Annotated in this window: 112 protein-coding genes, 1 tRNA gene and 2 pseudogenes (2 of these 115 only partly in view); 47 read left to right on the top strand and 68 right to left on the bottom strand. The window is 69.3% G+C overall.

From position 1 onward, the window contains the following. Positions 1-549, top strand: the 3' portion of a protein-coding gene (locus NL115_RS15835) for a nucleotidyltransferase family protein (RefSeq protein WP_254830300.1). The gene continues 417 nt to the left of window position 1, outside the view; 549 of the gene's 966 nt are visible here — the last part of the coding sequence; its start codon lies beyond the left edge, outside the window; it ends in the stop codon at positions 547-549. Positions 550-575: 26 nt separating this feature from the next. On the opposite strand, the gene NL115_RS15840 is transcribed toward NL115_RS15835, so the two are convergent. The 5 genes from NL115_RS15840 to NL115_RS15860 all read right to left on the bottom strand — a co-directional run bounded on the left by NL115_RS15840 (position 576) and on the right by NL115_RS15860 (position 4503). Then, a complete protein-coding gene (locus NL115_RS15840; RefSeq protein ID WP_254830301.1) occupies positions 576-1322 on the bottom strand; it encodes a diphthine--ammonia ligase in 747 nt (248 codons plus the stop codon). Positions 1323-1384: 62 nt separating this feature from the next. Further along, positions 1385-2512 carry a DUF373 family protein gene (locus NL115_RS15845; protein WP_254830302.1) on the bottom strand — a complete coding sequence of 376 codons (1128 nt, stop codon included), beginning with the start codon at positions 2510-2512 and terminating at the stop codon, positions 1385-1387. A gap of 58 nt (positions 2513-2570) precedes the next feature. Beyond that, complete coding sequence (gene sppA, locus NL115_RS15850; RefSeq protein WP_434084024.1) at positions 2571-3578, bottom strand: signal peptide peptidase SppA; 1008 nt, start codon at positions 3576-3578, stop codon at positions 2571-2573. Between the two features lie 329 nt (positions 3579-3907). After that, positions 3908-4186 carry a UPF0058 family protein gene (locus NL115_RS15855; RefSeq protein WP_254821870.1) on the bottom strand — a complete coding sequence of 93 codons (279 nt, stop codon included), beginning with the start codon at positions 4184-4186 and terminating at the stop codon, positions 3908-3910. A 104-nt stretch (positions 4187-4290) separates the two neighbouring features. After that, positions 4291-4503 (bottom strand): ribbon-helix-helix domain-containing protein, encoded by a 213-nt coding sequence (locus NL115_RS15860; protein WP_254821871.1) that lies wholly within the window; start codon positions 4501-4503, stop codon positions 4291-4293. Positions 4504-4723: 220 nt separating this feature from the next. On the opposite strand from NL115_RS15860, the gene NL115_RS15865 reads away from it, so the two are divergent. Both NL115_RS15865 and NL115_RS15870 read left to right on the top strand, forming a co-directional pair. Then, entirely contained in the window at positions 4724-5317 is a 594-nt protein-coding gene (locus NL115_RS15865; protein WP_254830304.1) for a sulfite oxidase-like oxidoreductase, read from the top strand. Positions 5318-5399: 82 nt separating this feature from the next. Next, positions 5400-5780: a hypothetical protein gene (locus NL115_RS15870; RefSeq protein WP_254830305.1), complete on the top strand. Its 381-nt coding sequence runs from the start codon at positions 5400-5402 to the stop codon at positions 5778-5780. Positions 5781-5812: 32 nt separating this feature from the next. On the opposite strand, the gene NL115_RS15875 is transcribed toward NL115_RS15870, so the two are convergent. Further along, positions 5813-6274, bottom strand: coding sequence for a YkgJ family cysteine cluster protein (locus NL115_RS15875; protein ID WP_350355323.1), 462 nt, complete (start codon positions 6272-6274; stop codon positions 5813-5815). 194 nt (positions 6275-6468) lie between these two features. Here NL115_RS15875 and NL115_RS15880 point away from each other — a divergent pair, with 194 nt between their 5' ends. Beyond that, on the top strand, positions 6469-7140 hold the full coding sequence (locus tag NL115_RS15880; RefSeq protein ID WP_254830307.1) for a CRISPR-associated protein Cas4: 672 nt from the start codon (positions 6469-6471) through the stop codon (positions 7138-7140). Positions 7141-7167: 27 nt separating this feature from the next. On the opposite strand, the gene NL115_RS15885 is transcribed toward NL115_RS15880, so the two are convergent. From NL115_RS15885 to NL115_RS15895, 3 genes and pseudogenes are all read right to left on the bottom strand, one after another. Beyond that, positions 7168-7770 carry an L-threonylcarbamoyladenylate synthase gene (locus tag NL115_RS15885; protein ID WP_254830308.1) on the bottom strand — a complete coding sequence of 201 codons (603 nt, stop codon included), beginning with the start codon at positions 7768-7770 and terminating at the stop codon, positions 7168-7170. 6 nt (positions 7771-7776) lie between these two features. Continuing rightward, entirely contained in the window at positions 7777-8295 is a 519-nt protein-coding gene (locus tag NL115_RS15890; RefSeq protein WP_254830309.1) for a redoxin domain-containing protein, read from the bottom strand. Positions 8296-8402: 107 nt separating this feature from the next. Further along, positions 8403-8657: pseudogene (locus NL115_RS15895) on the bottom strand (glutaredoxin family protein); the annotation flags it as partial. A gap of 145 nt (positions 8658-8802) precedes the next feature. On the opposite strand from NL115_RS15895, the gene NL115_RS15900 reads away from it, so the two are divergent. Further along, the gene (locus NL115_RS15900; protein WP_254830310.1) at positions 8803-10209 is read left to right on the top strand and encodes a hemolysin family protein; all 1407 of its coding nucleotides are present in this window, start codon (positions 8803-8805) and stop codon (positions 10207-10209) included. Between the two features lie 106 nt (positions 10210-10315). Here NL115_RS15900 and NL115_RS15905 read toward each other — a convergent pair whose 3' ends face one another. Continuing rightward, the gene (locus NL115_RS15905) at positions 10316-11503 is read right to left on the bottom strand and encodes an inorganic phosphate transporter (protein ID WP_254830311.1); all 1188 of its coding nucleotides are present in this window, start codon (positions 11501-11503) and stop codon (positions 10316-10318) included. A 177-nt stretch (positions 11504-11680) separates the two neighbouring features. Here NL115_RS15905 and ribH point away from each other — a divergent pair, with 177 nt between their 5' ends. The 3 genes from ribH to NL115_RS15920 all read left to right on the top strand — a co-directional run bounded on the left by ribH (position 11681) and on the right by NL115_RS15920 (position 14905). Then, complete coding sequence (ribH, locus tag NL115_RS15910) at positions 11681-12142, top strand: 6,7-dimethyl-8-ribityllumazine synthase (RefSeq protein ID WP_254830312.1); 462 nt, start codon at positions 11681-11683, stop codon at positions 12140-12142. Beyond that, on the top strand, positions 12139-13287 hold the full coding sequence (locus NL115_RS15915) for a pyridoxal phosphate-dependent aminotransferase (protein ID WP_254830313.1): 1149 nt from the start codon (positions 12139-12141) through the stop codon (positions 13285-13287). The genes ribH and NL115_RS15915 overlap by 4 nt, the downstream gene beginning before the upstream one ends. Before the next feature lie 64 nt (positions 13288-13351). Continuing rightward, positions 13352-14905 (top strand): GMC family oxidoreductase, encoded by a 1554-nt coding sequence (locus NL115_RS15920; protein WP_254830314.1) that lies wholly within the window; start codon positions 13352-13354, stop codon positions 14903-14905. Between the two features lie 127 nt (positions 14906-15032). On the opposite strand, the gene NL115_RS15925 is transcribed toward NL115_RS15920, so the two are convergent. From NL115_RS15925 to han, 3 genes are all read right to left on the bottom strand, one after another. Continuing rightward, positions 15033-16727, bottom strand: coding sequence for a class I adenylate-forming enzyme family protein (locus NL115_RS15925; protein WP_254830315.1), 1695 nt, complete (start codon positions 16725-16727; stop codon positions 15033-15035). Between the two features lie 119 nt (positions 16728-16846). Next, complete coding sequence (locus NL115_RS15930) at positions 16847-18958, bottom strand: bacterio-opsin activator domain-containing protein (protein ID WP_254830316.1); 2112 nt, start codon at positions 18956-18958, stop codon at positions 16847-16849. Positions 18959-19049: 91 nt separating this feature from the next. Continuing rightward, a complete protein-coding gene (gene han / locus NL115_RS15935; RefSeq protein WP_254830317.1) occupies positions 19050-20975 on the bottom strand; it encodes a Hef-associated nuclease in 1926 nt (641 codons plus the stop codon). Positions 20976-21147: 172 nt separating this feature from the next. On the opposite strand from han, the gene NL115_RS15940 reads away from it, so the two are divergent. Together NL115_RS15940 and NL115_RS15945 are read left to right on the top strand one after the other, a co-directional pair. Then, positions 21148-21675: a JAB/MPN domain protein-containing protein gene (locus tag NL115_RS15940; protein WP_254830318.1), complete on the top strand. Its 528-nt coding sequence runs from the start codon at positions 21148-21150 to the stop codon at positions 21673-21675. Then, complete coding sequence (locus NL115_RS15945; protein ID WP_254830319.1) at positions 21672-22139, top strand: FAD synthase family protein; 468 nt, start codon at positions 21672-21674, stop codon at positions 22137-22139. Before NL115_RS15940 ends, NL115_RS15945 begins: the two co-directional genes overlap by 4 nt. A 499-nt stretch (positions 22140-22638) precedes the next feature. On the opposite strand, the gene psmA is transcribed toward NL115_RS15945, so the two are convergent. From psmA to NL115_RS15965, 4 genes are all read right to left on the bottom strand, one after another. Further along, a complete protein-coding gene (gene psmA / locus NL115_RS15950; protein WP_254830320.1) occupies positions 22639-23400 on the bottom strand; it encodes an archaeal proteasome endopeptidase complex subunit alpha in 762 nt (253 codons plus the stop codon). 68 nt (positions 23401-23468) lie between these two features. Further along, positions 23469-24011 carry an Rpp14/Pop5 family protein gene (locus tag NL115_RS15955; RefSeq protein ID WP_254830321.1) on the bottom strand — a complete coding sequence of 181 codons (543 nt, stop codon included), beginning with the start codon at positions 24009-24011 and terminating at the stop codon, positions 23469-23471. Between the two features lie 7 nt (positions 24012-24018). Beyond that, the gene (locus NL115_RS15960) at positions 24019-24717 is read right to left on the bottom strand and encodes a class I SAM-dependent methyltransferase (protein ID WP_254830322.1); all 699 of its coding nucleotides are present in this window, start codon (positions 24715-24717) and stop codon (positions 24019-24021) included. Then, positions 24701-25387 carry an RNase P subunit p30 family protein gene (locus NL115_RS15965; protein WP_254833102.1) on the bottom strand — a complete coding sequence of 229 codons (687 nt, stop codon included), beginning with the start codon at positions 25385-25387 and terminating at the stop codon, positions 24701-24703. Before NL115_RS15965 ends, NL115_RS15960 begins: the two co-directional genes overlap by 17 nt. Before the next feature lie 244 nt (positions 25388-25631). Here NL115_RS15965 and NL115_RS15970 point away from each other — a divergent pair, with 244 nt between their 5' ends. Beyond that, the gene (locus NL115_RS15970; protein ID WP_254830323.1) at positions 25632-26012 is read left to right on the top strand and encodes a hypothetical protein; all 381 of its coding nucleotides are present in this window, start codon (positions 25632-25634) and stop codon (positions 26010-26012) included. Positions 26013-26053: 41 nt separating this feature from the next. Here the strand turns inward: NL115_RS15970 and NL115_RS15980 are convergent, their stop codons facing one another. The 5 genes from NL115_RS15980 to NL115_RS16000 form a co-directional block, all read right to left on the bottom strand. Then, a complete protein-coding gene (locus NL115_RS15980; protein ID WP_350355255.1) occupies positions 26054-27244 on the bottom strand; it encodes a lycopene cyclase in 1191 nt (396 codons plus the stop codon). 169 nt (positions 27245-27413) lie between these two features. Beyond that, entirely contained in the window at positions 27414-28196 is a 783-nt protein-coding gene (locus tag NL115_RS15985; protein WP_254830324.1) for a GNAT family N-acetyltransferase, read from the bottom strand. 134 nt (positions 28197-28330) lie between these two features. Beyond that, a tRNA-Leu gene (locus NL115_RS15990) sits at positions 28331-28414 on the bottom strand. Positions 28415-28460: 46 nt separating this feature from the next. Beyond that, positions 28461-29000, bottom strand: a complete 540-nt coding sequence (locus NL115_RS15995; protein WP_254830325.1) for an MOSC domain-containing protein — start codon at positions 28998-29000, stop codon at positions 28461-28463. Between the two features lie 83 nt (positions 29001-29083). Next, on the bottom strand, positions 29084-29431 hold the full coding sequence (locus tag NL115_RS16000) for a hypothetical protein (RefSeq protein ID WP_254830326.1): 348 nt from the start codon (positions 29429-29431) through the stop codon (positions 29084-29086). Between the two features lie 119 nt (positions 29432-29550). On the opposite strand from NL115_RS16000, the gene NL115_RS16005 reads away from it, so the two are divergent. Next, on the top strand, positions 29551-29859 hold the full coding sequence (locus NL115_RS16005; protein ID WP_254830327.1) for a transcription initiation factor IIB family protein: 309 nt from the start codon (positions 29551-29553) through the stop codon (positions 29857-29859). Between the two features lies 1 nt (position 29860). Here NL115_RS16005 and NL115_RS16010 read toward each other — a convergent pair whose 3' ends face one another. The 5 genes from NL115_RS16010 to NL115_RS16030 all read right to left on the bottom strand — a co-directional run bounded on the left by NL115_RS16010 (position 29861) and on the right by NL115_RS16030 (position 34242). Beyond that, positions 29861-30388: a phosphopantetheine adenylyltransferase gene (locus tag NL115_RS16010; protein ID WP_254830328.1), complete on the bottom strand. Its 528-nt coding sequence runs from the start codon at positions 30386-30388 to the stop codon at positions 29861-29863. Positions 30389-30445: 57 nt separating this feature from the next. After that, on the bottom strand, positions 30446-30967 hold the full coding sequence (locus NL115_RS16015; RefSeq protein WP_254830329.1) for a winged helix-turn-helix domain-containing protein: 522 nt from the start codon (positions 30965-30967) through the stop codon (positions 30446-30448). Positions 30968-31134: 167 nt separating this feature from the next. Next, positions 31135-32319, bottom strand: coding sequence for a glutamate--cysteine ligase (locus NL115_RS16020; protein ID WP_254830330.1), 1185 nt, complete (start codon positions 32317-32319; stop codon positions 31135-31137). A 406-nt stretch (positions 32320-32725) separates the two neighbouring features. Continuing rightward, the gene (locus tag NL115_RS16025; protein WP_254830331.1) at positions 32726-33364 is read right to left on the bottom strand and encodes a fibrillarin-like rRNA/tRNA 2'-O-methyltransferase; all 639 of its coding nucleotides are present in this window, start codon (positions 33362-33364) and stop codon (positions 32726-32728) included. Then, positions 33361-34242, bottom strand: coding sequence for an NOP5/NOP56 family protein (locus NL115_RS16030; RefSeq protein ID WP_254830332.1), 882 nt, complete (start codon positions 34240-34242; stop codon positions 33361-33363). Before NL115_RS16030 ends, NL115_RS16025 begins: the two co-directional genes overlap by 4 nt. Positions 34243-34483: 241 nt before the next feature. On the opposite strand from NL115_RS16030, the gene NL115_RS16035 reads away from it, so the two are divergent. The 4 genes and pseudogenes from NL115_RS16035 to NL115_RS16045 all read left to right on the top strand — a co-directional run bounded on the left by NL115_RS16035 (position 34484) and on the right by NL115_RS16045 (position 35445). Further along, entirely contained in the window at positions 34484-34780 is a 297-nt protein-coding gene (locus NL115_RS16035) for a helix-turn-helix transcriptional regulator (protein WP_254830333.1), read from the top strand. 31 nt (positions 34781-34811) lie between these two features. Further along, positions 34812-34940, top strand: a pseudogene (locus NL115_RS20740) (DUF3179 domain-containing protein); the annotation flags it as partial. 59 nt (positions 34941-34999) lie between these two features. Beyond that, a complete protein-coding gene (locus tag NL115_RS16040) occupies positions 35000-35173 on the top strand; it encodes a hypothetical protein (protein WP_254830334.1) in 174 nt (57 codons plus the stop codon). 92 nt (positions 35174-35265) lie between these two features. Beyond that, on the top strand, positions 35266-35445 hold the full coding sequence (locus NL115_RS16045; RefSeq protein ID WP_254830335.1) for a hypothetical protein: 180 nt from the start codon (positions 35266-35268) through the stop codon (positions 35443-35445). Here NL115_RS16045 and NL115_RS16050 read toward each other — a convergent pair. After that, positions 35442-35822, bottom strand: coding sequence for a winged helix-turn-helix transcriptional regulator (locus tag NL115_RS16050; protein WP_254830336.1), 381 nt, complete (start codon positions 35820-35822; stop codon positions 35442-35444). The two genes, NL115_RS16045 and NL115_RS16050, sit on opposite strands and share 4 nt — an antisense overlap. 226 nt (positions 35823-36048) lie before the next feature. Here NL115_RS16050 and NL115_RS16055 point away from each other — a divergent pair, with 226 nt between their 5' ends. The 4 genes from NL115_RS16055 to NL115_RS16070 all read left to right on the top strand — a co-directional run bounded on the left by NL115_RS16055 (position 36049) and on the right by NL115_RS16070 (position 39373). Then, positions 36049-36477, top strand: coding sequence for a hypothetical protein (locus NL115_RS16055; RefSeq protein WP_254830337.1), 429 nt, complete (start codon positions 36049-36051; stop codon positions 36475-36477). Between the two features lie 24 nt (positions 36478-36501). Further along, a complete protein-coding gene (locus tag NL115_RS16060; protein WP_254830338.1) occupies positions 36502-37506 on the top strand; it encodes a sulfite exporter TauE/SafE family protein in 1005 nt (334 codons plus the stop codon). A 123-nt stretch (positions 37507-37629) separates the two neighbouring features. Next, positions 37630-38748 carry a DUF3179 domain-containing protein gene (locus tag NL115_RS16065; protein ID WP_254830339.1) on the top strand — a complete coding sequence of 373 codons (1119 nt, stop codon included), beginning with the start codon at positions 37630-37632 and terminating at the stop codon, positions 38746-38748. Beyond that, positions 38741-39373 (top strand): hypothetical protein, encoded by a 633-nt coding sequence (locus NL115_RS16070; RefSeq protein ID WP_254830340.1) that lies wholly within the window; start codon positions 38741-38743, stop codon positions 39371-39373. The genes NL115_RS16065 and NL115_RS16070 overlap by 8 nt, the downstream gene beginning before the upstream one ends. A 184-nt stretch (positions 39374-39557) precedes the next feature. Here NL115_RS16070 and NL115_RS16075 read toward each other — a convergent pair whose 3' ends face one another. Next, complete coding sequence (locus NL115_RS16075; protein ID WP_254830341.1) at positions 39558-39677, bottom strand: NAD(P)H-hydrate epimerase; 120 nt, start codon at positions 39675-39677, stop codon at positions 39558-39560. Between the two features lie 179 nt (positions 39678-39856). On the opposite strand from NL115_RS16075, the gene NL115_RS16080 reads away from it, so the two are divergent. The 6 genes from NL115_RS16080 (at position 39857) to NL115_RS16105 (ending at position 48613) form a co-directional block, all read left to right on the top strand. Next, on the top strand, positions 39857-41218 hold the full coding sequence (locus NL115_RS16080; RefSeq protein ID WP_254830342.1) for a dihydrolipoyl dehydrogenase: 1362 nt from the start codon (positions 39857-39859) through the stop codon (positions 41216-41218). Between the two features lie 234 nt (positions 41219-41452). Then, positions 41453-41818 (top strand): hypothetical protein, encoded by a 366-nt coding sequence (locus NL115_RS16085; RefSeq protein WP_254830343.1) that lies wholly within the window; start codon positions 41453-41455, stop codon positions 41816-41818. Between the two features lie 213 nt (positions 41819-42031). Beyond that, positions 42032-44164, top strand: a complete 2133-nt coding sequence (locus NL115_RS16090; protein WP_254830344.1) for a plastocyanin/azurin family copper-binding protein — start codon at positions 42032-42034, stop codon at positions 44162-44164. A gap of 311 nt (positions 44165-44475) precedes the next feature. Further along, positions 44476-45360, top strand: coding sequence for a hypothetical protein (locus NL115_RS16095; protein WP_254830345.1), 885 nt, complete (start codon positions 44476-44478; stop codon positions 45358-45360). Positions 45361-45484: 124 nt separating this feature from the next. After that, a complete protein-coding gene (locus tag NL115_RS16100; RefSeq protein WP_254830346.1) occupies positions 45485-46894 on the top strand; it encodes an FAD-dependent oxidoreductase in 1410 nt (469 codons plus the stop codon). 207 nt (positions 46895-47101) lie between these two features. After that, complete coding sequence (locus NL115_RS16105; RefSeq protein ID WP_254830347.1) at positions 47102-48613, top strand: hypothetical protein; 1512 nt, start codon at positions 47102-47104, stop codon at positions 48611-48613. Positions 48614-48668: 55 nt separating this feature from the next. Here NL115_RS16105 and NL115_RS16110 read toward each other — a convergent pair whose 3' ends face one another. The 3 genes from NL115_RS16110 to NL115_RS16120 all read right to left on the bottom strand — a co-directional run bounded on the left by NL115_RS16110 (position 48669) and on the right by NL115_RS16120 (position 51508). After that, positions 48669-48950, bottom strand: coding sequence for a hypothetical protein (locus tag NL115_RS16110; protein WP_254830348.1), 282 nt, complete (start codon positions 48948-48950; stop codon positions 48669-48671). A gap of 47 nt (positions 48951-48997) precedes the next feature. Then, positions 48998-49639, bottom strand: a complete 642-nt coding sequence (locus NL115_RS16115) for a vWA domain-containing protein (RefSeq protein WP_254830349.1) — start codon at positions 49637-49639, stop codon at positions 48998-49000. Positions 49640-49738: 99 nt separating this feature from the next. Continuing rightward, positions 49739-51508 carry a HEAT repeat domain-containing protein gene (locus NL115_RS16120; RefSeq protein WP_254830350.1) on the bottom strand — a complete coding sequence of 590 codons (1770 nt, stop codon included), beginning with the start codon at positions 51506-51508 and terminating at the stop codon, positions 49739-49741. A 426-nt stretch (positions 51509-51934) separates the two neighbouring features. On the opposite strand from NL115_RS16120, the gene NL115_RS16125 reads away from it, so the two are divergent. Beyond that, positions 51935-53497 (top strand): ATP-binding protein, encoded by a 1563-nt coding sequence (locus NL115_RS16125; RefSeq protein ID WP_254830351.1) that lies wholly within the window; start codon positions 51935-51937, stop codon positions 53495-53497. 71 nt (positions 53498-53568) lie between these two features. Here NL115_RS16125 and NL115_RS16130 read toward each other — a convergent pair whose 3' ends face one another. From NL115_RS16130 to paaA, 7 genes are all read right to left on the bottom strand, one after another. Then, entirely contained in the window at positions 53569-54018 is a 450-nt protein-coding gene (locus NL115_RS16130; protein WP_254830352.1) for a helix-turn-helix domain-containing protein, read from the bottom strand. 89 nt (positions 54019-54107) lie between these two features. Beyond that, positions 54108-54674: a hypothetical protein gene (locus NL115_RS16135; RefSeq protein WP_254830353.1), complete on the bottom strand. Its 567-nt coding sequence runs from the start codon at positions 54672-54674 to the stop codon at positions 54108-54110. Between the two features lie 179 nt (positions 54675-54853). Further along, complete coding sequence (locus NL115_RS16140) at positions 54854-55018, bottom strand: PaaD-like zinc ribbon domain-containing protein (protein WP_254830354.1); 165 nt, start codon at positions 55016-55018, stop codon at positions 54854-54856. Next, the gene (gene paaD, locus NL115_RS16145; RefSeq protein WP_254830355.1) at positions 55015-55473 is read right to left on the bottom strand and encodes a 1,2-phenylacetyl-CoA epoxidase subunit PaaD; all 459 of its coding nucleotides are present in this window, start codon (positions 55471-55473) and stop codon (positions 55015-55017) included. Before paaD ends, NL115_RS16140 begins: the two co-directional genes overlap by 4 nt. After that, positions 55470-56399 carry a 1,2-phenylacetyl-CoA epoxidase subunit PaaC gene (paaC, locus tag NL115_RS16150; RefSeq protein WP_254830356.1) on the bottom strand — a complete coding sequence of 310 codons (930 nt, stop codon included), beginning with the start codon at positions 56397-56399 and terminating at the stop codon, positions 55470-55472. Before paaC ends, paaD begins: the two co-directional genes overlap by 4 nt. Continuing rightward, positions 56399-56749, bottom strand: a complete 351-nt coding sequence (locus NL115_RS16155; RefSeq protein ID WP_254830357.1) for a phenylacetic acid degradation protein PaaB — start codon at positions 56747-56749, stop codon at positions 56399-56401. The genes paaC and NL115_RS16155 overlap by 1 nt, the downstream gene beginning before the upstream one ends. 2 nt (positions 56750-56751) lie before the next feature. Next, on the bottom strand, positions 56752-57690 hold the full coding sequence (paaA, locus tag NL115_RS16160) for a 1,2-phenylacetyl-CoA epoxidase subunit PaaA (RefSeq protein ID WP_254830358.1): 939 nt from the start codon (positions 57688-57690) through the stop codon (positions 56752-56754). An 84-nt stretch (positions 57691-57774) separates the two neighbouring features. Here paaA and NL115_RS16165 point away from each other — a divergent pair, with 84 nt between their 5' ends. Beyond that, entirely contained in the window at positions 57775-58413 is a 639-nt protein-coding gene (locus NL115_RS16165; RefSeq protein ID WP_254830359.1) for a helix-turn-helix domain-containing protein, read from the top strand. Positions 58414-58427: 14 nt separating this feature from the next. On the opposite strand, the gene NL115_RS16170 is transcribed toward NL115_RS16165, so the two are convergent. Next, positions 58428-58889 (bottom strand): MaoC/PaaZ C-terminal domain-containing protein, encoded by a 462-nt coding sequence (locus NL115_RS16170; RefSeq protein ID WP_254830360.1) that lies wholly within the window; start codon positions 58887-58889, stop codon positions 58428-58430. A gap of 130 nt (positions 58890-59019) precedes the next feature. Here NL115_RS16170 and NL115_RS16175 point away from each other — a divergent pair, with 130 nt between their 5' ends. Then, positions 59020-60666 (top strand): sensor histidine kinase, encoded by a 1647-nt coding sequence (locus NL115_RS16175; protein WP_254830361.1) that lies wholly within the window; start codon positions 59020-59022, stop codon positions 60664-60666. A 60-nt stretch (positions 60667-60726) separates the two neighbouring features. After that, on the top strand, positions 60727-61404 hold the full coding sequence (locus NL115_RS16180) for an SOS response-associated peptidase (RefSeq protein WP_254830362.1): 678 nt from the start codon (positions 60727-60729) through the stop codon (positions 61402-61404). Between the two features lie 151 nt (positions 61405-61555). Here NL115_RS16180 and NL115_RS16185 read toward each other — a convergent pair whose 3' ends face one another. Together NL115_RS16185 and NL115_RS16190 are read right to left on the bottom strand one after the other, a co-directional pair. Then, complete coding sequence (locus tag NL115_RS16185) at positions 61556-63286, bottom strand: hydantoinase B/oxoprolinase family protein (protein WP_254830363.1); 1731 nt, start codon at positions 63284-63286, stop codon at positions 61556-61558. Continuing rightward, the gene (locus NL115_RS16190; RefSeq protein WP_254830364.1) at positions 63279-65318 is read right to left on the bottom strand and encodes a hydantoinase/oxoprolinase family protein; all 2040 of its coding nucleotides are present in this window, start codon (positions 65316-65318) and stop codon (positions 63279-63281) included. Before NL115_RS16190 ends, NL115_RS16185 begins: the two co-directional genes overlap by 8 nt. A gap of 143 nt (positions 65319-65461) precedes the next feature. On the opposite strand from NL115_RS16190, the gene NL115_RS16195 reads away from it, so the two are divergent. Genes NL115_RS16195 through NL115_RS16205 form a run of 3 tightly spaced genes read left to right on the top strand, consistent with a single transcriptional unit; the run spans position 65462 to position 68994 of the window. Continuing rightward, a complete protein-coding gene (locus tag NL115_RS16195) occupies positions 65462-66658 on the top strand; it encodes a thiolase domain-containing protein (RefSeq protein ID WP_254830365.1) in 1197 nt (398 codons plus the stop codon). Beyond that, positions 66655-68088 carry a zinc ribbon domain-containing protein gene (locus NL115_RS16200; protein WP_254830366.1) on the top strand — a complete coding sequence of 478 codons (1434 nt, stop codon included), beginning with the start codon at positions 66655-66657 and terminating at the stop codon, positions 68086-68088. Before NL115_RS16195 ends, NL115_RS16200 begins: the two co-directional genes overlap by 4 nt. A gap of 57 nt (positions 68089-68145) precedes the next feature. Next, positions 68146-68994: a hypothetical protein gene (locus NL115_RS16205; RefSeq protein ID WP_254830367.1), complete on the top strand. Its 849-nt coding sequence runs from the start codon at positions 68146-68148 to the stop codon at positions 68992-68994. 148 nt (positions 68995-69142) lie between these two features. On the opposite strand, the gene NL115_RS16210 is transcribed toward NL115_RS16205, so the two are convergent. Next, positions 69143-70060 carry a DNA-3-methyladenine glycosylase family protein gene (locus tag NL115_RS16210; RefSeq protein ID WP_254830368.1) on the bottom strand — a complete coding sequence of 306 codons (918 nt, stop codon included), beginning with the start codon at positions 70058-70060 and terminating at the stop codon, positions 69143-69145. 88 nt (positions 70061-70148) lie between these two features. On the opposite strand from NL115_RS16210, the gene NL115_RS16215 reads away from it, so the two are divergent. Then, positions 70149-70649, top strand: coding sequence for a DUF555 domain-containing protein (locus NL115_RS16215; RefSeq protein WP_254830369.1), 501 nt, complete (start codon positions 70149-70151; stop codon positions 70647-70649). Between the two features lie 100 nt (positions 70650-70749). Here NL115_RS16215 and NL115_RS16220 read toward each other — a convergent pair whose 3' ends face one another. Further along, the gene (locus NL115_RS16220; RefSeq protein WP_254821974.1) at positions 70750-70986 is read right to left on the bottom strand and encodes a UPF0058 family protein; all 237 of its coding nucleotides are present in this window, start codon (positions 70984-70986) and stop codon (positions 70750-70752) included. Between the two features lie 245 nt (positions 70987-71231). Between NL115_RS16220 and NL115_RS16225 the strand changes: the two genes are divergently transcribed. Beyond that, complete coding sequence (locus NL115_RS16225) at positions 71232-71636, top strand: translation initiation factor IF-2 subunit beta (protein WP_254830370.1); 405 nt, start codon at positions 71232-71234, stop codon at positions 71634-71636. Between the two features lie 109 nt (positions 71637-71745). Here the strand turns inward: NL115_RS16225 and NL115_RS16230 are convergent, their stop codons facing one another. The 4 genes from NL115_RS16230 to NL115_RS16245 all read right to left on the bottom strand — a co-directional run bounded on the left by NL115_RS16230 (position 71746) and on the right by NL115_RS16245 (position 76503). After that, entirely contained in the window at positions 71746-71922 is a 177-nt protein-coding gene (locus NL115_RS16230; RefSeq protein ID WP_254830371.1) for a DUF7836 family putative zinc-binding protein, read from the bottom strand. Positions 71923-72055: 133 nt separating this feature from the next. After that, positions 72056-73024, bottom strand: coding sequence for a transcription initiation factor IIB (locus NL115_RS16235; protein ID WP_254830372.1), 969 nt, complete (start codon positions 73022-73024; stop codon positions 72056-72058). Positions 73025-73274: 250 nt separating this feature from the next. Continuing rightward, a complete protein-coding gene (locus NL115_RS16240; RefSeq protein WP_254830373.1) occupies positions 73275-76076 on the bottom strand; it encodes a DUF7282 domain-containing protein in 2802 nt (933 codons plus the stop codon). Between the two features lie 142 nt (positions 76077-76218). After that, complete coding sequence (locus NL115_RS16245; protein WP_254830374.1) at positions 76219-76503, bottom strand: DUF357 domain-containing protein; 285 nt, start codon at positions 76501-76503, stop codon at positions 76219-76221. A 420-nt stretch (positions 76504-76923) separates the two neighbouring features. On the opposite strand from NL115_RS16245, the gene NL115_RS16250 reads away from it, so the two are divergent. Next, on the top strand, positions 76924-78276 hold the full coding sequence (locus NL115_RS16250; RefSeq protein WP_254830375.1) for a ribonuclease J: 1353 nt from the start codon (positions 76924-76926) through the stop codon (positions 78274-78276). A gap of 12 nt (positions 78277-78288) precedes the next feature. On the opposite strand, the gene NL115_RS16255 is transcribed toward NL115_RS16250, so the two are convergent. Further along, positions 78289-79461 carry an RNA-guided endonuclease InsQ/TnpB family protein gene (locus tag NL115_RS16255; RefSeq protein WP_350355324.1) on the bottom strand — a complete coding sequence of 391 codons (1173 nt, stop codon included), beginning with the start codon at positions 79459-79461 and terminating at the stop codon, positions 78289-78291. A gap of 2 nt (positions 79462-79463) precedes the next feature. Beyond that, the gene (gene tnpA, locus NL115_RS16260; protein WP_254830377.1) at positions 79464-79853 is read right to left on the bottom strand and encodes an IS200/IS605 family transposase; all 390 of its coding nucleotides are present in this window, start codon (positions 79851-79853) and stop codon (positions 79464-79466) included. Between the two features lie 285 nt (positions 79854-80138). Between tnpA and NL115_RS16265 the strand changes: the two genes are divergently transcribed. Both NL115_RS16265 and idsA3 read left to right on the top strand, forming a co-directional pair. After that, positions 80139-80375: a hypothetical protein gene (locus NL115_RS16265; RefSeq protein ID WP_254830378.1), complete on the top strand. Its 237-nt coding sequence runs from the start codon at positions 80139-80141 to the stop codon at positions 80373-80375. Positions 80376-80506: 131 nt separating this feature from the next. Continuing rightward, on the top strand, positions 80507-81559 hold the full coding sequence (idsA3, locus tag NL115_RS16270; protein WP_254830379.1) for a geranylfarnesyl diphosphate synthase: 1053 nt from the start codon (positions 80507-80509) through the stop codon (positions 81557-81559). A gap of 13 nt (positions 81560-81572) precedes the next feature. On the opposite strand, the gene NL115_RS16275 is transcribed toward idsA3, so the two are convergent. Then, entirely contained in the window at positions 81573-84008 is a 2436-nt protein-coding gene (locus NL115_RS16275; RefSeq protein ID WP_254830380.1) for a PAS domain S-box protein, read from the bottom strand. Positions 84009-84270: 262 nt separating this feature from the next. On the opposite strand from NL115_RS16275, the gene NL115_RS16280 reads away from it, so the two are divergent. Beyond that, the gene (locus NL115_RS16280; protein WP_254830381.1) at positions 84271-84846 is read left to right on the top strand and encodes a GNAT family N-acetyltransferase; all 576 of its coding nucleotides are present in this window, start codon (positions 84271-84273) and stop codon (positions 84844-84846) included. Between the two features lie 243 nt (positions 84847-85089). On the opposite strand, the gene aroC is transcribed toward NL115_RS16280, so the two are convergent. Both aroC and NL115_RS16290 read right to left on the bottom strand, forming a co-directional pair. Next, positions 85090-86334 carry a chorismate synthase gene (gene aroC / locus NL115_RS16285; RefSeq protein WP_254830382.1) on the bottom strand — a complete coding sequence of 415 codons (1245 nt, stop codon included), beginning with the start codon at positions 86332-86334 and terminating at the stop codon, positions 85090-85092. 502 nt (positions 86335-86836) lie between these two features. Continuing rightward, the gene (locus NL115_RS16290) at positions 86837-87979 is read right to left on the bottom strand and encodes a mannose-1-phosphate guanylyltransferase (RefSeq protein WP_254830383.1); all 1143 of its coding nucleotides are present in this window, start codon (positions 87977-87979) and stop codon (positions 86837-86839) included. A 122-nt stretch (positions 87980-88101) separates the two neighbouring features. Between NL115_RS16290 and NL115_RS16295 the strand changes: the two genes are divergently transcribed. Further along, on the top strand, positions 88102-88920 hold the full coding sequence (locus NL115_RS16295; protein WP_254830384.1) for a hypothetical protein: 819 nt from the start codon (positions 88102-88104) through the stop codon (positions 88918-88920). Here the strand turns inward: NL115_RS16295 and NL115_RS16300 are convergent, their stop codons facing one another. From NL115_RS16300 to NL115_RS16315, 4 genes are all read right to left on the bottom strand, one after another. Then, positions 88921-89352 (bottom strand): universal stress protein, encoded by a 432-nt coding sequence (locus tag NL115_RS16300; RefSeq protein WP_254830385.1) that lies wholly within the window; start codon positions 89350-89352, stop codon positions 88921-88923. 57 nt (positions 89353-89409) lie between these two features. Further along, positions 89410-90381: an aminopeptidase gene (locus NL115_RS16305; RefSeq protein ID WP_254830386.1), complete on the bottom strand. Its 972-nt coding sequence runs from the start codon at positions 90379-90381 to the stop codon at positions 89410-89412. Between the two features lie 87 nt (positions 90382-90468). After that, positions 90469-92916 (bottom strand): polyphosphate kinase 1, encoded by a 2448-nt coding sequence (ppk1, locus tag NL115_RS16310; protein WP_254830387.1) that lies wholly within the window; start codon positions 92914-92916, stop codon positions 90469-90471. 85 nt (positions 92917-93001) lie between these two features. Continuing rightward, on the bottom strand, positions 93002-93739 hold the full coding sequence (locus tag NL115_RS16315; RefSeq protein ID WP_254830388.1) for a metallophosphoesterase family protein: 738 nt from the start codon (positions 93737-93739) through the stop codon (positions 93002-93004). Between the two features lie 281 nt (positions 93740-94020). Between NL115_RS16315 and map the strand changes: the two genes are divergently transcribed. Further along, a complete protein-coding gene (gene map, locus NL115_RS16320; RefSeq protein WP_254830389.1) occupies positions 94021-94911 on the top strand; it encodes a type II methionyl aminopeptidase in 891 nt (296 codons plus the stop codon). 141 nt (positions 94912-95052) lie between these two features. On the opposite strand, the gene NL115_RS16325 is transcribed toward map, so the two are convergent. Beyond that, positions 95053-95256, bottom strand: coding sequence for a DUF7835 family putative zinc beta-ribbon protein (locus NL115_RS16325; protein ID WP_254830390.1), 204 nt, complete (start codon positions 95254-95256; stop codon positions 95053-95055). Between the two features lie 369 nt (positions 95257-95625). Between NL115_RS16325 and NL115_RS16330 the strand changes: the two genes are divergently transcribed. From NL115_RS16330 to NL115_RS16345, 4 genes are all read left to right on the top strand, one after another. Beyond that, positions 95626-96177 (top strand): HIT family protein, encoded by a 552-nt coding sequence (locus NL115_RS16330; RefSeq protein WP_254830391.1) that lies wholly within the window; start codon positions 95626-95628, stop codon positions 96175-96177. Positions 96178-96251: 74 nt separating this feature from the next. Continuing rightward, positions 96252-97364, top strand: a complete 1113-nt coding sequence (locus NL115_RS16335) for a cation diffusion facilitator family transporter (RefSeq protein ID WP_254830392.1) — start codon at positions 96252-96254, stop codon at positions 97362-97364. Between the two features lie 74 nt (positions 97365-97438). Then, positions 97439-97966 carry a DUF3268 family zinc-finger domain-containing protein gene (locus NL115_RS16340; RefSeq protein ID WP_254830393.1) on the top strand — a complete coding sequence of 176 codons (528 nt, stop codon included), beginning with the start codon at positions 97439-97441 and terminating at the stop codon, positions 97964-97966. A 176-nt stretch (positions 97967-98142) separates the two neighbouring features. Continuing rightward, entirely contained in the window at positions 98143-99954 is a 1812-nt protein-coding gene (locus NL115_RS16345) for a site-2 protease family protein (protein ID WP_254830394.1), read from the top strand. Positions 99955-99973: 19 nt separating this feature from the next. Here NL115_RS16345 and NL115_RS16350 read toward each other — a convergent pair whose 3' ends face one another. The 9 genes from NL115_RS16350 to pabB form a co-directional block, all read right to left on the bottom strand. Continuing rightward, positions 99974-100969 carry a hypothetical protein gene (locus NL115_RS16350; RefSeq protein WP_254830395.1) on the bottom strand — a complete coding sequence of 332 codons (996 nt, stop codon included), beginning with the start codon at positions 100967-100969 and terminating at the stop codon, positions 99974-99976. Positions 100970-101092: 123 nt separating this feature from the next. Continuing rightward, complete coding sequence (locus tag NL115_RS16355) at positions 101093-102391, bottom strand: tRNA (N(6)-L-threonylcarbamoyladenosine(37)-C(2))-methylthiotransferase (protein WP_254830396.1); 1299 nt, start codon at positions 102389-102391, stop codon at positions 101093-101095. 498 nt (positions 102392-102889) lie between these two features. Further along, positions 102890-103693 carry an SDR family oxidoreductase gene (locus NL115_RS16360; RefSeq protein WP_254830397.1) on the bottom strand — a complete coding sequence of 268 codons (804 nt, stop codon included), beginning with the start codon at positions 103691-103693 and terminating at the stop codon, positions 102890-102892. A 45-nt stretch (positions 103694-103738) separates the two neighbouring features. After that, positions 103739-105028, bottom strand: coding sequence for a sensor histidine kinase (locus NL115_RS16365; RefSeq protein ID WP_254830398.1), 1290 nt, complete (start codon positions 105026-105028; stop codon positions 103739-103741). Next, positions 105025-106227 carry an FIST signal transduction protein gene (locus NL115_RS16370; RefSeq protein WP_254830399.1) on the bottom strand — a complete coding sequence of 401 codons (1203 nt, stop codon included), beginning with the start codon at positions 106225-106227 and terminating at the stop codon, positions 105025-105027. The genes NL115_RS16365 and NL115_RS16370 overlap by 4 nt, the downstream gene beginning before the upstream one ends. A gap of 83 nt (positions 106228-106310) precedes the next feature. Beyond that, complete coding sequence (locus NL115_RS16375; protein ID WP_254830400.1) at positions 106311-106778, bottom strand: Tfx family DNA-binding protein; 468 nt, start codon at positions 106776-106778, stop codon at positions 106311-106313. A gap of 1 nt (position 106779) precedes the next feature. Then, on the bottom strand, positions 106780-107292 hold the full coding sequence (locus tag NL115_RS16380) for a TRAM domain-containing protein (protein WP_254830401.1): 513 nt from the start codon (positions 107290-107292) through the stop codon (positions 106780-106782). A gap of 100 nt (positions 107293-107392) precedes the next feature. After that, a complete protein-coding gene (locus NL115_RS16385) occupies positions 107393-108010 on the bottom strand; it encodes an anthranilate synthase component II (protein ID WP_254830402.1) in 618 nt (205 codons plus the stop codon). After that, positions 108007-109581, bottom strand: a complete 1575-nt coding sequence (pabB, locus tag NL115_RS16390; RefSeq protein WP_254830403.1) for an aminodeoxychorismate synthase, component I — start codon at positions 109579-109581, stop codon at positions 108007-108009. Before pabB ends, NL115_RS16385 begins: the two co-directional genes overlap by 4 nt. A gap of 126 nt (positions 109582-109707) precedes the next feature. Here pabB and NL115_RS16395 point away from each other — a divergent pair, with 126 nt between their 5' ends. Then, complete coding sequence (locus NL115_RS16395; protein WP_254830404.1) at positions 109708-110145, top strand: DUF1810 domain-containing protein; 438 nt, start codon at positions 109708-109710, stop codon at positions 110143-110145. Positions 110146-110174: 29 nt separating this feature from the next. On the opposite strand, the gene NL115_RS16400 is transcribed toward NL115_RS16395, so the two are convergent. Next, positions 110175-110939: an NRDE family protein gene (locus tag NL115_RS16400; RefSeq protein WP_254830405.1), complete on the bottom strand. Its 765-nt coding sequence runs from the start codon at positions 110937-110939 to the stop codon at positions 110175-110177. Between the two features lie 111 nt (positions 110940-111050). On the opposite strand from NL115_RS16400, the gene NL115_RS16405 reads away from it, so the two are divergent. Beyond that, positions 111051-112547 carry the 5' portion of an ATP-binding protein gene (locus NL115_RS16405; protein WP_254830406.1) on the top strand. The gene runs 363 nt beyond the window's last position, so the window shows 1497 of its 1860 coding nt (coding positions 1-1497); its start codon is at positions 111051-111053; the stop codon falls past the right edge of the window.

The following is a 112547-nucleotide window of genomic DNA, read 5'->3' on the forward strand; positions in this document are numbered from 1 at the left end:
GTCGGCTCGCGCGAGAAGGCGAGCTCGTACGGCCTCGTCGAACTCGACGGCGACCGCGTCGTCGACTTCCAGGAGAAGCCCGACGACCCGAAGAGCACGCTCGTCTCAATCGCCTGCTACGCCTTCCCCCGGGACCAGCTCCGGTTCGAGGAGTACCTCGAGAGCGGCAACAACCCCGACGAACCGGGCTGGTACCTCCAGTGGCTCCAGGAGCGGACCGAGGTCGACGCCTTCGTCTTCGACGGCGCGTGGTTCGACATCGGCACCCCCGAATCGTACCTCGAGACCGTCGCGTGGTATCTGGAGGGCGACAGCATCGTCGCCGACGACGCCACCGTCGTCGACACGGCGATCGGCGAGAACGTCCACGTCATGTCGGGCGCCCACGTCGAGGACACGACCCTCGACCGGTCGCTCGTCTTCCCGAACGCGCACGTCGAGGACTGCGAGATCCACGACTCCATCATCGACGAGGAGACCCACGTCGAGGATATCGACCTCGCGGGCGCGCTCGTGGGCGCGCACACCCGCCTGACGAACGGCGAGTAACCCGACTCACTGTCGAGTGAGGTGACTCACTCAAGCGACGCGCTCGTGACCCGGACGTGCCCCCGCGTTCCCTCCCACACCGCCTCGAACTCGAGGCTGATTCGCCGGGCCATGTGGGGCCCGTCGACGACGAACGTCTCGAACTCCCCGCCCTCGCCGAGGATGTGGACACCGTACTCCTCGTTGAGAGCCTCGAGGTCGGCGAGCGCCGCCTCGTCCAGTCGCCGGCCGAGCCACGACTCGTCGAGGCCACCCGCGGCCACCTGCACGATGCGGATGTCGAACCCGGCATCCAGCATCGCCTCGGCTAGCATGCGGGGGTCCTCCTGCCACAGCGGCGCGAACACCGCACAGCCGAGGCGGTCCGCCATCGACCGGATGCGTGAGGTCTGGTACTCGCTCTCGACGGCGCCGGCGGTGACACCGCCGAGGCCACCGAGTCCCTCGCGCAGGTCCTCGAGCGCGCGCTCCAGGGGTTCCAGTTCACGGTCACCCTGCGCGCCCGAGTCGGTCGCCGCCGCGGCCTCGAAGTCGTCGGGATAGACGTCGACGAGGTCGATGCCGATGCTCTCGGCGGCCAGCGCCGTCAGGTCCGTCGCCGGCGTGTGGTACATGTAGGAGTCGCCCTCCGGGTGGACGGTCACGAGTCGCTCGACCGGAAGACCCGCCTCCAGCGCCCGGTAGAGTGCCCACGAGGAGTCCTTCCCGCCGGAGAAGAGGCTCACCCAGGGCTGGTCCATGGGAAGCCCGTCGGCGTCAGCCGCGTCGGTCATACCTCGAATAGCGATGCGACCGCTTTAGCCACACCGCTCTCCGGACGGCGGCGCGTGTCGACTCACGACTCCGGGAACTCCTCCTCGACGCTCTCCTCGGTGGTGATGTATGAGGTGAAGCGGACGCCGCCGAGACTGATGGCGATACCGAGCAGGACGTACACGGCCAGCCGGGTCCAGACGGTGACGGTGAACCCCTCGACGGAGACTGGGCCCAGTTCGGTTGCGGGGACCATCACCGACGGAATCTCGCCCGCGCGTTCGAGGAAGTACGCCGAGAACCCGCGGACGACGAGTCCGACCGCGACCACGCCGAACGGGAGGTTGAGGAAGGCGTTTGGGACCTGTTCCTCGGCGAGGAACTCGTCGATGAGCCGCCCGGTCGAGGCGGTGAGAGCGGCCAGCGCCAGCCACGGGACTGCCGCGAAGACGAACCGCATCCCGAGGATGACCGGGCTCGCCGCCGTGTTCGACACGTCGATGGCGCCGGCGAAGACGCCGACCATCGCGAGCCCGGCGCCGACGACATACGTCACGAGCGACACCTGCCCGGAGTAGAAGGCGTCCCGCACCGCGCCCGGCAGCGCGGCCAGCCAGTCGTCGACGCCCAGCCCCTTGTAGAGGAGGAACACGCCGATGACGGCGGCGATGGCCGACACGGCGACCGTCAGCGAGTCCGCCAGCAACAGCAGGACGGGGAACGCCAGCAGGGCCGCGCCGATGGGGACCAGCACCGTCGCGCGCAGTTCCTCGTCGGCGAGGAACTGCTTGAGGACGTAGTAGGTGGACTCGATGTCGTGGCTCTGCCGGACGACCACGCGGTCGACCGCGTCGACGCGAATCCGTGATTCGACGATGGGGACCAGCCGCTCGTCCTCGGCGCTGTCGGTGACGACGACGGCCGAATCGGGGCCGTACTCCTCGACCAGCCGGTCGGTCTGTCGGGCGACCGCGCGGTCGGCGTCGACGCCATCGCCGCCGCCCGAGACCACCGCGACGATGGCCTCGTCGCCCTCCGCCTCGATGTCGTCCGCGACCCGAAGCGTCTCGAGGAAGCTGTTGACGCGGGAGGTCTCCGGGTCCTCGACGCCGATATCCATCACCAGCGATTCGATGGCGTCACGCCCCACCACCGGCTCACCGTCGGCGAGGTCCCCCCTGCGGTCCACACAGACGACGAGCGTACTCACGCACGGGAGGTGGTGGCGCCCGGATAAAAGGGTTCAGGCTGGCTCCCGCGGCACGGCGTCACCGTTCGGCACGGACCTCGACCTCGTCGTCGGGCGTGACCGCATCCGCGAGGCCCTGCCCGAGCGCGTACGCCACGCCGCTCGCACCGCCGCGGAGGCGCGCCCCCAGCCCACGCCGGGGCTCGAAGGTCGACACGCGCGGCTCCGTCCCCAGCAGCGTCGCCAGCCGGTCCTCCACGTCGTCGCGGGTGCCGAGGTCGTCGACCAGCCCGAGGTCGTGGGCCTCCGACCCGAGATAGACGCGTGCCTCGGTGTCACGTACGAAGTCCTCGTCGAGGTCGCGCCCCTCGGCCACTGTCTCGACGAACGTCTCGTAGAACTCGTCGGTGATCCCCTGCAGGTACTCGCGCTCGTCCTCATCGAGTTCGGTGAACGGGGAGCCGGCCTCCTTGTACTCGCCGGCGACGAACTGCTTGTACTCGACACCGAGTTTCTCCAGCAGCCCGGTTGCGGTGAAGCGTGGGCTCCGGACGCCGATGGAGCCGACCACCGACCCCTCGCGAGCCCACAGCTCGTCGCAGCCCGAGGCGATCCAGTAGCCGCCGCTGGCGCAGGTGTCCGTGGTGTACGCGACGGTCACTCCATCGAACCGCTCTGCGGCCAGCCGGATGTCGTCGCTGGGCACGACCGCGCCGCCGGGCGTGTTGAGCTTGACGAGCAGGGCGTCGACCGCGTCGTCCTCGTCCGCACGCTCCATCTGCTCGACGATATCGTCGGCACCCGGCGTGGTGGGTGTCGAGGGAAGTGGGCTGCTCCCGCCGTCGCGGGTGATGGGCCCCTCGACGGCCACCTCCGCCACGTTGTACGTCGGGTACAGCGAGCCCGCGATGCGGCTGCCGAACTGGAGGCCTGCCCCCACCGTCGCCAGCACCAGCACCACGCCCAGCAGCTCGGCCAGGTCGCCGGGGAACCAGACGAACAGGACGTAGCCGGCGACGACGCTCAGCACCGCGACGAGGACGATGATGAGCGTGCGGGCGAACCCCTGCGTGCGGTCGCTCACGATACGCTCCCTCCGTGAATCGACGACCGATACCCTCGCGACGGGTCGTGATTCCCGTGTGGTTCCATACCGTCGCTCCGCCCGCGCCGGAGTTAAAGACACCCGACCGTGGATGGCGAACAGGCGGCGCCACGGCATCGACGGCGAGGGGTGGCGCCGCAGTACGAGTCCCTCGCCGACTCCTGTCAGGTCACGGGGCCGGTGGTCATGTCCTCCTATTTGAACCCATGGCGGGGAGAGGAGATGACAGATATGCACCGAAGCTGCTTCGTATGCCAGTATATGATGGGTTATTCAGAAAATGTGGCGAATAATTTGGGGGACTATGATTTTCAGAGCTTGCGCTCGGCGTCGTCGGCCAACTCTTCCATCCGCTTGCCGATACGGCCGGCGTCGGAGAACTCGTCCTCGCTCATCACCTTCGCGAGGGCGTTCCCGAGGACGAACACGGCGTGTTTGTGCTCCGATTTGGACTTGTGGACGTCGTTCGGGGTCACGTCCAGCCCCTTGTACTCCTCGAAGACGCTGGAGTCGACATCGTCCATCCCGTCGAACGTCTCCATGATGGAGACCATCTGTTCGTGGAGCTCCAGCAGTTCGTCCTTGTGCATGGAAGCGTGTTGCCGGTACGCCGACATAACAGTTGCGCGGGGGGAGATACCACGGGCTGCTGGCCTCGGAGTGCGGAGAGAACCGCTCGGCGCCGCGGGCGCCCTCAGAAGACGTACTCGTCCTCGTGGCCCATCATCCCGTCGTCCTCGAAGCCGGCGTCCTCGTCCTCCATCGGGCCACTCGTCTTGTACGCACGGATTCCGGTCGACAGGAGGTCCTCGATGGCCTCCTCACGGTTGACGAACTCGCCCCGTTCGACGAGCTGGGCGATCTGCATCTCCAGGTGTTCAGGAACGGTGATTTGTACCTTCGGCATCTGATTACGTGGAGATTCGGCAGACGGGGATTTAAACTTGGCGGGGGAGATACCGAATCCGACAATCCCGGGTCGCGGAGCGCGAACTTTCGCTTGTCCTTGGCGTGGATGTTTTGTCGTTAGCGAAGGAACTGCGGCGCGGCTGATAGGTCGGGGGCCGATGAACTGGTCGCCGCGGGTCGAACGTCAGGCATACGGATGCTCGCCCCGGACACGGCCCATGAGCGATATCGTCGACGTGACCGACCTCTACCACGAGTTCGGCGAGGAGCGGCTCCCGCCGGGGCAGCGCGAGACGAGCGCGTTCCCGGTGCTGTCCAAATCCGGCACGCCGTCGGTGGCTGAGCCCGATGTCGAGGTCTGGGGGGCCGTCGAGGAGCCGACGACCTTCTCGTTCGACGAGTTCCACGACCTGCCCAGCGAGACGCAGCGACAGGACTTCCACTGTGTCACGGGCTGGTCGAAGTTCGACTGCGAGTTCACCGGCGTCACCTTCCCGACGCTCGCCGAGGCCGTCGGTGTCACCGACGACGCGGTGCACGTCATGTTCCACGCCGCCGACGGCTACACGACCGACCTCCCGCTCGAGGCCTGCATGCGCCGGGAGACGATGCTGGCATGGGGCTTCGACGGCGAGCCCCTGTCGGCGGACCACGGCGGCCCGCTCCGCGTGGTGACACCGCACCGCTATGCCTACAAGGGGGCCAAGTGGGTGACTGGCGTCGAGTTCCTGACCGAACCCGAGCGCGGCTACTGGGAGCAGCGTGGGTACTCGGTCACGGCGGATCCGTGGGCGGAAGAGCGGTACGCGTAGCGCCGTCCCGACATGGGCGGCTGCCGGCCACCGCGCCGCACTCTCCCCGAGACATAAATCCATCACGCGAGTACGGGCGCGCATGCCCATCGATGCCGACGAGTGGGACGAGGGACGGACGGACCAGGGTGGCGAGGGGGGCCACGTCAAGGAGAAACTGCTGGAGTACCTCGAACTGAACGACACCCGCGCGTACACGGCCGACGAACTGGCGAAGGTGTACGCCCGCGAGGTTGCTGGCGACGCCGTCGCCGGGGAGGACCCCGAGGGAATCAGCCCCGACGCCCCCGATGACGGCGGCATGTTCGAGCGGTTCCTGAGCCGTGTCAACCGAACGGTCTTCCGGCGCTCAGGGAACATCCGAGAGGCGCTGGAGGAACTCGAGGCCGAGGGGCGCGTCGAGAGCAAGACCATCGAGACCGCGGAAGGCCGCCGGACCTACTACCGGGTCCGCCAGGACTGACGGCTCCGGGCGACCCGCCCGCTGCGGGCCGCCTACAGCTCGACCTCGGTCGTCGGGTCGTCGAGTTCCCACAGCAACTCGGGGAGGAACGCCTCCAGGTTGTCGACGACGCGGCGCTCGCTCACGTCGAGCCCCTCGCAGTGTTCGTGGGCGCTGTCCCGGATGGAGACGTGGATGTCACCGTCCTCGACCTGGACCTCAAGGGGGAACACGGAACATCGCGCGGGCTTCCACTCGTGTTCGGCGTGGAGCGCACAGAGCCCGTCATCGCGCAGGAAGTAGCAGGCGGCGCCGTCCTCCGGGTCGACGTGCTCGTCGCGGTCCTTCTGTTCGCGGCGGACGAAGTCCCGGCCATGTGCCTGGGTGACCGGGTCGTTGATCGACTCGCGCGCGGCGAGTTCCAGCAGGTCCTTCTCGTACAGCAGGACGCCGTGCTGACAGCACCAGGTACAGTCGTCGACACACTCGAACGTCAGCGAGGGGTCGAACTCCACGACGACCTCCTTCCCGTCGTGGACCGTCGTCCGGAACGGTGGCTCGGGGCGGCCCTCGCTCCCGCTTCGGGTCCCGGTTTCGGCGTCCGAGGCATCGCTCACGTCCGCCTCCTCGGGGACTGACGGGCAAAGGCGTTCCGTCCGGCCGGCGTCCGACCGAGGGTTGAAACCGGAAGCCGCGGGCAGGACCGCCGATGGAGGCGTTCTCCGACATCGCGACGGCCGCGTACTGTCCCCGGCAGCTCTACTACCGACGCAGGCATTCCGACCACGGGGTTCCGGAGTCGGCGGCCGAGCGCCGGGCGCTGGCGTTCCGGTACGACGAGTTGCTCGACCCGGCCCACGACCTGCGAGGGGAACCGGTCGATGTGACGCCCACGCAGTTCCGGGCGCGGCTCTCGGCCGCGAAGGAGCGACTCGACGCGTGGGGTGCGCTGGTCGACCCCGCGGGGCGGGAGGTGCTGCTTGAGGGGAAGGACGCCCGGGGTATCGCGCACAAGGTCCTCGACGGGTCGGCGCTCGCGTCTGCGCCGACCGTCTCGGTCATCAGCGCCGGCGAGCCGCCCGAGCGGGGCGTCTGGGAACCCGACTCCGTCCGCGCGGTGGCGGCCGCGAAGGCGCTCGCGTGGGAGCGCGAGACGGCGGTCGACCACGCCTTCGTCGAATACCCGGCGCATGGTGTGATCCGCCACATCTCCCTCGGGACCCGGCGCACGGCCGCGTACCGCCACGCGCTCCGGGTCGCGCGGTCGATGGACGGGCCGCCGCCCCGACTCGAGAACGACGACCGCTGTGCGCCCTGCGAGTACCGAACTGAATGCGGGACCCGGACACGGACGCTCCGGTCGCTGCTGGGTGGGGACTAAGGAAGCGCTTCCGTCGGTCCGAACGGGTCAGTGCTCGGCCAGCCACTGCTCGATGGCGTCGATACGGTTCCCGCGCCGGTGGATGGTCCCGGTCGTCACGTCGACGACGGTGCTCCCGCCGCCCGGCGTCCGCCCGCCGTCGACGACGAACGCCCGGTCACGGATGGACGATGCTATCTCGTCGACGTTTCGAGCGCTCCCCTCGCCACTCAGGTTGGCACTCGTCGCCGTGACCGGACGGTCGGCAGCCTCGGCCAGCCGTCGCGCGACCGCGTGGTCGGGCACGCGAAGACCGACCCGCTCGCCGCCCGCGACGAGCACGTCCGGGACGCGGTCGGTCCGCTCGGCGACGACGGTGACCGGCCCGGGGAGGAACCGGTCGCAGAAGGCCCGTTCGCGCTCGCCGAGTCGGACGTACGGCGCCGCGGCCGGGAGGTCGGGGACGGCCATCGAGAGCGGCTTGTCACGCGACCGGCCCTTGGCCTCGAAGACCCGTTCGACCGCGGCCGCGTCGGTCGCGTCGGCGCCGAGCCCGTACACGGTCTCGGTCGGGTAGACGACCAGCCCGCCCGAACCGATACGGTCGGCAGCGTCCTCGATGGTGTCGTCGGAGACTGACCCGGTCGACATCCTCGGTCAGAGGTCCTGGACCGCCGCCTCGACATCGGAGTACGGCGGGAACTCGGGGTTCTCCCCAGCGACCCACGCGTACCGAACGGTCCGGTCCTCGTCCAGCACGTAGACGGCGGGCCGGGGCTCGCGGATGCCGGTCATCCCGTCGACGTCGGTGGTGATGCCGAACTCATCGGCGACACCGGCCGCCGGGTCCGAGAAGAACCGGAACTGTTCGAAGTCACGCCACTCGTGGATGAACCCCTTCAGCTCGTACGGCGAGGAGATGGAGACGCCGACGACCTCGGCGTCCCAGCCGGTCCACTCGTCGTCGCGGATGCGCTGGAAGACGTAGGTCGGCGGGAAGTCACCCGCCATCTGATGGAAGACGAGGACGACCGGCGACTCGTCGGTCAGGTCCGACAGCGCGACGTCCTCCCAGAACTCGTCGTTGACGAGCGGTCGGGTGAAGTCGGGCGCCGTCTCGCCCTCCTCGAGCGCATCGGCTGGTGGGAGTTCCGAGACCTCGAAGCCCAGGTCCATCAGGCCTCCACCTCCTGCTCGTCGGCGTCCTGGTCCTCATCGCCGGATTGGAGTTCCTGCACGTCGTCGCCCGCGGCGTCGGCGGAGATGTGTACCGGCGTCTCCCCGTCGCCGTCGCCGTACGTCTCGTCGAGGTACTCGACGATGTTGGCGGATTCGGACATCGTGACACCGGTCCGCTCGTCGACCAGCGCGGGCACGGTGCGTGCGCCGGTCAGCCGTTTCACCACGTCGCGCCGGGAGTGGCGCGCCTCAACGAATCGGGAGTGGTAGTCGAGCCCGAGGTCGTCCAGTTTCCGAACCGCCCGCTCGCAGAACGGGCAGGCCTGTAGCCGGTAGAGTGTGAGTGCAGAATCGCTCATGGCTCCGACTACGAGCGACCGACCGGTAAGCGTATCGCCTGCGGAAGCCGGCCGTACATGACCGGCACGCCCCGAGCCAGCGGAATCACGCGCGACGGGAGATGGCAAACCCTTAATCCCGTGGCGGGTCAAAACGGACTACTCGATGGGTATACGCCCCCTCAGCCCACTGCTCGCGGATTCGCTGCTCAGCGGCGGCGCTCTCCTCCAGGCGCAGTCGGCCCTCCCGGCGGTCGATACAGCCACCCTGACCGCGCTCGGCCTCGTGACCATCGTCTTCCTCATCGCGCTCTCCGGGTTCTTCTCATCCTCGGAGATCGCGATGTTCTCGCTCGCACCTCACCGCGTCGAGTCGCTCGTCGAGGACGACGTCCCCGGCGCGGAGGCGATGGCGGAGCTGAAATCCGACCCACATCGCCTGCTCGTGACCATCCTCGTCGGCAACAACATCGTCAACATCGCGATGTCCTCCATCGCGACGGGGCTGTTCGCACTCTACCTCTCACAGGGAGCGGCCGTGGCCGCCGCCACGTTCGGCATCACGGCGCTCGTCCTGCTGTTCGGCGAGAGTGCACCCAAGTCCTACGCCGTCGAGAACACCGAATCGTGGGCCCTGCGCATCGCCCGCCCGCTCCAGATCGCGGAACTGGCACTCCTCCCACTGGTCGTCACCTTCGACTACCTCACGCGCGTCGTCAACAAGGTGACCGGCGGCCGCTCGGCCATCGAGACCTCCTACGTCACCCGCGACGAGATCCGTGATATCATCGAGACCGGTGAGCGCGAGGGGGTCATCGAGGAGGACGAGCGCGAACTCCTCCATCGGGTCTTCCGGTTCAACAACACCATCGCCAAGGAGGTGATGACTCCACGGCTCGACATGACCGCCGTCTCGAAGGACGGCTCCATCGAGGAGGCCCTGGAGACCGCCGTCCAGTCGAGCCACGCCCGCATCCCCGTCTACGAGGGCTCGCTGGACAACATCATCGGCGTCGTCCACGTCCGCGACCTCGTGCGGGACCTCAACTACGGCGAGAACGAGTCCGAGGACCTCACGCTCGAATCGATCATCGAGCCGACGCTCCACGTTCCCGAGTCGAAGAACGTCGACGAACTCCTCGCGGAGATGCGACAGAACCGGATGCACATGGTCATCGTCATCGACGAGTTCGGGACCACCGAGGGGCTGGTGACGATGGAGGACCTCACCGAGGAGATCGTCGGCGAGATCCTCGAGGGCGAGGAGGAGGAGCCCATCGACTTCCTCGACGAGGACACCGCCCTCGTTCGCGGCGAGCTCAACATCGAGGAGGTCAACGAGGCGCTGGAGATCGACCTGCCGGAGGGCGAGGAGTTCGAGACCATCGCTGGCTTCATCTTCAACCGCGCCGGTCGCCTGGTCGAGGAGGGCGAGACCATCTCCTACGAGGGCGTCGACATCCGCGTCGAGGAGGTCGAGAACACGCGCATCATGAAAGCGCGCATCACTGTCACCGATGAGTACGGCGTCGAGGACGAGGAGGCCGAGGCCGACGAAGTGGCGACGGACTGACCGGAGCGTTTCGCTCGGCGAATCGCCTCGCAGGAGGCCTGCGGCTGCCCGTCTTCGACCATCACTCGTGCAACACACGCCCGGACGAACGCTCGTCCCGGACGGGTCAGAGCACGGCATCGACCGCCACGAACATCCCGTAGCTCACGGTGAACGCCAGCAACAGGGATCCGGTCCAGGCCAGCACCGTCTTCACCATCTTCTCACGGCTGACCCCGGCGCCGCCGGCGGCGTAGCCCGCCCCGACGATGGCCGAGACGATAATCTCGTTGAACGAGACGGGGATGCCGAAGAAGACGGCGGTCTGCGCGATGGCGAAGGAGGGGATGAGCGCGGCGATGGAGCGGCGTGGGCCGAGCGCCGAGTAGTCCTGCGCGAGCGCCTTTATCATCCGCGGCGCGCCGGTCCACGAGCCAACCAGGAGCCCGAGGCCGCCGGCGAACAGCAGCCCGGTGAGCGGAAGCGCAAGCGACGTATCGTCCAGCAGCGGGAGCAGCGGCCCGAGCGCGAGGCCGACCTGCGAGCCGCCCGCCGAGAACGCGACGAGGCCGCCGAGCGCGAGCAGGAAGTGGCGCTGGCCCGCGGCCTCGTCACGGACGAGGTCGCGCCAGAGGGCGAGCGCGACGGTGGCCGCGAGCACGAGCGACACTGCGCCCCGGACGGCGAGTGGTGGCCCCGGGAACTCGGCGGCGATGGTCTGGGCGATGGAGTAGGCCTCGCCTGCCGGCCCCAGAAGCACGAAGCCCACGTTGGCGAGGATGAGCCCGACCACCGCAGCGAGCAGTGGGACCGCAACGCGCTCGGGGACGCGCTCGTCGCGCAGCGTCACCGCGGTGCCGTAGGCGATGCCGCCGCCGACGAAGGGCACGAGGACCCAGAGGGTCGCTATCTCCTGATATTTCGCCCACGCGGGGTCACCACCCATCGCCAGCCCCGCGCCGACGACAGCCCCCGTGACGGTGAACGCCGTGGCGATGGGGTAGCCCGCGAAGACGCCGATGGCGACGAGCGTCGCGGCCACGAGCAGGCCCACAGTGGCGGCGACCGGCGAGAGCGTGACGCCGACGACGAGTTCCTTGCCGACCGCCTCGGTCACGTTGGCGCCCTGCAGGATGGCACCGAGCAGTCCGAGGATGCCGACGATGAACCCGGCCCGCATCACGCTGATGGCGTTCGCCCCCACCGCGGGCGCGAACGGGGTGGACCCCGAGGAGCCGGCGCCGATAGACCAGGCCATGAAGAGGCTCGCCAGACTCGCGATTACGAGTGTCACCAGCGTCGCGGTGCCGACCATCAGTTGTCCGACGCTACTCCGTCACGCCGGTTAAAGCCGCCCATCGCCTCGCGACCGAGAGTCGGTGCTGGCTGCGGGCCGGCGCGGGCGCGCACCCTGCCCGGAATCCCTAGTGGTCGTTCCCGTCGATTCCCACGAAGCGGCAGTTCTATCAGAACCCTCTGCCTGCGACCGGGTATGGTAGCACTCGGACTGGTGGTCGCTCAGTTCAACAAGGAGCGACCGATTACGCACGAGATGGCCGAGCGGGGCCGGGAGGCCGCGGCCGCGCGCGACGCCGACGTCGTCGCCGAGATTCCGGTTCCCGGTTCGTACGACGCGCCGCTGGCCGCCGACCGACTCGCCCGGCGCGAGGACGTCGACGCGGTCGCGGTGCTGGGGGCCATCGTCACGGGGGACACGAAGCACGACGAGGTCATCGGCCACGCTATCGCACCCAAACTGTCCGATGTCGCGCTCGACCGGGACACGCCCGTCACGCTCGGCGTGACGGGGCCCGGGCAGAGTGCAGCCGAGGCCGACGAGCGCGTCCACGTCGGCGCCGACGCCGTCGACGCCGCGCTCGACCTCGCCGCGGACCTGCCGGAGCCGGGTACCGACCTCGATGCGTACGACGCGGACACGGGGGTCGAAGCATGAACTTCGAGTTCGCGGACCGCGTCACGCGCGTCGAGCCCTCCGCCACCATCGCCATCTCCAACCTCTCCGCGGAACTGGAGGCCGACGGCGTCGACGTCGTCGACCTCTCGGTTGGTGAGCCCGACTTCCCCACGCCGGAGAACATCGTCCAGGCTGGCAAGGACGCGATTGACGCCGGGCACACGGGGTACGCGCCCTCGAACGGCATCCCCGCGCTGAAGGAGGCTATCGTCGACAAGTTCGAGAGCGACGGCCTCGACTACGGCACCGACGAGATAATCGTCACGCCCGGCGGGAAGCAGGCGCTCTACGAGATCTTCCAGACGCTCATCGACGACGGCGACGAGGTCGTCCTGCTGGACCCGGCGTGGGTGAGTTACGAGGCGATGACGAAACTCGCCGGCGGCTCCATCTCGCGCGTGGACACCTCGGGCCACGACTTCCAGCTCGAGCCGGTGCTCGACGACCTCGCCGAGACCGTCTCCGACGAGACGGAACTGCTGGTCGTCAACTCGCCGAACAACCCGACCGGCGCGGTCTACTCCGACGCGGCGCTCGAGGGCGTGCGCGACCTCGCCGTCGACCACGACGTCGCGGTCATCTCCGACGAGATATACAAGGAGATAACCTACGGCGTCTCCCCGACCTCGCTGGGCACGCTGGACGGGATGGAGGACCGCACCATCACGCTCAACGGCTTCTCGAAGGCCTACTCCATGACGGGCTGGCGGCTGGGCTACTTCGGCGCGCCGAGCGACCTCGTGAGTCAGGCCGGCAAGCTCCACTCGCACTCCGTGACCTGTGCGACCAACTTCGTCCAGCACGCGGGCGTCGAGGCCCTGCGCAACACGGACGACGCCATCACGGAGATGCGCGACGCGTTCCACGAGCGCCGCGACATGCTCGTCGACCTGTTCGCCGACCACGGGAAGGACGTGGCCGTCCCGGAGGGCGCGTTCTACATGATGCTCCCCGTCCCCGAGGACGACCAGGCCTGGTGTGAGGGCGCCATCGAGGACGCCCACGTCGCCACGGTCCCCGGTAGCGCCTTCGGCACGCCCGGCTTCGCCCGGCTCTCCTACGCCGCGAGCGAGGAGCGCCTGCGCGAGGGCGTCGAGCGGCTGGCCGAGGAAGGCTACCTGTAACGACGCGGGACCGATTCTCGGTGCGGGCGGACCTTTTTGTCGCCGGAAGGAGACACGCACGCCCATGGCGGGGTACGATTACGTCATCGTGGGTGGCGGGTCCGCGGGGTGCGTGCTGGCGAATCGGCTGAGTGCGGACAACGACGTACTGCTCCTCGAGGCGGGCAAGCCGGACGAGGAACGGGAGATGTCCATCCCCATCGCGCACGTCGACCTCCTCGGGACGGAGCACGACTGGGATTTCCGGACGACACCGCAGGCAGGGCTGGACGGACGCCGCGTGACGCTCGCGCAGGGCCGGACGCTCGGCGGCTCCAGCTCCATCAACGCGCAGATGTACTTCCGCGGCCACCAGGCGGATTTCGAGGAATGGGCCGCCGTGACCGACGACGACGGTTGGGGCCCCGAATCGGTGGCCGAGCAGTACGACCGCCTCGAGGACGCAGAGAGCCCGCATCTCTCGACGGGTGGCCTCCAGCACCTCCGGGCCGTCGACGACCCGCACCCGGTCGCGTCGTCGCTCGTCGAGGCGGCGGCCGCGAGCGGTCTGGACCGCGCGGAGAGCGTCGCCCGCGACGCCGACGGGGTGGGCTACTGCGACGTCATCCAGAAGGACGGCGAGCGATACAGCGCCGCGGACGCCTACCTGAAGCCGGCCCTCGGCCGTGAGTCGCTCACCGTCGAGACGGGTGCCCACGTCCGCCGGCTCCGGTTCGACGGCGACGGTGACCGGGTGACGGGCGTGCTGTACGTGCAGGATGGTGTGACCCGCACCGCCGAGGCCGCCGAGGAGGTGGTCGTCTCGGCCGGCGCGATCAACTCCCCGCGTCTACTGCTCCTCTCGGGCATCGGGCCCGCCGACCACCTCCGCGAGCACGACATCGAGGTGCGCGCGGGCCTGCCGGTCGGCGAGGGGCTGCAGGACCACGCGCTCGTCTACACCAACTACCGTGCCACGACCCAGACGTACGACGACGCCGAGACGCTGTGGAACGTGGCGAAGTACCTCCTGCTGAAGCGCGGCCCGCTCACCTCAAACGGCTCCGAGGCGGTGGGTTACTGGCGCTCGCGCGAGGGGCTGGACGCGCCGGACCTCCAGTTTATGTTCGCTCCGGCGACCATCGAGGGCGGCGACCTCGCCGAGTACGACTGGAGCGGGTTCACCATCGGCGTCGGCCTCGTCGCGCCGGAGAGTCGGGGTCGCGTGCGACTCCGGTCGGCCGACCCGAACGACGAGCCCCTCGTCGACCCGGGCTACCTCACTGCAGAGGCTGACGTCGAGGCGCTCGTCCGGGGCGTCGAGAAGGCCCAGGAGATTGCGGCGGCGGAGCCGCTCGCCGACGTGTACGACGGGCGGAACTTCCCCGTGAAGACCGACGAGGCGTCCATCCGTGAGCACGTGCGCGACCACACTGCCTCGTACTACCATCTCGCCGGCTCCTGCCGGATGGGGGCGGGCGAGGACGCCGTGGTCGACCCGGGGTGTCGAGTTCGGGGTGTCGAGGGACTGCGGGTGGTGGATGCCTCGGTACTGCCGACCATCCCGCGGGCGAACACGTACGGGCCGACGATGATGCTCGCAGAGCGGGCAGCGGACCTGCTATCCGGTGGCGCCTGAGGATATCCCTACTTTCTAGCTTGTCATCGTCCTAAATTCTCCGTTTGACACATTAAGGATAAAATACTCGAATAAGTGCAGAATAACGTGCCTGCAGAATTTCTGCTCCAGGTCCGGACCGTCCCTGTCAGAGCTGCTCGCTCGACGCCAGCGGCTCCCCGTCGAGTTCCGCCTCGACCCGTTCCTCCAGTTTGTACCGCTGCACCTTCTGCGTCGCCGAGCGCGGAAGTTCGTCCACGTAGAACACCCGACGCGGGTGCGCGTAGCTCGCGACGTTCTCCAGCGAGTACTCGCGGACGGCCTGCTCGTCGAGGTCGGCGTCCGGCTCGGGCACCACGAACGCGACCGGTGCCTCGCCTTTCACCTCGTGGGGTGCGGCGACGACGGCGGCCTCGGCGATGTCCGGGTGGTCGTAGAGGGCGTCCTCGACCTCGGCGGGATAGATGTTCTCCCCGCCTGCGATTATCATATCGTCGGCGCGGTCGACGATCCAGAGGTGGCCGTCCTCGTCGACGCGCCCCACGTCCTCGGTGTGGAACCAGCCCTCGTCGTCGAAGACCTGTTCGTTCGTCTCCGGGAGACCGTGGTAGCCCTCGAACACCTGCGGGCCGCGCACCGCGATTTCGCCGGTGCGTGCGTCTTCGTCCTCGGGGAGGTCGGCGGGTGCCGAGCGGGGGTTCAGTACGTTCGCGGGCACGACCGTCTCGCGGGTGTCCGGGTCACGCAGTTCGAGCTCGAGGTTGCGGAGCGGCTGGCCGATACAGCCGGCGGCCTTGTTCACGGCGGGCGAGCGCAGCGTGACGAGGCCAGCGGTCTCGGTCATCCCCCAGCCCTCGCTCATCGACACGTCGAAGTCGCGGGTGAGGTTCCGCTTGGTGTCGTCCGGCAGGGGGGCGGCGGCGGCACCCAGGGCCTCCACCGACGAGACGTCGTAGGCATCCGGGTTCTCGCTGTACGCCCGGTACATCATCGTGTGGAGCGCGGGGACCGCGGGTACCTCGTTGATGTCGAACTGCGCGATGGCCTGGAGCATCCCCTCGCCGCTGGGCCGGGCCTGCAGGATGACTGTCCCGCCGGTGTAGAGGTACTTCCCCATCACGGTGTTCAGCGTCGGAACATGGAACAGCGGCAGCACCATCAGGCCAGTCATCCCGGGGTCGGGGCTGGGGCCGGAGGTGGCCATCGACTCCTGCACCGAGAGCAGGTTCCGGTGGCTCAACAGCACCCCTTTCGGTCGGCCTGTCGTGCCGGAGGTGTACGTCTGGACGGCCACGTCGTCGGTGTCGCGCTCCGGCGGGTCGAAGTCCGGGTCGGCGGCCTCGAGCGCGGCATCGTAGTCGACCACGCCGTCCGCGTCGCCGTCGCGGTCGCCCATCCCGGGAATCCAGCGGGTCGAGATGCTCGCTTCGGCCGCGATATCGGCGGGCGCCGCGACTGTCGCGCGGTCGGTCTCCATCCCACCGACGAGCAGCGGCGACGTGACGAGATGGTCCACGTCGGCGTCCGAGCAGATGTACCCCAGCGTCTCGACGTCCATCCGGAGGTTGAGCGGTACCGGGATGGCGCCGGCCCGCATCGCCCCGAAGAAGGTCTCCGGGAACTGGAGCGTGTTCGGCAGGAAGAGCCCCACCCGGTCGCCCGCTCCGACGCCGCGTTCGGTCAGCGCGCTCGCGACGCGGCTCGCGCGCTCGTCCAGGGCCGCGAAGCTCTGTGCCTCGCCGTACTCCAGCGAGACGATAGCGTCCTTCTCGCCGTATCGGTGCGCTCCCATCGATAGCACGGCATCGGCGTGCTGGAGCGGTGCGCCGTCGTGGTACTCCATGACAATCGTGAACGCGTGTGTCGCACCGGGGGTTAAGTCTATCCCCGGCTGTCGTCGCCGGTCCCGGACCGCCCCTTGCCACCCTGCCGCCCCCGGCCGCCCCCGGCCGCCACTCCCTGTCACCCGCTCGTCGGCGACTCGTCGAAGAACAGTTCCAGGAAGTTCCGCTCGGCGGCGCGGAGGTGGTAGTGCAGCGTCGCGGAGGTGATGCCCATCCGCTCGGCGACCTCCTCGGCGTTGTGGACGCGGGGCCACTCGAAGTAGCCCATCAGGTACGCGGTCCGGAGGACGTCGCTCTGCCGGTCGGTGAGGCGCTCGTCGGCCGCTTGCCGGAGGTCCTGAGCCGTCTCGACGGGCTCTTCGACCCGTCGTTTGGCTTTCAGCGACGCCTCGAACTCCTCCTGGAACGCCTCGACGACGGTCCGGGTGCTGGTCTGCCCGGCGATGCGGGCGGTGAACTCGGCGGTGCCGCCCTCGGCGCTCCCCTGCTGGACCACGGCCCCGACATCACTCAGGCGGGCGGTGACGCTCCGAGGCGCTATCGCCTCGATGATGGTCGTCGTGGGGTCGCCGTCGCCCTCGCGCTCGCTGACCACCGCAACCTCGAGGGCCCCGGCGGCCTCCGCGCCAGCGACCGCCGCCTCCGCGGGGGCCTCGACCTCGAGGAAGTGCCGAAGCCCCTCGTCCTCGGGGACGGTCCAGCGGAGGCCGACGGGGCCGGCCTCGGCCGAGAGCGTCGCCAGGAAGCAGTTCTTCCCCCGGACCCGGAACACGAGTTCGGTCGTGGTGCCCGAGTGGAGCAGGAGCTCCGTGTCGGCGGCGTTGATACCGAACCCGACGACGCGCGCCAGTCGCTCCAGTGCGGCCTGCTCGCGGTCGCTGAAGGCGTCGGGGCGCGGCGACTGCAGGCAGAGGACGCCGTACGCGGTATCGTTGTGCGTGATGGGGAGCGCCATGCTCGCCCGGATGCCGTGTTCGGCCGCCAGCCCGTGCTCGGTCGGGTGGTCGCCCCCCATCCAGTCGTCGCGTCGGATACACGGCTCCCCCGTCCGGAACGCCACCCGCGCCGGATGGTCCTCGTGGGTCCCGGCTGCCGTGGCCACGTCCGCGACACCCTTCTCGGCTCCGTCCTCGGCCGCCTGCTGGCTCGCGAACAGTGGGGGCTCGCCAGCGCTCGCCGTCACCTCCAGGCCGCCTGCCGCGATGCGGCCGACCCAGACCGTCCGGTAGAGGTCGGAGGCGGCCAGCCGCTCGCAGACGGTCTCCTCGATACCCTCGCGGGTCGCCGACTCGACGATTCCCTGGACGACTCCCTCGACGGCCTCGCTGATGCGGTTCAGCGTCGCCAGCTGGTCTCGGTGGCGTGCGAGCTGGTGTTCCCGGCGCCGGCGGTCGGAGACGTCCCGGAGGACGCCGACGACCACCCGGTCGTCCCCGTCGGCAACGGCCGTGGCGTGGATCTCGGCCGGGAGGGCGCCCGTGGCGCTTGCGACCGTCAACTCCACGGTCCCCGTCTCGCGGTCTCCGGCCAGCAGTGCCTCGTGGAGGCCGACCGCCGCGGCCTGGGAGTCGTTGGCGAGCAGCGCCCGGAGCCGCTGGCCAACCAGCGCGTCGCGGTCGCGCCCCAGCGTCGCGGCGAGGCGGTCGCTCACCGCGGCGAGCCGGCGGTCGGTGTCGAGAACGTACGCTCCGTCCCCGACGGCGCCCACGATGTCGGCCCGCTGGAGGAGACTTCCCCCGGCGAGCCCGTCCTCTGGCGGTTCGGATGCGGTGTCGTCGGACGCCTCGGCGGTCCCGGTGGCGGACGCTTCCCCGTCCTGGCTCCCGTCTACAGTCGGCTCCGTGTTCGGCTCGCCGTCCTCGGGGGTACTCGGGCGGCCGATGGCCAGCACGGCGGTCGGGCCACCCTCCCGCTCGATAGCCGAGCAGTCGAAGGCGAACCGTCGCGGTCCGTCGGCGGTCTGCACGTCGATCTCGATGGTCGCCGTGTCACTCCTGGCAGCCGTCTTCACGGCCTCTCGGGCCCGTTCGCGGTGTGCTGGGCGAGCGAGCATGTGGAACGTATCCGGCACGTCTCCGGCCAGAAGCATGGCTGCGGCTTCGTTCGTCTGCTGGACGCGTCCGTCGGTCGCCAGCACGAACGCGGGGCCGGGAATCGCACCGAACAGCGCCGCACCCGATGGTTCGTTCGCATTCCGACGCTCCCCCGGCTGCTGGTGTCCGTCTGCCATGACTCGATTTCCGCCGGACGGCGGTCTATGTCGACGGGAGGAACGCGGGAAGATAAGTTGTCGGGTGGCTTGTGGCCGTGAACCCGGGTCGTCAGTCGTCGCGGACCAGTGTGCTCCGGAGCTCCTCGTCCAGTTCCGCGTCGGCCATCTTCTCGACCAGCGCGTCGAGCACGGCCTCGCGCTTCCCGGGGACGAACTTGATGGAACCGACGACGAGGTGGCCGCCGCCGCTGACTCCCGCACCTGGCAGCTCCTCGGTCAACTCCGTCACCATCTCCGGGATGTCGAGCCGGACGCCGTCACTCCGGAGGACCGCGAAGTCCGGGCCGTAGCCGATGGTGATAACCGGGTCGCCCGTCTCCTCGACCTTCCGGTCGTGGACCTCGCCCGTCGTCTTCCCGGGGGCGGGGTAGATGAATCGATGGGCGTGCTCGTCGACGTCGAGCTGGTAGAGGTGTGCATCGTTGTCGAGTCGTTCGTGGTCGACGTGTGGGAGGGCGTCCTCGAGCTGTCGGTCGACATCACGCTCGGCGCGGGTGGCCATGAACTCGATGAGGTCGGCGTGACGGTCGGCGTCGGTCCCCACGTCGAGCAGGTCGTTGACGAAGCCGTTGCCGTCGTTGTAGCGGAGCCAGTGGGCGGCGTAGTCGAGCGCTTCGCCCACGTCGCGCAGGTCGGCCTCGGTGTAGCCGGCCTCCTCCGCGAGGGCGAGGTAGTCGTCCATCGCCTCGGCCTTCGAGCGGTCCGACAGGCCGCCGACGGCGGGGACGTGGCGGACCTCTTCGGTGATGTCGGGGTCGACCAGACGCGCGAGCTCGACGCCCATCATGCCCGTCGTGATGCGGTAGTCCTCGCCGTGCAGGTACGGATTGACGTGGGCCTCCAGCAGCGGTTCGACGGCCTCCGGGTCGGGGTGGTGGTGGTCGACGACGACGATGGGGACGTCGTACTGGGCCATCGCACGATAGGCGGGGACGTCCTCCTCGGTCGACCCGTTGTCCAGCATGCACAGCATCGGGAGCTTCTGCCCGTGGCGCTCGCGGTCCTCCAGCGCGAAGTTCAGGTCGCGCGTGACGTCCTCCATCTCGTAGAACGGCGCCTTCGAGGGGAGCCGCTTCAGGAGGTGTCGCGGGGCCTGGTTGTCCTCGTGGGTGTCGTCGATGAACCGCTCGAGCGCGGTCTGGAGCGGAACCGACGCACACATCCCGTCACCGTCGGCGTGGTGGCGCATCCGGATGGGGCGGTTGGCGAGTGCGGCCCGGCGGAGGTGGCGAGCCACCTCGCGGAGTTCCTCGTGGATGGATTCGAACGCCTCCCACTCGATGAGCGGCTCGACCTCGGGCGGCTCGGCGGCGGCCTCCAGTCGCTCCTCGTACTCGTCGCGGACCTCGTCGGCGGCCTCGCCACGCAGGCGCGAGAGGTCCTCGACCTCGATCTGCAGCGCCTCCTCGCGGTGCTCGACCTCCCCCGTGATGCGGACGGCGTCCTCCACCTCCACGCTCGGGTACGCGCGGACGCCGGCGGACTCGAAGGCGGCGCCGGGGACGACCGCTTCGCCGTCGGCGACGTGGAACAGGGTCGGGCCGCCGGTCTGCTTGACCTGCACGACGACGCCCTCGACGTTGACGATGTCGCCGACGTGCTCGTCCAGTTCGGCGACGCCGACCTCGGCGCCGGCCGCGATATCCTCGGTCTCGAACTCGTCGAGGTCACGCTCGGCGAACGCGAGGTCGTCGTTCTCGCGCACCTCGATGAGTTCGACGACGAGCTCGTCACCGACATCGTACTCCCCTTGCAGTTCGGAGTCGTGGACGAGCCCGGACACGCTGGCCGAGACATCGACGAAGACCCCGTACTCGACCACACCGTTGACGGTCGCGTGGTAGTGCTCCCCCTGTTCGAGGGCATCGGCCGTACAGGCGTCCGCGAGACGATAAACGACGGTCCCCCGGTCCGGGACCCCGTCAGCGTCGGAATCGGCGCCGACTTCCTCGTCGGCGTCGGGCGAATGAGACATGTAACGGGTTTCGGTCCCGTTGCCGTTTAAGAGTTGTCAAACGGTGGAACCGCCGCTCCCACGCGTCACGGGTTGCTGGCTGCTCAGACGGTCGATTCCGGTCACATCTACTCGCCCGCGGTGGGGTCCGGGGCATCGAAACGCCTAATCATCGGCCGACCGGACTTCGGATATGCGCCTGTTCCGGTCGAGCGGGGTCATCGGCATCGCCGAGGACGCCCTCGAGTTCGCGCTCGAGGCCTCCGAGGACGCCCACCCAAACGAGTACATGGGCTTCCTCCGGGGCGAGGACGCCTCGCGGCTGGGCCTCGACCGGGACGGCACCGTCATCACGGACGTGCTCGTGATTCCGGGGACGGAGTCGAACCCGACGAGCGCCACCGTCCAGGAGTACATGGTCCCGAACAGCATCAAGTCCGCCGGCTCCGTCCACTCCCACCCGAACGGCGTCCTCAAGCCCTCCGACGCCGACCTGATGACCTTCGGCAAGGGGAAGGTCCACATCATCATCGGCTACCCGTACGGCCGCCACGACTGGCAGGCGTTCGACCGCGAGGGCGAGCCCCGCGACCTGGAGGTGCTCGACGTCGACCTGCCCGACGACGAGTTCTTCGATTTCACCCAGGCGGATATCGACGAGGAACTCCGGAACGAGGCCGACGAGCGCGACACCCGATTCGACGGGGGGGATGGCTGGTGAGTGGCGAGGAGCGTGACATCGTGGACGCGTCCCAGTACGAGCGCGTGGTCGCGCAGGGAACCTTCGACGTGCTCCACCCGGGCCACCTTCACTACCTCCGCGAGGCCGCCTCGCTGGGCGACGAGGTCCACGTCATCATCGCGCGCTCGGAGAACGTGACCCACAAGGAACCGCCCGTCCTCGCCGACCAACAGCGCCGGGAGATGGTCGACGCACTCGACCCTGTGACCGAGGCGCATCTGGGCCACCTGGAGGACTTCTTCATCCCCATCGAGCGCATCGACCCGGACTGTATCCTGCTGGGCCACGACCAGCACCACGACGCCGACGGGGTGCGCGGGGCGCTGGACGGTCGGGGGCTGGACTGCGACGTGCGACGCGCGAGTGGACGGGAGCCACGGTTCGAGGGCGAGTTGCTGTCGACAGGGCGCATCTTCGACCGCATCTGCGAGGAGCGGTGCTAGAGGTAGTCTGGAAGTCAATTTCTGGAGAAAGACGCACACTCGGTTATTATGGTGGTATTATAATATCAAAATGGTCTCTTAAAGGTATATACTCGATGCTGGGAGTTTGAGTGCCGTGAGTGGCTGGGGTGGCCAGCGGCGAAGCCTCCCCCGAAGCCCTCGCGCTCTCGACCGGTTGCGACTCGCTGCGCTCCTCGCTCCCGTTGGTCGCTGCGGTGCTTGCGTCGTCTCACCGGGTCGAGAGCGCTCGCCCTCCGAGTCCGCCAGGGACTGCAGTTTGTCAGTCGGCAGTCGTGGACCTCACGCCTCCCCACCCGCTTGCGCTTCTCGGCCTCGCTTCGCTCGGCTCCGGTGCTCGTCCCTCGCGCGCTGGCGGCGGCCGGCCCTGCGGGCACGGCCGCCAGCGCGCGCCCACTGGACTGACAAGGGAATGGTGTCCGCGTGGATGACTCTCGCCTTGTCGTCCGGTGTCGGAGACTCGAGAACGGCGTGGCGTCCGTTACTCCTCGTCCTCGTCCGCGTCCTCGCCGGTGTCGAGCAGCCCGTGCTCGTCCAGATGCGACTCGACCTGCGCGTCGTCGAGGTCCTCGTACTCGGCAGTGTCGGACGGGATGACGGCGACGCCGATGCCCTCCGGCGTCAGTTTGCCGTCGTTGACCGACGCGAGCGCACCCAGCGCCAGCCCGATGCCGGTGTCCAGATCCGCGGACTCGTCGTAGTTCTCCTCGAGGTAGTCCTCGATCTCGCCGCGGTCCGCGCCGATGGCGAGGGCCTGCCACTCGTAGGGGGTGCCGGAGGGGTCCGTCTCGAAGAGGCGGGGCTCGCCGTCCTCGACGCCGCCGACGATGAGCGCGACGCCGAACGGGCGGGCGCCGCCAACCTGCGTGTACTGCTGGATGAAGTCCGTGACCTCCTTGGTGAGGGTCTCGACGCCGATGGGCTCGCCGTAGCGGAGCTGGTTGACCTGCGCCTGCCGGCGGGCCATGTCGATGAGCTGGCGGGCGTCGGCGACGTGGCCCGCGGAGGCGATACCGATGTGGTCGTCGGCCTTGTGGAGCTTCTCGACGGAGTTGCGCTCCATCAGCGGCGAGCGGATGCGCTTGTCGACGGCGAGGACGACGCCGCCCTCCGTCCGGACACCGATGCTGGCCGTACCGCGCTTCACTGCCTCGCGGGCGTACTCGACCTGGTAGAGCCGGCCGTCCGGCGAGAAGATGGTGATACCGCGGTCGTACGCCTGCTGTTGTGATTGTCCCTGCATGTTCTGTGTGGTGTGTCGTTGTGGGGTGTCTCGGCTCCGTGGTCGGTACCGGGAGATGTCGCGCGTCGTCAGCCGTCGGAGCCCTGGTAGTCGAGTTCCGTCGCGCCAGCGTGCCCGTCCGCCAGTTCGACGTCCACCCGTCGGCCACGGGTCCACGCCCGGCGGTCGGCCCCCGCGAACGCGACCGTTCGGTCCCCTGTTCCTGCTCGCGGCCGATTCAAATACTTTTCCTCACTGGCTCGCACGGTCCCGCTGACACCGCGGACGCGCGTCCGGACCGGCGCCCCCTCGACGGCGTCGAGACAGGCGACCACGGCCCGGCCGCGCTGGACCTCCTCGCGCCGGACGCGCACGATTGCGGTCGCCTCCGCACCGCCGTCCCGGCCGTCCCGGCCGTCCCTCCGTCCGGGCGATGCCTCGTTCCCCTCGCGCTCGAACCGGACGACCGACAGGTCGGCGTCGGCGCTCCCCGGGTCGCCGAGCAGGTTGCCCGCGGCGTACCAGATGGCCCGCTGGAGCCCTTCGCGGCCGAACGTGGCGTCCGGGCCCGACTCCAGCTCGACCGCAAGGTAGCGCCAGCGCGGGCGGAGGTGTTTCGGGAGGTGCTTCACGGTCGACTCAGTCCTCGTTCATCCCGACGGGTTCGTCCGAGAACCCCTCGTCGGCGGCCGCGTCGGTCTCCAGGCGGTCGGCGACGAGGACGCCCACCTGCTCGTGGACCAGCTCGACGGCCGTGACGGCGTAGCCCGCATCGGTGAACGCGTCACACAGCACTCCGACGGTGGCCGGGTCGTCGACCTCCGGGCTGTAGAACGGCTCCTCGGGGTCCGGCTCGCCGAAGAACATCACGTCCCCGAGGACGATACGGCGGGGGGCCAGGTCGGCGACGAGGTCGATTGCCTCGCGCTTCTCCGCGTCCGAGAGGTGGTGCATCGCGAAGTTCGAGACGACCACGTCGACGGGTCCCTCGTACCCCGGTTCGCGGAAGGTACCGTTGCCGAAGTTGACGTTGTCCGCGCCCTGCTCGTCGGCCTTCTCGCGTGCCTTCGCCAGCATCCCGTCGCTGATGTCGCGGCCGACGACCCGGCCGGCGTCGCCCGCGAGCGCGAGCGCGATGGCACCCGTCCCCGTCCCGAGGTCCAGTACCACGTCGTCCGGGCGGAGGGGGCGTGCCGGGCGCATCGCACTCTCGGCGGTGCCGCGAGCGTGCTCGACGACGAGCCCCGCGCAGGCCTCGTACTCGGCCGACTTGTCTGCGTCGTAGGAATCGGCCGCCTCGTCGAACCGCGCGGCGTGCTCGTCAATCGACTTCTTCATACCGACCCCTGTGGACGCCGGGGGCTATGAAATCCTCGCCGAGTCGCTCGCGGTTGCGCGCGGCGAGTCGCCCCCACTCGCGAAGTCCCGCCGACACCCGTTCGGGGTCGAACCCGACGACCTCGCCCACCGCCCGGAGGTCGCGTGGCGACCGGAGTTCGAGATGCGAGGTCGGGTCCGCGCTCACGACGAACGGGGCGTCGTAGTGTGCGACGATCTCCCGTTGCTTGCGGAGTCCCCTGACGGCCTGCACCCGCTTGCCTCCCGTTCGCCGGAGCACGCGCGAGAGGTCGAACTCGAGTCGGACGCCGTTCCGCGCCGCCGCCTTCACCAGCACGTGATTCAGGTCGCCCTCACCGCGGGTCGGGTGCGCCAGCACGTCCACGCGTGGGTCCTCGACCGCCCAGCGGTTCAGCGACCCCCCGTGGACACAGACGATGACGCGCTCGTCCCGGTACCGCGAGAGGAGGGTGCCGGCCTGTCCGCGGTCGTCCGTCCGTATCTCGACGGCCGGCACCACGTCGATGTCGTACGCGTCGATGACGCGGTCGGGAGCGTAGGCGCCGCCACCGGGGTCCTCGGGCGGTTCCTCGGCCGGCGTCGCGTCGGCGTCCCCGTGGTTACGGACGACGACGCCGGCGTAGCCGGACTCGGCCGCGGTCAGAGCCATCCGGGCGACCGTCGCGTCCCCCTCGGGACGAGCGTGGACCGCAGCGTACGGCCCACCAGCGGCTGCCGAGCCCTCGTCGGTCCCGTCGGCGTCGGGGTGATTCGGCGGTGCGTCCCTACCGTCGTCGTCCGTCATCATCTCGGCGGATGCGGGGCGCGGGCAAGGGCGTGTCGGTGGGATGACCGGCACTGGACGGTGTCACGGTGGTGCAAGCGGTTACAATCCCCTGGCCGAACCTCCGGCTATGCGGAAGCTCGGAGTCGCCGCCGTCGCCGCACTCGCCGGCGTCGCCGTCGGCATCGCGGGGGAGGCTAGCCTCGCGGGTCTACTCGTGGCGCCGGCGCCACTTCTGACGGTCGTCCGGCAGCTGCCGCTCCCGGTCGCGGCCCCGGCAGCGGTCTCGCTCGGCATGTCGATGTTCACGATGGTCGCGCTGAAGCGCGAGACCGACCTGCCGCTGGTCATCAGCGGGATGATCGTCCCGGTGGTCGTCTTCCTCGGATTCGGGCTCGCGGTGGTGCTGGACCGGTTCACCGCGCTCACCCTCGTCGAGGGGGCGTTCGGCCTCGGCGTGACGCTGTTCGGCCTCGTGTTCGTGAAGCAGATGGTCGACCCCGACCCGTAGTGCGCCGGGGTTGTCTCGGAGGTCCCGGGGTTGTCCAGTTCTCACCCGTCGGTGTCGTGTCGTAGCGACTCGTGGACCCCGACGACGAACGCCGGCACCACCAGCATGAACAGGTGCTCTTCGAGGGGGATGCCGAGCAGTTCGACGCCCGTTCGGAGCGGAATCGCGAAGACACCGACCTCCAGCGTGTACCAGTCCCAGAGGTACGCGAGCGGGTAGAGGACGACCACCGTCCGGGCGGCCGCCCGCCACGCGCCCGCCCGCCACAGCAGGGTGAACGCGCCCGTGCCGAAGAGCGCCTCCGTCGCGAGATAGGTGTACGGCCCCAGCACGCCGATGTCCGGCAAGGGGACGCCCGCGAGCGGCCGGAACCAGACCGCCGCCACGAGGACGGCCAGGAAGAGGTACGCACCCCGGATGAGCAACATCGTTGCCAGTTCCGGGTCAGCGCGGGTCGCGAGCGCAGCCACGACGACGAACGGAACCGTCGCGAGTACGGCACCCGTCGGAAACAGGCCGTCGATGGCGAACGCGACCACGAGGAACATCCCGAGCCCCATCAGCCCGAAGGCAACTTCCCGACCGTGGCGGGGGCCCAGCGCCACCGCGACCGTCCGTTTCCCGATGGACCGGTCGTACAGCACGTCCGTCGTGTCGTCGACCACCTTCACGCCCGAGAGTGTGACCACGAACACGGCCGCGAACGCGAGCACCGCCGGCGAGAGCGTGCTCGCCTGCACGTAGAACCCGCCGAGAAGTGCCAGCGCGACGCCGGTCGGGTAGCCCGCCGTTGCGGTCACGGGGTTGGTGTCGAACTGTGGCGCGTGCAGGTAGCCGATGGCCCACCCCGGTACGGTCAGAAGCCCTGCGACCGGTCCGGCGGCAAGAACCACCGCCGCGAGCGCGAGTGCGAACCCGGCTGTCGCGCCGGCCAGCGCGAGCCGGCACCCCCGGGCCGTGAGCGGGTGGTCGTCGTCCTCGCTCCGGACGTGGAAGTCGACGTAGCCGTCCTTCAGGTGGGCCGTGTAGAGGCCGAAGAAGACCGCCACGAGGTGTGCGGCCAGCGCGAGTGGAGCGAGCGTCGCGTCGGTGGCACCGAGACGGCTCGTCACCGCGAGGAGGGCACCGAACGTGCTGGCGGCCAGCGGCGGCAGCATGAACACCGGATGGACCTGCGACCCCAGCGCGCGGAGCTTCGCGGTCGGGCCGGCGCCGTGCCGTGCGATTGCCATGTGTGCCTTGTTGGCAGACAGCAGGAAAAGTCCCCGTGCCCCGACCGAGTCCCACCTGTGGGCTGCTCGGAGTCGAGACAGCCCGTGGCGTTCGTCGGCTCCGGGACCGTCGTTGCCGGGGGCGTCCTGCTGAGGGGTCCGAACTGGGCAGCAGGTACCAGGCAAGCACCTACAGGTAGGAGCCGTCGTACTCCTCCTTCGGCCGGTGCGTGTTGCCACAGTGCCCACACCTGATACGGTTCATACTATCGACGGTCACGTCCATCGACTCGCAGTTCGCACAGAGGTAGCCGTACGCTTCGCTTCCGTCGTAGGTGACGACGAAGCCACCCTCCGACCCCGGGACCGACTCGTCGCCGAGGGTCACGGTCCGGCCGTCGACCGTCACCTCGTCCGGCAGGTCGAGGTCGTCGCGCTCGGTCGGTTCGGCGGCCTCTGCAGCGTCGGCTTCCCGCCCGGAGTCGCTCGCGCGCTCCGTGGCTCCCGCCGGCGCGTAGACGTACTCGGCGAGTTCCAGACTGCCGAGTTCCGTCTGCCGTTCCGCGACACGCTCGAAATCGAACCGCTCGAAGAAGGCGCCCGACTGGGTGTTCGCGGCGAGCGTCGTGGCCTGCACCGGACCGGACCCGTCATCCAGGGTCTCGACCGCCCGCTCGAACAGTGCCGTCCCGGCCCCGCGGCCGCGCCGCTCCGGGTCGACGTGGAGCCAGTCGACTTCGCCGTCGGTGGTCGTGACGAAGCCGACGATGCCGTCGTCTTCGGCCACCAGCAGCGACGCCGCAGCATCGTCGAGACACTCGGCCAGCGCGTCCTCCGCGAACGCGACCTCGACGAGCATTTCGATGTCGTCCGGACTCAGCGCGTACGACGAGGTGAGCGAGTCCCGTGCGATCTCGCGGACGCGAGCGATGTCGTCACGCTCCGCTCCTCGAATGGTCAACTGGTCAAGCATGAATCGGTACCTCCCGACGGAAGCTGGTGCCTCGACACTTGTAGGCCTTGGCCGAGATGGAGGGAAACCGGCCGCTCGTCGGGGAGGCTGCTCCGCGTGGCCCCGTCCGGAACGCCGGGACGGCGGGGTTCCAGTGCGCGGGACCGGATTTGAACCGGCGGACTCCTACGAGACAAGGTCCTAAGCCTTGCGCCGTTTCCTGGCTTGGCTACCCGCGCGCATTGTCATCTGCGCCGGAACGGGGCAAGAACCTGACGCTCTCGGTCACTCCACTCGCTTCTCCGCCCGTTCCTCGGCTCGCTCGCGCATCGCCCGCGCGATGCTCGATGGCTCCGGGTTCGCAGGCTCGGGAACGCCGAACTCGTCACCGACACGTAACTCGCCGCCGTCCACGACATCCGCGCAGATGCCGCCCCGTCCCTCCGTGAGCGCCTCCATCACGCCCTCCTCGTCGGCCACCTGCTCCACGTGTGCGCAGGGTGGCCGCGGTCGGGTCCCCTCGAACGTCACCTCGCCGACGCTGAAACGGTGGTCCAGCAGGTCGTGCGGGTCGACGCCTCGCGTGACGACGTTCCGGCGGTGCCGGCCGTCGGTCAGGTCGATATCGTACTCCTCGCGGATGGCCTCGAGCGCCTCGGCCGCGACGAACGTGACCTCGCAGACGTCGTACGGGGAGTAGTAGCCGGTCCCCTCGTAGTAGCGGTCACCGACGAGTCCACCCGGACGGGCGTTGGCCGACTCGACGGACTCCATCGGCGCCGAGCCCTCGTCGGCGATGCGGATGCGTTCGACGTGGCAGTCCATACGAGTGCGAGTACTGGCGCGTGCAAAAGCGTTCGCGGGCCAGGCGTTCGCGCCCCGGTCACCACGCCCCCCGGATAGCCGGCTCAGTCCCGCAGCGAGGTGGCGTAGTCGCCGACCGTGCTGTCGTGGACGAGCCCGTCGACGACCGCGGTCGGGTCGGGGTCAAGTTCGTAGCCCGGGCGGCCCTTGCCGACGGGGGAGGTGGCCTCCACCTCGGTCAGCGGGCCGTCGCCGGTCATCGACTCCAGCGCGCGCAGGATGACCGCACGCTCGACGCCACCCTCCGCGCAGGTCACATCCGTCGTGCGAGCCGTACACCGCTCGCGTACGACGAACGAGTGGACCGGCTCCCGGTCGTCCAGCGTCAGGTCGGCGACCGCCAGCAGGACGAAGCGCTGGAACGGTCGCTCCGGTAGCGTCTCTTCGATCATAGATGACCGGGTGCGTGCCCGGGAGATAAAACACCGTGTCCGTTCCCATCCGTGGGGAGCGAGCGTCGAGTTACGACCGGGGCCGGAGATTCAAGTGCGCCGGCGACCGAGAGTCGTCCGTGTACCGTGCGTCCGACGAGGTCGACAACGAGGAGTGGCTGGCCGAACTGGAGAGCGCAGCCGACCGGCTCGGCCTCGGCACGGACGCGCGGAGTCGGGCGGCGGACCTGTTCCTGAGCGTGAATCCGGACACCGACCGTTCGAAACGAGCAGTGCTCGGGGCGGCCGTGTACGCGGGCGCACTGATGGCCGGCGACCGGCGCTCGCAGTCCGAGGTAGCCGACGCGGTGGGGTGCTCGCGGCTGACGGTCCAGGGGCGGTGGAAGTCACTGCTGGAGGAGGCCGGGCTGGAGCCGCCGGGCTGGTGAGTCAGTCCTCGGAGGCGTCCGTGCTGGTCTCGACGTCGGCGTCGGCCGGACTCGCACGCCCCTCGCGCTCGGGCGTGAGGTTCCCGTGTTCGTCGATCTCGCCGGTCACGACGCGTGTCGAGGAGATGGCCTCGCCGTCCTCCGCGGGCACGTGGTCGACCACCTCGATATCGAGCGGTTCGAGCCCGTTCCTCTCGCGGATCTCGTTGACGCGCTCGCCGCCATCCCGGGTCTCGGGCGAGACGATGAGTACGTCGAACCCCGGTTCGGTGGCGACGCCGGTCGGCTCCGTCAGCTCGCGGATGGTGTACTCGCGGTCGTACTCGTCGGCGAACAACGCGAGCTCCGCGGCGAGGTCCGCCCGCCGTTCGGTCCACGAGCGGACGTAGCGCTCCTGTGAACGCGTCTTCGGCGCGAGGTCGTCACTGGTGAGTCCGACGGTCACGTCGCCGAGTTCGAACGCCCGCTCGAACAGCGCGCGGTGCCCGTCGTGGATGGGGTCGAACGTGCCGCCCAGCACCACCTGCATACGCCGCGAGTGGCGTGCCGGCGGTTTAGTCGTTCCCCAACGAGCCTATCGCGGCGGTCAGTCGTCGCCCGCCTCGGTGCCCGTCTCGGCGCCTGCGTCCGCCTTCCCCTCCACATCGACGCTGATGGTGACGGGACCCCGCTCGCCATCGGCCTCGGTCTCGCCGAGATGGCGATCCAGATTGAACACGGTGTTGAGCTCGTCCTGTACGCCGTCGACGATGCTCGTCACGAGGTCGGCCGGCGCCTGCGCGGTGTACTCGTAGGGGTTGTTGCCGGCGCCGCTGGACTCGCGCTTGCGGCGCTCGACCTTCCCCTCCTCGTGCAGTTCGGCCAGTGCCTCCCGGACTGTCGACGGGTAGAGCCCGGTTCCGGTCGCGATCTCCTCGGAGGTGCTGTCGGGGTGCTGTCGGAGATAGAGGTATATCCGGGCCCGCGTCTCGGTGTCGAGGACCCACGCCAGCAGGTCGACGATACCGTCGTCGAACGAGGCGTTCCGCTCCTCGAGCGCGTCCCGGACCGCGACCTCCTCCCCGTCTTCCGGGATATCCCTGTCGTCAGGGGTCTCTTCGGTAGACATATCGAACCTATCGCGAGGCGAGGGAATCACCGGATAAAAAGCCAACGTCTGTCTCGGCGCCATGGGGAGAATCCCGGACGCTAAGGAGAGCAACGGCGCGAAGCGCGGTGTAACGGGAGTCACATTTCGCTACTGGCGCCCCCCGACTGCCTTCTGCGGGGCCTGGACTACTCGTCAGGGTCCAGTAGCAGTGCCGCACAGAGCGCATCGAGTCCCTCCTCCTCGCGGAGTCGGCGTTGCCGCTCGGCGCCGCTCTCGGACTCGTACAGCCGCCGGATGCCCTCGACGCCGAGTCGGTCGGCCAGCCGGTCGGTCGCCTCGCCGAGGCCGATGGTCCCATCGCCGTCGCGGTCGATGAACGAGGCGCCGTGCCCCCGACGGATGGCCCGCCACTTGTTCTCGTCGAGCGTCTCGCGCCGGTGGCCGGGTGTCTCGTCGCCCGCCGCAGCGTCGCTGCCCCGGCTCCCACCACGGTAGGCCGCCCACGGGTCCGACCGGTCGGCGTACCGTTCGGCGAGGTCCAGCACCAGCGCGTGGACCGCCTCGACGAACGCCAGCACCCGCTCGGGGTCGGCCTGCCCGTCCGGGGTCCGGACCTCGACGGTCCCGTGCGCCGAGTGGGGCCGCACGTCGTACCAGAGCTCGCCCCGGTCCTCGATGCTCCCGAACTCGACCATCCGCCGCTCGAGGTCGAGGTACTCCTCGAACGAAGCGAAGGCGGTCGGGATACCCGTGTTGGGCAGCGCCTCGAAGATCTTCGCGCGCGCCGACGCCAGCCCCGTGTCGAACCCGTTCCAGTACGGCGAGTTCGCCGATAGCGCCAGCAGCACGGGCAGATACCACCGGAGTTCGTTGGCGATCCAGGTCGCCTTGTCGGCGTCGTCGACGCCGACGTGGACGTGCAGCCCGGCGGTCGTGTTGCGGTGCTGTGGGTACTGGATGCGGTCGAGCTGTGACCGATACCGGGGTTTCTCGGCGTGTTCCAGTTCGCGCCACTTCGCTGCGGGGTGGAGGCCCGCCGCCGCAATCTGGTAGTCGTGGGCCTCGGCGTGCTCGACGAGCGCCGCCCGGACCGCGCGGACCTGCTCGCGCGCCTCCGACAGCGACTCGCAGGTCGGAGTCTGTGTCTCGATGACACATTTGAACAGTTCGTGGTCGAGGCGCCCCTCGAGAAGTTCGGGGGGCGTCGAGTCGTAGACGAGCGTGTCCGTTCCCGAGGTCGGCCGGCCGTCCTCGTCGACGACGTAGAACTCCTCCTCGATACCGAGCGTCCCGAGCCGGTCGAACGCGTCGGCCGAACCCGTCGCTCCCTGCTTCTGGTCGTCGGCCCCGGCGTCGTCGCCCGTCTCCATCGCCTCAAGCGAGACGACCCGGGTGGTTAAATCTCACCGTCGGCGACGCACCGTGTGCACGACGGCTGGGAGCCGGTGGGCTTCCCCGCTGGTTCAGTTTCGGAAGCCCTCGCTCGCTTCGCTCGTGAGGACACCAGGACCGCAGGTCGGTCAGTCGGGGTCCGTGAGCCTCACACCTCCCCAGCCGCTTGCGGTGCTCGCTTCGGTCGCTGCTCCCTCCACTGCGCTCCTCAGCCCTCGCACGCGTAGAGGCGGCTGGCCCTCGGCACAGCCGCCAGCGCGCGCCAGCTGGACTGACGGCCGTTCGCCGACTCGGCGTTATAATTCAGCCTGCAGTATTATGGGCGAATTGTGGGAATTGGGGGCCTAACCGAATAATATTGTGTTATTGCGGGCTATTACTCGCCTATTCGTCCAGCCGACGCGCAACGACGGCCAGGTGGTCGTCGTGGGTGGGGTCCAGCCGTTCGGTCTCCAGCACCTCGTACCCCTCGCGGAGGTCCGACAGCACCTGGTCGAACACGTCGTCCGGGTCGGCCACGACGTCCTCGCTCCGGGCCTTCACCGAGAGCAGGAGGCGGCCGTCCTCCCGGAGGAACTGCCGGTTCCGGAGCGCGACCGTTGCCTGCCCGCGCGTCGCCACGTCCTGCACCAGCACGTCGACGGGCTCGACGACGTGGGCGTACGTCTCCGGCTCGCGGGCGTCCTTCAGGAGCGGGAACAGGTTCGGCCGGGGTTCGGCGGCGTCCAGCAGGTCCCGCGCCGGCCGCGGGGCGAACTCGACGGCGTAGGTGGGGCCGGCGAAGTCCGCGACGTGCGAGACGGTCGTCCCCGCGGCGGCGCCGAGATAGAGGACCGTCTCGTCGCCGCCCAGTCCGGTCTCGAGTCCACGGCCGAGCATCGCCCCCAGTTTCGACCGGCCGGTGTCCCACGCGCGCCAGTCGCCGTCCGTCGGCTCGCCGTACACCGGCGGCCCGCGGGTCGCCAGCCGCTCCTCGCCGTCGAAGGGGCGGCGTTCGACACCCGCAGGCAGGTCCGGGGTCACGTGCCATCACCATCGGTCGCCGCCCCGGTCGCCTCGCCCTCCGTCCGCGCCCGGATGGTGGCGATGCGTTCGCGGAGCTGTTCGTCCAGTACCGGCCGGCGTTCGCCGGTGTAGTGGTCGGCACGGGCGGCGATGGTCAGTTTTCCGGCGAGGGCCCGCGCCGCCGACCCGCGGTCGTCGGGGTGGGTGTTCCGGACGGCCTCGTGCGTGTAGATGACACCGTGCTTGGGTGAGGGCGCCCGGCCGCGGAGATGTGCGAACAGCGCCTCCTCCGCGCCGAGTACCTGGAGCGTCCCCGAGGGCTTGCGCGCCAGCGTCTCCAGTCCACCGGCGAGCGCGATGAGCCGCGCGGCGAGCACGGGCCCGGCGAGCGCCGCGAGATTGGGCGCCACCTCCGGCGCGGTCCGCTCGATGCTCGCGCGGAGGTCAGCTGCCTCGTCGTCGAGGTCGCGGACGCGGCGGGCGAGTTCGACCACGCGGCGCTCGTCGGGCTCCGGGTCGCGCTCGGCGAGTTCGCGGGCGAACGTGATGCCCGTCCCCGACTCGTCGGCCACCGTACTCCCCCACTCGGCGACGCGCTCGGCGAGTTCGTTGGCGACGCGTTCGCAGTCGTCCATCGCTCGGACCGCGTGGACCAGTTGTCGGTCTCCAGCGCTCTCGGCCTCGGCGATGGCCGCACGGGTGGCGGCCATCGTCGCGGCGTGGAGCGCGTCGTAGTAGTCAGCCGCGTCGTCGGCGAACGCCGATTGGACCGCGCGTGCCGGCCAGTCGGCCGTGGCCTCGGCGGTGCCATCGCGGATAGCCTCGGTGACTGCTGCCTCGTCGTCGCGGTCGATTCCCTCGAACCAGCCCGCGGCCGAGGGAGCGGTACCGTCCATGGCACGTCGTTGCGCGGTGGGTCACATAGACGTACTGAAGACGGCCCCCGCTATCCGGCCCTCCTTCGTGGCGATTCCAGGCCACTGCAGACACGAGCGACCGGAACTCGTCGTCAGAACGGTCGGTAGCAACGGTGGCGAGTTCGGGACGGCGTTCCGGCCGTATGCCGACCTCGGTATTGCGCGAGCGACGCACGTTCTGTTCCGGATTAAATCCTCCCTCCGCGTCCGTCGGACAACGATGTCCCCAGGGCTCTCCGAACTCCCGGACACAGAGCGGGCAGTGCTCGCCGACCTGGCCCCCAGCGCGAAGCTGGTGGCGCTGGTACTGGCAGAACGCGGCCGGATGACACAGCAGCAACTCGCCGACGAGACGCTGCTCTCCGCCCGGACTACGCGGCACGCGCTCGCCGAGCTCGAGGACGCAGGTATCGTCACCTCGCGAACATCGTTCATGGACGCCCGACAGCGCCTCTACTCGGTCGCCGAGGACGTGGCGACGGACCGGGCCGAGGAGCCGTCGGTCACTCACCGGTGACGGTTTGCAGCCTCGACAACGACGCCGCCGTATGAACGTCAGCCGTGTGGTGCCACGCGACGCCATCCCGAGCGTCGACGGCCCGTCGCTCGGCGAGCGGCACGACGGCGCCGCCGCCGACACCGTCATCGCGGTCGAGGGGGGCGAGCGCCCGCGTGCCTTCCCGGTCCGGCACCTCCCCTACCACGATATCGCCAACGACACCATCGACGACGACCCGTGCCCCACGTTGAATGCGCCGAGGCGGGGGTCGTGGGAGACGGGGCGACCTGGAGCCCTGCGACCGGCCGAGCGGCAGATGGCCACGACCTGGTGCGGCTGGCGACCTGGCGGGTGTTCGCGTTCGACTGGCAGGACGACCACGGCCCGGACGCGTGCTACACCCCGGACTGAGAGCCCGGTTCCGTGGCGGTAACCGGGATACGGCGCGGTCAGCTAATACTTAACAGCAGCTGCGAGCAACCTACCGGTAGAAGGTAATCACGATGGCTACAGCGAACACCTGTCCGGGCGAGGACTGTACGACACTCGGCGTCGACGCGGTCCCGTTCGACGACTTCGACGAGATGGAGAGCGGCGACGGGGACCTCATCGTCTTCGACGTGAACGAGGAGGAAGCCTGGGTCCAGTCGAGCCTGTACGTGTCCCGGGAATCGATGCGCTAGGGGCGAGAGTCGTGCGCACCCTCCGTGAGGTGTTGCTTCCCCCAGCTCTCCATCTCCCGGATGACCGGCTCCAGCGAGTGCCCGCGCTCGGTCAACGAGTACCTTACCCGGAACGGTTTCTCGCTGATGAACTCCCTGTCGACAATCCCGTACGCCTCGAGCGTCTCCAGCAGTACCGCCCCGCCCTCGGTGCTAGCCGCCACCGTCTCGGGGCAGATGTGGTCTCCCGTTACGACGACCTCGATGGAGTCGACGGCAGCCGTCCGCTGGAGCCTCCTGAGTATCGACTCCTGACTGTCTCTCGCATCGGTCGGCGATAACGAACCGACGTACAGTTCGACGTGGGTGCCTTCTTGGGGGATGGGGCGTATCCGCATGCACACACGGATATGTCGGAATATAATAACTATGTGGTAACCGATTGCATATCCGGTTACCGTTCCGTTCGTTCCGGCGAATACCTGCCCCGAGAGCCTGAATCTGGATTCCGACCGAATACAGCGTCGGGTCGGGCTCAGGAGGGAATCCCGATTACCAGTCCGTAACCGGATAACCAGTCAGATAGCAGAGACTTATGGGGGATGGTTACTAGCAGTAACCCGTATGACGACACTGATCGCTGGACTGGCCGGAGGACTCGTGGCGACGATCGTGATGACCATGCTGATGATGGTCATGGGCGATGGGGGGCCACCGCCGACCGCCCGCCTGGTCGCGAAGTTCGCCGGCGGCGAGCCCGAAGAGTACGCGATGCCCGGGATGTTGCTCCACTTCGTGTACGGCATCGGAGCCGGGGCCGTCTTCGCGCTCGGCGTGCCCGCGCTCAATATCATCGACCTGGGTTCGATCGGTCTCGCCGTCGCCGCCGGCTTCGTCTACGGCCTCCTACTGATGATTGGCGGGATGGTCTTCTGGATGCGCATGGTCATCGGGATGGAACCCGACGGGGAGATGATGAAGACCTTCGGGACGGTTCACGTCGTCTACGGCGTGGTCCTGGGCGCATTCGTCGGCACAGGAACCCTGGCCTGAACGGACCACCTGGTCGAATTATCAATGAAACGACGAGTTCTGGGTATCGCGGCCGTGGTAGCCGGTGCCCTCCTCACTGTCGCTGTTCTCGCAGGCGATACCGAGGCGATTTCGCTCTCCGCCCCGGTGCTCTCGAACGCTCCGAGACAGGTGACGCTGCCGGTAATCGGTGCGTTCCCCATGGAGACATATCTCGCGCACTGGTGGGTGTTCCCGGTCTCGGTGCTGTTCGCGACGGTCGCCATCGGCTCCGGTGTCTCGGGCGCGCTGTTCTTCAGCCCGTTCTTCCTGCTGGCGCTCGGCCTCTCGCCCGCCCAGGCCATCGGGGCCGGGCTTCTGACCGAGGTGTTCGGGATGGGAAACGGGCTCCGCTCGTACGTGAAACAGCGTGTCGTGGACCTCCGGACGGCGAAGTGGCTGTTGTCGGGTGCTGTCCCCGCGATCGTTATCGGCGCGTTCGCCGCCCACTTCGTGGATCCGGATCTGCTGAAGCTCGCCTTCGGGGTCGGGCTACTGGGTCTGGGGGGGTTCCTCGTCCACTATGACGCCCCGGAAGACTGCGAACCGGGCGAGTGTGAGGGGGAATTCCTCCGGGAGAAGAACACCGGGCGCGGCTCGACCGTCGTCGAGGCGGCCGACGGCGAGCGCTTCGAGTACGACACCTGCTGGCGGCCGCCGGGTGTGAGCCTCGCCGCCGTCGGCGGGTTCATCACCGGGCTCATCAGTGCCGGGCTGCCCGAGGTCGTCACGACACAGCTCATCGTCCGCTGTCGGGTGCCGCCCCGCGTGGCGGTCGCGACCAGCGTGTTCACGCTAGCCATCGCCGCTGTCGCGGGCGCACTGGTTCACGCCCTCACCGCGACGCCGGTCTGGTGGGTCGTCGCGTGGTCGATTCCCGGGGTGCTGGTCGGGAGTGCCATCGGCTCACGGGTCGGCCGCTACATCCCGAGCGAGTTGATGGAGACCGGCCTCGGTGTGGTGTTCGCCCTCGTCGGCGGCATCGTGCTCGCGCTGGAGTTCGTCGTCTGAGGGCAGGGTCCCACGCGGATTCTGCCCCCTCCCGAGCCACGTCACGGTCCGGGACACGGATTCGATACCGGGTTACAGTGTGGTTAGGGCGTGCTTTTGTCGCTCCGAACCGTCCGGTGTCGCATGGAACGGCCGGTCACACGGAGGACCGTCCTCGGGTCCCTCGGCGCTACGGTGCTGGCCGGGTGTACGGATTCGGGGACGGGCGGCAGGGACCCGGTCGACGGAGGGTCGGCTGGGCGCTCCCGGGGCAGCGCGGTAACGGACGGGGCCGGCCCGCCGACGACGGCCGAGCGACTCCCGCTCCCGATGGACCCGTCCTCGGTCCGGTCAGAGGCGGTCTCCGGAGGGCCGCCCAAAGACGGCATCCCGTCCATCGACGACCCGAAGTTCGTCTCCGCGGACGATGCCCCCTGGCTCGACCAGGGGGACCCGGTGTTCGGACTCGCCACGGACGGTGGGGCGAAGGCGTACCCGCAGTCGATTCTCGTCCGCCACGAGGTCTGCAACGATGTCGTCGATGGGCAGCCGGTGAGCGTCACCTACTGCCCGCTGACCGGCACGGCGATGGGATTCGAACGTGGGGAGACGACGTTCGGGGTGTCCGGGCGGCTGGTGAACAACAACCTCATCATGTACGATCGGGGGACCGAGACGTGGTGGCCACAGGTGCTCGCCACCGCGATTCCCGGGCCGTGGAACGACTCCCCCGCGATGCGGTCACTCCGGGAGTTCCGCCTCGTCTGGACGACCTGGAAGCGGTGGTCGAACCGGCATCCGGGAACCGAGGTCCTCTCGCGGGACACCGGGTTCGCGAAGAACTACAACCAGGACCCGTACGGCTCGTACAATCCGCGACAGGGGTACTACTCGCCCGGGAGTCCTCCGATGTTCACCTCCTTCTCGGACGACGACCGGCTCACCCCGAAGACCGTGGTCCTCGGTACCCGCACGCCGGACGGGGCGGCCGCCTTCGAGAAGGACGCGCTGCGGGAACGCGGACTCGTCGACGGCGAACTGGGCGAGATGGCCGTCCTCGCGGTGCACGAGCCCGACCTCGACACGGGGTACGTCTACCGGAACCCGGAGGGTCGTCGTTTCGACTACCGCGATGGACAGGTCATCGACGATTCCGGGACTGCTCATCCGCCCGAGGAACTCCCGCTGGACCGAACACTGGCGTTCGACGCGATGTGGTTCGCGTGGAGCGGCTTCTACCCCGAGACGACGCTGTATGTCTGACCCGACATCCCCATCGACCCGTTCGCGGGCGGACGACTCGGAGACAACCACGGATGACTCCGGGGCCGTCGCCGGCACGGTCGCCGCGCTGCGAGCGGCCGCGCGACGACGTGACTCGACAGCTGTGTTCATCGCCGGACTGGCGGGCTACCTCGTGCTGTATCTGGCCACGGTTGGCGACCTTTCGGTCATCGGTGGGGGTGGTGGTCCGGTCACGGTCCGACTGGCGGAGGACCTCTCGCGTGCGTTCGCCAGCACCGGCTTCTTCAGGTTCGGCGCGGTGGCCGTAGTCTCGGCCGGTCCGGTTACCTACCTCCTGTCGCCGCTCAACCTGCTCCTGGCGCTGTTCCTCGCCGGACTCGTGGGAGCGAATGTCGCGCTCACCTACCTCGGGCTGGTCCAGCCCCGGGCCTGTGGGCTCGAATCATCGACAGGCATCCTCGCAGGCGTGCCGGCCCTGCTGTCCGGCGCGGCCTGCTGTGGCCCGACGGTTCTCCTCGTGATCGGGGTCCAGGCCAGCGCGACCCTCGTCACGGGGTTCCAGCTGCTCGTCCCGGTCGCCGTCGTGATGCTGGTGGGGAGTCTGCTCCTCGTCGGCCGCCAGGTCGAACCGGCCCTTCTCTGACCAGCGCTCCCCGACGGATGTCGTTCGCCGGGGCGTGCCACACGGCCGGTCTACGCCCGCTCGACCGGCACTGTGGCGGCGTCACCGAAGGGACGGGCGTAGTCGAGGCCGGCCTCGTGGAACCCAGCGTCTGGGATTCCGAGGTCCACGCAGCACGCCCCACAGCTTGCAGCCCGGGGGTCGGTCAGGCAAGGGTGACGACCCGGCCAGCGTCGACAGCGACGACGGGCTGTTCGCCTGTCGTGGCGTCGAGTCCCGACGGCACGTCGAGCGGGCCGACGGCGACGCGGTCGACAGCCGCCATCTCGTCGGTCGTTACGGCTGGTACGGGGTCCGGGCGTCCGGAACGTCTCGTCCATACCGTTGGTACAGCAGCGGACTGCTGACCGGTACGGGCCGAACCGGGGACTGACCACCCAGTAACCGGCCAACTCCGGGGTTACTATTGCTTATTTCCTTCCGGCGCCAGACGTTGCGGCCGTCATGGCCGACTTCGAGATGCTCGTCATCGGTGGCGGTACCGGCAACAACGTCGCGGCGGCAGCAGCGGACGCGGGACTGGAGACGGCACTCGTCGAGCCCGACAAGCTCGGCGGCACCTGTCTCAACCGCGGCTGCAACCCGTCGAAGATGCTCATCCAGGCCGCGAACGCGGCGAACGCGGTCCGGGACGCCGAGAAGTTCCACGTCGACACGACGCTCGACGGCGTAGACCACGGCACCATCACCGGCGAGATGGACGACCTGCTGTCGGGCATCGCCGCCGACATGGAGGCCCGCTACCGCGAGAAGGAGCACCTCACCCTGTTCGACGAGTACACGGAGTTCGCCGACGAGCGGACCGTCGAACTGGGCGGCGAGGAGGTCACGGCCGACCGGGTCGTCGTCGCGACCGGGAGCCGCCCCATCGTCCCGCCCATCGGCGGCCTCACCGACACGGACTACCTGACGAGTCAGGAGGCACTCTACCTGGACGAGGCCCCCGACAGCCTCGTCATCCTCGGCGGCGGCTACATCGCGGTCGAACTGGGCTACGCACTCGACGCGCTCGGGACGGACGTGACCATCGTGGAGATGATGGACTCGCTGGTCCCCCGCGAGGACGGCGCGGTCGCCGAGGCGTTCACCGACATCGCCGCCGAGCGCCACGACGTGTACACGGGCCACCGCGTGACCGCGGTCGAGGGCGGCTCGACGAAGACGGTCCACGCCGAGACCGAAGCCGGCGACGAGATTGCCGTCGAGGGAGACGAGGTGCTGGTCGCGCTCGGTCGGCGCCCGAACAGCGACCAGCTCGACCTCGAAGCGGCGGGTATCGAAACCGACGACAACGGGTTCATCGTGACCGACGACTACCTGGGAACGACGGCCGAGAACGTCTGGGCACAGGGTGACGTGGCGGACAACGCGATGTTCAAGCACTCCGGCGACTACGAGACCGACCACGTCGTCGCCAACGCGGTCCATGGCCAGCAGCGGGCGCTGGACCTGTCGGCGATGCCCCACGTCATCTTCACGGAGCCGCAGATCGGCGGCGTCGGCGCCACCGAGGAGGAACTGGCAGAGGCCGGCACCGAGTACGTCGTCGGCCGGGCGGCGTACGCGGATTCGGCGATGGGTCGGGCGAAGAAGCTGGAGGACGGCTTCGCGAAGGTGCTGGCGGCGCCCGACGGCGAACTGCTGGGCTGTCACGTCATCGGCTACGAGGCCTCGACGCTGCTGCACGAGGCCGTCGTGGCGATGCGGAACGGCGTCACCGTCCCCAAACTGGCCGACACCATCCACGCCCACCCGACGCTGAACAAGGTGATGGTGGCTGCCTTCCGGGACGCGTCCGCCGAGTAACGAATACTGGCTTGTCCGTTCTATTCAACTTACAGACGCCTCGTGGTGCGAACGTAATCGCGGGATTCCAGGGATAGTGAGGTGGGTATTGAATAGCTTGATATCGTCTTGCCGAGTCGAAACGGATTCGATGGCGACATCTCCCCGTGAGGGCCTCGCCGTCGCTTCCGGACGTGTGTGTCACCGGCACATGCACGGGGCGATTACTTGTGGTAACTCCTCGAACCGTGGGGTATGTCACAGCGAAACGAGACAAGCGGCGGAGCGGACGACTGCACCACGACGGAATCGTTCGACGACCACGGAATCGATGATGGTGCGGACCTGATTACCGCGACCTACTACCGGCTGGCATCGACGGATATCGGGTTCGAGCCCACCGAGACGTTCTTCGATCGCCTGGAATCTGCGTTCGTCTGGACGTACCTCGGCACCGTCGACGCGACGGGGGTCCCCGACCACGTGTTGGCGGCGGTCGAGGACGCACGGGCGCTCACACGCGAGGAGTTCGCCGACCAACCCGACGCCGACCTCCGGACCGACGTGATTCCGGCGTTCTACCGGCGTGTTGCCGGCTTCCACTGCGTCTACCGGGACTGAGGCCTCCCGAGCCCCCCTCGCGTATCCACCGCCAGCAGGACCTCCTTATTCTTCCCTATTGACATTTCGAGGAACCGCGGCGATTGATGAGTGACTCCGTCCCCGGTCCCACTATCATCCAAATACCCGCGCCGGCTGTGCGAACGGGTATCATGACCGGGCGAGCACACGAGCGCCGCACCCTCAATGCGGGGGCCGGGAAACCCGCAGCCGATGACAGACAGACGCGCACGACGACGCGACCTCCTCCGCTGGGGAGGTCTCGCGACCGCTGCCGCCCTTGCGGGCTGTTCGGGGTCACAGAACACCGGTGACGGGGACGACCCGACGGACACGGCGACGGGAACTCCGTCGCCCGCGGCGAGCAGCGGTGGTCCGCCCGGCGCGGACGTACTGGGTTCGGAAGGGAGTCTCCAGTCCAGTGCGACCGTCCGGGCCGGCGTCCTCGATAGCGACCAGGGAGCCGGGAAGTTCGTCTTCACGCCCGCAGTCGTCTTCGTCGAGCAGGGCGCCACGGTGACGTGGGAGATGGAGGGCGCATCCCACTCCGTGACCGCGTACGCCGACGGGAACGACCGGTCACACCGCATCCCCGACGGCGCCGACGCCTGGGACTCCGGACTGAAGGAGGGTGGCACCACCTGGGAGCGGACCTTCGAGACGACGGGCGTCCACAACTACTTCTGCAAACCGCACGAGGGACTCGGGATGGTCGGCATCGTCGTGGTCGGCGAGGTCGCCGACGGCCCGGGGACGACCCAGCCCTCGGAGCTGTCGGGGAAGGCGGCCACCCACCTCTCGATGCAGCTCGAGAACGCCGGCATCGGCGGTGGCAACGGCGGCGATGGCGGTGGCCAGCAGTACGGCTGGCAGCAGGCGACCACCGACTCGTACTGGTACTCGCTGTACAACATGTCGACCAACATCGCCATGAGCGGGAACGGGGTGCGGTTCCCCCACAACGAGCAGCAGCGCGAGGCGCTCAACAAGCGCCTGCCCGCCATCCTCCAGGCCGCGGGTGCCGACAAGCCGCCGGTCAAGAACCCCTGGCTGAACATGGCGCCGTTCACGGAGGGCTCCCCGAAGTTCACCCAGAAGCCGGTGCTCTCCGGCGACGACGGCCGGCCGGACGCTTCGACGCTGCGCTGGGACAAGGCCGAATCCTCGAAGACGGTCTCCCCGTCCTCGGTCGGGTGGACCCACCTGAAGGGGATTACGTGGGCCAAGAACTTCGAGGAGCACAGGGACATCCTGCCCGGTTCGATGAAGCCGCTCGTGCGGGCACAGGTGCTGACCACGCTCGCCCAGATCGGGACGAACGCGACCCTCATCGCTGGCGGCCCGGCGGGCAACGGGGCGCTCACGAAGGGCGACTCGCTCGAGCTCGTCTCCGGCTTCGAGCCCGGGTCCGGCGAGGTGACCGACGACACCACCCGCATCAAGCACCACACGTCGATGCTGTGGTTCCTCGCGGACCTGCACAGCCTCGCGGCCAACGAGTGGTTCGGCTACGTCAACCCGGAGCCGCTCGTCCCGCTGCAGGGCATCCGCAAGTTGATGAACGGGATGTTCAAGACGACGAGCCAGGCGTTCGACCCGGAGACGGCCGCCCAGGCCGGCAGCCCGCGTGACCTGGGGCTGCTGCTGGGCGGGGTCGGCTGGTTCGGCTCGCAGGCCGAGGGCGAGATGGCGTCGAACGCCGCCACCTATGCCAACGGCATCGCCGCCCAACTGGAGGGCAGTATCGAAGCCAGCGGCCAGGTCAGCGCCGAGATCGACAACCAGGCTGCCGCACAGGGCGCGGTCGGCCAGGGGCTCGCCTGGGCCTCGCAGCTCGACGGCGTCGACCACCTCGGCACCGCGCGGGACACGCTGGGGTACATGCGCGACGAACTGTTCGACGCCGACAGCGGGCTCTACCGGGCCGGCGCCGGCTCCACCCAGACCTACACCGCCCGTGACGTGGGCGACATCACGGGCGGCGTCAACGCCGCGAACGCGGTGCTCGGGCTCGGCAGCGTGAAGGAGCAGTACGCGCAGTTCTTCGACCAGTGTGTCAACCGCGGCCGCCTCCAGCGCGCCGAGCGGCCGCCGTCCCGCAATCAGGACGCCGAGTACACCCTGCCGCTCCCGCCGACGGCCGGCGGCGAGTTCGGGCAGGCCGCCGTCTACAACGGCGAGGTCGAGTACGACGCCGATACCGACTCGTGGTCGGTCACCGACGAACGGTTCTACACCGCGGAGGCGCTCTACCTCGCCAACCAGGAAATCTGGTTGTCGAACTGGGGCGGCGACTTCTACGGTGGGAGTGGCGTCCCCGGGCAGACCGACGAGCCGCCGAACTGATACGGGCGCCCCCGGGCACACGGCCGCGGTGCAGCCAAGGCCGTGGAACCCGTCCGGACCGTGGTTGCTCCGGCCCACCGTCGAGTCCCCGGTCCCGTCGCCGGACGCTCCCCGTCGCGGGCCTCGAACGCGTGGCTGGGGTCCGCGAATGCCCGGGGTGGCATCCCGCGGGCGGACATCGGTGACCCGCACCTCCCCCGCCACGTGGCAGCGGCCGATGAACGCGCCCGTGTATGCATCCCCCCTGCACGAGAGCGGTTACTTATAGTAATCCTCGTGCCTCCTCACGGGCAGGTGAGTACCGACGACTGATGGACGCGGATACGCTACACGAGCGCACACTCCGGCCCCGGACGCTGGGTCGGAACCTCCGGGACGCGCTCGCGGACCTGTTCTCCCAGGAGTTCTCCTTCTCGACGGGACATCTGACGGCGCTGCTGGGCGGCTGTCTGTTCGCCCCGTCGCTGTTGACCTTCTGGTTCATCAACGGGCTGCTGGACTTCTCGACCGCGGTCGCGCTGGGGACGGTCGCGTCGGCGGCGGGCCTGCAGGTCCGGCTGCTGGCCTACCTGCTGCTCGTCCCGACTTTCCTCCTGCTGCGTATCGGGGTCCACCTCGCGCACCCGGGCCACCGGAAGCAGGTGCTGGCCGGCTCCTGCCCCCGGACGGACGTACTGAGCCTGGACTGGTTCAGCGTCGGCATCCTCGCGACCGGGCTGCCGCTGTCACTGCAGTCGCTCGGCCCCTGGGTCGTCATGAACGCGGTGTTGCTGGTCGGCGTGTTGCTCGTCCCCCAGGTCACCAGCGGCCGGGTGGCCGTCGGGAGCAAGGTCGTCGCCATCGTCGTCGCCCCGGCGCTGTTCTTCTACGCCAGGTACGGAGCGATGGTGTCGGTGCTCCCGGAGCCGGCAGCCTTCCTCGGGCCGGTCGCCACGACCACGCTCTCGGACGGCACGACGGCACAGCTGATGGAACTGGCGAACAGCCTGCTCGTCGGGCCGCTCCTGGTCGCGGGCTTCGCCCTGCTGATGAACTACCTCCTCACCCATCCGGAGGTCCGTGACATCCCCGTGGTCCAGCACAGCCTGCCGAATCGGGACCCCATCCGGGTCGTGGGCCTGAGCGCCGCGCTGGGGACGGTCTTCTACCTCCTCGTGGTCGCGGGTGCGTCCGGCGGGCTCGTCGTCGTGCCCTGAGTACGGGACCGGAGTCGAGAAAGAGCGCCTGGGTGCTCTCCGCCGCTACGGGAAACTATCGCGTACCGGATAACCGACGCACACCCGACCCGGATTTATTACCGAACCACCCGCCGGACCGGGTATGAGCACGTTCGTGGTGGTCGGCGGGGACGCCGCCGGCATGTCAGCAGCGAGCAAGGCCAAGCGCGACGACCCCGACCTCGACGTGGTGGTGTTCGAGAAGGGCGAGTGGGTCTCCTACGGGGCCTGCGGGCTCCCGTACTACATCAAGGGCGAGATTCAGTCGCTGGAGAGCCTCGTCTCTGTGACGCCGGAGGAGTTCTGCGAGGAACGAGGCATCGACCTGCGGACGGGTCACGAGGTCGTCGGCATCGACCCCGACGAACGGACCGTGACCGCACGCGGCGAGGACGGCGAGGTCGTCCAGCCGTACGATGCGCTGCTGCTGGCGACCGGCGCGGCGGCCGTCACCCCGCCCATCGACGGGCTGGAGCGCGAGGGCGTCTTCACACTCGGGTCGATGTCCGACGGCGCGGACCTCCGGGAGTACGTCTCCCGGGCCCGCTCGGAGGACGACCTCATGCAGCCCGACCGGGGGCCAGCCTGCCAGTTCCTCGAGACCTGCCGCGGCCCAGTGGGGGTGGTCGGCGGCGGCTACATCGGGGTAGAGATGGCCGAGGCACTCGCGGCCAACGACTTCGAGGTCCACCTGTTCCAGCGCGGCGACCGCATCCTGAAGTCGTTCAGCGAGGCGACGAGCGAGAGCGTCCTCGACCACCTCGGCGAGCAAGACGTGCGGGTCCACCTCGGCGCCTCCGTCGAGGAACTCGCCGGCGGTGACCGCGTCGAGACGGTCGTCACCACGGAGGACCGGGTGCCCGTCGACATGGTCCTGGTCGGCACCGGCGTCGACCCGCGGACCGACCTCGCGGAGGACGCTGGCGTCGAACTCGGGGAGACGGGCGCCATCACGACCGACGCGTACCGGGAGACGAACCTGTCGGACGTGTACGCGGCCGGCGACTGCGCGGAGGCGACCCACGTCGTCACCGGAGAACCGGCGTACGTCCCGCTGGCGCTGACCGCCAACCGCCACGGCCGGGCCATCGGGCAGACGGTCGCCGGCTCCCCGACGGAGGGCGGCGGCGTCGCGGGGACGGCCGCCATCAAGGCGTTCGAGGTCGAGGCCGCGCGGACCGGCGTGCTCGACCACGAGGAGGCCCGCGAGGCCGGGTTCGAGCCGCTTACCGACACCATCACCGCGAAATCACGGGCCGGCTACTACCCGGAGGGCGGCACCGTGCAGGTGACACTGACCATCGATAAACCGTCCGGGCGCGTGCTGGGCGGGAGCCTCGTCTCCGAGTACGGGGAGGGCGCGGTCCACCGGAGCCATGCGCTGGTCGGCGCTGTCACCGAGGGTGTCGCCGTCGACGAACTGTCGAACTACGACCTCGCGTATGCACCCCCGTTCAACACCACCTGGGACCCCGTACTCACGGCAGCGAAGGTGGTTGGCGGGCAGCGGTAGGTCGGACACTCCACCCTGGTCCCGGCTCCGTCGTGAGGTCTCGTCGACCGCGACCCGTGACGGCTCCGCGGTCGGCATCCTCGCGGTCGCGATGCCGACGGGCTCCCGACACCGCGGACGGGCCTGTCGCTCGCTCGGAAGTGTCGATAAAACGGCCGTTTGGCCCTCCAGAAAGGGTTTGCCTACACGACTGCGAGCGGTGCCCGTATGCGACGACGCGCCCTCCTTGCCGGCTTCGCAGCCGGAATCGGTGGACTCGCGGGCTGTAGCGAAGTGATCGGAAACCGGACGGGCTCCCCGAACGATGCGGGCGAACAGCCGACCGCCTCTCCGACGCCCTCTCCCACGGGGACGTCAGACCCGGGCCAGAACCCCGACGACTGGGACCTCGGTGCGGCGAGTCTCGTGGACCTGGAGACGGCGAACAGAACGTACGCGCTCGCCCCGCTCCGGTATCGCTCCGACGACGGGGCGAGCGTCCGGATGCGCTTCAGTTCGACCGAGACGGCCGACGGGCCGGCGACGGTCGAGGCGGAACTCCGGAACGAGAACCCCTTCGAGAACACGTTCCGGCTGGAGTGGACGCCGCCGTTCGGGCGACTCGCCAGCGATATCCCGGAGTCATTGGGCCTCCGGCAATCCGAGCACACCTACCGCGTCGGACTCGTCTTCGCCCCGACGGCGAACCACGAGCTCGTCGAGGAGCCGCCGGCGCTCGAACGCGCTGCCGACGGGCACTGGCGACTCGCCGGCGACTCGTTCCCGCAACTCCCCGAGCGCGTCCGACTCGCAGCCGACGAGACCGTTCGCGGGGAGTACGCCCTGGTCGGCCGTGCCGAAGGTGCCGGCCGTGGTCGGCCGCCCGGGATGTACGAGTTCTCCCGTGCGGGCGAACGCCCCGTCCGGGTGAGCGTCTGGCCCACCGATGCGCCCGGCCCGACGACCGATTCCCGGTTCACGGGGACCACTGTCCCCGACCTCCCGGGCGAGTCGGAGACGGCGTGGTTCCACGATGCCGACGCGAGCACGCCCTCGTTCGTCAGACCGAGCGTCGAGCGGACCGACCTCCCGGCTCGTGTCGAGTTCACGTTCGTCAATCACTCGCGGGAGTCGACACGCTGTGGCCACTGGAATCTCCACAAGCTCGTCGACGGCGAGTGGTTCCACCTCGGGCCCTACATCCACATGTCGGACTGCCGCAGTGTCGCCCCGGGCGACACGAATACCTGGACGATGCGGGCGTCGACGGGTGAGATGGCGCCCTGCGAGGCGCAGCACTATCCGTTCCTGGGTGGTGGCCGGTACGCCGCCGTGGCGGGCTACGGACACGCGACGGCACGGAGTGCCGCCCTGGTCCAGTTCGACGCCCCCGCGGTATCGGTGGTCCCGACGGACGACGTGACGACGGAGCGAACGGACGGGCAGGTGACGGTCACGTCCGATCGCTGGCGAACCGCGCCCGACGACGGGGACCGTTCGCGGGTCGAGCTCGTGCTCGAGCGGGCGGCGAGTGCCGATCGAACGCTCATCCCGGAACAGGTGATGCGTCGCCGGCGCCGGGGCCTCCGGAACACGCTCGCCTTCGTCGCTCCCGATATCGAGCGGGTCGTCCTGCGCACGGACGACCGGACGACGGCCTGGACCGTCGGCTACGACGACGGTGCCGCCGGATTCAGGTACGAGGGCCAGGCGTACCGGGTCACCGAGAGTAGCCGGTAGGCTGGGCACGCCCCGTTCATCCGGAGGGGCGGTCACTTCCAACTGGTACCGGTCGTTACGGTTCCTCGTCACGCAGTCGAGCTGCGATGGCCTCCAGCTCCGCCTTCCGGAAGGACCGTTCGCCATCCACGGAGTCTGGGTCGAGCCCCTCGACCCGGTCCCGAACGATGGCCCGCATCTCGCGTTTCGGCGGGAGCGGCTTCCCCGTCACCTCCTCGCCCAGGGCGCCACAGATGGCCGCGAGGGCCTCCTTCGTGAAGTCGGTCGAGACGGCGCGTTCGTAGCGGCCGACGGCCAGGCGGATCTCGTCCCGTAACTCGTCGACGGTGGGTGACATACCGGCCCGTCCACCGGACGCCCCCTGTTGTTTCCGGTTCGCCCGGTCTACGCCCCGTCCGCGTCCTCCTGTCGCTGCCGGTCCTCGGCCGTGTAGCCGCCGACCGACCCCTCCCGGCGCGCCTCGCTGATGTTGCGCGAGGTGGAGGCGTACGCCTCCTCTGCGCCCTCGCCGCTGTGGGACATGTCCAGCGACTTGTCCCGGTCGATGCCCATCTCCGCGGCCGTGAGCGCGGCGTCCTGGTTCGCCCCGATGAAGAGGAACTCCCAGTCGTGCTCCTCGCGGTACTCCTCGACGAGGTCGCGGACGCGCTCCTGTGGCGTCTCGGAGGCGTTCTCGCGGCCGTCGGTCAGGACGACCACGACGACCGTCCCCGGCCGGACCTTCTTCGGGAGCTGGCGGATATGCTCGTCCGTCTCCGTGACCGCCGTCGTGATTGCGTCGTGGAGTGCCGTCTGTCCGCCGGGTGTGTACGTCTCCTCGTCGAGCTCCGGGGCGTCGCCGATTGGCCGCCCCTCGTACACCTGCGTGACGCCGGAGTTGAAATCGTACAGCGTCACCGACGCGCGGCCCGGTTCCGCCTGCTGGTCCGCGAGGAACGTGTTGAAGCCGCCGATGGTGTCCTCGCGGATCTTCGACATCGAGCCGGACGAGTCGAGTACGAACGTGACGTGTGTCTTCTGTGTCATGAGTGGTCTCCCTCGGTTGCCGCCCGCAGCCGTCCGCGTGTTCGCCGCACTGTGCCGTTCGCCGTCCTCGCTGCCCGCGTCCGTTCCGCGGGACGCACCTCACACGGGCCCGCCCGCTATCTCCGCGACGGCCCACTGTGCCCGTTTGCGGACCTGCTCGTCGTCGTCCTCGACCGCCAGGTCGCGCAGGGCCTCGAGCGACGCCTCGTCCTCGAGATGGCCGAGCGCCCAGCACGCGTTCACCCGGACGAGTCGGTGCTCGTCGGCCAACAGCGGCCGGAGCCGGTCCAGGTGCTCGCGCGCCCGGTCGGGCAGGTCCTCCGCAACGCGGGCCATCGCCGCCGAACCGTTGACCCGCGTGAAGTCGTCCTCGGCCGATAGCAGTCCCGCCACCGTGTCCACGTGAGGTTCGATGTGGTCGGCGTGGAGCCGGGACACCTCCCACAGGAGGCCGGTCGCGTTGTTCCGGAGCTTCGGGTGCTCGGACTCGAGCAGGGCTGCGACTTCGTCGACGAGGCCGAGTGCGACGGTCGGGTTCTCGTTCGCCACGCGTCCGAGCGCCGCCGTCGCACTGAGCCGTGCGCCGGGACTGAGCGACTCGTCGGCCAGCACCTCCCCGAGCGCCGGCGCGGCAGGCTCCACCGCCCACGGTGACTCCGCCGCCAGGAGCGACAGGGCGTGCGCCGCGTGGTGGGTCGCGACCCGGTCCTCCAGCAGCGTCGCGAGCGATGGCACCGCGTCGACCACGTCGTCCGGGTCGGCCTCCGCTATCGGCACGATGCAGGACGCCGCCTGCTTCCGGACCGCGTCGTCCGTCCCTGTCAGGTACTCCGTGACCGCGTCCGACAGGGGCGCGATGTCCGCGGCGTCGGCCTCCCCGATGGACGCCACGGCCGACAGTGCGTGACCGGGCTCGGCACAGCCGCCCTCGAGGAGTGACCGCAGAATCGGCAGTGCGGGCGTACACTCCGCCGGCCGTGCAGCGGCCGTGTGGCGGAGAGCCGCGAGCGCCGCGGCCTGTGGCGTCTCGTCCTCCCGGTCGAGCAGCGCCAGCACGCGCGAGACATCGACAGCGAACGGGTTGTCCGCCGCGAGGTCAGCGAACGCCGTGGCCTGTTCGACGGGGTCGTCCGTCGCCGGCAGGTACGCCTCGGTCGGCGGGTCGACGACGTGGACCGCCTCTATGTCCCGGACCAGCACGTCGAACCGCTCGCGGTCCGGGGCGGCTGGGTGACACCGCAGCACCGGGGCCGCCGCCGGCCGGTCGAGGGTCCGCTGGTCCAGCGAGAGGTTGCGGCAGAGGACCGACCGCTCGGTGCCGTCCTCTGTGTATGCGAGTTCGAACCCGGGCGCGTCGGCGTGTTCGTCGAGCCACGCATCGAGGTGGGCCGCATCAACCGGCGTAGTGCCGGCCGACCGGACCCCTCCGTCTCCCACCCGGTCGCGGACCCACGGGAGCGCCGGGTCGATCTCCCCGCGCTCGACGGCCGGGACGAACTCCCACGCGTGGTAGTGGTCCCAGCCGTCGACGTCGCTCAGGTCGATGTCGTCGACCACGACGTAGCCGTCGGCCTCCGGATGCAGGTCCGCGATGAGTCCGAGCCGCTCCCGACGCTTCGGGAACCGCTCGTACCGCCCGTCGCGGCGCTTCTCGCCGAGCCACCGGTCCCAGTCGTCCGGGTGCATCCCCACGATGTCGACGACGCCTGGGATGGCGGCCTCCGCAGCGAGGTCCTGATTGCCGATGGCGTAGACCGCGTGTTCGGTGCCGTGTGCGAGCTCGCGCACCCACTCCAGCGGGACCGCCTCCCGCCGTGGGTGCGCGTTCACGTCCACGGTCCAGTCGCGGTCGAACGCGAACACCAGCATCAGTCGTCCCCCCACGGTGCGACGATGTGGTGCCGAACTGCGGTCGGTGCCTGCGACGGGCGATTCCCCTCCCCTCGACGCGTGTTCTCGTTCACTGTAGCCGGTTGCTCGGTGTCTCTCCCCCCGACACCGGTCGGGCATTCGACCACGATTCCCCCAGCCCCTCGTCAGCTTCCAACATCGGAGTGTGCTTTCTGGCACCTCCGCACGCACTAGTATGCACTATGGAGGTATAAATGCTTCGTATAGTGTGGCTAAATTGCGGATTGTGTGGATGTTATCTACACCGCAATGACCGTATTCTGGGCGTGGCGGACCAGGTGACCGGAAAGCGCGAGATATAGGTGGAATATCGGCATCGTGGCGTCCACGCGTTGGGCACAACACCCATTACAGTGCAGTTCGTGGCATGGGCAGACACGTGCTATGACCTTCGACGCTGCCGAGGACGCGCTCCTCCGGGCCCTCGGGGAACACAACCCGTGGTGGGAGCCGGGCGGGGAGGCCTTCGACCTCCCGGACCGGGCCAAGAGCGACTTCTACCACCTCGCACGGCCGGACGGCCCAGGCAGCCAGTTCGAGGACCAGCGCCTCCTCGGACTCGTCGGTCGTCGCGGGGTCGGGAAGACGACACTCCTGAAGCAGTTCATCGCGCACCGCATCGAGGACGGTGCGGATCCGGAGCAGTTCTGCTACGTCCCGTTCGGTGCGGACCCGCTCTACCAGCTCCAGTCGGACGAGGGGCTCCGGCAGGCCATCCGCTACTACGAGGGGCGCATCCTCGGTCGGGTCGAGGACCCGACGCCGCACTTCGTCTTCCTCGACGACGTCCATCTCGTCGAGCATCCGAGCAAGCCGAAGGTGGAGGGGTGGGGGACGCCGGTCGCCGACATGCTCGACGCGGCACCCGGTCGCCACGTCGTCGTGACCGCCAACGCCGGGGTCCAGATCGACCGCGAACTGGAGCGGGTGGACTTCCCCCCGGACGCGGCAGCGACTCAGCCCATCCTCCCCGAGAAGTTCCGCGACCACTGCTACACGCTCTATCCCGAACTCGAACGGGGCGACACGCGGGTCAGTCCGACCCCCATCCGCGAGGGCGACGGGAGCCTCCCGGACGCCCTCGAGGCCGGCGACCCAGGGGCGCTGGCCGAGACGCTGCGGTCCCAGTACGACCGCGTCTCCGCCGTCGAACGCCGCATCCAGTCGCAGGTCGTCCACTACCTCGCGGTCGGTGGCGTCGTCGGGTATGCCACCGACGGCCCGGTCGAGTCGGCCGCCGAACTCGCGCCCGAGGCCTACACCCGACTCCGTGACGACGTCCGGGACGCCCTCTACCAGGACGTCCCCGGTTTCGAATCCGTCCAGACCATCGCCGACCTCGAACGGCTCTGCGCGCTCGCGGCCCGCAACCGGGGGGTCGAACCGGTCCGCTACCAGCGGCTCGTCGACCTGTTCGACGTTGACCGCCGGACCATCACGGACAGCTACCTCCCCGCGCTCGAACAGCTCTACCTCCTCACGGGCGTCACCGAGTACGACAACAGCCGGCCCCGCTCCGTTCGGCTCTACCTCCGCGACACGGGGCTCGTGACCGCGCTGACCGACGGGGACGCGCGTGGCGTCCTCAACGACTTCGGCCGCGAGGCCGCGCTCGCACGCGTCGCGGCCTTCGACCACACGATGCGGTTCGCGTACGGGCTCGCGGCCGCGCAGGGTACCGACGCCGACCCCGAGGTCACGTTCTGGCGCGGTCGGAGCGGCGAGGTGGATTTCGTCTTCGAGGTCGACGGGACTCCCCTCCCCATCGGGCTCTCCTATCGGCCGTCCGGCGAGGATGCCGCGGCTGCGGTCCGCGAGTTCGTCGAGACGTACGACACCCCGTTCGGCATCGTCCTCACGGGGGACTCCGTCGGCACCGTCCGTCCCATCACCGTCGAGGACGAACTGGTCCGACTGCCGTACTGGTTCTACCTGCTGCTGTGTTGAGTTCCTCGACCAGCAGCTCCAGCGCCGGTCGACCGGACTGACGAGGCGGCGGGCCGAACAGAACTGCCGGCTCAGTCCTCGTTCCGCCCGGCGTAGACGCCCTCGGGTGCCTCCGCCTCGGTCTGTGCGGTGGACTCGATGTCGGCGCCGAACTCGTCGATGCAGTCCCGGGCACCCTCGGTCCACTCGGTGAGCGCGTCGTGCATCCGTTCGCGGAGCACCGGCAGGGGTGTCGGGCTGTATCGGTAGACGTGGCCGCCCTCCTCGAGGAGGACACGGCGTCGCTCGGCGAACCCACGCTCGCGGAGCGTCCGGAGCGACCGGTTCACGTTCGAACGGTCACGGCCCAGTTCCTCGGCGACCTCGGCCGCCGAGCTATCGGGGACTCGTAACAGGCCCAGGTACGCGCTACTCTCGCTCGCCCGGAGTCCGAAGACGGCGCTCAGGACGGTCTCCAGGTCAGGGGGGTCGACCGGCAGTGTCTCGGCCGTCGTGTCTCGGCCGGGCTCGGAAACAGTCATGTACGTCACGTCGGTCAGCACCGCTCAAACCAGTTTTCCGGGCTCAGTGGGGATTCTCACCCAAGACTCTCTAGATTCTCACCGCACTCTCAGTCGCCACCCCAGCAGCGCACTGTCCGGCCCGACCGGAGGCCGGCCGTCGGCGTCGCGCCGAAGTTGTCCTCGGCGCGGACCAGCCGGTCCTCGGTCACCGTGTACACGACCGGGATGGCGGCCCCGTCACCGTGGACGATGGTCGCGGTCTGGTTCCCCTCGGCGGGGCCGCCGTACCACGTGTTCGTCCGCGAGGTGAGCCGGACGCGGTAGCCGCTCTCGGTCGCCGTGACGGTGACGTCCGAGACGATCACCGTGACACGCTTCGTCTTCGGGTAGAGTTCCTGATTCCGGGACCAGGCCTGCTCGAACGCCACCACGTACGAACGGACCGACGACTCGTCCCACGTCTCGGGACGGTCGGGGTAGGGGCTCGGCTCGACGTTGTCCCGGATGGGGTCGGTCGGGCTCTGCCGGTCCTCGGTACACGGCACGGGGGACGGCGTCGGCGTCGTGTCGGCACCGGCAGGCGATGCCGGCGAGCCACCACCGAGCGGACCGCCGACGCAGCCTGCAAGCGTGACGGCGAGGAGCAGTGCGAGCGTCGTTCGTCTGGAGGGCATACGAGGACCATCGGCACGACCCGGAAAGGGCCTTCAGATGACACAAAGGGCTGTTTGAGTCTTTCCGAGTGGAGGGCTCTCTTCACGATAGAATCGCAGAATTATCGTTATAGCGGCGCAGTAATACATCTACGGGCCATTTTAATCAGAAACGCTCCATTGCCCATCCCACGCAGCCGTCAGCCCATCTTCTCGAACGACTCCTCGCATGAGTTACAGTAGTGGATGGACTTGCAGAGCGACGGCCCTCGCGGGTGCTCCCGGGTCGTCTCCTCGGAGCCGCAGTACGGGCACGTCGCCGGGCCATCACTCGCGACGTCGACGCTCGGGTCGAGCCGCCTCATATCGACACCCCGAACTCACGGAGCGCCTCGCGCCCCTCCTCGGTCACCATCTCGACGCTCCACTCCGGCGACCACACGAGGTTGACGAGCGCGTCCTCGACGCCGTCGACGCTCTCGACGGCCCGCTCGACGCTGCTCAGCAGGTAGTCGCGGGCCGGACAGCCCGTGTACGTCAGCGTCATGTCGACCCGGGCCTCGCCGCTCGCGCTGTCGACGTAGACGTTGTAGATGAGCCCGAGATCGACGATGGAGACGGGCATCTCCGGGTCCTCGACCTCGTACAGGACATCCCACACCCTTCGCTCGATGCCGCTCGCCCCTTCGCCCGTCCGCGGGAGGTCCGGGTGGCCCGTGCCCGCGCTGTACTCGGTGTAGCTACAGTAGCGCGGTTCGCCCTCGAACGTCTCGTCCGGGAGGTCGGCCCCGGCCTCGTCCGGTCGCTCGGCGTCGCTCATCGCGACGCACCCCCGGCGTTCCCGCCGTCTGCATCGTCCGGGTCCGCCATCAGCCGCGGTGCGTCCCGGCGGTCCAGTTGCCGGTAGGTGAACGTCAGCTCGTCGTAGAGGTCCGGCCACGCGTCGGTGTGGGCCCCGGCCCGCCCACGCTCGGGCGGCAGGAGGGCGTCCACGGCGTCCGGGTCCGCGTCGGCGGGAACGGGTGTGGAGAGCCCGAGGTCGGTCAGGAATGGAACGACCGCCTCCAGCCACGCCTGGCGGAGCTCCGAGAGTGGCGTCGGCCGCACGCCCAGTTCGACGATATCCGGCTCCCGGGCCGTCGGCGTGAACAGCGTCAGCGCGTGCGGGAACAGTCGGTCGAGCGCCTCCTGCACCCGGCGTCGACCGTTCTCGGGGTTCGCGTCGCCGCGTCCCTCGGCCAGCCGCTCCAGCCAGTTGCGAGCGTGTTCGCGGTGGTAGTGCTCCTCGCCCTGGACCTTGCCGACGCGGTCGGCGATGCGGGGGTACTCCGTCTCGGTGAGCGCGTCGAGGCGCAGTGCCTCGAACTCGTCGTAGAGGACCCCGCGAACGATGGCGTCGGCCCAGTCACCGCGCTCGAAGGGGCGTTCGACCAGCGTCGCGTGGTGGAAGTCTTCCGGCGGCCGCTCCCAGATGAGTTCGGACTCGGTGTAGCCGAAGTCCTCCAGCAGGTCGTACCAGAGCCGCGCGTGGCCGAGTTCGTCCTGTGCGATGTTCGCGACCGCGAGGTCGCTCTCCAGGGTGGGCCCGCGGACCTGCCACTCCGTGTATCGCTCGGCGAGCACGAACTCGTCGTCGGCGAGCGCGCGCAGGCACGCTTCCACGGCCGCCTGCTCGCGCTCGGACAGGTCGTCCGGCAGCCCGAGGTCGTACTCGCGGTCCCATGGGTGCGTCTCGTCTGTCGCCATCAGTCGTCACCTCCCTGCTGGCGCCCCTCGGTCCGGCGACGGCGCGTGGACTCGGCCTCGGCCTGCTCGGCCTCGCTCTCCTCGATCTCCTCGGCCATCCGTCCCGTCGAGTAGTTGGTCGCCCAGCGGTACTCTTTCTGCGTGGTGCCGCCCATCGCGACGCCGGGGTCATCGGCGTCCACCTCCTCGATTTCCGGCTTCGGCACGACCCACAGCGAGTTCGCCGGCTTCCGCCGGGCGTGGGCCACCTGCGCGAACAGGCGGGCCATCTCCTCGTCGGGTGCGTGGACGTTCCCGACGTGCGTGTGGTAATCCTTCTCCGTCTCCTGGCGGAACACTTCGAATATCATGGTCAGTCGGCGGTCGCGGGCGTCTCCCCGCCCGTGGGGGTGCTCTCGATGGCGTTCCGGACCCACTCGACGGCGTCCTGGCTCCGCCGGCGCTTGGCTATCTGGCCGCGGCCGGTCGGCAACTCGTTCTTTGCGACGGTGACGAACTCGTCCCAGTCCAGGTCCGCCTCGTACACCTCGTAGTGGTCCCGGTCCTCGTGGTACTCGACGCGGGGATACTCCGGAATCTCGAGGCCGTACTTCTCGGCCTTCGGGAGGTAGGCGTTGAGGAAGGCGTTCCGGAGCGCGTCGTTGCTCATCGTCTTCAGCCCCACCTCCTGCGAGAAGTCGTCGTGCGTCGACTGGTCGTCGGTCGGCCCGAAGAACTGGAGGATGCGGGGCCACCACTTCTCGAAGGCCTCCTGTAGTTTCTCCTGGTCGCGTCGGGTCCCGGTGGCCAGTTCCCGGAGGATGTCCTCGCCGTGTTTGATGTGGAACCCCTCCTCGAAGCAGATCTTGTCGATGGCGTGGGCGTACGGCTCCCAGCTCGTCCGCTTGAGCGAGGCCTGCCGGCGCATCGCCGCGCCGTCGACGAAGAACATTATCATCGGCAGCTCGTACCAGTTGTCCAGCGGGTAGTGGAAGCAGTTGAGGAACTTCCCCTCGCCGTTCGCGAGTTCGTCGAGCATCTGCTCGCGGGTCTTCACGCCCAGGTTCTCGGCCGCCCGGTAGAGCAACTGCCCGTGGCCGATCTCGTCCTGTACCTGCGCACTGACCGCCAGCTTCCGGTCGAGGCTCGGCGCCTGCCGGATGAAGGGGCGCTCGATGTACGCGCCCATGATCTCGCTGTTGGCGTGGAACTGGATCATCCGCGTCGCCGCCTCGCGGTACTCCAGTGGCATCTCGTCGGTGGGCCCGAACTGCCGGGGGCCCGCCCGCTCTTTAACCGTGGACAGGTCCATACCGGCATATATTTATGCGAGATGTGAACCGGTTGGCCCGTCCATGGGGCGGTATTAAATGCCTCCGCCACGTTACCGTGCCACATGAGGCCGGAGTGCCTCGTCGTCGAGTTCCGGGTGACCGGCGACGACTGCCCGCTCGCGGAGGCCTCCCGAACGGCGGACGCGACGGTCGACGCCGCGCCGCCGCTCGCCCGGGGAGACGGGAACAGCCTCCTCCGTGCGAGTACGCCGAGCGAGGCCGTCGGCGACCTGCTCGACGAGGACGACCGGGTGCGCTACCTCCACGGGTCGCAGGTCGACGGCCGCTGGAACTACCGCTGCCTCTCGAAGGACCCCTGTGTCGTTCACGACCTGGTCGACGTGGGGTTCCTGGTCGAGTCCGTGCACCACCGCGAGGGTATCGAGCGCCACGTCGGGGCGGTCGTCGGGTACGACGTGCTCGACAGCGTCCTCGAGGCCGCGAGCGACCGCGTCGGCGTCTCGCTCGAACGCGTCACGACACTTGGTGAGGAAGGTGACGCACCCATCGCGCAACGCTGGGACCTCACGCCCGCCCAGGAGGAGGCCGTTCGTGCGGCGCTGGCCGCTGGCTACTTTACGGTCCCGCGGAGCGCGACGGCGGCCGAGGTCGCCGAGGTCCTCGACATCTCGAAGTCGGCGTTCCTGGAGCGCCTTCGCCGGGGACAGGGGTCGCTGTTCGAACAGCTGTTCGGGGACTGAACGGGGGAGCGCGGTTACTCTTGCCGCTTGAACAGGAACTTCATGTCTCCCTCGAACACTGACTCGTCGTCCTGATTCGTCATCGACGCGTCGATGACCACCAACCCCACATCGTCGCGCGAATCCAGTTCCCGCTTCGTCGTGCACTCGAAGGTTGCGCTCACAGTGTCCCCGATGTACACCGGGTTCGGGATGTCCATGTAGTTCATCCCGATGAACGCTTCGACGGTCCGCTCGACGAACCCACAGCGCTGGACGAAGCCGGTTGCGAGGATGAACGTCATCGGGCCCTGTGCGATACGCGCCCCGTAGGTCCCGTCCTGCGAGTACTCCTTGTTGGTGTGGAGTTCGGTCCAGTCGCCGGTGAACATCGAGTGCATCACGAAATCCGTCTCGGTGACGGTCCGCCCGGCGCTCTCGAACGTCTTGCCCTCGGCCATGTCCTCGAAGTGGTGTGGCTCGTAGCTGTACGGCATACGCGGCCGTGTCGCGTGGGTGCTGGAAAAATTTGCCGGCTCTGGAGGTGGATTGTGCCGCCCTGTGGGCGGTGATTATGAGCCTGGCGCTACTAAGGTGCCGTATGTACTGCCGGATGGGGGGGTGTCGGTGACTGGCGAGGCGCGCGAGGTCCCCGAAGCCTCCGAGGTTCTCGACCGGATGACCGATGCCTTCTTCGCCCTCGACGACAGGTGGCGGTTCACGTACCTGAACGAGCGCGCTCGGGCGCTGGTCTGCCGGGCCGCCGCGAGCGAGCCGACGACCGAAGAACTCCGAGGACGCCGCATCTGGGACGTGGTTCCGGCCGCCGAGGAGTCGGTGTTCGCCGAACAGTACCAGGAAGCCGTCGAGACGGGTGAGTCGGTGAGCTTCGAGGCCGAGTACGAACCCATCGACACCTGGTTCGAGGTTCGCGCACACCCATCCGAGAGCGGCCTCTCGGTCTACTTCCGTGACGTGACCGAGCGGAAACGCCAGGAGCAGCAGCGCGAGCGCGATGCGACGGCGCTCCGGTCGCTCTACCGTATCGCCGCCGACCGGGACAGTAGCTTCGACGAGAAGGTGGACCAGGTCCTCCGACTGGGGTGTGAGTACCTGGACATCCCGTACGGGATGGTGAACGAACTCGACGAGGACGGGCAGACGGTCGCCTACGCGCACGGGACGCCGGACGGTCTCAGGCCGGGGCAGAGCATGCCCCGCGACGAGGCCTACTGCAAGGAGACCGTCGAGACCGACGACCTGCTGGCCATCGTCGACGCCGTCGAGGACGGCTGGGGTGACGACCCGGCCTACGCGGAACACGGACTGGGCTGCTACATCGGTGGTCGCATCGAGGTCGACGACGATGTCGACCGGACGCTCTGTTTCGCGGGCCCTGACCCACGGCAGACGTCGTTCACCGAGACCGAGGAGACCATCGTCGAACTCCTGACCCAGTGGCTCACCTTCGAGTTCACCCGCCGGGCAGACCGGCGCGCGCTCGAACAGAAGAACGAACGCCTCGAGAACCTCGCCTCGGTGGTGAGCCACGACCTCCGGAACCCGCTCACCATCGCGAAGGCCCGTACCGAGTTCATGGCCGACGATGCGCCCGACGAGCACGTTGAGGCGGTTGCCGACTCACTGGACCGAATCGAGTCGCTCATCGACGACCTCACCATGCTCGCACGGCAAGGTGACATCATCGACGAACGGCGGACCGTCGACCTGTCCGCGGTCGCGACCGACGCCTGGGGCGCGGTCCCGACGGAGGGGACGGGCGCGACGCTGGAGTGTGAGGGTGACCTCTCGCTGTACGCCGACAGGAGCCGCCTCCAGCAGGTCCTCGAGAACCTGTTCAAGAACAGCGTGGAGCATGGCTCCACGAGCAGTCGGACGCAGTCCGACGACAGTGTCGAACATGGTTCGACAGGCAGCCGGACGCAGTCCGGCGACAGCGTGGAGCATGGCTCCACGAGCAGTCGGACGCAGTCCGACGACAGTGTCGAACACGGCGCGAGCGAGGACGGCGTCACCGTCCGTGTCGGCCCCACGGCGGATGGATTCCTGGTGGCCGACGACGGCCCCGGTATCCCGGAAGACGAACGCGAGAAGGTCCTCAGGATGGGATACACGACCGAGGACGACGGCTCCGGCATCGGGATGGCAATCGTCAGGGAAGTCGTGTCGGCCCACGGCTGGTCCATCTCCGTCGGCGAGAGCGCGTCCGGCGGGGCACGCTTCGATGTGACCGGCGTGGAGCCGGTCGACTAGACCGTCGGTCGCTTCACCGGCGCCGACAGAACCACCATCCGGGCGTGCCTCCTCTCCCGTATGTGCGGCCGCACCTCCCTGTTCGCTCCGCTCGCGGAACTCGAGACACGCCTCGACGCTACTCACGCCAGTCCAGAGGCGTACGAGCCACGCTACAACGTCGCCCCGCAGGACGACATCGAGGTCGTCACCGGCGCCGACCCGGACACCATCGACCGGCAGCACTGGGGCCTGCTGCCGCCGTGGGCCGACGGTCCCGGTGACGGCTTCATCAACGCCCGCGCCGAGACCATCGCGGAGAAACCCGCGTTCCGGGAGTCGTGGGCCGAACGTCCGTGTCTCGTCCCGTCCTCGGGATTCTACGAGTGGAAGGAGACGGGCCACGGCAAGGAGCCGTACCGCGTCCACCGGCCGGATGACCTGCTGCTGCTGGGCGGCGTCTGGCGGGAGTGGCAGGAAGAGGACCGGACGCTGCGGAGCGTCACGATACTCACGACCGAGCCGAACGACCTGATGGCCGACCTCCACGACCGGATGCCAGTGCTGTTACGTCCGGACGAGGAGGCGACCTGGCTCCAGGGCGACCCCGCTGACCGGGCCGACCTCTGTCGCCCGTACCCGGACGACGACCTCGAGGCGTACCGCATCGGCACGGCTGTCAACAACCCGACGAACGACCACCCCGGCATCATCGAGCGAGACGACACCGAGCAGTCGGGGCTGGGCGAGTTCGCGTAGTGCAGCGGTCGGCGAGCCCGCGTCGCCGGCGACACGTTCACAAGGCACTTACCGGGTTCTGCGTGCTATCTGCTTGATTCGACGAGATGACTTGCTGGGCGATATTAATCGAATAATATCTTGGTTTTAGCGTAAAAACGGCCCCTGAACCTCAATTATTGCTTTCTGCCTCGTATCCGTATTGTTCGCGCGCAGCCTCAGCCGACAGTTTCCCGAGCCGCAGGTCACGCTCGATGGCGGAGCGCGAGCGGTCGGCTGGGTCGCCGTATCCGCCACCGCCGGGCGACCGGATGCTCACCACGTCACCCGGGTCGAGGTCCAGCGTCGTCTTCGGCGGCAGTCGGGTCGGGTCGTCCGCGCCGGCGGGCGTGTGGAAGGCAGCTCCCGGCTCCCCCGGCTCCCCGCCGGCCAGGCCGTACGGTCGGTGTCGATGCCGGTCCGCCAGCAGGGAGCAGGCGACCGTGCCGCGGACCTCGATGTCGCGCCGGAGCCCCAGGCCGCCCCGGTACTCGCCGGCGCCCCCAGAGTCCGGTCGGAACGAGTACCGTCGGACACGGAGCGGGTACGCCGTTTCGAGCACCTCGACGGGCGTGTTGAGGGTGTTGGACATGTGGACGTGGACGCCGTCCATCCCGTCGCCGTCCGCGTGGCCCCCGGCGCCGCCGCCACCCGTCTCGTAGAACGCCCACGGCCGCCCCTCGCGGCCCTCGCGGGGGTCGGTCCCGCCGAAGGTGACGTTGTTCATCGTCCCCTGGCCAGCCGCCGCGGCCCGCTCGGGCGCACACTCGGCAAGAGCGCCCAGAACCACGTCGGTCACGCGCTGCGAGGTCTCCAGATTCCCCCCGACCACGGCCGCCGGCGGGTCGGGGTTCACGACGCTGCCCTCCGGCGCACGGACCTCGACCGGGCGGTAGGCCCCCGCGTTCGGCGGTACGTCCGGGTCCGTCACGCACCGGACGGCGTAGTACGTCGCGGAGGCCGTCACGGCGAACACGGCGTTGACGGGGCCACGGGTCTGCGGTGCCGTGCCCGCGAAGTCGACCGTCACCGCGTCGCCGTCGACCGTCACGGTGGCCGCGATGTGGATGTCCTCGGTCCCGCGGCCGTCGTCGTCCAGCGCGTCGTCGAACGCGTACTCGCCGTCCGGAAGGGCCGCGATCTCGGCACGCGTCCGGCGCTCGGCGTAGTCCTGAATCGCCCCGGTGATAGCGGGCAACTCCTCTCCGTATCGCTCGTGCAACTCACGGTAGCGTTCGGCGCCGGTCTCGTTGGCCGCGACCTGCGCGCGGAGGTCGCCCCGGCGCTCGTCCGGCGTCCGGACGTTCGCGAGGATGGTGTCGAAGACGGCCTCGTTGGCCGCCCCCGCCTCGTACAGCTTCACCGGCGGGATGCGGAGCCCTTCCTGGTAGATATCGGTGGAGTCCGCCGCTACGCCGCCCGCCCGCGAGCCGCCCACGTCGGCGTGGTGGGCCCGGTTGGCGACGAACGCGAGCGGGTCGCCGTCCGCCTCCGCGTCGTCCGCGAAGACCGGCGTGACGAGCGTGAGGTCCGGAAGGTGGGCGCCGCCGCGGAACGGGTCGTTGAGCAGCACCGCGTCGCCCGGTTCGAGGCGCTCGGGCGGGAACGCATCGAGGGCGGCCGCGACGGAGAACGGCATCGCGCCGAGGTGGACCGGGATGTTCTCGGCCTGCGCGACGAGGGCGCCGTCGGCGTCGAACAGCGCACAGGAGCAGTCACGCCGCTCGGTCACGTTCGGCGAGTACGCCGTCCGGACGAGCGTGGCGTTCATCTCCTCGGCGACGGCGGCACACGCGTTCCGAGCCACCTCCAGCGTCACCGGGTCGACCTCGGCGCTCGCCCCGGCGTCTCGCTCCTCAGACATCGGCGTCCACCTCCACGACGAGGCTCCCGTCGTCCGCGACCCGGACGCGGTCGGGCGGCCGCACCGCGAGTGTCGATTCCGCGCCCTCGACGACAGCCGGCCCTCCGACGCGCCCGCCGGCAGGGAGGCGAGAGCGGTCGTACACCCGGGTATCCCGGGTCCGCCCGCCGAAGGTGACGGGCCGTTCCTCCCGGACGGCGTCGGCGACGCTCCCCTCGGTCCGCGGCGGGTCGAGTTCGGGCGGGTCGACCACGCCCCGTGCCCGGAGGCGGACCGTCACCAGCTCCAGTGGCTCGCCGGGCGAGGCGTGGCCGTAGCGCTGGCGGTGGGCCTCGTGGAACCGCTCGGCGACGGTGTCCAGCGCGTCGCCGTCGAGCTCGGACGGCGCGTCGACCGTGAGGTCGTACGCCTGCCCCCGGTAGCGCAGGTCGAAGGCCCGTTCCATCCGACGCCGGTCGGCGGGGAGGTCCGCGAGGCGCTCGCGCCCCCGGGATTCCAGGTCCGCGAACAGCGCTTCGAGGTCGGCGGCGTCGACCTCGCTCCACGCGCGGACCCGCGAGACGGACTCGTCGTACGTGAGGTCCGAGACCAGCAGGCCGAGTGCCGAGAGCACGCCCGCCGCTCGCGGCACGACGACCTCCGGCACCGACAGCTCCGACGCGACGGCACTGGCGATGAGTGGCCCGGCACCGCCGAACGCGACCAGCGCGAGGTCGCGCGGGTCGTGCCCTCGCTCGACGGAGACGACCCGAAGCGCCCGCGCCGTGTCCGCCTCGGCAACCGATAGGATGCCGGCGGCCGCCTCCCGAACGCCCGCGTCGAGTGGCTCCCCGACCACGCGCTCGATGGCCTCGCGAGCCGCGTCACCCGCACCGCCGATATCGCCGAGGAACGCACCTGGGTCGATACGTCCGAGCGCGAACGCGGCGTCCGTGACCGTCGGCTCGTCGCCGCCCCGCCCGTAACAGACGGGACCGGGCGCTGCCCCGGCGGACTCGGGCCCCACCCGGAGCGCACCCCCCGCGTCGACGTGGGCGATGGACCCACCACCGGAGCCGACCGTGTGGACGTCGACCATCGGCGTCGCCACAGGGTACTCCCCGACCGTCACGTCCGTCGAGACGAGCGGGTCGCCGCTCCTGACGAGTGAAACGTCACAGGACGTGCCGCCCATGTCCATCGTCAGGACGTCGTCGTGGCCGTGGCGGGCGGCGACGTGGGCCGCGCCGCGGACGCCGGCCGCAGGACCCGAGAGGAGCGTTCGCACCGGCGTCTCACGTGCAGTGGCGGCGTCCATCAGGCCACCGTTGGAGGCCATCACCCGGAGGTCGGCGCCGACGCCGGCCTCGCCGACCTGGCTGTCGACCCGGCCGAGATAACGGTCCACGACGGGCCGGAGTGCGGCATTGAGTGCCGTCGCCAGCGTTCGCTCGTACTCCCGTATTTCGGGCAGGACCTCGCTCGATAGTGAGATGATGCCCTCGTAGCCGCCGTCACGGAGCGCTTCGCGCACACGTCGTTCGTGGCTGCCGTCCTCGAAGGCGAACAGGAGCGCGACCGCGACGCTGTCCGCGTCCAGGTCGGGGGCGAGGTCACGGACGACCTCCTCGTCGAGCGCCTCCAGTTCGACGCCCCGCTCGTCGACGCGGCCGGGGACCTCGTAGCGGTGGTCCCGGGGTACCACGGGGTCGGGCTTCTCGCCGTGCAGCTCGTACAGGTCGGGCCGGTCCTGTCGGCCGATCTCCAGAACGTCCCGGAACCCCGCGGTCGTCAGGAGCGCCGTGTCGGCCCAGTCGCGTTCGAGGACCGCGTTCGTGGCGACGGTCGTCCCGTGAGCGAGTGTATCCACGGTCTGGAGCGGGAGCCCCTCGTCGGCTGCTTCTGACAGCCCCTCGACGACACCCTCAGCGGGCGCGTCCGGGGTCGAGGCGACCTTGTGAACCCGCACTCGCCCGTCCGTGACCGCCACGACGTCTGTGAAGGTGCCCCCCACGTCGATGCCGACGCGGGTGGCGGTGTCGCTGTCGCCCATACGGCGGCCACGTCAGGAGCCATGGTAAAGCCGGCGTCGGCTCCGGATGCGAGCCGGTCGAGGCCGCTTCGTCCTCGTCAACCGTCCACTGCCGGCGGATTCATCCCCACACGCTTAGGACGGGGGGCGCCGTTCGCCTCCCCATGCGCGATGCCTACGTCGTCGGGGCCGGGCAGTCCGACTTCGGCGCCTTCCCCGACGAGTCGTACCGGTCGCTGTTCGCTACCGCCTTCGAACACGCCCTCGACGGGACCGCCGTCGAACCGAACGATGTCGACGAGGCCGTCATCGGCACGCTCGGGGTCGGTGGGCGCCAGCTCGGTCTTTCAGGCCCGGCTGTCACCGAGCACGTGGGACTGCACGGCGTCCCGACCACGCGTGTCGAGAACGCCTGCGCGGCCTCGGGCTACGCCGTCCGCCAGGGCGTGCAGGCGATCCGGTCGGGGATGGCCGACCTCGTTCTCGCGGGCGGCGTCGAGGTGATGACGGACGTCTCCTCGGACGCCGTCCGCTACTGGCTCGGGGTCAGCGGCGAGACCGAGTGGGAGCGCCTGTCGGGCACCACGTTCGCGGGCGTCTACGCCCAGATGGCCTCGGCGCATATGCGCGAGTACGGGACCACCGTCGACCAGCTCTCGCACGTCGCCGTCAAGAACCACGCGAACGGCGCGAAGAACCCGCACGCACAGCTCGGCTTCGAGTGCTCGCTCGAGGACGCCTCCTCGGCGCCGACCGTCGCCGACCCGCTGACGCTGTACCACTGCTGTCCCACGACCGACGGCGCGGCCGCGGTGTTGCTCGCCAGCGAGGACGCCGTCGACCGGTTCACCGATGCGCGGGTCCGGGTAGCCGGCGTCGGCGCGGGCTCGGACCGTGTGGGCCTGTTCCAGCGCGACACGTACTCGGGCGTGCCCGCCTCGCGCCGTGCAGCCGAGACGGCATACGAGCGGGCCGGTGCCGGCCCGGACGACCTCGACTTCGCGGAGGTCCACGACTGCTTCGCCATCGCGGAGCTGATGGCCTACGAGGACATCGGCCTCTGCGAGCCCGGGGAGGCCGGCCCGTACATCGCGAGCGGCGCGACCCGTCCGGACGGCGAGACGCCCGTGAACACCTCGGGCGGCCTGAAGTCGAAGGGTCACCCCATCGGGGCGACCGGAGCCGGGCAGGTGGTCGAGGCGTTCGACCAGCTCACCGGTGGGGCCGGGGACCGACAGCTCGACGCCCCCGAGGTGGGGCTCACCCACAACGTCGGCGGCTCCGGCGGCGCGGCCGTGGTCCACCTGCTCGAACGCGAGCACGACTGGGACGACGTGGAGGATGGGGAGGTGACGGCATGAGCGACCTCGCCATCACGGGTGTCGGCGCGTACGCGCCGCGGCTCCGCATCGACGCCGACGCGTTCGCCGAGGCTTGGGGCCGGTTCGAGGCGTCCGGCGTCGAACGGAAGGCCGTCCCCGAGGCCGACGAGGACACGCTCACGATGGCTGCCGCGGCTGCCGACCGTGCGCTCGAGGCTGCCGGCGTCGACGGCGCGGCCCTGTCGGCGCTCTCGTTCGCGACCACGACTCCGCCGCTCGCCGAGGAGGAACTGGTCGTCCGGCTGGGGTCGATGCTCGGTACCCCGGAGACGGCGACGCACCACCAGTTCACGGCGAGTACCCGCGCCGGGGCCCGGGCACTGGCTGCGGCGTTCGACGCCGAGCGAGCGCCCGCACTCGTCGTTGCCGCGGACTGCCCGCGGGCGGATCCGCCCGACGAGCGCGAGCACGCCGCTGGCGCGGGCGCTGCCGCGTTCGTACTGGCGCCCGGCGACGGCGCGCGCGTGGTCGCACACGGCGAGTCCGTCACGACGCGTCCGGGCGAACGCTTCCGCGAGTCCGGGGACGACCGCGTGCAGGGCCTCGGCGTGACCAGTTACGACCGTGCGGCGTTCCACGACGCGCTCGCCGGCGCGGCCGCTGATGCCGGTCTCGACGACCCCGACGTGTCGGCCGCCGCGGTGCAGGCGCCCGACGGGAAGCGGCCGTATCGTACGACGGGGCCCCTGGGCGTCGACAGCGAGGCCATCCAGGTCTGCGCGACGGTCCACGACCTCGGTGACACCGGGGCCGCGAGCGTCCCGCTGTCCCTGGCACGGGCGCTGGCGGACGGCCACGACCGGGTCCTCGCGGCCGCGTACGGGAGCGGCGCCGGCGCGGACGTGTTCCTCCTGGAGGCCGACGAGCCGGTGTCGACTGCCCTCCATACCGACGGCGAGGTCGACATCTCCTACGCCGAGTATCTCCGCCGGCGTGGGGACCTCGACGGGCAGGAGCCGGCTGGCGGCGGCGCCTACGTCTCCGTGCCGACCTGGGAGCGCTCTATCGCTCAGCGCCATCGACTCGTCGCCGGTCGATGTCCGGAGTGTAGCGCACTCGCCTTCCCGCCGGAAGGGGCCTGTACGGACTGCGGCGCGCTCGTCGAGTACGAGTCCGTCACGCTTCCCGGGCGGGGAACCGTCGAGGCGGTCACACGTATCGGCCGCGGCGGCGCTCCCCCGGAGTTCGCCACACAGCAGGTCCGGAGCGGCGCCTTCGGGGTCGCTATCGTCTCCTTCGACGGCCCCGACGGCGGGACCGTCAGCGCCCCCGCGCAGGTGACCGACCACGACACCGACGTGGACGATGACCTCTCCGTCGGCGACCGGGTCGAGGCCGTCGTGCGGCGGGTCTACACGCAGGAGGGCGTCACCCGCTACGGGTTCAAGGTGCGACCGGCGGAGGACTGAATCCGCGGCAGCCAGACGGCACGAGGACTTATCCTCGCGGCGGCGGGACCGGACCACGTGCGAGACCTCCCGACGGTCCCGTCGCTCGGGGATGCGCCACCGGACCACCTGCAGGGCCACGTCTGGGTCCACGAGTGGCTGGACGGGGTCGCTATCCGGTTCAGCGTCGCGCCCGCCGGCTACCTCCAGTTCGGCGGGCCGGAGCGTGTCTTCGACGAGGTGCCGCCCGAACTCGGGTACGCCGGCCGATTCGTGGAGCGGGCGTTCGACCTCGGTGGGTTCCTCGACACGGTCGACGAGCCGGCACGCTACACCTTCGTCGGCGTGGCGACCCATCATCGGAGCGTCGACTACGACTGGGACCGCCTCCCGCCCGTGCTGGGGACGGCCATCTGGGATGAGGCGGAGGAACGGTGGCTCCCGCCGGACCGCGTCCAGCAGGTCTTCGACCGCCTCGGGCCGCCGCCGGTCACCGTCGTCGAGCGTGAACGGTCCGTCGCCCAGCGACCGCTCGCCCGATACGACCTGCCGGCATCCGCGTGGTACGACGGGCCCGCGGCGGGCGTGACATTCGTCGACAAACGCGGTCATCGAGCGCGGTCGGTGGACCCAGACCTGCCGGACGAGCCGCCGACGGTCCACGTCGATACCGGCGATGCGTCGGTCCTTGCCGACCGGTTCGTCACGGACGACCTGATGGCGACACGGGCAGCAGCGCTCCGCGACGGGGACGAGCCGGTCGCGTTCGACCCGCTGTTCGAGGCCGTCCTCGACCGTGTCACCCGAGGGAACCACGGAGCGCTGTTCCGGGGTGTCACCGACACGGGCGCGATCGACCTCGACTGGGGGCGGTTTCGAGGAGGGGTCGCCGAGCAGGCGCGCCGCTGGCTGGAGGCGAACGGCTGACAGTTGTACCGGGATGGCTGACAGGCGACGCCTCCGTTGCCGCGAACACGGTGTCGGCGCCGCACCGCTCGTGTCACCGTGCCTTCGCTGGTCAGGTCACGGGTCGACTGGTGCGGACTGGTATTTGAAGTTCAGGCCGCCCGACCGGCTACTCGCCGCCGGTCCGCAGGAACTGGAACACGTACGTCTGCGCGTAGCCGGCGTACTCGCCACCGAAGCGCTCCCGGATGGCCCGTGAAGTATCGGCGTAGTTGCCCTTCCCACACTCGGGGTAGTACTCCTCGATGGCCGTGCGGATCCACGTGTCCAGCGGGACGGCCTCGAGGAAATCAAGCGAGAAGAGGAGGACACAGTCCGCGACCTTGTCCCCGACGCCGACGAACTGGGTGAGGTAGTCGCGGGCGTCCTCGTACTCCATCTCTCGGGCGTCGTCGGGATGGGCCTGTCCCTCGGCGACCATCTCGGCCGTCCGCTGGACGTACGGCGCGCGGTAGCCCAGCGACAGGTCCCGGAGGTCGGCCTCCGTGGCGGCCGCGAGCTGCTCCGGTGTCGGGAAGACGTGGTAGGTGTCGCCATCGAATTCGACGGTGTCCCCGTACGCCCTCGCGAGGCGGCCCTGCATCCCGTGGATGCGCGAGACCCGCATCTGTGCCGAGCAGATGAACGATACCAGGCACGCGAACGACGGGTCCTCGACCAGCCGCATCCCGCCGTACCGCTCGTAGGCCCGCCGGAGCAGCGGGAGTTCCGGCGTGGCCTCGACGATGGCGTCGAGGTCGTCGTCCAGCCGGAGGAGCCGCGTCAGATGCTCGGGCGCGTGTGGGGTCGAGGCCTCCCACTCGAGTGTCTTCTCACCGAGCCGGCACCGGAGCACCTCGGGTTCGCTCGTCTCCGTCTCGGTCGCCGGCAGGACGGTGTGGTACCAGGCGTTCCCGCCCCAGGCGACCGCGTCGTCGAACATCCCGCCGTCGGGGCGGTCCCAGACGTAGGTCTGCCCGCTCTCGAGCGTCGACTGGAGGTCGAACCCCCCGACGAACTCGGTGACGGGAACGCGGCCAGCGTGCATACCTCGGCTCGGTCCGGGACCGGCATCCGGCTTGCGTTTCCGGCCCGGGCAAACTTCTTGATGCCAGCGTGCGAATCATTGACTGGGTATGGATTGTCGCGTTGTCGTGGAGGCGGCGGTACCCGTCTACGACGTGGGGAGCGCCGACGAGGCGGTGCGCATCGCCATCTCGAAGACGGGAGAGATGCTCAACCCGGACCTCAACTACGTCGAGATCGACATGGGTGACCGGTCGTGCCCACACTGCGGCGACCACCTCGAACCCGCGTTCATCGCTGCCGACGAGGGGCTGGTGGCGCTGGAACTGGAGATGACGGTGTTCAACGTCGAACGGGACGAACACGCCGCCCGCATCGCCCGCAAGGAGATCGGGCAGCGACTGGAGAACATCCCGCTGGAGGTGCTGGAGGTCGAGACCATCGAGTCGGACGAGGACGATGCCCAGGATGGTGGGACGAGCGAAGAGAGCGCTGCTGACACAGGAGACGACGGCTCGGCTATCGAGGACGAGCTGGACCTCGATGTCGGGCTGGACGACGACGATGACGACGATATCCTCCCGGAGTTCGAGGAACTGGTCGAGGAGTGAGCCCCGGGAGTCGAGGAGTGAGGCTGTGGCGGAACTCGCGCGCGCACCGGGCAGCGCTGCCGCTGATAGATGTGATGGATCAGATAACGCGCGGTCGCGTTCAGTCGGCGGCGGCGGAGACCGGTTCCGCGACCTCCTCGGTCATTTCCTCGGTGATACCATCGGCAAGAGCGAAGACGGCGGCCTTGTGGTCGGTCTTCGACTTGTGGATGGATGTCGGGCGCACACCGAGATTCTCGTAGTCGGTGGCTGCGACATCGTCACCTGTGCGCTGTTCGTAGTGGTTGCGTACCTCTGCAAGCAGGCCGTGGAGATGGATGAGTTCCTGCTTCTTCATGCTCACCCGCGCTTTACCACTGGATGGTTATAGTATTATCCTGAGTGACGTTAACATGGTGTGTCGTTTCGGGGTCGCTACTCCCCGACAACGGCCGAATCGTCGTGACAACTACCCACGTGCTTGGGGGCAACTACTGCCGGTGGTCGGCTCCCCTCCGGGATATCGGCGGGCGGGGCGTGCCGGTGCGCACCGCGACGACGGCCAACGTGAAACCTTTGACCACCCGGCAAGTAGCTCGTGGTATGAGCTACGATGATCATCTCGACCGTGCGCTGGATGAGACGCCCGACATCGAGGGGAGCGGGGACCGGTTCCAGGTGCCCGAGGTCGAGGTCCGCCAGGAGGGGAACGTCACGGTGTTCGAGAACTTCCAGGCGACGATCGACCAGCTCGGCCGCGAGGCGGACCACGTCATGAAGTTCGTCCAGAACGAGCTGGGGACCAGCGCCTCCATCGACGAGCGGGGGCGACTCCGGCTCACCGGCGACTTCCGGCAGGCCCGCGTTCAGGACGCCATCGAGGAGTACGCCGAGGCGTACGTCCGCTGTCCGGAGTGTGGTCTCCCTGACACCAACATCGTCCGCGAGGGGGGCGCCGAACTGCTCCAGTGTGACGCCTGCGGCGCCCGGTCCTCGACCGGAAGCTGACTATCTGGGCGTTACGCTGGATGTGCTGTTCGCTTGACGATTATATCTGGAATAATAGGGATAAATTCTGGGTCTGTTGGCGTATCAAGTCGCTTCGTTCTGCCCTGGTTCAGAACTGCTTCATCGTCTTCAGGTCGTGTTCGGTTCGGGCGAACTCGGAGAGACGTCGTGTCGCGTGACAGGCCGGACAGTGGAACGTGTTCGAGACCTCGGGGAGGTCGGAGGGGGCGGACTCCCAGTTCTTGCCACATTCCGGACAGAGCAATCGTGCGTACGTCTCTTCCATACCGTCGCCGAACGAGCAGGGGACGCAAAAACGTTGTCACCGGTACGGTTCGCTGTCACTGGTCGGTCTCGACAACTACTGAACAGAAATCGTTGCCGCGGGTGTTCGCCCGCGGCCCGCACCCATCAGGGAATCAGGCCGTGATGACCTCGGCGGCCTCGAGCAGCTCCTTGTACCGGTTCCGGATGGTGACCTCGGAGATGCTGGCGACCTCGCTGACCTCGCTCTGCGTGACCTTCTCGTTGCAGAGCAGGGCCGCGGCGTACACCGCGGCGGCGGCGAGGCCGACGGGCGACTTGCCCGAGAGGAGGCCGGCCTCGCGGCCGTCCTCGACGAGGTCGCGGGCGCGGCGCTCGACCTCGTCGCTGAGGTCGAGGTCGCTGGCGAACCGGGGGATGTAGCTCTCCGGGTCCGCCGGGGCGATCTCCAGGTTCAGCTCCCGGACGATGTACCGGTAGGTGCGAGTGAGCTCCATGCGGTCGACTCGCGAGACCACGCTGATCTCGTCGAGCGAGCGCGGGACGCCGGCCTGTCGCGCCGCCGCGTAGACGGACGCGGTGGCGACGCCCTCGATGGAGCGGCCGGGGAGCAGGTTCTCGTCGAGCGCGCGGCGGTAGATGACCGAGGCGGTCTCGCGGACGTTCTCGGGGAGACCCAGCGCACTGGACATCCGGTCGATCTCGCCGAGGGCCTGCTTGAGGTTGCGCTCCTTGGAGTCGCGGGTGCGGAAGCGCTCGTTCCAGGTGCGGAGGCGCTGCATCTTCTGGCGCTGGCGCGAGGACAGGCTGTTGCCGTAGGCGTCCTTGTCCTGCCAGCCGATGTTGGTCGAGAGCCCCTTGTCGTGCATCATCTTCGTCGTCGGGGCACCGACGCGGCTCTTGTTGTCGCGCTCTGCGGAGTCGAACGCGCGCCACTCCGGCCCGCGGTCGATGCTGTCCTCCTCGACGACGAGGCCGCAGTCGCTGCAGACGACCTCCCCGTGCTCCGTGTCTGTCTCGAGCCGGCCGCTGCACTCGGGGCACGTGGTCGCCTCCTCGGTCTCCTGCGTGCGCTCGGCCTCGCTGGTGTGCTCCTGTGTTCGGAGTGTCGTGGTGTCGCTCATGATGGGTGCGAGAGACGCCCCTGCCGGGCCGGGAAAGCCAAAGAATACCGGCGGGACGACTCCTTACCCACAGTAAGGTCGAAAACTACTTAAAACTTTCGCTGTCGTGTGGGTCGTTAACACGATTGTGGCGGCTCGTAACGCCCGAATTCGTCCATTCCCTCTCTAGACGGTACATCCGCTCCGAGCAGTAGTAGTATAAAACAATGTCGGAAATCGGTACTTGAATCTACCGGAGGGAACCGGTAGCTCAGTCGCGTCGGGCGAGCAGTGCCGCGCCCAGCAGTGCGAGGACTGCGACGACCGCGCCGAAGCCGGGCTGACCACCGGACTCGGTGGAGTCGGGCGTGGAGTCGCTCCCGCCGTCGCTACCCATCCCAGTGTCGGTCGCCGTCGCGCCGTCGGCCAGCGTGACCTGCGCGTCCGCGAGGACGATGTCGCCCCCGGCAGTCACGTAGGGCGCGTCGGCGCCGCCCTCACTGGAGACGAAGTCGTACGCCTCGTTGCCGTTGGTGTCGCGGTGCGGCATCGCGACGAACGTCCCCGACTCCTCGACGGGGTCGTCCAGCGAGACCTCGACATCCTCGCTCGTGCCGGCCTCGAGGTAGTCCGAGCTGCCCCGGACGCTGTCGAAGGTGGCGCCCTCGAGGAGACTCGCGTCGTGGATTGTCACGAAGCCGCCCTGCGACATCGAGACGGAGGCGACAGTCAGCGAGTCGCCCGCTGTCTCCTGGGCCTCGAAGGTGACCGAGGCCGAGCGCACCGTCAGGCTGGCCGGGTCGAGGACGATGTCCCCGCCACTCGTCGTGTAGGGGCCGTCGGCCTCACCCTCGGACGTGACGAAGTCGTACGTCTCGTCGTCGTCGGTGTCCGTGTGCGGCATCGCGATGATGCTGCCCGACTCCGAGTACGGCTCGTCCAGGGTGACGCTGATGTTCTCGTGCGAGCCGGCCTCCAGGTAGCTGGAGGTCCCCCGCACGGACTCGAGCGCGGCGCCGTCGAGCAGGGCCCCGTCGTGGATCGTCACGAAGCCACCCTGCGAGAGGGTCGCGCTCGCCACGTTCACGGAGTCGGCCTGCCCGTTCGCGGTCTGGTTGTTCAGCGTGACCGTCGCGGTGCCGCCGTCCATCCCCATGTCGGAGACGTTGACCATGGCGGGCGCCACGACGATATCCTTCGCCACGTAGGGGCCGTCGGCGGCGCCCTCACTGGTGACGAAGTCGTACTGCTGGTTGTCGTTCGTGTCGTAGTGCGGCATCGCGATGAGCGTGGTCGACTCCTCGAGACTGTCGAGGGAGACGCTCACGTTCTCGTGCGTGCCGGGCCCGAGGTACTCGGAGGTACCCCGGACGCTGTCGAAGACTGCGCCCTCGAGGAGGCTCGCGTCGTGGATGGTGACGAAGCCGCCGTCGTGGAGCGTCGCGGACTGCACCGTGACGTTCGCGTTCGAGGTGGTCTGTGTCTCGAAGGTGACCTGCGCGTTGACGGTCGCCTTCGCCGTGTCGATGACGAGGTTGCCCTCGTTGGTCGTCACGGGGCCGTCGTCGTTCCCGCCGCTGGTGACGAAGTCGTACGACTCGTCACCGTCGGTCTCGCGGTGGGCCATCGGGATGACCGTGGTGGACTGGCGGAGCGGGTCGTCGAGCGTGATGGTGACGTTGTCGTAGTAGCCGGCCTCGAGGAACTCCGAGGAGCCCCGGACGCTGCCGGTCACGGCGCCCGCGTTGAGCGAGGCGTCGTGGATGGTGACGTAGCCGTCCTCGGAGAGGTCGACGTGCTCGACGACGACCGTCGTGCCGTCGGAGGGCTGGTCCGGCGCGTGGAAGTTGGCCGCGATGTCCAGCGTCGCCTGGTCGATGACCGCGCCGTTGTCGTCCGTGTACGGGCCGTCGTTGTTCCCGTCGCTACGGAGGAAGTCGTAGCGCTCGTTGTCGTTCGTGTCCTTGTGGGCCATCGGGACGACGGTCGCGTTGTCGTCCGTGAACGGCTCGTCCAGCACGATGTGGACGTTCTCGTGGTAGCCCGGACCCAGGTAGTGCGAGGTACCCCGGACGCTACCGAACGCGTCGTCCGAGACGTTCGCGTCGTGCGCGGTGACGAAGCCGCCCTCGGGGAGGAAGACCGCATCGACCGTCACGAGGTTCCCGCCACTGACCTCGTCGGCCATCGTGACGTTCGCGGTGTCGGTCAGTTCGGCCTGCCCGGAGTCGAGGACGATGTTCCCGTCCGTGTCCGTGTAGGGACCGTCGTCCTCGCCGTTGCTCGTGACGAAGTCGTACGACCCGTCGTCGTCCGTGTCACGGTGCGGCATCGGGATGACCGTGTCGTCGTTCTCCAGCGGCTCGTCGAGCGTGACGCGGACGTCCTCGTGGACGCCGGCGCCCAGCTTCGGGCTCACGCCGCGGACGCTCTCGAAGGTCGCCCCATCCTGGAGCGACGAGTCGTGGATGGCGAGGAAGCCGCCGTTGGCCATCTCGGTCCGGTCGACGAACACGTGTGCGCCGTCGGTCGGCTGGTCGGAGATCGAGACCGTCGCGGAGGCGGTGACCGTCCCCACGTCGACGACGATCTCACCGTCGGCCGTGTACGGGCCGTCGACCTCGGCGTTCCCCGAGACGAACTCGTAGACACGGTCGCCGTCGGTGTCCTTGTGGGGCATCGCGACGAGCGTGGTGGTGTTCTCGATGGGGTCGTCCAGCCGAACGGTGACGTTCGTGTGGTTGCCCGGCGAGAGGTACTTCGAACTCCCGCGGACGCTGGAGAGGACCTTCGCGCCGCCCTCGTTGACCGAGGCGTCGTGGATGGTCACGAACCCGCCGTCGGGAACGTAGACCTGCTGGACCGTGACGGTGGTGCCGCCACTGGTCTGGTTGTCGAGCGTCGCGCTCGCGACGTGCGAGAGCGCCGCCGAATCGGTCGCCGCTGTCGATACCGCCGATGTGTCGTCCGACCCCGCGTCGGTCGATGTCGCGCCGACTGCCCCGACACCCATCGTCATCCCGGAGAGGACGAGTGCAGCGGCGATCAGCAGCACGGATATCCGTCGATGCATACACCTGTACGTCACGGAGCCACTGTAAAGCGATATTCCGACTTTCAGCCCCCCTCGCCCCACACTCTTACCCAATTTCGTACCCGGTTGCCGACCCACGCGACGGTCGGGCCCGCCCTCACGCTACCCGGTGGTCCGGGAGTCAGACCGTGAACAGGTGCCCCTCGTCGGGCACGTCGAACAGCCCGATGCGGGCGCCCGCGTCGAGCCACGCGTGGCCGTAGGAGAACGCCGCCAGCGCGTTCACGGGGTCGTCGCCCTCACGGAAGTGGCGCCCGTCCTCGAGATACGAGCGGGCCATCTCCTCGTACTCCGCGGCGGCGTCGGCGAGCGGCGTCCCGGCCGGCGGGACGGCCTCGGCGGCGTCGAGGGCCTCGGCCAGCAGTCGCTCGTAGCGGTCGGTCTTCTCGGCGAGGTCGGCTGACATACCTCGGAGGGGGGCGGCGAATCGCCTAAGCGTGTCGGCACGAGCGAGGAGCGGCCGTCCGACCCTGGTTCGTTGCGTCACCGGTTCGTTGCTTCACCAGTCGAACCCCCGAACTTATACGCCTGCGCTGCAGAGTTGCAGGCAACCGAGCATCGGTCGCCCCGGGAACGCGTACGGGGGGCGACCGGCAGCGTCGTCGGGACGGTCCGGGATGGCTCCAGCCGGGGCCGACCGGGGCCCGCCCGACGACCCGCCGACGGTCGGCACGCCCCGGCCACGGCTCCGCTTGGAGCCGCTGGACCGGCCTCCGGGTCCGCGTTCGGGCCCTGCGGTCGCGGGACGTCCGCCCGTCGTCGGCCGCGCAGCCAAGCGCTCTCGCCGGTCCCCCCGTCGTCCGGGGCGGCCACTCGGCATAGAACAATGGAAATCGAAATCGCGACAATCGGCGGCTACGAGGAGGTCGGCCGGCAGATGACTGCCGTGCGGGCCGGCGACGACGTCGTCGTCTTCGACATGGGGCTGAACCTGTCGAAGGTTCTCATCCACGACAACGTCGAGACCGAGCGGATGCACAGCCTGGACCTCATCGATATGGGGGCTATCCCGGACGACCGGGTCATGAGCGACATCGAGGGCGACGTGCAGGCCATCGTGCCCACGCACGGCCACCTCGACCACATCGGCGCTATCTCCAAGCTCGCCCACCGGTACGACGCGCCCATCGTGGCGACGCCGTTCACCATCGAGCTGGTCAAACAGCAGATACAGAGCGAGGAGAAGTTCGGCGTCAAGAACGACCTCATCAAGATGGACGCCGGGGAGACGATGTCCATCGGCGATTCGGGCAACGTCGACCTGGAGTTCGTCAACGTGACCCACTCCATCATCGACGCCATCAACCCCGTCGTCCACACGCCCGAGGGCGCCGTGGTCTACGGGCTGGACAAGCGGATGGACCACACGCCGGTCATCGGCGACCCCATCGACATGGAGCGGTTCCGCGAGATCGGCCGCGAGGGCGAGGGCGTCCTCGCGTACATCGAGGACTGCACCAACGCGGGCAAGAAGGGCCGCACGCCCTCCGAGTCCGTCGCCCGGCGCCACCTGAAGGACGTGATGACCTCCATCGAGGACTACGACGGCGGCATCGTCGCCACCACGTTCTCCTCGCACGTCGCGCGTGTCAAGAGCCTCGTCGAGTTCGCCCGCGACATCGGGCGCCAGCCGGTCCTGCTGGGCCGGTCGATGGAGAAGTACTCCGGCACCGCCGAGCGTCTCGGCTTCGTCGACTTCCTCGACGACGTCGGGATGTACGGCCACCGCAAGTCCGTGGACCGCACGTTCAAGCGGATCATGAACGAGGGGAAGGAGAAGTACCTCCCCGTCGTCACGGGTCACCAGGGCGAGCCCCGCGCGATGCTCACCCGGATGGGCCGCGGCGAGACGCCCTACGAACTGGACCAGGGCGACAAGGTCATCTTCTCGGCCCGGGTCATCCCGGAGCCGACCAACGAGGGCCAGCGCTACCAGTCCGAGCAGCTTCTCCGGATGCAGGGCGCCCGCATCTACGACGATATCCACGTCTCTGGGCACCTGAACCAGGAGGGCCACTACGCGATGCTGGACGCGCTCCAGCCCCAGAACGTCATCCCGGCCCACCAGAACATGAAGGGCTTCGCGCCGTACGCGGACCTGTGCAAGTCCGAGGGCTACAAGCTGGGTCGTGACCTCCACGTCACGTCCAACGGCAACACCATCCAGCTGACCGAGTGACTTCTCCCACGACTAACGTCGTGGGCTTCCCTCACTGAGGGTTAGGCCCACGTCGCTTGGGGAGTTCGCAGGTTCCATCTCACCGTTAGTTCCTTCGAGTACGACCTGCGTTTCGGGCTGAGCCACAACAGCCCCCGCCGAGGATAGCGGGCTCTGTATGTCCTTACCCACGGCTCGTTGGCCGATGTTTGACGCTCCATTCTTGTCCGCGTTGTCGTCCACTCCACAGTCCTGACACTCGACCCGACCCTGCACCTCACGACTCGTGTTCTGCGACCCACACCGCCAGCACGTCACGGACGTGTCGTACTCTGGCACCGGAACGCACTCTCGCCCGTCGAGGTGGGCTTTGTACGTGAGGATGTTCGTCATCTTCGCATACGGCATCTTGTGGGTCTTGTCGTTCACGTACCGTCCCTTGTCGTTGTCGAAGCGCAACCCGGTCATATCACCGAACACGATGATGGCGTTGCGTTCCCGAGCGCGAGCGACGAGTTCGTTCGCCACTTGGTGCAGTTCGTGTTCGACCGTTCTGGATTCCTTGTCCCCGAGGCGTTCGATGACCTGCGCTCCAGAACGCATCTTCGCCTTCCCGATGGACTTGCGGAGTTGCTTGTAGTGCTCACGGACGCGACGGACTTCTGCGCCGTGGAACTGCGTGTCACGGTCGGAGAGGAACGTGCTGACGGCGATCCACTTTGCACCCATATCGACGGCGAGAACGTCGTCGTACTCGTCTGCGACGGCCACAGACCGTTTGCAGACGAGGTGGACGTACCACTCGCCGTCTCGACGGACGAGTTCCGAGTCACATATGGACTCGTCGGTGAACAGGTGCGTGTCCTTCTCGGGGACGCTGACAGGAACCCAGATGCTATCCCCGCGTTCTTTCTCGGGGTTGTAGACGGGGAGTTTGAACCACCACGACGAGAGAACGGTGTCCTCGTCGTGTTCGATGGTGATGCAGTCGTTGCGGAGGATGACGGGCTGTTCGGTGTCCGCTCGTGCGTTCTTGTTCGACCGGACGTTCCCCGCCTGTTGCTTGGTGGCGGAGTAGAGGTTCGCGTCGTCGTCACCGTGAACGGCGTCCTGGAACGCCCCGTACTCGCGTTCGATGAGTCGGGCTTTCCGCTCGGTGAGCGAGTGGAGTTTGACCCGGACCGTGGTAGTGACTTCTCGACGCATCGTTATCGCCCGGTCTGTGATTCGATGTACTCCTCGATGGTCTGACTCGACACCTCGCCCGCGCTGGAGACGAAGTACGAGCGCGTCCACAGCGAGGGGAGGCCGAAATCGAACTCCTCACGGAGGTTTCGCGAGGTGTAACCCTTGACCTGCTGGATGATCTTGTTCGGGGCGAGTTTCGGACTGCCCGTGATGAACAGGTGTACGTGGTCGGGCTGGATTGCCAGTCGGAGGATGTCGAGGTCGAGCTCGTCGGCCTTCTCCCGGATGAGTTGTTCGAGGCGGTCGGCAACCTCGTCGGTCAGCACCGGCTTGCGGTATTTCGGGCACCACACGAAGTGGTAGTGGAGGTTGTGAACCGACGTTCGCTCTCGACTATACCCCCGTGGCATACCGTTAGATAAACGCCCATCTACATTAGGTGTTGTACTTTCATCAACCCTCGGTCGGCTATCGAGGGGAGATGGTGTCGTGTGTGGTCGGATTCACCCCACGACTGAAGTCGTGGGCTTTCTCCTCAAATCTGTGTAACGCGGCCCGGGACTCCCTCCGCGCCACGCGACCGTTCTTCGGACCCCCGTGGTCCGACGCTCTACCACCTAGCTGTGCGTCTAGCCGTCGTTCTGGACCCGTTAATCGCCCCGTACTTTTTATGCCTGAGGTTCGTTGTGGTATGCATGAGCACACCCCCCCGCTCACGCCGCGGCGCGACCGGGCCGGCGCGCCCGGGCGCCATCGGGCCAGCCATCAAACTCGCCCTCGGTGCGGTCTTCGTCGCCACACTGGCGTACGTCGGGACCCTCGTCGCCGGCGCGGCTGCCGGCGCTGCCGTCCCGTTCGCCCCGCTGCTCGCGGGGCTCGGTCTGCTCGTGTTCTTCGTCGTCGTGTACGCGTTCGCTCCCGGCCCACTGTAACCCCTTGCCCAGCCCGGTTTCCCGCGCTCCCGTGGCCCGTTCCAGCCCTGCGGCCGCCGCCGGTTCGGTCACGGCGCCACGATAGCGTCGTGACCCGCGGGGCTTTTGGGTGTCGGCGCTGAGCGACCACCATGACCGACCCGGACGCAGGCGGCGGCGACGTGGATGTGGACCGGGCCATCCGCGACCGCCGCGAGCTGGTCAACGACGCCATCGTCGAGCGACTCCCCGTGACGGAGCCCGAACGGCTCTACGAGGCGTCGCGCTATCTCCTCGACGCCGGCGGGAAGCGGCTCCGACCCACGATGCTGCTTCTCGTCGCCGAGGCCGTCACCGGTACCGAGCCGATGGCCGAGGACTACGAGGCCTTCCCGGACGTGGGGGGCGAGCCCGTGGACGTGATGAGCGCCGCCGTCTCCATCGAGGTCATCCAGTCGTTCACGCTCATCCACGACGATATCATGGACGACGACGACCTCCGGCGCGGGGTGCCCGCCGTTCACCGGGAGTTCGACCTCGAGACGGCTATCCTCGCCGGCGACACGCTCTACTCGAAGGCGTTCGAGTACATGCTCCGGACCGGCGCGCCACCCGAGCGCTCCGTGGAGGCGCTCGACCGGCTCGCCACGACCTGCACGGAGATCTGCGAGGGGCAGGCGTTCGACGTGGAGTTCGAGGGCCGCGAGGACGTGGACACGGACGAGTACCTGGAGATGGTCGAGCTGAAGACCGCCGTGCTGTACGCCGCAGCGGCCGCGATTCCGGCGGTCCTGCTCGGAGCCGATGAGGAGACGGTCGAGTCGCTTGCTGGCTACGGACTCGACGTCGGCCGCGCGTTCCAGATCCAGGACGACCTGCTCGACCTGACCACGCCATCCGAGCAGCTGGGCAAGCAGCGCGGCTCGGACCTCGTCGAGGGCAAGCGCACACTCGTCACCCTCCACGCACGCGAGCAGGGTGTCGACGTGGAGAACCTCCTCCCGGACGACGAGGACGAGGTGACCGAGGCCCAGGTCGACGAGGCCGTCGCGACGCTGGAGGCCGCCGGCTCCATCCAGTACGCCCGCGAGACCGCACAGGACCTCGTCGCCTCCGGGAAGGCGAACCTCGCACCCCTCCCCGAGGGCGAGCCGAAGGCCCTGCTGGCCGTCATCGCCGATTATCTGGTCGAACGGGAGTACTAGACACCGGTTCTGGTCACGTACCGTCGGTCGGCGTGTCGCCGTGCTCCCGGTAGCCACTGTCCGGAGCGGTGTCGTGTTCCCCGGCGTCCGGGAGCGTGAAGGTGAACGTGGTACCCTCGCCCAGGGTGGAGTCGACGGTTATCTCGCCGCCGTGGTGCTGGACGATCTTCCGGCAGAGCGCGAGGCCGACACCTGACCCGCCACTGGCGCCGACCGACGTGAACAGGTCGAAGATGTGTTCCTGTCGCTGTTGCGGGATTCCCGGTCCGGTGTCGGCCACTGCGAAGCGCCACCTCCCGCCTGCCTGTTCCACCCCGATGTCCACCGTGACGTGCCCCTCGCTGTGTGCGACAGCGTTGCTCAGGAGGTTCTGGAACAGTTTGGTCAGTTGCGTCCGGTTCGCCCGGACCGTCGGGAGCGCCTCGACGGTCACCTCGGCGTCCGCTTCCTCGATGGCGAGCATCTCCCGTACCTCCGCCAGCACCGCGGTGCAGTCGACCGGCTCGTGGGCCGACTCGTCGAGGTCGACCCGCGAGAACTCGAGGATCTCGTCGATCATCCGCTGCATCCGGTCGGCGCCGTCGACGGCGAACTGGATGAACTCGTCGGCATCCTCGTCCAGTTCCCCGCCGTATCGCCGCTCGAGCAGGTTCAGGTAGCTCGATATCATCCGCAGGGGCTCCTTCATGTCGTGGGAGACGGCGTAGGCGAACTGTTCGAGCTCCGCGTTCGACCGCTCGAGTTCCTCGACGAGTTCACTCAGCTCTTCACGACGCTCCTCGAGTTCCTGCTGTCGTTCCTTCTGCTCGGTGATGTCGCGGATGACCGCCGTGAAGAGGTGGTCTCCGTCGACCCTGGTCTCGCCGAAGGAGAGGCCAAGCTGCACCTCGTGGCCATCACGGTGTTCACCGGGGACCTCGATCCAGTCCCAGTCGAGGTGCCGAGTTCCGTCCGTCTGGTACCGGTCGAGTGCCTGGAGGTGGTCCGGGGCGAGCCGGTCGGGGATGATTCGCGTCAGCGAGGTCCCGACCAGCGTCTCCGGCTCGTAACCGAAGATCTCCTCGACGGTGTCGTTCGCGAAGCGGACCGTGCTGTCGGCGTCGATGGTGATGACGGCCACCGAGGAGTTCTTCGTCAGTGCCTCGAACCGGTTCCCGGTCCGTTCGAGCTCCTGGTTCGCCGCCTCGAGTTGCGCGATGGTCTCCTCGAGTTCCACCCGGGTCTCCTCGAGCTCCCGTTCGCGCCGTTTGAGCGTCGTGATATCGCGTCCAGCTGTGATGATCCGCTCCACCTGGTCCCGCCGGTCGGCCATCGGTACCGAGCTGACCGAGAGCCACTCCCGGGAACCATCGGGACGCTCGACGGCGAGTTCACGGTCCATGACCGGTTCGCCCGTGGCGATGACACGCTCCGTCGGGAACTCCCCGGGGTCGAGCGGCTCCCCAGCCGCGTCGCGGATGGCGGCCGTCGCGCCTCCGGTATCGTCGCGGCCGTCGATACCGAGCGTGTCGAGGAGCTCCGTCGCACGGTCGTTCGCCCGGAGGCGGTCCCCCTCGGGTGAGTGAACCGCCACGGCGACGGGCACCGCGTCGAGGATGCGCTCGGTCAGGTGGTGTTGTTCGCGGAGCTGTCGCTCGCGCTCGCGCTGTTCGGTGAGGTCACGGGTGAACTTCGCGAAGCCCCGAACCGCCCCGTCGTCGTCACGGAGTGCCCTGATGACGACGCTCGCCCAGAACTGCGACCCGTCCTTCCTGACCTGCCAGCCCTCGTCCGTGACGCGCCCGTGGGTCCGGGCCTCCGCGAGCAGGTTCGTGGGTCTGTTGCGCTCGGTGGCCGCCTCGGGGTAGAACGTGGAGACGTGGGCGCCGAGGATCTCCTCCCGGCGGTAGCCGTTCAGGTTGTGGGCTCCCCGGTTCCAGGATGTCACGTACCCTTCCGGGTCGAGCAGGAATATCGCGTGGTCCCTTATGCCGTCGACGAGGGCCCGGAACTCGTCGGCCTCGGCGGTGGTGAGTGCCTGCGTCGCGTTGCGTCGCTGCAGGACCCTCTCGACCGTGTCCACGAGCTGCTGGAGCGACCCGTCGCGCTCCTTGGAGATGTACTCGGTCACGCCCGCAGAGAGTGCATCGCTGGCCACGGCCTCGCTCCCGTCGGCCGTGTGGACGACGAAGGGGAGGTCTGGCCGGTCCTCCTGGAGCGACTCGTAGAGGCCGAGCCCGGTCCCGTCCGGGAGCGTCGCCTCGCTGACGATGCACTCGACCGGCTGGCGTTCGAGGTGCTCCCTGGCGGCACGGGCGGTGTCGACGGTCTCCACCGTGGGGATGTCGGCCTCCTCGAGCGCTGATACGGTCCGGCTCGTGGTCGGGTCGTTCGGATCGACCACCAGGACGACCGAGGGGGTATCGGCCTCCTCCGTCGGGTGGCTGTCCAGCGGATGGGGGTCCAGCATGCGTGTTCGGAACTCGACGGCGATACCTGCGCGTTCACGGATAGGTAGCGCCCACTCACGGATAAATAATCCCCAACGGTTACCGAGAGCAACATATCTGTCGGTGGATGTCCGCGTGGAACGGGGATTCCGACGGCGCCCCGACGCTCCGATGCCCTGACGCTCTGACATCCCCCATGCTCTCTGCCCCCAGTACCCACCTCTACGGCCCCTACGACACCCCGCCGGCCAGAGTTATGGCCTGGCCCCTCTAGCGGCGACCATGCCCTTCCTCACGGGCGACACGGTCGACCTGGAACCGCTCGACCCGGACGATGACGACCACGTCGCCGTCTACCGGGCGTCGCGCAATCACCCCGCGATGCGCGTGACTGGTGCGTACGAGTCCGGCCTGACGAGCGGCGAGGCTCGCGAGCGCATCCGGGAGCGGCGGTCCGACGACCGCGGTGGTGCCCTCTGTGCTATCCGGGCGGAGGGCGAGCCGGTGGGATGGGCCGGCGTGACGCTCACCGACGACCGTGCACGCGTCGCGGAGGTCGACTACTACGTCCTGCCCGCGGGGCAGGGCAAGGGGTACGCGACCGACGCCGTCCGGACGCTCGTCGGGTACGCGTTCCGGGACCTGAACGCCCACTCCGTCCTCGCCCGCCTCCGGGCCGACAACGACCCCAGCCGCCGGGTGGTCGGGAAGGTCGGTTTCACCCGCGAGGGCCGCCGGCGGGAGGCGTACTACCGGGAGGGCAACTACCACGATATCGACATCTACGGGCTGTTGCGCTCGGAGTGGCAGGCCCACGGGGCATCCGGGGAGTCCGCCGAAGGCGGCGTCGACGGGTAGCACGCCGGGGGTGTAGAACAGGTCCGGCTCCGGACGTACGACGATGTGTCGTGCACGGCGCTCCGACACACCGAGTTCCGGACCGGCGGCCGGCGCTTCCGGTTCGGCGACGGCGACTTCCGCGTCACCGTCGAGAGCAACCCCGGGTCGGCCGAGGAGTCGGACGTGAGGACGACCGGGAGGACGGCCGACGGGGCGGCCACCGGATTCCGGTCCCGACCGAGGGACCGACGGAGTAACGCCTCAGTCGTCGTCGCGGTCGACGGGCGTCGCCGCGGTGTCGGCGTCGTCGGGGTCGTTCTGCGGTGACGACGGGTGGTAGTCGGTCTCGTACTCGCCGGGGCTGTTGTCGACGCGGTCGGGGGTGATGCGGCCGCCGAGCAGCATGTAGTCGAGCACGGTGCAGTGGAGCATCGCCTCGACGACGGGCACCGCGCGCGGCGGGAGCGACGGGTCGTGGCGGCCGACCACCTGCACCTGCTTGTGCTCCTCGGTCTCCCAGTCGTAGGTGGTCTGCTCCTTCGGGATACTCGTCGGGGCGTGCCAGGTCACCTCGCCGTAGATGGGCTCGCCCGTCGTGATACCGCCCTGCAGGCCGCCGTGGTCGTTGCCCACGGGGACGGGGTCGCCCTCCTCCGCGACGACCGTGTCGGCGTCGGGGGCATCCTCCTCACCCATCCGGGTCCAGTCCTCGTTGCGGTCGATGCCCCGGACCGAGCGGGCCTCGCGCCCGAGGCCGAACTCGAACGCCGTGGTCGCGGGAATCGCCATCATCGCCTGACCGAGGCGCGCGGGGAACGCGTCGAACCGCGGGGCACCCAGGCCGCGAGGCACGCCGCGGGCCTCGAAGTAGATGGAGCCGCCGATGGAGTCACCCTCCTCCTGGTAGCGGTCGATGGCGTCGCGCATCTCCTCGGCCGTCTCCGGGTCCGCACAGCGGACCTCGTTCTCCTCGGTGTGTTCGAGCATCTCCTCGAAGCTGACCTCGGGCGCCTCGATGTCGCCGATCTGGTTGACGTGGGCCTTGATCTGCACGTCGTGGTCGCTTGCCGCGAGGACGGCCTTCGCGACCGCGCCCGCGGCCACCCAGTTCACCGTCTCCCGGGCCGAGGAGCGCCCGCCGCCGCCCCAGTTCCGGGTGCCGAACTTCGCGGAGTAGGTGTAGTCGCCGTGCGAGGGACGTGGCGCCGTCACGAACGGCTCGTACTTGCCCGAGCGCGCGTCCTTGTTCTGGATGACCATCCCGATGGGCGTGCCCGTGGTGTAGCCGTCCTGCACGCCGGACTTGATGGACACCTCGTCCGGTTCGCCCCGCGATGTCGTTATCATCGACTGCCCGGGCTTGCGCCGGTCGAGCTCGCGCTGGACCGTCTCCTCGTCGATGGGGACGCCCGCCGGACACCCCGACACCGTACAGCCCATCGCCTCGCCGTGGCTCTCGCCGAACGTCGTGAACCGGAAGAGCCGACCGAACTCGTTGCCGTTCATTGCGATAGTGTGCGAGGTGGTGGCATTTAGGTGGTGCGTTCCGGGCAGGGCTGTCGGACGCGCCGGCGCCGAGCGGCCGCAGGCCCCAGGCCGCGTTCGGTGAGGTCCTGTAACGGCAGATTATCTGAGAGGGGCGGATACAATTCTATTGTATCCGTAATATACATCAAATATCCTCAATTTATCTCTAATGCGACCGGTATGTCGAGATAGACGGTCCGGCACGGCGGCCTGCACGGGCAGGTCGGTTCGGCGCCCCGGGAGTGGTGCCCGCTACGGCCGGTGACTTCGCCGCCGGAGACAGGCACCTCGGCGTTCGGAGAACGGGTATGCACAGCATTCCGCGCTACTTGCTGGGGTCCTCGGAGATGCCGTGGTACGTTCGGGGGGTCTCGCCCTTCTGGTCGCCACCGCGGTCGGGACGGTCGTGCTGTGGCAGTTCCCTGGGGCGCTCACTCTGCCGTTCTGATTGTGGCTTCCGACGCCGCCAGCCGGGGCGCTCTCACTCGGGATACTCCCCCCGCTCCCGGAGCGCGGCCACGACCGCCCGTACCCGGTCGGCCCGCCGTTCCGGCACGACGAGCGTCCGACCGTCGTAGGTCGCGACTACGAGGTCGTCGACATCGACGACCGTGACGTGTGCCTCCGGTCCGGCCGCCAGCGTGCAGCCCGCGCTGTCGATGGCCACCGACCGGCCCTCCCCGGCGACGACGTTCCCGTCGGCGTCCCGTTCGAGCAACGAGTCCAGCGCGTCCCACGTTCCGAGGTCGTCCCAGTCGAAGTCGGCGGGGACGACGAACACCCTGTGAGCGCCCCCTGTCTCCTCGCTCTCGTCTCCGGCGCCGCCGTGCCGCTCCAGCACGGCGTGGTCGATGCTCACGTCCTCGATACCCTCGTAGCCGGCCTCGGGGACACCGTCGTCGCACGCCTCGACCAGCGGCGCGAGTGGCGAGGCCCGCGCGGCAGCGAGCAAGGCCTCGGGTGTCCACGCGAACGTGCCGGCGTTCCAGAGATAGCCCGCCTGCCGGTAGCGCGCGGCCGCGCCGGCATCGGGCTTCTCGTAGAACGTCTCGACGGTGTGGTAGTGGGCGCCATCTCCCCCGCCACCGTCGTGCGTCCGTTCCTCGCCCGGTTTCAGGTAGCCGTAGCCCGTCGCGGCGCTGTCGGGGTCGATACCGAGCAGGACGAGCCCACCCGTCTCGACGGCGACGCCAGCCGCCCGCTCCATCGTCGCGGCGAACCCGTCGCCGACGTGGTGGTCGCTGGGAAGACAGCACAGCACGCAGTCGCCGACGGCCTCCCGAACGCGGTGGGCGGCGTAGACGAGCGCGGGGCCCGTGTCGCGCGCCGCCGGTTCCACGAGGACAGTCGCCTCGCTGTCGAGGTCGGCCACCGCCTCGCGGGCTCGCTCGGCCGTCGCCGGCGATGCGAGGACGAACGTCCGGTCGGCGAAGGCGGCGCGCTCGACGGTACGTGCGAGCAGCGAGCGGCTGGTGCCGAAGTCGAGGAACTGCTTCTCGCGCCCCGGCCGACTCGCCGGATACAGTCTGGTTCCCGTCCCGCCGGCCATCACGAGCGCGACCGTCGGTCGCCCTCGCTCAATCCCGCCGTCGGTTTCGGCGGTGGGTTCGGTGTCCGTCTGCATACGTCGTCCGACGGCAGCACCCGGCAAAAGCACACGTGTCGCCGCCTGCCGTCCACGGCGGCGCTCGCGTGGACACCGGCCGGCCAACAAGGCTTATCAGCCGACGCTACCCGTCCCCGACCGTGCCCTCGACCGATACTGCCGGACTCACCTACCGGCTGGTCCTCGCGCTCTATCTCGCCACTGGTGCCGCTGCCACCGTGGTGGCGGCGCTGGTCGCTGACGAGGCGACTGCCGGCCTCGTCGCCGTCGGCGCCGTGGGCACCTGGCTCGGGGGGACGGTCCTCGCCGCGGCAGCGCTCGGCTGGGTCGGAGTTCCCCGGTGGCTCCATCCCCGGCCGCTCTACGCGGCCGGCCGGTCGTGGCTCCCGGCGCTGGGCGGCCTCGTACTCGCCAGTACCGGAGTCGGTGTGGTCGTGAGTGGTCGAGGCGCAGGGGCGGCGGCAACCCTGCTCCTCGGCGGTGCGGCCGTCGCGACGCTGGGCTGGGTGGTACGGGCGATGGCGAGAAATGCCGAGGCGAGGGCACGCCTCGACGGTTCCGAGGTGGTCGCGTGGCAGGCCCGCCCGGCGAAACGACGCCGGGTCGCGTGGTACACTGCCGGGGGACTGTTCGTGGCGGTCGTTCTCGGCGTGATGCTCTGGACCCGGGACTGGTCGTTCCTCGGTTCCCTCGGTGTCGGAATCGCGCTCGCCGCACAGGGCGCCAACCGGACGCAGTACTGGCTCGGTGACCGGACGCTGGTGTACGGCAACCCGCAGGTCCGCTACCTGCTCGTCGCCGGCGACGTGACGGGGGTCCGTCACACCGACGCGGCCATCAGCATCGAGCGGCGGGGATGGCGGCCGCCCCGGACGCTCGACCCGGCCGACCTCTCGGACCCACGGGCCGTCGTCGCGGCACTGGACCGACTCGCTGCGACGACCGACACAGGTGGGTAGTCAGTCGACACTCCTGACGATGTACACGTCGTAGGTCGCGCTCGAGACGACCGTATCACCGACACTGCTGACCGGGGAGACGACGCGCCCGGCGTTGTCGCTCCCGAGGACGACCACGTTCGCACCGAGGTCGTACGCCGTCCGACGGAGGCGCTTTGCCACATCACGATGGTGTGCATCGTCGAGCGTCTCGAGCCGGAACTCCACGTCCGGCGCGAGCTGCTCGGCCTCGGTGGCGAACTGCTCGGCCCACTCGCTCGGCTCGTAGTCGGGCTCTCGCGCCACCCAGCCCTGCTCCCTGGCGTACAGCGAATCGTCGGGGACGACGCTGACCGCGACGACCCGCTGGTCGAGTGCATCCCCCAGTTCGACCCCCCGACGGAGTGCGGCTCTGGACAGGTCGGAGCCATCGTACGCGACCATGACCGTCATACTCACGGCTTCGACGCGGGCACTGATAGTTCTCCGTGGTGAGCCCGACCCACCGGGTCAGACACCGTCTGGAAGCTCGATGACCTCGCCGTCCACCTCGACGGTCGGGTCGCGGATGATGCCGTCCTGGTGGATGGGTGCCTCCGTCTCGCCACCGATTCCGGAGTCGTCGCCGATGGCGATGTGGACGGTGCCGGCGGCCTTCTCGTCGAGCAGGACGCTCCCGACGAGTTCGGTAACGCCGGTGTTGGTCCCGATGCCCAGCTCCGCGAGGTTGTAGGCCGCGTCGCCGGCAGTTTCGGCTGCGCGCTCGAACTCCTCGCGCATCACCTCGTCGTCGATGCCCGTCACCTGCCCGTCCTCGACCTCGAAGGTGAGGGTCTGTCCCTCCTCGAGCAGGCCGTGCGGGTCCATCGTCCCGTCGACGACGAACCGGCCGTCGGCGGTCTCGGGCGCGATGAACACCTCGCCCGCCGGGAGGTTCGAGAAGGCACCATCCTCGGCGATGTCGCCCGTGTCGGCCAGCCACTCGCGGCTCCCGGGACGGAACGTGATGTCCGTCCCGAGGTCCGTCGTCACGCGGACCTCGTCGGCGTCGGCCACCTTCGCCAGCATCCGGTCGCACTCCGAGGCGATGGCCTCGTAGTCGGCAGCCAGCCCCGTCTCGAACACCTCGCGGGTGATGCCAGGGAGGGTCGCCCCGCGTGCGCCGGCATCGCACGCCTCCGTCCGCGCGTTCGTGTGACTGATACTCTTCGAGGTCGGTGCGAGGAAGGCATCACAGCCCGACATCGCCGTGGCCACGCCCGTGGTCGGCTCCTCGCCGTGCTGGCTTCCGACGGGGTAGGTGACCAGCGACACGTCGTCGGTCACCTCGCTGCCCGCGAGGTAGCACTCCTCGCCGATGACCGCCCGCTTCTCGTCGGTGACGACGACCAGCGACTCGCCCGGCTGCAGTTCGAGACACTGTCGGACGGCCGTCCGCGCCGCCGCCGCCATCGGTCCGCGCTCCGCGTCGGAATCGCTCATAGCCGGCATCCGGTCGGCGGCGGCATAGTGGTTCCCCACCGGCGGCGTACGGGTGACTGCGTCCGGACACTCCTCGGGGCCGTGCGGTCAGTCGTCGAGCGCGTCCCGGAGGTCCCGCGGCACCGTCTCGAACCCCGTCCCGTCCCCGATGGCGGTGCCCTCGGTCGCACGCTCCATCAGCGTCGCGTGCGTGTCCACCGTCGCGCCGTCCGGTCGCTGCTGTCGGTAGGTTCCGTCCGCGGCCATCTCCCAGGCACGTCGGTTCTCGGCCAGTTGCAGGTCCAGAACCGCCGCGAGTTCGCGGCGGTGGGCCGGTTCCTCGACGGGAGCGACTGCCTCGACCCGGCGGTCGAGGTTCCGCGTCATCCAGTCGGCGCTCCCGATGTAGAACGGGGTATCGGCGTTGGCGAAGTGGTAGATGCGCGCGTGTTCGAGGAACCGCCCGACAACGGAGCGGACGGTGACGGTCTCGCTGACGCCGTCGATTCCGGGCCGGAGCCGGCAGATGCCCCGGATGACGAGGTCGATGTCGACCCCGGCCATCGACGCCGCGTACAGTTCGCGGACGATAGCAGGGTCCTCCAGGGCGTTGAGCTTCGCGACGATGCGGGCGTCCTCGCCATCGCGTGCCGCCTCGGCTTCGGCCCGGATGAGGTCGGTCACACGGTCACGGAGGCCCGTCGGCGCGACGAGCAGGCGTTCGTAGTCGTTCTCGCGGGAGTGGCCCGTGAAGAAGTTGAACAGCCGGACGAGGTCGTTGCCGACGCGGCGGTCCGCCGTGAGGAGCCCGAGGTCGGCGTACAGCTTCGCCGTCCCCGCGTGGTAGTTCCCGGTCCCGACGTGGGAGTAGAGCCGGACACCCCGGTTCGCGGCCGGGCCGTCGCCGGTCGCGTCGGTCCCGCTCTCGCCGTCGGTTCCCTCGTCACGGACCACGAGCGCGCACTTCGCGTGGGCCTTCGGCCCCATCGTCCCGTAGGCGACGTGGACGCCCTCCTCCTCCAGCCGGCGGACCCAGCGGAGGTTGTTCGCCTCGTCGAAGCGGGCCTTCAACTCGACCATCACCGCGACCTGCTTGCCGTTGCGCGCGGCCTCGATGAGCGCCTCGATGACCTTCGAGTCGTGGGCAGTGCGGTAGATGGCACACTTGATGGCCAGCACGTCCTCGTCGCGCGCCGCCGCCCCCAGGAACGCCTGGACGGTCCCCTCGAAGGAGTGGTACGGATGGTGGGCGAGGACGTCGCCCTGCCGGATGGCGGCGAACAGCTCCGGGCCCTCGCGGTCAGCGAAACGAGGGTGGGGCTGTGGCTGCCAGCCCGGCAATGCGAGGTCCGGTCGGTCGAGGTCCGTGAGCCGTGACAGGTCCCGCAGGTCGAGCGGTCCCTCGCGCTCGAACAGTTCGCGCTCCTCCAGGCCGAGCTGGTCGAGCAGGAGCCGACGCGTCGCCTCGTCCATCCGGGCGCCCACCTCCAGCCGGACGACGGTCGCGAACCGGCGGTCCTGGAGGATGCCCTCGATGCTTCCGATGAGCCCCTCGGCCACGTCCTCGTTGCGCCGGACCTCCGCGTTGCGCGTCACCCGGAACGGGGCCGCATCCAGGACCTCCACGTTCGGGAACAGCAGGTCGAGGTTCGCCGCGACGACCTGCTCCAGCGGGACGAACCGCGCCGACTGGTGGATGGTCGTCCCGTCCGTCGGCCCCGCGTCGGCCGTGTCCTCACCGTGGGTCGCCAGCACGTCGTCGAGGTCGACCAGACGGGGCCGGTTCTCGGGAATCTTCACCCGGGAGAACCGCGGGTCGCCGTCGCCAGCGCGCGTGCGTACGGCCAGCGAGAGCGAGAGGTTCGAGAGGAACGGGAACGACTTGCTGGCGTCGTAGGTGAGCGGCGTCAGCGTCGGCAGGATGGCAGCCTCGAAGTACGACCGCAGGGCGGCCTGCTCGTCGGCGTCGAGGGCGTCGTGGTCGTGGACGTGGACGCCGGCCTCGGCCAGCGCTCCCCGGAGGTCATCGCGCCAGCACCGCGCGGCCGTCTCCGAGAGGTCGCGTGCGGTCGAGAGCGCGTCGAGCCACGTCTCGTGTGGGGTTCGCCCATCCGGGAACGTCTCGGCGACGCCGGCGTCGAGCTGTTCCTTCAGCCCGCCGACCCGTTTCATGAAGAACTCGTCGAGGTTGCGGGTGATGATGGTGAGGAACTTCGCCCGCTCCAGCGGCGGGTTGCGGTCGTCGAGTGCCTCGTTCAGCACCCGCGCGTGGAAGGTCAGCTCCGAGAGCTCGCGGTTGAGGTAGTAGGCCGGGTCCGAGAGGTCCACGTCGCCGTCTTCGGGGGGCTCCGGCACGGCACCCCCGTACCGTGCGAGGCCGTAGGGCGAGTCACCGCCGTCACGGTCCGTGTACGCCGCCGTAACCGGTGTCCGGTCGTCGACGGCCTCCGCTGTCCCGGCTTCGCGCTCTGAAGCCGACGCGTCCGGCGGGTCCGGCGGGTCGGTCGTTCCACCGGGGTCCTCGTCTCCGGTCCCGGAGGGCTCCTGCTCGCTCATGGTGGATGCACCGCGCTCCGCCGCAAAACGGTTCGGGTCGGGTGGACAGGCTGCTGGGGCGACACGGTCCGGTGACTCGGGTCGGTCACTCCGAGATGGCGGGGTCGGCCGGGTCCAGGAACTTGCGGTCCGGCCGACGCTGGTAGGTGTCGAACGCCTCGACGCTGTGGAAGTCGCTGGTCCGGTAGTTGTAGGCCGTCAGCTGACCGCCGTACACGCAGCCGGTGTCGAGGCCGACGGCGTACTGGGTCACGACCGGCTCCTCGAGGACCGTGTGCCCGAAGAAGACGGTGGTCGGGCCGTCGTACGTCTCCCACCAGAACGGGCCGTCGTAGCCGTTCTCCGGGGGGACGGCCCGGAAGTTGAGCAACTCCTCCATGTCGTGGTCGGCGAGGTCGCGGCGGGGGTCGACGCCGCCGTGGACCACCATCGCGTCGCCGAAACTGATGACGACCGGAAGCGAGGCGAGGTACCCCTCCACGGCAGCGTCGTCCAGCGCATCCAGCGTCTTCCGGCCCTGTATGAGCTTGTCCTCGTTGTTGCCCCGGACGCTGTAGGCGTTCGGGAGCTGCCGGACGTAGTCTACCACTCCGTCGCTGTCGGGACCCTTCCGGACGAGGTCGCCGACGAACAGCAGCAGGTCGTGTGGGCCTGGGTCGATGTCCGCGAGGAGTGCTTCCAGCTCGGCGAGACAGCCGTGGACGTCACCGATGAGGTAGATGTCGTCGTAGGCCTCGTCGTCGAGGCGGAGATGGTACGGGGCAACCGCGGGGTCGAGGTCGCCACACACGATGCGGGCGTCCTGTGTCTCTGGTCCTGTCATCACGGGTGGTCCGTCTCCTGCCTCCGGCGCCGGTGTCGAGGCATCGTCCATAGGAGCTCGACGCCGACGAGAAGTATATAGTTTTGGCATATAGTCGGATAATATGGTGGATTATCTATAGAGACAACGAGTAACATATCTACTCGGCGCCCGCCCCCTGGCGTGGCAGGTTGCCACGCGGTCGTCCCGTTGCGTGGCGGTGGCCCGGACCGCCCGCCGGCCACGCATCGCCGGTCCCCACGAGCGCAATCCCTTTGAGGGGTTCCGGCGAATCCGGACCCATGAGTACGCTCGACGACGAGAAGTACGAGAAGCACCGCGAGGCAGGGGAGATACTCGCCGAGGTGCGCGACGAGGCAGCCCAGAAGGTCGAGGTCGGTGCGAGCCATCTCGAGGTCGCGGAGTGGGCCGAGGACCGTATCCGAGAACTCGGTGGGGAGCCGGCCTTCCCGGTCAACATCAGCATCGACGAGGAGGCCGCCCACGCGACCCCCTCGGTCGACGACGAGTCGACGTTCGGCGAGGAGATGGTCAATCTCGACATCGGGGTCCACGTCGACGGCTGGCTGGCCGACACCGCCGTCACTGTCGACCTCTCCGGGAACGCCGAACTCGCCGAGGCGTCAGAGCAGGCGCTGGAGGCCGCACTCGATGTCGTCGAGGCCGGCGTCTCCACCGGCGACATCGGTGCCGAGGTCGAGGACGTCATCGAGGGGTACGGCTTCAACCCCGTCGTCAATCTGACGGGCCATGGCCTGGGCCACTGGGAACAGCACACCAGCCCCAACATCCCGAACCGGGCGGTCTCGCAGGGGGCGACGCTCGAGGCGGGCGACGTGGTCGCCATCGAGCCGTTCGCCACCGACGGGAGCGGGAAGGTCAAGGAGGGGAGCGAGGAGGAGATCTACGCACTCGAGCGCGAGGCCTCCGTCCGGAACCGGCAGGCGCGACAGGCCCTGGAGCAGATCGTCGACGAGTTCAAGACGCTCCCGTTCGCCACGCGCTGGCTCGAGACCTCACGCGCCGAGATGGCGCTGCGCCGCCTCGAGCAGAACGGTGTCGTCCACGGCTATCCCGTCCTGAAGGAGCAGGAGGGGTATCTCGTCAGTCAGAAGGAGCACACCATCATCGTCACCGAGGACGGCTGCGAGGTCACGACCCGGTCCCGGTAGGGACCGCCGACCGAACGCTGCGTCATCAGCTCTCCGGGCACGTATCCAGCCACGGAGCCGCCGCTGGGTCGGACAAGTCCGGTGCTGCGCTCAGAGCCACAGGAGGTCCGCGTCGCAGTCGCGTCGCGGCGGTCGCTACGCCTACGCGTTGTTCATCCGCACCGCGTCCTCGTCGCCACAGACGACACACGTGGCGACCCGGTAGGGCTCGCGGGAGAACTCCGCGTTCTCGGCCTTCGTACTTTCCGTTCGGATCTCCACCGAGACCTGATGGGCAGTCTCGCGGCTACAGGTTGCACACTGCTCCACCATGTCCCCGTCGTCGGAGCGGGTGTTCACTGACATCACCAGTTTCGAGGAGCGATAGCATCGTAAGAACCCCCGACCGTTGGGGGCCGTTCGGACCGTTCACGGCCGCTGTGGCGGAGCAATCCCCAGACTGGGGAGTTCGGGGCTGATAACCGTTCTGGCCGTCGCCCCCGGCTCCGTTCCGACCGTTCAAACCGTTGAACGGCCAACAGATTCTTGTACCAGTTTCGAACTGACTGTTCAGTCGAGCCGTTATCGCACCCGGCCGCCCGGGGTGGCCGGACCCCCCGCTCCGCTGGCGCTCGGGTAGCACCCGGACCCGACCGGTCCCCGGTCGGCCGGATGGACCGTGGCCGGGGGAGCGCGCGCCGGGAGACTGATACCCCTCCTGGCCCACCGGGTGACATGGACCAGGTCTTCGCCCCGTGGCGCATCGAGTGGGTCGAGCGCGACCCCGACGACCAGAACCCCGAGATGGACTGCCCGTTCTGTGGGCTCCCAGAGCGAGAGAACGCCCGCGAGGCCCGCATCGTCGCCCGCTCCGACCACGCGTTCGTCCTGCTGAACAACTACCCGTACAACCCGGGCCACGCGATGGTCATCCCGTTCGAGCACGGCGGCGATTACGGTACGCTCTCGGACGAGCAACTGCTCGACCACGCCCGACTGAAGGCCCGGACGCTGGACGCGCTGGAGACAGCGTTCCACCCGGACGGCGTCAACACCGGCGAGAACCTCGGCGGCGACGCCGCGGGCGGCTCCATCGAGGACCACCTCCACACCCACGTCGTCCCGCGCTGGAGCGGCGACACCAACTTCATGCCCGTCATCTCCGACACGAAGGTCATCGTCGAGGCGCTGGAGGACACGTACGACCGGCTCCACGACGCGTTCGCCGCACAGGACGGGGCCGAGCCCCCCGGGCCGGAGCGGGCCATCCGGCTCGACCTCGGCTGAGTGTCCCCCTGTCACCGGTGTGCTCTCGCTGGGACCCGACAGCGGTTAGTGCGCGGGGGGTCCACGCTCGGGTGATGCCCGACGCCGAGCCCGGCACCCCATCCGAGCCCGGCACCCCATCCGAGCCCGGCACCCCATCCGAGCCCGGCACCCCATCCGAGCCCGGCACCCCATCCGAGCCCGGTGGCTATCCGCAGAGCGGTGGGCGGCCCGGCGAAGAGGCCGCGAGCGAGCGGCGGCGGGACGTGCTTCGCCGCGTCGGCCTGCTCGTCCTTGGCGTCAACCTCGTTCTCGCGGTCGCGAAGGGCGCCGTCTGGTACCTCACCGGCAGCCTCGCGGTCGGGGGCGAAGCCGTCAACAGCCTCGCTGATGCCCTCTACTCGGTGGTCGTGCTGGGTGGGCTCTACCTCACCACCCAGCCGCCGGACTTCGAGCACCCACACGGGCACGAGCGCATCGAGCCGTTCGTCTCGCTCGTCGTCGCGCTGGGTGTCTTCATCGCCGCGGGGGCCGTCGCACGGAACGCTATCGGGGCACTGCTCTCCGGGGAGCCGGCCGTCTCGGGCGGGGTGCCGGCGATGGTCGTCCTCGCGCTCTCGGCCGTCGTGAAGTTCGGCCTCTACCGGTACGTCCTCGATGTCGCCCGGCGCAGGCACTCACCCGCGCTCCGTGCGACCGCACTCGACAACCGGAACGACATCCTCGCAGCCAGCGCGGCGCTCCTGGGGGTCCTCGGCGCGAGTGCCGGCTACCCGTGGCTCGATCCCGCGGCCGCACTGGTTGTCGCCGCCGCAATCGCCTACACCGGCGTCGAGATCGTCCGCGACAACGTCACCTATCTCGTCGGCCGGGCACCCCCCGAGGACCTCCGCGCCGATATCGTCCGTCGTGCGCTCTACCACCCCGACGTGGAGGGTGCCCACGATGTCATCGCCCACTACGTCGGTCCGGAGGTGGATGTCTCGCTCCACATCGAGGTGGCTGGCGACCGCACCCTCCACGAGGCCCACGACATCGAGACGGACGTGGTGAGCGCCATCCGCGACCTGCCCGAGGTCGACGACGTGTTCGTCCACGTCGACCCGAAGGAACTGGGCGAATGGAAGGACGACCCCGACGTGGACCGGCTGGCGGGCGAGGCTCCGGACGGCGCCACCGACGGTGAACCGACCCCGGCAGACGAGTGACCGCCCGGACGAGGAGCCGGCGGACCGCCGACCGGACGGAAAGCACAACCCGACGGAGCCCCTCGAATCGGGTGATGGCGTCCGAACAGGAGTCCGTCGGTGACGTCGACACGGTGCTTCGTGAGGAGCGCGAGCGGGTCGAGACTGCCCTCGTCGAGTTCGCCCCCGACCTGCTGCGCCGACTCGGTGTGGCCCCGGACGCGGTCGTCTCCGACCTGTTCACGCCGGCGTTCGTCGCCGCGGCCACGGACTTCGCCGACTTCGAGGAGTTCCTGACCGTGGCCGGGGTCGAGTCGCTCTGGGACCTCGGGCGCTGGCTGGACTGGGTGCTCGACTGGCACGTCCTCGGGAACACGCGGTTCTGGTCGTGGGAGTGGATGGTCCACGCTGCCGTGGTGGTGCAGGCGACAGCCGCCGAAATCGGCCCGGTTCGGTGTCAGTGTGGTGGCCCGGTGACGCCGGTGACGGCCTCCGATGTGGAGGAGCCGGGGCGGGCCGACAGCCGCTGGGTCGAGTACCGCTGCACGGCGTGTGACGCGACGGGCCGAGCCAGCCGCGCACCCGACGGTACCGAGACGTTCGACGGACTCGAACGGGTCTGACCGGTACTGCGCCGCCCCGTTCCGCTGTCCTGTTCCGCCCTGTCCCGCTCCACCCCGTTCCGCTGTCCTGTTCCGCCCTGTCCCGCTCCACCCCGTTCCGTTCTGTCGTGCTGCGAGCCCGCTCCCGTTCGGGGAACCCGGGCCCTTCTTGCCGGGCCGGTGAGAGCGTTCGCGCGATGGTCGATGGCCTCCCCCTCGCGGTCGCAGTCGTCGCCTTCGCGGCCGTCGCCGAACTCCTCGACCGGACAGGACGGCTTCCCGAGAGCGTCAGCGTTACGGGGCCGTTCGTCACGCTCTCGTCGACCCGCGGGCGGACGCTGCTGACCCGGCTGGCCCGCCCACGGCGCGCGTGGCGGCGCGCCGGCAACGTCGGGCTCACCGGTGTCGGTGTCGCCATGGTCCTCGCGGCGGTCGGCGTCCTCCTCGCGGGGGCTGCCGTGCTCGCAGACCCCGGGGCCTCGCCCATCGACTCGGCGAGCAGCGTCCTCGTCATCCCGGGTGTCAACCGCTTCCTGCCGGTCGCGGCCGCGCCGGAACTCCTGTTCGCCGTCCTCGTCGGGCTCCTCGTCCACGAGGGCGGACACGGTATCTACTGCCGCGTCGAGGGTATCGAGGTCGACAGCGTCGGCCTGTTCCTCCTCGGCGTGATTCCGGCCGGCGCGTACGTCCTCCCGGGCGAGGACAGCGACGAGCGCGCGAACCTGCCGGGCTGGGCGCGGATGTTCGCCGCCGGCCCGGTCAACAACGTCGTCCTCGCTGTCGTCGCGTTCCTCGCGCTGCTGGCGGTCCTCGGGAGCGTCCAGCCCGTCCCGGGCGTCGCGGTCGGCGGCGCCTTCGCCGGCGCGCCTGCCGCGGACGCCGGAATCGAGCGCGGCGACGTGCTGACCAGCCTCGACGGGCGGCCCGTGCGGTCGGCGGCGGACCTGGACGCCGCTCTGGCGAACGCCTCCGGAACGGTCCGCGTCGAGCGGGCCGACGGTCCGCCGACCCAGGTGCGGCCGGAGCCGACGGTCGTCCGGGCCGCCGACGGTGCGCCACTGACGACGCCGGAGACGGTGGTGGCGGTCAACGACACGAACGTCTCCAGCGAGCGCGCGTTCCGCGAGGCGCTCGGCCCCCGCGAGGTGGCCGCACTCCGTGTCCGCCCCGGGACCATCGACCCCGGCTTCGACCCTTCGTCGCCGACGTATGGCGACGACGGCACCCGGACGGCCGTCGCGGCGATGGGGCTCTCGGGGCAGGTCGTCGAGGGCGGGCCGCTGGCCGCGGCCGGCCTCCCGGCCGGGGAACGAGTCGTCCTCGTCCGGGTGGACGGCGACCGGACGCTCGACCTGGCGGCGCTGGAGGACGCGCTCGCGGACCGGGACCCGGGGGACCAGATTCGAGTCGTGGCGTACGCCCCCTCGGAGGACGCCCGGCACGCCGGCGCCCGTCGTGAACTGACGATATCGCTCGGCGGCGATTCTGCCCCCGTCGTCGGCGTCCTCCCTGAGGCGGGCGTCTCCGGGCTGGTCGTCTCGGACTTCGGCGTCGGCGTCTACGACACCGGGACGTACCTCACGGCGCTCCGGGGCGGTGGCATCCCGGCGGCGGGCGCGGACGGCCTGCTCGGTCGAGTTTTCGCCTTCCTCCTGCTGCCGCTCGCGGGCGTGACGGGCCTCGCGGGCTACAACTTCGCCGGATTCGTCGGGTCCGCGCGCCCGCTGTACGAACTGACGGGGCCGCTCGCGGGGCTCGGCGATGTCGGCTTCGCCGTCACGAACGGCCTGTTCTGGCTGGTCTGGTTGAACATCCAGCTCGCGGCGTTCAACTGCATCCCCGCCTACCCGCTGGACGGCGGCCGGCTCGTCCGCGTCGGCACGGAGTGGCTCGGCGTGCGCTACGACGTGGCCGACCCGGCGCGACTCGCCGAGCGCGTGATGGTCGGGACCACGCTGGTGATGCTGTCGGTGCTGGGGCTGATTCTGGTCGTGAGCGTCGCGCTGTGAGGCAGGTGCGGCGTGAAGGTCAGTTATCGGTCGTAGCCCGGGAGGTTGCACTCCCGCCCGCGGTCTCGGCCCGGACCTGCACGGTGGCCTGCTCCTCACGGTGGTAGAGGGTGTACTCGCCGGTGAGCGTCCGCTCCTCGCCGGCCGCGAAGTCGGTCGCCAGTCGAGCGCCACCCTGGCTGTAGTCCGCGATGAAGCTCTCCTTCGGGGTCTCGTGGTCCAGGAACCCGCGGAAGGTCCCCGCGCCCCCCTCGTTCCGGACGACGAGTTCGTAGTCGACGGTCGTGGTCGGGAAGTCGTCGTGGTCCGGGGTCGGCGACTGGTGCGGGGTCGGGCCGGGTGTCGTTCCGGGTTCGCCCGCGACGAACGACTCCAGCGTGAACGCGGGCGGTTGGCTCCCGAGCCGTTCCAGTGCCGACGTGGACAGCTGCCCGAGCGTCCGCTCCTCCGCGGGCCACCGCAGGGTCGCCTCGTCGGGGTCGATATCGGCCGGCACCTCGAACGCCGTCCAGGCACGTTCGGCGTCGCCGACGAGCGAGTAGTTTCGCCGGCGTGACTCCTCGTAGGTCTGCACCACGTCGCCGGCCTGTACGTCGAGCCGGAGGGCGTCACGCGCCGGATACCCCTCGGCGTTCTGGAAGGCGCGGCTGTTCCCCTCGGGCGTGTGCTCGTCGGTCCCGATGGCGACGTACACCAGCCAGCCGTCGCTCGTGCGCAGGTCGAGGAACCCGCCCATGATGTGCCGCCCCAGCGCCGAGGATTGTACCGACGTGCCGGTCAACGTCACGTCCGCGGGGTCGACGGGCGTGGGTGATTCGTTCGGACCCTTGCCGGTCGGCGTGTGCTGGTCGGTCGGCGTATCGGTGGGTGAGCCGGGGGTCGGCTCGTCGTCGTCAGAACCGCTTCCGAGGTCGATACAGCCGGCGACGCCGGCGAGCGCCCCGGCCGTCAGGCCGAGGACGGCGCGCCGCGAACGGTCACCGGTCGATGCGTCCGTGGAGGGCTCCTCTCGCATGGCGACGGCTCCGTTCGGCACTGATAAACGCTTCGTGGAGGCACAAAGAGGCCTTTGAGCGAGCTGTTATCCGATAATATCGGAGATGATGGACGAACTACTGGGTTTCGTGAAATATCTCCGTCAGTCGTCCGCGGGCGTCCGCGCGCCCTCGGACCGCTCGGTCGCCGACCGGACGGGTTCGGCGAAGCAGTAGACCGTCTCCGCCGCGGTCACCTCCACCTCCAAGAAATCGCCGGGTTCGACGCCGTGGTCGGAGGCGTTCTGGACGATGACCTGTCGATAGGCCGGGTCGCGGCACTTCACTGAGTCGCCGGTCCCCTGCTCGACACAGAGGACGCGCCGGCGCTGGCCGACCATCTCCCGGTGCGCTTCGAGGACGACCCCCCGTTTCAGTTCGCTCATCGCCTTCGAGCGCTCCTTCTTGATGGTCCCGCCGAGCCCCTTCAGGTCCGCGGCGTCCGTGCCCGGGCGCTTCGAGAACCGTGTGACGTTGACCTTCTCGGGCCGTATCTCCCGGAGTAACTCCATCGACTGCTCGTGGTCGGCCTCGTCCTCGGTGGGGAAGCCGACGATGAAGTCCGTCGAGAGGGTCCAGTGGTCCAGTCGGTCGTCGAAGGTCTCCACGATGTCGCGGAACTTCTCGACGCGGTGCTGGCGGCGCATCTCCTCGAGTACCTCGTCGCTCCCGGACTGGACGGGCAGATGGATGAAGTCGTACAGCTCCTCGTTGCGCGCGAACACGTCGGCGAGTTCCTCGCGGATGCCGTGGACGCCGCCGGGGTTGGCCATCCCCACGCGGACGCGGAACTCGCCCTCGATGTCGCAGATGCGGTCGAGCAGCTCCGGGAGCTTGCGCTCGCCCTCGTCCCAGCCGTAGACGCCGGTGTCCTGGCCGGTGACGCGGAGTTCCTTCGCGCCCGCGTGGACCAGCGCCTCGGCCTTCCGGACGTTCTCCGCGACGCTCGGGCTATCGATGCGTCCGGTCGCGAACTTCGTGATGCAGTACGAGCAGTTGCTCATGCACCCCCGCGCGATGGGGAGGATGCCGACCACGCCGTCGAGGACGGGTTCGGCGTCCGGCGTCGTCGTCGGGCACTCGCCGTTCGTGACCGCTGTCGGGACCTCCTCCCAGTGGAGGACCTGCGCGTCGATATCCGCGTCCGCGAACTCCTCGCCCTGTGCCAGCGCCATGCAGCCGGTGACGATGAGGTCCGCCACCTCGGATTCGAGTTCCTCGGCCCGCCGGAGCATGTTGCGCTCCGTCTTCTCGACGACCGTACAGGTGTTGAGGATGGCCACGTCCGCCTCGTCGGGGCCGTCGACGGGGTGGTGGCCGGCGTCGCGGAGTCGCCGCTCGATCTCGCGGCTCTCCCCCCGGTTGGACGTACACCCGTACGTCTCGATGTGGTAGCGGGCCATCGGTTCGTGTTGTGGGGGATTGCGGGTGGGTCAGCAAAAGGCCACGGGTTCGGTAGCGGGTGTGGGCTGGGTCTCGTGGCAGTGGGTTCTGGCGTGTGTCCGGTCCCGCTTACTCTCACTGTGACGATGACATCACCGATGGGGACCGTTACGAAGCCCTCGCGCTTCGAGTCCGCCAGGGCCGCATACCCGTCAGTCGGGTCCGTGAGCCTCGTGCCTCCCCAGCCGCCTGCGATGCTCGCGTTGCTGTCGTCGGACTACGTCCGACTGCAAGCGGGACGGAGTCCCGCTCTGTCGCCGAAAATCGGAGATTTTCGAGATCACGAGAGAGCGGAGCTCTCTCGGACGACGCGTCTCGGCCCTCGCGCGCTTAGAGACGGCCGACGACAGCCCGGGGGCTCGCGGCATGAAGCCGCTCGCGGGGGCTGTCGTCGGCCGCCAGCGCGCGCCGGTTGGACTGACGTGGGTCGGGTCGCTTCGTAGCTTGTTGCGCCGTCGCTACGTGCTCCGGAGACTCCCACCGTCCACGGGCAGCGCGGTCCCGTTCACGTACGACGACGCCGGGCTGGAGAGCCAGGCCACCGCCTCGCCCAGCTCCTCGGGCCGACCCATCCGCTCGAGGGGGATGCCCTCGCTCCAGGACTCGCGGCCCTCGTCGTAGTCGGCGAACTCGCCACGCTCGACGGATTGCTCGATGAGGTCGCCGATGCGGTCCGTCTCGTGGGCGCCCGGGAGGACCGCGTTCACCCGGACCTCGGGTGCGAACTCGCGGGCCTGGGTCTTCATCAGGCCGATGACCGCCCGCCGGACGCTGTTCGAGAGGACGAGGCCGTCGATGACCTCCTGCACGGAGCGGGAGGTGATGTTGACGATGGTGCTGGCGTCGACAGCGTCCGTCGCGGCCTCTGCGAGGTGCGGGTACGCCGCCCGTGTCGTCCAGACCGCGGACATGACGAGCAGGTCGTACGCGCGATACCAGTCGCCGTCGTCGGTGTCGAGGAACGGCCCCGACGGCGGGCCACCGGCCGAGGTCACGACGTGGTCGAGGCGGCCGAACTCGTCGACGGTACGCTCGACGAACCCCTCGACGGCCTCCTTCTCGGTGATGTCTGCCTCTACCGCGAGCACGTCGCCGTCCCCGGCCGCGCGCAACGCCTCACGGGCGTCGTCGAGGTGGTCCGCCGTCCGGCCACAGACCGCCACGTCAGCGCCCGCCGCAGCGAGGGCGAGGGCGCTCGCGCGCCCGAGGCCGGCGCTCCCTGCGGTCACCAGTGCTGCGTTCCCATCGAGTGCGAGGTCCATGCCGGCGGGTGGTGCGGCGGCGCGGTAAAGGTTCCCTGTCGTCGGCTACGCACGCTCGACGCCGTGGAAGGTGACCAGCAGCCCGCCGGCCTCGCTCTCCCCGAGTTCGACGGCCCAGTCGTGGGCCTCGGCGATCTCCTTGACGATGAACAGGCCCAGGCCCGTGCCGTCACTCTGGGTGCTGTACCCCGCGTCGAGCGCCTGCTCGAGGAGGTCGGAGTCCATGCCCGGCCCGTCGTCGGCGACGTGGAGGCGGTCGTCGTCGAGCCAGACGCGAACGGTGACGGTCGCGGACACGCCCCCGTCGCTCGCGGTGACCGACTGGGTGCCCTCGCTGGTTCCGTGCTCGACGGCGTTCCGGTAGAGGTTCTCGAAGACGTGGAGGAGTCGGGTGTGGTCCGACCGGATGCGCCCGAGGTCGCCGAGCTCGAGCTCGGCGTCGCCGGTCGGGACGTGGCGCCACGCCTCCAGCGCCACGCGCTCGACATCGACACCCTCCGGGTCCTCGATGGTCTGACTGCCGCGGGCCAGCACCAGCATCTCCTCGATGATCTCGTCCATCCGGTCCAGCGCCTCCTCGATGTCCGCTGCGTGAGGGACCTCCGTCTCGTCCCGTGCGATGTCGAGGTATCCCTGCGCGATACCCAGCGGGTTCCGGAGGTCGTGGCTCACGATGCTGGCGAACGCCTCGAGGTGTTCGTTGCGCCGCTCCAGCTCTCGCCGCCGCCGCTGTCGCTCCGTGATATCCGTGTAGATGAGGTAGCCGCTGGTCACCTCCTCACCCTGGAGGGCGCCGATGCCCCGGAGACGGAACACGCGCTGCTCGTCCTCGCTGTCGCTTGCGAGCTGGCCGGTCACCTCGACGTCGAGGGTCTCACCGGCCCGGAGCTCGTTCAGGAGGTCGGTCAGCTCGTCGGTATCGTGGGGCGGGACCGGCAGCTCCGTCAGCAGCGACCCGACGGCCGTCGTCGAGTTGACGCCGAACGCGTCGGCGAAGCGACCGTTCGTCCGGCGCACCACCGAGCCCTCGTCGGTGAAGGCCACCTCGACGGCCGGGTCGACCGCGTTCTCGAACAGCGAGGGCGCATCCGTGGCCGAGCGGTCGAGCCGGCGGACCCGGAGCCGGTTGCGCAACGCCCGGGCGGCAAGCGACAGTGGCGACTCGTGTGTCGAGGCGATGTGGTCACACACCTCCAGCGCCTCGTCGACGGCGTAGTCGCTTTGCTGGCCGAGGTCCACAGCCACGACCGCCTCCTCGACCACCTCTCGTGCCCGCCGGTAGCCGACCGTCTCGCTCAGCCCGGTCACCAGTTCGCCGAAGTCGACCCTGCTCATCGTGGGAGGAGGTAGATGACCGTGGTCGTGTTGTGATAGCCACTCAACTGGTCGCGGTCCATCGCGATCTCGCCGTACGTCTCGAACCCGAGCAACGGGCTGTCGAGTTCGTCAGCCATCGCGTCGACCGCGGCGGAGAACCCGTCACCGAGGGCGGTCGACCGGCAGATGCAGTCGAACACGAGCGCGCCGGCCGCCTCGCCGTCGAGCGACTCGCGCGCCTCCCGGGCTGCCCGGCGCGCCGACGCTATCTGGGCCTCCCGGGACCCCGCTGTCACCCGGAGGACCACCCCCTCGGGCATCGAACAGGCGAACCGGAGCGACCCCCCGGGGGCGGTCGTGAGCCCCGGCCAGCGGATTTTCAGCCCGTCCCCGGTCACGAGGCCGAACGCGTAGTTCGTGAGCGCCATCGAGAGGTCCTCGCTGCCGGCCTCGAACGCGTCCACGTCGATACCGTCATCGGCTGCGCGCTCGCGAATCTGCTCGCGCCACACCTCGAACGCCGGCTCGCCGTCGAGTTCGTGGACCACCGGTCCCTCGCTCTCGGTCACCCGAAGCGGCGGCGAGATGGGGCTGTGGCCGTGTGCGACGCTGACGACGGGCGCGGTGCGTGACTCGACCAGTCCCAGCGCGACCCCGTCGGTCGTCACCGCGTCGTCGGCGATCACGTACGTCGCCTCCAGTTCGAGGTCGTCACCGGCCGACCCGCCTGCGATACGGACGTCCGGCCCCAGCTCGACCTTGCTCGCCAGCGTCACCTCCTCGCCCTTCCCGGCCAGCCCGTCGTGGAGGTTGAGCACCGAGCGGTGCGGGTGTGTCGTCGGGTCGGACGGGCTGTTCGGGAACCCCGCAATCGCCTCTCTGACGGCTGCCTCCTCGTCGTCACTCACGCCGTGGCCCAGCCCCGTGTGGAGCCGGTGGGTGTCACCCATCGAGAGCGCGACCCCCACGGACCCCGACGCCCACGTTCGGTGCGTGAACTCGCCGGCGGACGTACAGCCGAGCAGCGGTGCCTCCGTGGCTTCGCGAACGGTCGCCGCCACCACCTCCGGGTCGTACACCGGGGACGCGACCACGACGGCGAAAGACGCGTCGCCCGGTTCCACATCGATACCGTCGACAGCACGGCTCAATGCCCTCCGGGCCGCCACCTGCCCGTCGTCGCCGTTGGCCAGTCCCACCACGAACTGGTCGCTCATCTGCTCCGATGTTAACGTGGCACCGAATAACTCCACCGGCGGTTTACAGCCTCTGAGAGAACCTTCCGAAACCAGTTTCGGCCTCAGGACCGGCGGACCGTAACCTGTCCACTACCGGTGACGGCGACGGTGATGTCCGTCCGGACCTGCCGGCCCTGCACGGCGTCGCCCGCGGCGTCGCCGACGAGCTTCATCAGCTCCGGCGCGGTGCGGGTCACCTTGACCCCGGCGTCGTCGCAGGCGGAGTAGACCCGGTTGGGAACGTCGTAGAGGTCGGTCCCGGCCTCGACGGTGACACGGACGGGCGCGTCGAGTGTCTCGGCGAACGCGACCGTCTCTTTGGCTTTGGCGACGTTCTCGCGGGCGCTGGCCTCGACGGAGGAGACGTTCGCTCGTGAGGTCCCCAGCTCCTCCGCGATGTCGGCCTGTGCGATGCCTCGCTCGCGGTAGACCAGTACCTCCGCCTGTCGGCGCGTGAGGACACTCGTTTCCGGGTCGAACCCGACCTCGCCGAGTATCCCGTCGACGTCGGGAAGGCCGTCGTCGCTCACGTCAGTCGTCCTTGCCCCAGAAGTTGTCACGGCTGCCCAGCCGCTCACGCTTGGCGCGCCGGTTGCTCTCCCCGTCGGCCTCTCCGTCGGCCTCCTCGTCAGCCTCCGCATCCTGGGACGCGGGGTCGGCCTCGTCGAGGTCGCGTCCCTCGTCGTCGCCCTCGTCGTCCTCGTCGTCCTCCATCGGGAGACGTTCGACCTCCTCGGCCCAGGCGAGGCTGGAACGGACGGTGTCGATGCGGACCTTCGCCCGCGCGTCCGGGAGCACGCCGTCGACCAGAACGATGAACCCGTCCTCCGTGCGGCCGACGCCGGCGCCGCTCTCGTGGATGTCCTCGACGGTGACGACGATCTCCTCACCGGGCTTGACCGGCTGGGACTTCAGGTCGCGGATCGGCTGATTGTAGTGCTGACACCACTCGGCGCCACCCCGGTCGCCGTAGTGCTGACAGCCCATCCCCTCGATACGCTCCGAGAAACTGGGGCAATCGTCCGCGAGTGGGCAGTCCGACATACACGATGGGTTTGCCGGGACGGGTTATAACGGTCCCGGGTGGACCGCTCGTCCGTCACAGCGACCCACAGCGGAAGCCTCGGGGAGCCGCGGAGCGACCTCACAGCGAACCGCAGAACGACGCGACGAGCTGCTCCCCGGCGTCCGTCAGAATCGACTCGGGGTGGAACTGCACGCCCGCGTGCGGTCGCTCCCGGTGCCGGACTCCCATCACCACCCGCCGCTCGTCATCGGTCCACGCGGTCTCGACCAGCGAATCGGGCAGTTCCCCACGCTCCACCGCCAGCGAGTGATACCGCCCCACGTCGAATCGGTCCGGCAGTCCCGCGAACACGCCGGAACCGTCGTGACGAACGGTCGAGGGCTTGCCGTGGACGACCTCCGGGGCGTGGCCCACCTCGGCGCCGTGTGCGGCACATAGCGCCTGATGGCCGAGACAGACGCCGAGTGTCGGGTACGAGAGGTCACGGAACACCGGAATCGAGACGCCCGCCTCCGCCGGCGTCCCCGGTCCCGGCGAGACGACGATGCCGTCCGGGTCCAGTGCCCGGATGTCGTCGGTGTCGACCGCGTCGTTCCGACGGACCACCACGTCCGCGTGCGTCCCGACGTACTGGACGAGGTTGTACGCGAAGGAGTCGTAGTTGTCCACCACGAGCACCGTGGGACACGACCTGTCAGCCGCGGACCAGTCCCGGGCGTCGGCATCCGCGCTCAATCCGCCGACACCTCCTCGACCGCGAGGTCCGCGTCGGCCAGCGCCTCGTCCACGGCGGTCACCAGGGCCCGGCCCTTGTCCAGCGTCTCGTCGTACTCGGCGTCCGGGTCCGAATCGTGGACGATGCCCGCACCCACCCGGAGCCCGTACTCCTCGCCCGTGCGTACGAGCGTCCGGATGACGATGTTGCAGGTCGCGCGCCCGTCGAAGCCGAAGATGCCGACGCTCCCCGTGTAGGGCCCCCGCCGCGTGGCCTCGACCTCGTCGATGAGCGCCATCGTCTTCGGCTTCGGCGCGCCCGTAATGGTGCCGCCCGGGAACGTCGCGGCGAGCGCGTCGGCCACGTCGTACCCCTCGCGGAGTCGCCCCTCGACCAGCGAGACGAGATGCATCACCTCGGCGTAGCGGTCGACGCGGCGGTACTCTCGCACGTCGACGGACCCGTACTCGGAGACCTTCCCGAGGTCGTTCCGTTCGAGGTCGACCAGCATCGCGTGCTCGGCACGCTCCTTCTCGTCGCCGGTGAGGTTACGTTCCAGTTCGCGGTCCTCGGCGTCGGTCTCCCCGCGCGGCCGCGTGCCGGCGATTGGCTCGGTGAGCAGGCGGCTGCCGTCGCCCGCCGGGGCCGGCGCCACGTCGAGCAGCAGTTCGGGCGATGCGCTCACCAGGTCGGCGCCCGGGAACTCCAGCAGCGAGGAGTACGGCGCCGGGTTCACGCGTCGGAGCGCGGCGTAGGCCTCGACGGGATGGACGGCGGCGGGCGCGACCAGTCGCTGGGAGACGTTGGCCTGGAAGGTGTCGCCGTCGCGGACGTGGCGCTTGATGCGCCGGACGCGCTGCTGGAAGGCCGCACGGCCGCACTCGCTCTCGAAGGTCGCGTGCTCGGCGCGCACGGGTGCCGGGCCCACCGAGGGGTCGCCGTGCTCGATGCGCTCGACGAGATTCACCGCGCGTTCCCGGCCGCGTTCGTACGCGGCGCTCGCGTCCGCGTGAGTGTCCAGCCGTGGGCACGCGGTCACGCGGAGGGTCGTCCGTTCACCGCGGGGCGCCTCCCAGGCCGCCGCACGGTCGAAGACGGCCAGCTGCATCCGGGGCAGTCCCCGCTCTTCGGTCGTCGTCTCGGGCAGCGACTCCAGTTCCCGGGCCACGTCGTAGGAGAGCCAGCCGACCGCGCCGCAGGGGTACGGCACGTCGCAGTCGCCACGGGCGAGCGTCTCGGCGTCGAGTACCGACCGAAGTGTCTCGAGTGTCGGGGAGTCCGGCGGGTCGAACGGCCCCGGCGGGTCGTCGTCGCTGGTGTCGTCACGCTGCTGTCCGTCGTCACGCGGTTGGACCGTCATCGCGTCCGGGCCCACCTGCACGCGTGTCACGGGGTCGACGGCGAAGTAGCCCCAGCCGTCCTGCCCGCCGGTGGTCTCGAGGTAGACGCCGCCCGGGCCGTCGCGGGCCCGGCGGTAGGCGTCGAAGGGGTCGGCCACCGTGGCCCGGACCTCGACCGGGACGCGAGCGTGGGCGGGCGCCGAGCGGGCGACCCGCTCGAACGCCGCCCGGTCGGTGACGACGGTCGTCATTGGGTGGTCGGTAGCGACCGGTGGCTAACCGTCTTGCGGTCCCCACAGCGGGGCTGTCGGGTGTGTCGCTCTCGGGGCTCGGCAGCAGGATTATGGCCGTCGGCCGTCGAGTGGGCCCCAGAAAGCATGGCGGACGACGACGACCCGCACGACCTGCAGCGCTTCGTCGAGGCACAGGACTCGGTCAAGGAGACGGTCGAGCGTGAACTGCGGGCGGGTCACAAGCGGAATCACTGGATCTGGTTCGTCTTCCCGCAGGTCGCCGGCCTCGGCAGCAGCCCCACGACGCGGCGCTACGCCATCTCGTCGCGGGCGGAGGCCGAGGCCTACCTCGAACACCCGGTGCTGGGCCGGCGCCTTCGCGAGTGGACGGAGCTAGTCAACGATGTCGAGGGGCGCTCGGCGAACGAGATATTCGACCACCCGGACGACCTGAAGTTCTGCTCGTCGATGACGCTGTTCGAGGCGGTCGCGGACGACCCGGAGCCGTTCAGGACGGCCATCGAACGGTACTACGACGGCGAGCGGGACTCCAAAACGCTCGCGTTCCTCGAGGACGACTGACCCCGGCCGCGGTCGGGCGGCCGCCCGGCTCACTCCGACTCCGTCCCGGCCAGCGCCCCGTCCAGCCCCGGAACCGGCTCGTACTCGGTTTCGCAGGGCTTGCCGTCGGCGTACTCGAAGACGGCGCCCTCCGGGCCGATGCGGAGGAGCGACGAGGACTGGGTGCCGAAGCCGTCACCGTGGATGCAGCGCCCGTACTCGTGGTCGCCGAGGACGGCCCGGGCCCGGTCGATGAACTCGCGGGCGTTCTCTCCGGGCTCGGGGCGCAGTTCCTCGCGGACACGGTCGGTATCCTCGGCCTGCTGGAGGCCGACCTCCGGGCGGTTCTCGGGGACGAAGTAGCTCCCGTCCCAGCCGACGTTGACGACGGCGTGGATACCGGGGTCGAGGGTCCGGACAGCGAGACGACCCTCCCACGAGAGGAGGATGGCGGCGTTCGCGTCGGCGACGACGAGGTGGAACGGGTTGTAGCCGCCCTTCTCGACCGTCCGCTCGACGAAGCGGGCGGCGTCCTCGGCCGTCTCGTGGCCGAGCGCGTCCTGTACCAGCAGTCCCCGGGAGCGCTCGCCGTCGCGGAGTGGTTTCCACCGGTTCGTGATGCCGACGAACAGGCCCGCCTCGTTGTATCCGATCCAGGTGCCACCCGCCTCCTCGTCGCGCGGGGCGACGTACCGCAGTGGCCCGTGGCGCACGGCTGGGGGACTGCTGGGCCGGCCGTCAGCCTCGTCTCGGTTCGCCGCGACCGTCACCGGCGCGTCCGCGAACGTCTGCCAGGCGAGGATGAGGGTACACACGCCGTGCCGTAGGCCACCTGGTCGCATAAATCCGCGTGGCGGTCGGCGCGTCGGGGACCACTTCCACCGTGCGGCGAACGGTAATACGGGGGGCCGCACCACCGTGCCCGCATGACCGATTCCGATTCGGACCTCGGCGACTTCGCCAGTTTCACGCCCGACGACGAGGGCGACGGGGCCGACGACACGGATGCCGGCGGGGGGTCGGCAGGAGCGGAGAACGGCGCGGCCACGGAGGCCGACGCTGGAAGCGGTACGGGCGACGACGCCGAGCGGTTCGACGAGATGGCCGCGACCCCTGCCGGGTCGGACGAGGGGCTCGGCACCCTCTCGGCGTCGGAGGGGCTGGTCATCAGCGAGGACGAGCGCGACACGCGGATGAAGGCGTACGTCACTGTGAACAACCGCTCCCGGGTCCGAATCGGGAAGTACCTCGTCGCGCCGTATCCCGACGGCGAGTTGCTGTTCTCGCGCATCACCGCGCTCGAGTACGCCCAGGAGTTCCGCTCGGACGACGCGACCGAGATTCACGCCCGGCGGGCGATGCGACAGGACGCCGCCGACGAGCGCGACTACAAGTTCATGGCCACGCTCGAACCCCTCTCGGTCCTGTACCGGGAGGCCGGCGAACTCCGGCGGCGGATGGCCGACCGCGTGCCACGGCCGGAGACGGTCGTCCGCGAGGCCACTGACGAGACCGAAATCAAGACCGGCCTGAAGATTCCGGAGGACGGCGTCTTCCTCGGCCACCTCGCCGTCGGTGGCGAGAAGGTCCGGACCGGGGCCTCCCCGCCGACGGTCGACTACCGGCTCTCGGACTCGTACGAGTCGGGTGACCCACTCGTCTTCCGGCACGCGCTCGTCGCTGGCGGGACCGGCTCCGGGAAGACCCACGCCACGAAGAACGTCCTCCGGCAGTACCTCGGGCGCACGTACGAGATGGACGACGACCGCACGCCCGGCGTGGCGGTCGTGCAGTTCGACCCGCAGGACGAGTACGCCCAGATGCACGACGACAACGACGCCATCACCGACGAGGATGCGCGTCGGTACGAGCGCGAGGGGCTGCAGTTCGGCGGCTACGACGACACGAAGGCGTTCGTCCCGCAGGTCGGGTCCGCCGGCTACTCCGGTGGCCACCACCGCGCCGAGCAGGTCCCGTTCACGGTGCCGTTCTCGATGGTCCGGGAGCGCCCGTGGCTGGTCGCCTCCGCCGGGCTCAACGACAACCAGTATCCCGCGCTCCAGCGTCTGCTCGAGCGGTTCTTCCAGCAACACGGCGATAGCGGTACGTACGACGAGTTCACCACCTTCCTCGACGACCCGGCGCTCCGCGAGGAACTCCACGAGTCCGGCCAGGTCCACGAGGCCACCTTCGACGCCGTCCGTCGGCGGGCCTACGGCTTCGGGAGCGTCTTCGACCAGGACGCCCAGCCCATCACCGACCTCGTCAACGAGTTCGTCCGGCCCGGCGGGCTCTCGACGGTGCCGACCTACCACATCAACTCCTCGCGGGAGGCGACGACGGTGGTGCTGGCGGTGGCCTCGCTGCTCGTCGACCAGAAGCTCTCGAACGACCCGACGTACGACCGTATCAAGGAGACGCCG

This window comes from Haloglomus salinum, assembly GCF_024298825.1.
Classification (GTDB): domain Archaea; phylum Halobacteriota; class Halobacteria; order Halobacteriales; family Haloarculaceae; genus Haloglomus; species Haloglomus salinum.

Coding starts and splice junctions, on each gene's coding strand:
- NL115_RS15965 (WP_254833102.1), bottom strand. CDS start 25,387: ATGGCTCTGACCGCGGCCGAGTCCGGCTACGCCGGCGTCGTCGTCCGT.
- NL115_RS15940 (WP_254830318.1), top strand. CDS start 21,148: ATGCGCCTGTTCCGGTCGAGCGGGGTCATCGGCATCGCCGAGGACGCC.
- NL115_RS16070 (WP_254830340.1), top strand. CDS start 38,741: ATGTCTGACCCGACATCCCCATCGACCCGTTCGCGGGCGGACGACTCG.
- idsA3 (WP_254830379.1), top strand. CDS start 80,507: ATGACCGACCCGGACGCAGGCGGCGGCGACGTGGATGTGGACCGGGCC.
- NL115_RS16245 (WP_254830374.1), bottom strand. CDS start 76,503: ATGTCAGCCGACCTCGCCGAGAAGACCGACCGCTACGAGCGACTGCTG.
- NL115_RS15890 (WP_254830309.1), bottom strand. CDS start 8,295: ATGGACCTGGGCTTCGAGGTCTCGGAACTCCCACCAGCCGATGCGCTC.
- NL115_RS15970 (WP_254830323.1), top strand. CDS start 25,632: ATGCGGAAGCTCGGAGTCGCCGCCGTCGCCGCACTCGCCGGCGTCGCC.
- NL115_RS15880 (WP_254830307.1), top strand. CDS start 6,469: ATGGAGGCGTTCTCCGACATCGCGACGGCCGCGTACTGTCCCCGGCAG.
- NL115_RS15920 (WP_254830314.1), top strand. CDS start 13,352: ATGGCGGGGTACGATTACGTCATCGTGGGTGGCGGGTCCGCGGGGTGC.
- NL115_RS16370 (WP_254830399.1), bottom strand. CDS start 106,227: ATGAGCGACCAGTTCGTGGTGGGACTGGCCAACGGCGACGACGGGCAG.
- paaA (WP_254830358.1), bottom strand. CDS start 57,690: ATGGACCTGTCCACGGTTAAAGAGCGGGCGGGCCCCCGGCAGTTCGGG.
- NL115_RS16365 (WP_254830398.1), bottom strand. CDS start 105,028: ATGAGCAGGGTCGACTTCGGCGAACTGGTGACCGGGCTGAGCGAGACG.
- NL115_RS16000 (WP_254830326.1), bottom strand. CDS start 29,431: ATGATCGAAGAGACGCTACCGGAGCGACCGTTCCAGCGCTTCGTCCTG.
- NL115_RS16395 (WP_254830404.1), top strand. CDS start 109,708: ATGGCGGACGACGACGACCCGCACGACCTGCAGCGCTTCGTCGAGGCA.
- NL115_RS16165 (WP_254830359.1), top strand. CDS start 57,775: ATGAGGCCGGAGTGCCTCGTCGTCGAGTTCCGGGTGACCGGCGACGAC.
- NL115_RS16065 (WP_254830339.1), top strand. CDS start 37,630: ATGGAACGGCCGGTCACACGGAGGACCGTCCTCGGGTCCCTCGGCGCT.
- NL115_RS16125 (WP_254830351.1), top strand. CDS start 51,935: ATGACCTTCGACGCTGCCGAGGACGCGCTCCTCCGGGCCCTCGGGGAA.
- NL115_RS16345 (WP_254830394.1), top strand. CDS start 98,143: ATGGTCGATGGCCTCCCCCTCGCGGTCGCAGTCGTCGCCTTCGCGGCC.
- NL115_RS16120 (WP_254830350.1), bottom strand. CDS start 51,508: ATGCTGGTGTTCGCGTTCGACCGCGACTGGACCGTGGACGTGAACGCG.
- NL115_RS16130 (WP_254830352.1), bottom strand. CDS start 54,018: ATGACTGTTTCCGAGCCCGGCCGAGACACGACGGCCGAGACACTGCCG.
- NL115_RS15980 (WP_350355255.1), bottom strand. CDS start 27,244: ATGGCAATCGCACGGCACGGCGCCGGCCCGACCGCGAAGCTCCGCGCG.
- NL115_RS16255 (WP_350355324.1), bottom strand. CDS start 79,461: ATGCGTCGAGAAGTCACTACCACGGTCCGGGTCAAACTCCACTCGCTC.
- NL115_RS16220 (WP_254821974.1), bottom strand. CDS start 70,986: ATGAAGAAGCAGGAACTCATCCATCTCCACGGCCTGCTTGCAGAGGTA.
- NL115_RS16235 (WP_254830372.1), bottom strand. CDS start 73,024: ATGAGCGACACCACGACACTCCGAACACAGGAGCACACCAGCGAGGCC.
- NL115_RS16215 (WP_254830369.1), top strand. CDS start 70,149: ATGGATTGTCGCGTTGTCGTGGAGGCGGCGGTACCCGTCTACGACGTG.
- NL115_RS16355 (WP_254830396.1), bottom strand. CDS start 102,391: ATGGCCCGCTACCACATCGAGACGTACGGGTGTACGTCCAACCGGGGG.
- NL115_RS16185 (WP_254830363.1), bottom strand. CDS start 63,286: ATGTCTGAGGAGCGAGACGCCGGGGCGAGCGCCGAGGTCGACCCGGTG.
- NL115_RS16100 (WP_254830346.1), top strand. CDS start 45,485: ATGAGCACGTTCGTGGTGGTCGGCGGGGACGCCGCCGGCATGTCAGCA.
- NL115_RS16240 (WP_254830373.1), bottom strand. CDS start 76,076: ATGCATCGACGGATATCCGTGCTGCTGATCGCCGCTGCACTCGTCCTC.
- aroC (WP_254830382.1), bottom strand. CDS start 86,334: ATGAACGGCAACGAGTTCGGTCGGCTCTTCCGGTTCACGACGTTCGGC.
- NL115_RS16305 (WP_254830386.1), bottom strand. CDS start 90,381: ATGAGCGATTCCGACGCGGAGCGCGGACCGATGGCGGCGGCGGCGCGG.
- ribH (WP_254830312.1), top strand. CDS start 11,681: ATGGTAGCACTCGGACTGGTGGTCGCTCAGTTCAACAAGGAGCGACCG.
- NL115_RS16085 (WP_254830343.1), top strand. CDS start 41,453: ATGTCACAGCGAAACGAGACAAGCGGCGGAGCGGACGACTGCACCACG.
- NL115_RS16095 (WP_254830345.1), top strand. CDS start 44,476: ATGGACGCGGATACGCTACACGAGCGCACACTCCGGCCCCGGACGCTG.
- tnpA (WP_254830377.1), bottom strand. CDS start 79,853: ATGCCACGGGGGTATAGTCGAGAGCGAACGTCGGTTCACAACCTCCAC.
- pabB (WP_254830403.1), bottom strand. CDS start 109,581: ATGACGACCGTCGTCACCGACCGGGCGGCGTTCGAGCGGGTCGCCCGC.
- NL115_RS16050 (WP_254830336.1), bottom strand. CDS start 35,822: ATGCGGATACGCCCCATCCCCCAAGAAGGCACCCACGTCGAACTGTAC.
- NL115_RS16075 (WP_254830341.1), bottom strand. CDS start 39,677: ATGGCGGCTGTCGACCGCGTCGCCGTCGGCCCGCTCGACGTGCCGTCG.
- NL115_RS16330 (WP_254830391.1), top strand. CDS start 95,626: ATGGACCAGGTCTTCGCCCCGTGGCGCATCGAGTGGGTCGAGCGCGAC.
- NL115_RS15925 (WP_254830315.1), bottom strand. CDS start 16,727: ATGGAGTACCACGACGGCGCACCGCTCCAGCACGCCGATGCCGTGCTA.
- NL115_RS15855 (WP_254821870.1), bottom strand. CDS start 4,186: ATGCACAAGGACGAACTGCTGGAGCTCCACGAACAGATGGTCTCCATC.
- NL115_RS16155 (WP_254830357.1), bottom strand. CDS start 56,749: ATGATATTCGAAGTGTTCCGCCAGGAGACGGAGAAGGATTACCACACG.
- paaD (WP_254830355.1), bottom strand. CDS start 55,473: ATGAGCGACGCCGAGCGACCGGACGAGGCCGGGGCCGACCTCCCGGAC.
- NL115_RS15865 (WP_254830304.1), top strand. CDS start 4,724: ATGAGCGATATCGTCGACGTGACCGACCTCTACCACGAGTTCGGCGAG.
- NL115_RS16090 (WP_254830344.1), top strand. CDS start 42,032: ATGACAGACAGACGCGCACGACGACGCGACCTCCTCCGCTGGGGAGGT.
- NL115_RS16115 (WP_254830349.1), bottom strand. CDS start 49,639: ATGACACAGAAGACACACGTCACGTTCGTACTCGACTCGTCCGGCTCG.
- paaC (WP_254830356.1), bottom strand. CDS start 56,399: ATGGCGACAGACGAGACGCACCCATGGGACCGCGAGTACGACCTCGGG.
- NL115_RS16060 (WP_254830338.1), top strand. CDS start 36,502: ATGAAACGACGAGTTCTGGGTATCGCGGCCGTGGTAGCCGGTGCCCTC.
- NL115_RS16210 (WP_254830368.1), bottom strand. CDS start 70,060: ATGCACGCTGGCCGCGTTCCCGTCACCGAGTTCGTCGGGGGGTTCGAC.
- NL115_RS16280 (WP_254830381.1), top strand. CDS start 84,271: ATGCCCTTCCTCACGGGCGACACGGTCGACCTGGAACCGCTCGACCCG.
- NL115_RS16170 (WP_254830360.1), bottom strand. CDS start 58,889: ATGCCGTACAGCTACGAGCCACACCACTTCGAGGACATGGCCGAGGGC.
- NL115_RS16080 (WP_254830342.1), top strand. CDS start 39,857: ATGGCCGACTTCGAGATGCTCGTCATCGGTGGCGGTACCGGCAACAAC.
- NL115_RS16315 (WP_254830388.1), bottom strand. CDS start 93,739: ATGACAGGACCAGAGACACAGGACGCCCGCATCGTGTGTGGCGACCTC.
- NL115_RS16195 (WP_254830365.1), top strand. CDS start 65,462: ATGCGCGATGCCTACGTCGTCGGGGCCGGGCAGTCCGACTTCGGCGCC.
- NL115_RS15985 (WP_254830324.1), bottom strand. CDS start 28,196: ATGCTTGACCAGTTGACCATTCGAGGAGCGGAGCGTGACGACATCGCT.
- NL115_RS16325 (WP_254830390.1), bottom strand. CDS start 95,256: ATGTCAGTGAACACCCGCTCCGACGACGGGGACATGGTGGAGCAGTGT.
- NL115_RS16340 (WP_254830393.1), top strand. CDS start 97,439: ATGGCGTCCGAACAGGAGTCCGTCGGTGACGTCGACACGGTGCTTCGT.
- NL115_RS16230 (WP_254830371.1), bottom strand. CDS start 71,922: ATGGAAGAGACGTACGCACGATTGCTCTGTCCGGAATGTGGCAAGAAC.
- NL115_RS16030 (WP_254830332.1), bottom strand. CDS start 34,242: ATGGACGGTACCGCTCCCTCGGCCGCGGGCTGGTTCGAGGGAATCGAC.
- NL115_RS16300 (WP_254830385.1), bottom strand. CDS start 89,352: ATGACGGTCATGGTCGCGTACGATGGCTCCGACCTGTCCAGAGCCGCA.
- NL115_RS15900 (WP_254830310.1), top strand. CDS start 8,803: ATGGGTATACGCCCCCTCAGCCCACTGCTCGCGGATTCGCTGCTCAGC.
- NL115_RS16105 (WP_254830347.1), top strand. CDS start 47,102: ATGCGACGACGCGCCCTCCTTGCCGGCTTCGCAGCCGGAATCGGTGGA.
- NL115_RS15930 (WP_254830316.1), bottom strand. CDS start 18,958: ATGGCAGACGGACACCAGCAGCCGGGGGAGCGTCGGAATGCGAACGAA.
- NL115_RS16360 (WP_254830397.1), bottom strand. CDS start 103,693: ATGGACCTCGCACTCGATGGGAACGCAGCACTGGTGACCGCAGGGAGC.
- ppk1 (WP_254830387.1), bottom strand. CDS start 92,916: ATGAGCGAGCAGGAGCCCTCCGGGACCGGAGACGAGGACCCCGGTGGA.
- NL115_RS16035 (WP_254830333.1), top strand. CDS start 34,484: ATGTCCCCAGGGCTCTCCGAACTCCCGGACACAGAGCGGGCAGTGCTC.
- NL115_RS16275 (WP_254830380.1), bottom strand. CDS start 84,008: ATGCTGGACCCCCATCCGCTGGACAGCCACCCGACGGAGGAGGCCGAT.
- NL115_RS16265 (WP_254830378.1), top strand. CDS start 80,139: ATGAGCACACCCCCCCGCTCACGCCGCGGCGCGACCGGGCCGGCGCGC.
- NL115_RS15840 (WP_254830301.1), bottom strand. CDS start 1,322: ATGACCGACGCGGCTGACGCCGACGGGCTTCCCATGGACCAGCCCTGG.
- NL115_RS16110 (WP_254830348.1), bottom strand. CDS start 48,950: ATGTCACCCACCGTCGACGAGTTACGGGACGAGATCCGCCTGGCCGTC.
- NL115_RS16180 (WP_254830362.1), top strand. CDS start 60,727: ATGTGCGGCCGCACCTCCCTGTTCGCTCCGCTCGCGGAACTCGAGACA.
- NL115_RS16135 (WP_254830353.1), bottom strand. CDS start 54,674: ATGCCCTCCAGACGAACGACGCTCGCACTGCTCCTCGCCGTCACGCTT.
- NL115_RS16045 (WP_254830335.1), top strand. CDS start 35,266: ATGGCTACAGCGAACACCTGTCCGGGCGAGGACTGTACGACACTCGGC.
- NL115_RS16225 (WP_254830370.1), top strand. CDS start 71,232: ATGAGCTACGATGATCATCTCGACCGTGCGCTGGATGAGACGCCCGAC.
- NL115_RS16015 (WP_254830329.1), bottom strand. CDS start 30,967: ATGTCTACCGAAGAGACCCCTGACGACAGGGATATCCCGGAAGACGGG.
- han (WP_254830317.1), bottom strand. CDS start 20,975: ATGTCTCATTCGCCCGACGCCGACGAGGAAGTCGGCGCCGATTCCGAC.
- NL115_RS16140 (WP_254830354.1), bottom strand. CDS start 55,018: ATGAGGCGGCTCGACCCGAGCGTCGACGTCGCGAGTGATGGCCCGGCG.
- NL115_RS15885 (WP_254830308.1), bottom strand. CDS start 7,770: ATGTCGACCGGGTCAGTCTCCGACGACACCATCGAGGACGCTGCCGAC.
- psmA (WP_254830320.1), bottom strand. CDS start 23,400: ATGCAGGGACAATCACAACAGCAGGCGTACGACCGCGGTATCACCATC.
- NL115_RS15870 (WP_254830305.1), top strand. CDS start 5,400: ATGCCCATCGATGCCGACGAGTGGGACGAGGGACGGACGGACCAGGGT.
- NL115_RS16250 (WP_254830375.1), top strand. CDS start 76,924: ATGGAAATCGAAATCGCGACAATCGGCGGCTACGAGGAGGTCGGCCGG.
- NL115_RS16020 (WP_254830330.1), bottom strand. CDS start 32,319: ATGGAGACGGGCGACGACGCCGGGGCCGACGACCAGAAGCAGGGAGCG.
- NL115_RS16335 (WP_254830392.1), top strand. CDS start 96,252: ATGCCCGACGCCGAGCCCGGCACCCCATCCGAGCCCGGCACCCCATCC.
- NL115_RS16190 (WP_254830364.1), bottom strand. CDS start 65,318: ATGGGCGACAGCGACACCGCCACCCGCGTCGGCATCGACGTGGGGGGC.
- NL115_RS15995 (WP_254830325.1), bottom strand. CDS start 29,000: ATGGACTGCCACGTCGAACGCATCCGCATCGCCGACGAGGGCTCGGCG.
- map (WP_254830389.1), top strand. CDS start 94,021: ATGAGTACGCTCGACGACGAGAAGTACGAGAAGCACCGCGAGGCAGGG.
- NL115_RS15905 (WP_254830311.1), bottom strand. CDS start 11,503: ATGGTCGGCACCGCGACGCTGGTGACACTCGTAATCGCGAGTCTGGCG.
- NL115_RS16200 (WP_254830366.1), top strand. CDS start 66,655: ATGAGCGACCTCGCCATCACGGGTGTCGGCGCGTACGCGCCGCGGCTC.
- NL115_RS16350 (WP_254830395.1), bottom strand. CDS start 100,969: ATGCGAGAGGAGCCCTCCACGGACGCATCGACCGGTGACCGTTCGCGG.
- NL115_RS16010 (WP_254830328.1), bottom strand. CDS start 30,388: ATGCAGGTGGTGCTGGGCGGCACGTTCGACCCCATCCACGACGGGCAC.
- NL115_RS16055 (WP_254830337.1), top strand. CDS start 36,049: ATGACGACACTGATCGCTGGACTGGCCGGAGGACTCGTGGCGACGATC.
- NL115_RS15860 (WP_254821871.1), bottom strand. CDS start 4,503: ATGCCGAAGGTACAAATCACCGTTCCTGAACACCTGGAGATGCAGATC.
- NL115_RS15915 (WP_254830313.1), top strand. CDS start 12,139: ATGAACTTCGAGTTCGCGGACCGCGTCACGCGCGTCGAGCCCTCCGCC.
- NL115_RS16380 (WP_254830401.1), bottom strand. CDS start 107,292: ATGTCGGACTGCCCACTCGCGGACGATTGCCCCAGTTTCTCGGAGCGT.
- NL115_RS15960 (WP_254830322.1), bottom strand. CDS start 24,717: ATGAAGAAGTCGATTGACGAGCACGCCGCGCGGTTCGACGAGGCGGCC.
- NL115_RS16290 (WP_254830383.1), bottom strand. CDS start 87,979: ATGCAGACGGACACCGAACCCACCGCCGAAACCGACGGCGGGATTGAG.